This window comes from Gordonia sp. CPCC 205333 (assembly GCF_048537885.1).
In the GTDB taxonomy this organism is placed as follows: domain Bacteria; phylum Actinomycetota; class Actinomycetes; order Mycobacteriales; family Mycobacteriaceae; genus Gordonia.
The window spans coordinates 171382-286724 of record NZ_JBCLVI010000001.1; the positions used below are offsets into that span (position 1 = coordinate 171382).

A 115343-nucleotide genomic window follows, 5' to 3' on the forward strand; every position below is an offset into this window, starting at 1 on the left:
TGCGAGTCCCGGTGTGCCGCCGCATCATACGTCCGATGCCGGTCTACGGGCTCTGCATCAGAATGGCGGAGCGTCGTGAGCGCTCATCCCGACAAACATCGGCACAAACATCCCCACAAGCATCGGCACAGTCTGCTGACGACTGTGCGTCACGCCGTCATGCCACACAGTCACGACACGGTCGATCGGCTGGACGATGCGTTGACCGCCGACCGGGCGGGCATACGCGCGGTGCAAGTCAGTCTTGTTGTGCTCGGCGTGACCGCGGTGGCGCAACTGCTTGTCGTCATGGTCTCGGGATCAGTCGCGCTGGCTGCTGACACCATCCATAATTTCTCCGATGCACTAACCTCGGTCCCGCTCTGGATTGCATTCGCCGTCGGAACTAGAAGTGCGACAAAGCGATTCACGTACGGCTTCGGCCGCGTCGAGGACTTAGCCGGACTTTTCGTGGTGGCGATGATCGCTCTCTCGGCGATCGTTGCCTGCGTTGAGGCGGTCCGCCGACTCACGAATCCGGTTCCGCTGCATCATCTCGGCTGGGTGGCATTGGCCGGTGTGATCGGTTTCGTTGGAAACGAACTGGTCGCCCTCTACCGGATCCGGGTCGGACGGAAGATCGGCTCGGCCGCATTGGTCGCTGACGGTCTGCACGCGCGAACCGACGGCCTCACATCTCTTGCGGTGCTATTTGGTGCGGGAGGCGTGTGGCTCGGGTTCCCGCTTGCCGATCCCATTGTGGGCCTGCTGATCTCAGCGGCTATTCTCGCGGTCTTGTGGACCGCAGCGCGTGAAGTGTTCGGCAGGCTGCTCGACGGTGTCGACCCGAAGATCGTCGCCGACGCCGAGCGTGTCCTCATCGAAGCCGGTTTGGGGCAACCGCATTCACTAAGGATGCGGTGGGTTGGGCATCGTCTGCACGCCGACGTCGAACTTGACGTCGACGCTAGTCTCTCACTTGCCCAGGCGCATTCGGCCGCGCACGACGCTCAGAAAGTGTTGGCGCAGCGGGTTCCGCACCTGACGTCGGCACTGGTCCACGCGTACCCAGCGCATGCGTGATCTCAGCGTCCGGTACCGTTCGTGCGACGCCTACCGGTCCTCAGGGTCGATATGACGCCGGACCGCAGGTCCGGCCGAGTCGTCGTCTTGGCCGAAATACGTTGGCGCGGTTGAACCGTAGTCGCCCGAATGGCGCCCCTGGTAGTCCTCGGCCGGTGGGATGATGGCCGTGTCATCGTCATCGGGCCGCGCGTGCCGGTTCGTCGGCGCGACGTTGCTGCCCTGGTCAATCGGTGCGGTGCCGTAGGAATCGGTGCCGTATTCCTGTTGTGTCCCTTGATAATCGGTGGTGTACCGATCATCTAACGGCTGCTGCTGCGCGGGTTCACGTGCCCATGGTTCGCTGCCGTGGACCTGGGTGCCGGCATACGGATCTGCGGCATATGGGTCCGCCCGGTATGGGCCCGACGGCTGTTGGTTGGCGAATGGTGCCCAACCGGCGTCGCCCCCCTGACGGCCACCCTCGGTTGAGTACGGGGAGTTGCCGTAGTCGCCGGGTAGAACTGTCGTGGGCTGATCGTCGGACTTGTCCAGCGATACGCCACCGGCCGCGAATCCAGCGCCCGATGGTGCTGGGCCGACATTCGGTTGACCGTAGTCGTTGTCGCGACCACCGTCATTCTTGCGGCGCCCGCGGAAGAACAGTAGCGCCCATAGGCCGAGTAGCAGCACTCCGACGACCGCCAAGATGATCGGCAGGAATACCCCGCCCCACTTGAGCTGATTCACGTATCCCGATGCCTTGTCGGTCTGCCGCGCGACGGTGGCGTCATCCCACTTGAAGGTGCCCTTGAGCGCGTCTAGCCGGAAGTTCCGGACCGACTCGGGGGTGTCCTCGCTCTGGTCGGGTGACATGAAGTACTGGTGTTGATCCTCGCGGCCGTCGACGATGGTGCCGGTCTTCGGCTCGACGAATACGTGGCGGGTGGCCTTCGCATAGCGATGCAGGGTGACCGAGTCTTTCGGCTTAACATCGCGACCGGTGATACCCCACCAGCTCGCGGGCATCGTCAGCATGGTGCCGAGCGCGGCTTCACCCTGTGCGTTGGCTAGTCCGGACAGATCTGTCTCGGGAACCTCGCTGACGAACTCGTATGTGGTGAGGCCGTTGATGGCCTTCTCGCCGACGAATTTCGCGGCATTGTCCGAGCGGGTGTTGAGGTCATAGTAGAGATAGTCCCGCTTCTTGACGTTGAAGCCGAACTTGTACTGGAAGCCCTTGCGGGGCGCGTCGACCGAAACGTCTTTGACCGAGGCGCCCTCGGGGACAGCTTCGAGCTGGATCGAAGCAATGGTGCCGTTGGGCACCGAGGTCTTGCGGTTTACCGAGACTCGATCGATGGACGCGGTCAGCAGCCCATCGGCACATGCTCGCTCACCGTTGGCAGCAGCGACGCTGGGAGTCTCCTCTTTGCCATCTGCGTCGCGAGTTCGTTCGATGACAACCGATTGCGCCGACTGAACGGTCGCTTGCCGCTTGTCGGACGGATCGACAATTACCGAGCGGCGCTGCTGGACGAGGTTCGCGTCGAGCTGGCGGGCCTTACGCTGCGTCACCGAGCAGCGATCGAAGATCACCGCGGGGTACCGGTTGTTGGAGGTGCCGTCGGCGGTCACGGTCTGGGCGTCGGAGGTGATGTCGAGGTCGAGTGGCACCACCCGTAGCTGCGGGACCAGGTAGAACGCCGTTGCGATTGCCGCCATGATGCACGCGACGCCGAGGAAGGCGGGCAATGCTGACCACACTCGTTTCATTGTTCTCCTTGTAATCGTTGCCGGTGCGAGCACACAGTTCGCCCCAGCCTATAGGCACTTACGTGACATTTGTGACTCCTGTGGCCACTGTTGCCAATTGTTAATTCGTTTCGCGACGTCTGTCGCGTTCGGCTTCTTTCATGATTCCAGCCATGTAACCGAAGATCTCTTTGTCGGCGATCGCCTTCCAGCGGGGTGCCAGAAGCTTCATGTACTTCTCCACGTAGAGCAATTGTTTACCGACGAGCACCAGTTCACGCGGAAGGCGGGCGTCGTGGACCTTGGCGATGGCGGCCATCTGCCGGCCCAGATCCGTATACGACATGTCGTTGAGTGCGGTGCCCGATAGCGGCGCGGTGACCTTCTCCAGGTCCGATCCACCCTTGATCGTCGACCCCGGCTTATGCACGGCCCCGAGTAGGAAAATCCCTCGGCCGGCTGAGTCGTAGTCCTTCTTAACGATCAGGTCGACGACGAGCTGCCGCAGAATCCGACGCGTGCGCGGGGTGAACCGGCCGACGATCCCGAAGTCGAGGAGCACGAGTCTGCCATCGGCATCGACGAGCACGTTGCCGGCATGCAGGTCCCCGTGGAACAGACCACCGTGGAACGCCGAGTCGAGAAGGGAGAGTAAGAGATTGCGGCAGAGCTCAGTGCCGTCGTGTCCAGCCGCGCGGACCGCAGCGACATCGTCGATCCGCGTCGCGTAGATCCGTTCCATCGTCAACACTCGCGCCGTCGAAAACTCGTGGTACACCGTGGGAACGCGGACGCGATCGCCAAACGGGCCGGGCTGCAGGCAGTCGAACCACTCCTGCATGGTCGACGCTTCATTGAGGAAGTTCAGCTCGGCGTCCAGCCCGTCGGCGAAATCTTCGACGACGTGGCGCGCGCTGAGCATTTTGCCCGCGTCGGTTAGCTCGACGAGATTGGCGACTCGTTCGAGAAGTGCGACATCGGGGGCGAGACGTCGCGCGATGCCCGGGCGCTGGATCTTTACAACGACTTCTTCGCCGCTGTGCAGTGTCGCGGTGTGTACCTGGGCGATTGATGCCGACGCGATCGGCTCGGCGTCGAAGGTGGCGAACACTTCGTCCGGTGGCTTGCCGAGTTCACGCGTGAACAGCGCGCCGATGGCCTTCGGATCGGCGGGAGTCACTTGGTCGAGTAGGGTCTCGAACTCCGTTGAGAGGGTTTCGCTGAATACGCCCGGACTCGACGCGATGAGCTGGCCGAGCTTCACGTAGGTGGGTCCGAGGTGTTCGAAAGTCGACACCACTTCCTGTGCGGCGCGCTGTCCGGATGGGAGCTTCCGGTGCAACACATCGTTGGCGGTGTGCAGCGCGTATCGTCCGACACCCGCAGCTGCGTGAGCTGCCGCAGAGGCCAGCCGCGTCACCTCGGTAGCGGGAGACACCTCTGGCAGCGTCGTACGTGGGTTGGACTGCTGTGTATTCACCGAGGGTGAGTCTAGTGCCGTTGACCGGCCCGGATGCCAACCCGAGCATGTTGTGGTGTGGGGTATCACACATCCAAGGTAGTTAGTGTTGCTAGACATGTGGCGCACCGACCACCCCGTCGTGGCAGGCTGGATATATGCAGAAAACAACATCTGACACCGCTGCCCGAACAGTTGCCGCCTATGCCGCACCCGCCGCTGACCAGCCGTTGGGGCCGATCACGATTGAGCGCCGGGAACTTGGTGAGCATGACGTCCGCATTGACATCGCGTATTGCGGGATCTGTCACTCCGATATCCACACGGCCCGTGGTGAGTGGGGTGCGACCCCATATCCGGTGGTGCCCGGTCACGAGATCGCCGGACTAGTGGAAGCCGTCGGTCCCGGTGTCACCAAATTCGCCGTCGGCGATCGGGTCGGCGTTGGATGCATGGTCGATTCTTGTCGCGAATGTGCCGCGTGTCGTGCCGGCGAGGAGCAGTATTGCGAGCGAGGGATGGTCGGAACCTATGCGGCACGCGGTCGCGATGGGCGACTGACGGACGGCGGATACTCCGCGGGGATCGTCGTGGATGAAAACTATGTCTGCTCGATTCCCGAGGGGATCGGACTCGATGTCGCGGCGCCGTTGCTGTGCGCCGGCATCACGCTATTTTCGCCATTGAGGCACTGGAATGCCGGACCGGGCAAGAGGGTCGCGATCATCGGGTTGGGTGGGCTCGGCCATATGGGCGTGAAACTCGCGCACGCAATGGGCGCCGAGGTGACGGTGCTGTCGCAGTCGCTCAAGAAGCTCGAAGATGGACTGCGCCTGGGCGCCGACCATTACTACGCGACCAGTGATCCGGAAACGTTCACCACGTTGCGCAGTTCGTTCGACCTGATTCTCAATACTGTGTCGGCCAATCTGGATATGTCCAAATACCTTGGGCTGCTTGCGATTGACGGCACCCTAGTCGAGTTGGGTCTGCCCGAACAGCCGATCGAGGTGCAGGCCGGTTCATTGACCCGTAACCGACGCAGCTTTGCCGGCTCGATGATCGGCGGCATCACGCAGACACAGGAAATGCTCGACTTCTGCGCCGAACACAATGTCGGATCGGAAATTGAGGTGATCTCCGCCGACCAGATCAACGAAGCATACGAGCGGGTGATCGCCAGCGATGTGCGCTACCGGTTCGTCATCGACGCCGCGACCCTCGGGTAGTGGCCGCTAGATATCAGTACGCGGATGTTCGTGGCACTCGGCTGGCCTGGAGTGCCACCGGCACCGGCCAATCGGTGGTGTGGGCACACGGCATTGGTTCGGCAGCCACCACCCAGGAGGCTGCCGGACATTTCGACTGGCGGTCGATCAGTAAGCAGCACAGGCTTATTCGGTACGACGCGCGCGGGCACGGACACTCATCAGGTGGGTTGACGCCGGTCGAGTACACCTGGCCCGAACTGGCGGCGGACCTGCTCGCTCTGCTCGACGTCGTCGCCGATTCCGAACAGGTCGATGCCATCGGCACTTCGATGGGTACGTCGTCGATCGTGTACGCGGCACTTGCGCAACCTGATCGGTTCCGACGCCTGGTGCTGACTACGCCCCCGACCATCTGGGCAACCCGTCCGGCGGCCAATCAAGCGCGATTGGCCTCGGCAAAGCTGTTGGAAGACAAGGGGTTCGCGGCGTTGCAGGCGCTCAACGCTGATACTCCGGCCTCGCCCGCATTGGCAGGTGCGCGGCGGTATGTGACACCTGTCCGTGTGCGTTCCCGGCAATACGCGGCGGTATTGAGAGGTTCCGCTCAAACTGATCTACCGCCAGCGAAAGTGCTTGGGGCGCTGGATAAACCGGTCCTCATTCTATCGTGGACGGGAGATCCGTCCCATCCGGTGTCGTCGGCGCAGGAGTTGGCAGATGCGCTTCCGAATTCGCGGTTGGTGGTGGCATCGACTCCTCAGGAGCATGCGCGCTGGGGTGAATTGGCCGCGACGTTTCTGTCACGGTGATGGGTAGGCCGAATGGCGCATTGGGTCGACCGGTGCGGATAAAGCTCGTCCAGATGTCCCGAATCGCGACGCCGAGTTGGTCGACCTCGCGCCACGGTGTGGTGCCCAGCATTGGTGCGGCGCTCCACGCTGCCTGGTCGCCGAACAGTAGTGGTAGTTCAACGCAGTGGGTTGCGCCGAATGACGAGTCGTCGGGTTGCCAGTGAATCTCATATGTCGACGTCGGTGCGCCGGCTTTCCGGAGATGTTCTCCGAACGCGGCGGTCGGGGCAGTGAAGACCGAATCGGTCACTGCCCGTGGGTATTTGGTCCCAAATGCCGTGCCCTCGTCGGCTGTCCACCCGTACATGACCGCTCGACCATCAGCGTTGACGCCGACGCCGACGCCGGGTTCGAGAGGGATCGGCGCTATCCCGACCGTTGGGACAAATGGCATGTCTGCTGCTGATCCGGCGGTACGCGCGTGTTGGGCTGCCAACTCCGTGCCCGCGGCAACCAAGTCTGCTGCCGGCGCGGTGCGTGGGTCGGCGTCAAGGATGCGAGCGTAGCTGTTGCCAATGGCCTCGGCGGCCTCCGCGTCCTGCCATGCGGTAAGTGGGGCGCTCTGCAGTATTGCCCGACGGAAGAGGGACCGAGCACGTGCCGAGCCGAGTAGGAACGCGGCTGACAGGGCGCCGGCCGATTGTCCGCCAATGGTGACATCCGTCGGGTCGCCGCCGAACTGTTCGATATGGGTCTGGACCCACCGCAGCGCTTGAAGTTGGTCGGCCAGACCATAATTGCCGTCGGCGGTGCCGTCGATACGCAAGAAACCGAACGCACCCAGGCGATAGTTGATCGCGACGACGACTATGTCGCCCTGGACGCTCAGTGCCGCCCCGTCGTACCAATCCAGCAATCCGGAACCGGTGACGAAGGCGCCGCCGTGGAGCCAGACGAGCACCGGCCTTAGTTCTCCATCGTGGGTCGGTGACGTGACCGTGAGGTGCAAACAGTCTTCGCTGTCGGGCAGCGGTGACTGCGGCCCCAGCACCGGCTCGAGGCGGGAGCGATCCTGTGGACACTGCGCTCCGGACACCGGAATTATCCCGCGTACCGCTTGCGGTAACTCGAATCGCTGTGCCGTCGCGTACTGAAATGGTCCGTGCCGTAGCGCCTGCCTCATATCCGTCAGGATAGGTCTGGCTCGTAACGCGAGGGTGGCTGCACTTGACCTATACCCCTGGGGGGTATAGAACAGGGTAGTGAACACTTCGACGGCCCATGACCACACGGCGCATGATCAGCACGGATCGGCAACTCAGCATGATCACGCCGAACATGGCGGTCACGCGGGACACGCGGCTCAGTTCGGACGTCTGTTCGCGATCATGTCGGTGCTCGCGGTGCCGACGGTACTGGCGAGCGGAATGTTTGCCTCGATCATCGGTTATCAACTCCCCGGATGGCCCTGGCTCGAATGGGTCTCGCCGGTGTTGGGAACGGTCATGTTCGCCTGGGGTGGCAAACCATTCCTGACCGGTGCGGTCGGTGAGTTGCGGGGACGCAAGCCGGGCATGATGACCCTCATCGCGCTGGCGATAACCGTTGCGTTCGTCGCATCCTGGCTGGCAGCGCTTGAGGTCGTCGCACACGACCTCGATTTCTGGTGGGAGCTGGCTCTCCTGATCGTGATCATGCTGGCCGGTCACTGGATCGAGATGCGTTCGCTCGCGATGACCACCTCGGCGCTTGATTCCCTCGCCGCGCTTCTGCCTGACGAAGCCGAGCGAGTTGAGGGTGACGAGGTGGCGCTGGTCGCCCCGACCGACCTCCGGACCGGTGATGTCGTGATCGTGCGTCCCGGTGCGCGTGTGCCGGCCGACGGCGAGATCGTCGATGGCACAGCCGATCTCGATGAGTCGATGATCACCGGCGAGTCAAAATTGGTGCAGCGCAACGTAGGTGACCACGTGGTCGCGGGTACCGTCACCGCTGATACGGCCATTCGAGTGCGGATCACCGCCGTGGGTGACGATACCGCGCTCGCCGGCATCGCGCGCCTGGTCGCCCAGGCGCAGAACTCGTCGTCGCATGCTCAGCGACTGGCCGACAAGGCAGCAGGTTGGCTGTTCTGGTTCGCGCTGGCATCGGCAGCGCTGACCGCGATCATCTGGACTGCGTTGGGCGAACCCGACAACGCGATCATTCGGACGATCACCGTCCTTGTCATCGCCTGCCCGCACGCACTGGGCCTCGCGATTCCGCTTGTCGTCGCGATAGCGACCGAGCGGGCGGCGAAGATGGGCGTTTTGGTGAAAGATCGGGTGGCACTGGAGACTTTGCGCAATGCGACGACGGTGCTATTCGACAAGACCGGCACACTTACCAAAGGTGAACCCGGCGTGGTCGCGGTGGTTTCGACGGCGGGCTGGACTGACGACGAGATCCTGGGCGTCGCGGCGGCGGCCGAACGGGACAGTGAACATCCACTGGCGCGTGCCATCGTCGAGGCCGCCGACAGTCGGCAGCTGGCTCGGCCCACCACGTTGGGATTCCTCGCCAGCGCCGCGGTCGGGGTGCGGGCCGAGGTTGATGGCCACGTCGTCGCGGTCGGCGGACCGAAACTCCTTGAACAGGAAGGCCTTTCGATCCTGTCTGATATTCAACGCTGGGCCGACGACGGAAATACCGTGCTACATGTCGTCGCAGACGGAGAGGTCATCGGTGCGCTCGCGCTCGCGGATGAAATTCGGCCGGAATCGAGTCAGGCAGTCGATGCATTGCGGGCCAACGGAATTGAGCGGGTGATGATCACCGGTGACGCCGCGCCGGTGGCATATCGTGTCGCCGCTCAACTCGGCATCGAGCGCGTGTATGCCGGAGTGCGACCGGAAGATAAGGAAGCCAAGGTCGCCGAACTACAGGCTGAAGGTGCGATAGTCGTCATGGTCGGTGACGGTGTCAACGATGCACCGGCCCTGGCCCGCGCCAACGTCGGCGTTGCGATCGGCGCGGGTACCGATGTCGCCATCGGGTCGGCCGGCGTGATTCTGGCCGGCGACGATCCGCGAGCCGTCGTCTCTGCGATCAACCTCTCGGGAGCGGCGTACCGCAAGATGAAGCAGAACCTGTGGTGGGCGGCCGGGTACAACATCGTGTCGGTACCCCTCGCGGCCGGATTGCTCGCTCCGATCGGATTTGTGCTGCCGATGGCAGTCGGCGCAATCCTGATGTCGGCGTCGACAGTCATCGTCGCCGCCAATGCGCAACTGTTGCGTCGCGCGCGTTTGTAGGCCGGCGCTGCGAATTTCCCAGGCGGGTGGTCGGGGCGGCCGCTGAGGGGTGTCATCGCTCGGGTGGTACTACTCGATGACGACCTCATGAGAAGGGCATCACCGTGAATTCACCGAACCTCCGGCTCGCGCAGACCCCGGATCTGACTGATGTGCAGGCCGAGATCGTCGCGGCCGTACGCGCCTTCGTCGACAAGGAGATCATCCCGAACGCGCAACGCCTCGAGCATGCCGACGAGTATCCGACCGCGATCGTCGAACAGATGAAGCAGATGGGTCTGTTCGGCCTGATGATTCCGGAAGAATACGGCGGTGCGGGGCAATCGTTGCTCACCTACGCGCTATGCGTCGAAGAGCTGGCACGCGGGTGGATGAGTATTTCCGGCGTGATCAACACGCATTTCATCGTCGCCTATATGGTTCGGCAGCACGGAACCGCCAAACAGAAGTCAAATCTGTTGCCGCGGATGGCAACTGGCGATCTACGCGGTGCCTTCTCGATGTCGGAGCCTGAGCTCGGCTCCGACGTCGCCGCCATCCGCACTCGCGCTCGTCGAGAATCCGACGGTGACTATCGAATCGACGGTCAGAAGATGTGGCTGACCAACGGTGGCAGCTCGACTTTGATTGCGGCACTTGTTCATACCGACGAAGGCGCCGACAAACCCCATCGGAATCTCACCACCTTCCTCATCGAGAAGCCGGCTGGCTTCGGCGAGGTCAAGCCGGGCCTGACCATCCCAGGCAAGATCGACAAACTCGGGTACAAGGGCATCGACACAACCGAACTTGTCTTCGACGGCTATCAGGCGCGCGCGTCGGATATCCTCGGCGGCGAGGCGGGACGGGGCTTCGCCCACATGATGGACGGCGTCGAGGTTGGCCGGGTAAACGTGTCCGCACGTGCGTGCGGTATCGCCCAGCGCGCCTTCGAACTGGCGATCCGCTACGCGCAGCAGCGCTCGACCTTCGGCAAGCCCATCGCCGAGCATCAGGCCATCGCGTTCAAACTCGCCGAGATGGCGACCAAGGTCGAGGCCGCACATCTGATGATGGTCAACGCGGCCCGCCTCAAGGATTCCGGTGAGCGAAACGACGTCGCCGCGGGGATGGCGAAATACCTGGCAAGTGAGTACTGCGCCGAAGTGACTCAAGAGAGTTTTCGCATCCACGGCGGATACGGATACTCGAAGGAGTATGAGATCGAACGACTGATGCGCGATGCGCCATTCCTGCTGATCGGAGAAGGTACCAGCGAGATTCAAAAGACGATCATCGCAAAGGGGTTGATGCGGGCTTACCCACTCTGACATAGTTTTCGATTGATAGTCGAAAACTATGGGAGGTGGTTGGCATGCGCGAACGCGACAATGTCGACCTGATCGTGGTCGGGGCAGGTATCGCCGGGTTGACCGCGGCACTATCCGCGGCAGCGGCCGGCCTACGGGTCGTCGTGCTGAACAAAGGACCGCGCTGGCGTGCCGATCGAGGCGAACAGTCGACGTCGACGTTCTATGCGCAGGGCGGTATCGCGGTCGTAGAGCCGGATAATCCGGAGGATTCGATCGACCTGCATGTATCCGACACGCTTGCGGCCGGTGCCGGCCTGACCGACGTTCACGCGACGCGCCCGATTATTGCCGACGGATGGCCCGCGATCACCGAGTTGGTGGCTCGCGGTGCCGAATTCGACCGCGACGCCGACGGCTCGTTCCGCCGTACGCGCGAGGGCGGTCACAGCGTGCGCCGGATCATCCACTCAGGCGGCGATGCGACGGGGGCTCAGGTGCAGCGGGCACTGGGCCAGATGATGACCGCATCGTTGAATAGTGCCTTGACGTGTATCGACGACGCCGTGGTCACTGACCTGCTGATAGCCGACGGTACCGTCGTCGGCGCGGCGTATCGCACCCCCGACTCGGGCCGGGTGCGCGTCATCTACGCACCGACGGTTCTGCTTGCCACCGGGGGTGCCGGGCATCTGTATGCCGCCACCACGAACCCGGCGGGCGCGACCGCCGACGGTATCGCGCTGGCGTTGCGGGCCGGTGCGCATGTTGCCGACCTCGAGTTCATCCAATTCCACCCGACGATGTTGTACCTGCCGGGGGCTCGCGGGCGGCGGACGTTGATCAGTGAAGCGGTACGCGGCGAGGGGGGCCGGCTGGTCGATGCGCGCGGCGAGTCGGTGACGGCCGGTATTCATCCGATGGGCGACCTCGCGCCGCGCGACGTCGTGTCGCGTGCGGTACAGGCGTCGATGCAAGCTTCCGGTGACGACTGCGTCTACCTCGATATCTCCGAAGTCGATGATTTCGAGCGGCGGTTCCCGACGGTCACGGCCGGCCTCCGTGCCGCCGGAATTGCTGATGGCCATGTGCCGCAACGTATTCCGGTGGTTCCCGGCGCGCACTATCTGTGCGGCGGCGTGGTGGCTTCGCCGTCGGGGCAGACGTCGGTGCCCGGTCTGCTCGTCGCGGGCGAAGTTGCCCGGACCGGGTTGCACGGTGCCAACCGGCTCGCGTCGAACAGCCTGCTCGAGGGCCTGGTGATGGGACGCAATGCTGCCGGGGTTGCGATCAGGCGCACCGGCCTGCCGGTAGCCGACGTTTCTCCGCCAGAGGTCGAGGATCGCCCGGCAATGGACCGAAAAGTCTTGCAGGACTTGATGTCCGGAAAGGTCGCGCTCGCCCGCTCGGCCGCCGGGCTAGCCGAGACGGCCGCCGCCCTGCTCGCCGCGCCGAATCGGGCGATGACCACGGTCGGCGATTTGGAAGATGCGGCGCTCACGCTCACCGCCCGCGCTGTGGTCGCAGCGGCGCTGGCCCGAGAGGAGTCGCGGGGGTGCCATTCCCGAGTCGATTTCCCGGCCCTTGATGCCCTTGATGGCGTGGCGACGTCGCGAGTATTCAACTTTGACGGACAGACGGTGCGGCCGATAGTCGAAGCCGTCTGCGTGTGAGTCGGCGGCAATACCCCTAGGGGGTAGCCGATCTCGACATCTCCGTGTATACCTGTAGGGGGTATACCGGAAGTCAAGGAGACATCGTGGCCGAACATCAGCATCACGGGTACATGGGCGAGAAAGATGCGTACCTGCGCCGGCTGCGCCGGATCGAAGGGCAGGCGCGCGGATTGCAGCGCATGGTTGAAGAAGAGGCGTATTGCATCGACATCCTCACACAGGTGAGCGCGATGACAAAGGCGCTGCAGGCGGTGAGCCTTGGGCTCCTTGAGGACCATATGAACCACTGTGTCATCGACGCTGCCCGCGAGGGTGACGACGCTGGCCGCGACAAGATCGACGAAGCGATGGAAGCTATTGCGCGACTTGTGAAGTCGTAGCATCCATTGGACTGGAAGGGAAATGCGATATGACCGTTTCGAATTACCTCGTTAGTGGGATGACCTGTGGTCACTGCGCATCGTCGGTGCGCGAGGAGATCGCCGAGATCGCCGGCGTGACCGGAGTTGAGGTGGACATCCGGACGGGCGCGGTGGAGGTCTCAAGCGAATCGGCCCTCGATGCCGATGCCGTCGCGAACGCGGTTACCGAAGCGGGCTACCAACTCGTGCGCTAAAGCCCTTGTTGCCGCTGCGTAAGTGGAGTAAGCCGAGAAGTGGGTCGGCAACTCTGATCGAGGAGTGGCGATGAATCGGATGGCGAAGTACGGATGGAATTGGCGGCATACGACGATCGTTGTAGCCGCAGCTGCCCTGCTGGGCGCGTTGGTGGTGCCGGCATCGGCGATGGCCGCGCCCCGGTGTCCGACACCGGACACGCGAATGTCAGTCGCGTCTTCTGTTGTCGCGTTACGTGATTCGTGTAGTCAAGGCCAGTTCGACGCGCTGTTCGCGCGGCTGAAGGTGGCGCCGTTGCCGAAGAATGTGCCATTGCGCGGAATGGCCCGCCCGATAGGACCGTCGAATGCCGGAGCTACGGCCGCCATGCACTCGATCTGGTCCGGGAAGAACTTCCATCGTGGCTGGCTGACTAATCAGCTATTCGGGGGTGACCTGTTGCCGGCGAGTGTCTTCTACGCGCGGTCGATCCTCGATGGCAGGGCCGTCATGCGGATTGACTATGCGCGCAGTGGACTCGGGTTCGGGCATGACGAGATGCGTCGATTGCCCAACGGCGTCTGGATTGGTTACGGATTCTTGAACAATGCTCGTCAGGTGAACTTCTGGATGTGGCGGTAGCCCACCTTTCAGAAGAACTAGAACATGTTCTACATGCTGGGTTACGCTGATTCGTATGAGCAGTGACGCGCGGCCCGAGGCCGGTAGTAAGACCGAATTCCCGCCGCTGATCGGCCTGTCCGACGTCGACGAGTTCACCGACGAAGTCGACGTGCTCGTCGTCGGATCGGGGATCTCCGGTGGGTGCGCCGCGGTGGAAGCAGCGCGTACCGGAGCAAAAGTGCTGCTTATCGAGCGGGCGGCCGAGACGGGCGGCACGACGCGCCTGGCCGGCGGTCACTTCTATCTCGGCGGCGGCACCGCGGTGCAGCAGGCGACTGGACAGCAAGACAGTGCCGAGGAGATGGAGAAGTATCTCACCGCTGTCTCGCTTGAACCGGAACCGGACAAGATCCACGCCTACTGCACCGATAGCGTCGAACACTTTGACTGGCTCGAGGCGCTCGGGGTGAATTTCGAGCGCAGCTTCTACCCGGAGAAGGCTGTCATTCAGCCGGGCACCCAGGGGTTGATGTACACCGGCAACGAGAAGGTGTGGCCGTATAAGAATATGGCGGTGCCCGCGCCGCGAGGGCATAAGGTGCCGGTGCCCGGTGACACCGGTGGAGCTTCGATGGTCATCGACCTATTGATGGCCGAACTGGACAGGCTCGGCGTCGAGGTGCGGACCGACACCGGCGCGCGCAACCTGATTGTCAACACCTCCGGCCGCGTCGTCGGCGTGAAGTGGCGGCGGCCGGGTGCCGAAGGATTTATCCGGGCATCGGGTGTGGTCCTCGCCGCGGGTGGCTATGTGCTCAACGAGGACATGGTCAACGAACACGTCCCGCAGTTGGCCAATCAGTCCTACACGCTCGGCACCACCTACGACGACGGCCTGGGGATTCGGCTTGGGCAGTCGGCCGGTGCCGCGGTTAAGCATATGGACCAGGCATTCATCACCGCTCCGGTCTACCCGCCGTCGGTCTTGCTGACCGGCGTCATCGTCAACAGCGAAGGAAGGCGATTCGTCGCCGAGGACAGCTATCACTCGCGAACGGCTGGTTTTGTGATGGATCAACCGGATAAGAAGGCCTACCTGATCGTCGACGAAGAACATATGGAGCGGCCCGCGTTCCCGCTGGCGCCGTTCATCGACGGCTGGGAAACCGTCGAAGAGATGGAATCGGATCTCGGTATTCCGACGGGCAATCTGGTGGCGACACTTGACAGCTACAACGCCCACGCCGCCATTGGCGAAGACCCGGAGTTCCACAAGGGCGCGGAATTCCTTGCCGCGCAGGCCAATGGGCCGTGGGCGGCTTTCGACATGAGTTTGGGCAAGGCGATGTACTCCGGCTTCACGGTCGGCGGACTGGCCACAACCGTCGACGGTGAAGTGCTCGACGCGGACCGGCAGCCGATCACCGGGCTCTACGCCGCGGGCGCGTGTGCCGCGAATCTGGCCCAGGACGGCAAAGGTTACGCGAGCGGCACCCAACTCGGCGAAGGATCGTATTTCGGGCGGCGCGCTGGCCGACGCGCGGCACGGTTGGGTGCGACGTCGGAGCGACTAGGCGCGAACGCCGAGTAGTCTCGCCGCCCGGCGATTGCGCTGACCTAACGGAACTAACTCGATCAGGTGGACATGGCCCACCGGTATCGATCAGGTGGCGCGAGCTGACAATTGGTGGGGGCATCGGCGGGTCACGATCGTCGGCCAGCCAGCGACGCTCGGGATCCAGGTAGGCCAATTGTATTGGGGCTCAACGGGACTCGGCCCTACGACGACACGGTCTCCAGAACAGTTCGACTGCCGATGCCCGAGACCGCGGCCACCATCCACCGACAGCGGATTCCCACTCCTCGCGTGGTGCAGGAGAGGTTGTATCGCCGAGTCGATTGGCAATTTCCGGTGACTGATCCCGATCAGGCCGGGTCAGGTCATCGGGTGCGGCCGCAGCGAAGGCGATGCGACGGTCAACCGTAGCGCCGCGATCGGCGATGACGATCCGAACTGCCCGATATGTGGACAGGCCAACCTCAGATCCACCCTGGGCGGCGCTGACCCCGCAACGCGCTGAACAGGCAGGCCCGCTCGTGGCGGCGATCTACTGGACGGTATGCCTGTGACTGTGACCACACCGGCCGGAACCCGATGATAAGGGCGTGCTATGTTCATCGCACATTTTTGATCAAGGTGGCAGCCAACTGGTTGCACTACCGCGTGTCGCAGTCGCTTGAGCACCGCACCGCAGTACTGCGCGCCAGTACTGTTGTGCAGCACGATCTTCGCGCGACGCGCACCCGAAAAGGTGATTAGGTTATGAGCGTCGGTGTCGTGCGCGAAACCGCATCGGGAGAACGCCGTGTGGCGTTGGTACCGAAAGTGGTTGAAGCGCTAATCAAGAAGGGTGTCCCGGTCGTCGTTGAATCGGGTGCCGGGTTGGGGGCGTTGATCCCTGACGAGTTGTTTACCGCTGCGGGTGCCACCGTCGGCGATCCCTACGGAGCCGACGTCGTGGTGCGGGTAGCCGCGCCCAGTGACGACGAGATCGGCAAACTGCGGAGCGGACAGAAGCTGATCGGCTTCCTCGCTCCACGCAATGCCGACAACAAGATCGGCGCGTTGACTTCAGCGGGTGTGGAAGCCTATGCGGTAGAAGCGATTCCGCGTATTTCCCGCGCGCAGGTGATGGATGCGCTGTCGTCGCAGGGCAATGTGTCGGGTTATAAGTCGGTGATCGTCGCGGCCGATTTGGCTACCCGATTCTTCCCTATGCTGACCACGGCCGCTGGGACCGTCAAGCCGGCCACCGTGTTGGTGCTGGGTGTCGGTGTGGCGGGTCTGCAAGCGCTGGCTACCGCCAAGCGGTTGGGCGCTCGGACTACCGGCTACGACGTGCGGCCAGAGGTCGCTGAGCAGGTCCGGTCGGTCGGCGCGCAATGGCTCGATCTAGGTATCGACGCAGCCGGTGAGGGCGGCTATGCCCGAGAACTCACCGCCGAAGAACGTGAGAAGCAGCAGCAGGCACTCGAAGATGCGATCAAGGGCTTCGACGTGGTGATCACAACCGCACTGGTGCCCGGCCGTCCGGCACCGCGGTTGGTTACCGCCGCGGCCGTCGAGGGTATGAAGCCGGGCAGTGTCGTAGTCGATCTGGCCGGTGAAACCGGCGGCAACTGCGAACTGACCGAGCCGGGGGAGACCGTCGTCAAACATGACGTCACAATCACCTCGCCGCTCAATCTGCCGGCGACGATGCCCGAGCATTCCAGCGAGCTGTACGCCAAGAACCTGCTGGCCTTGATCGAGTTGATGCTCGACGACAACGGAGTCATCGCACCGGATTTCGATGACGAAGTCATCGCCGCAGCGTGTGTGACACGCGATGTCTCTGAGGAGGCGAAAGTCTGATGTATACCGAACTTCTATCGAATATCGCGATTCTGGTGCTGGCCGGATTCGTAGGTTTCGCGGTCATCTCCAAGGTGCCCAACACACTGCATACGCCACTGATGTCGGGTACCAACGCCATTCACGGCATCGTCGTGCTCGGCGCACTCGTCGTGCTGGGCAAACTGCCGGCCGATGCCAACTGGGGCGTGCGGATTATCGCGTTCGTCGCGTTGGTATTCGGCACGTTGAACGTTGTCGGCGGGTTCGCGGTGACCGACCGCATGCTTGGCATGTTCAAGGGTAAGAAGGAGGCGGCCAAGTGAGCTCGTCTGTCTTGAGTGTGGCGGCGGGCGACTCCGCTGTGGTGTCCGAAGCTTTGGGTTACGGCGTGACGGTCCTCTACATCGTCGCGTTCTCCCTCTTTATCTACGGTTTGATGGGCCTGACCGGGCCCAAGACCGCGGTGCGCGGCAACTGGATCGCAGCCGTCGGTATGGGTATCGCGATCATCGCGACGCTGCTGGGTGTGTACAACTCGGCTGGTGATGTCGGGGTGCCGACCATCAACTGGGTCCTGATTGTGGCGGGCCTGCTCGTCGGCGTCGTACTGGGGATTCCGCCGGCGTTGAAGACGAAGATGACTGCGATGCCGCAGCTGGTGGCGTTGTTCAACGGTGTCGGCGGCGGAACCGTCGCGTTGATCGCGTGGGCCGAATATATCGAATACCGCGGCTTCACCACGGTTCCCGAGGAGCCGAATGTAGCGGTGATCGTCGGATCGCTATTCGCGGCGATTATCGGTTCGGTGTCGTTCTGGGGTTCGCTGGTCGCGTTCGCGAAGCTACAGGAACTGCTGAACAAGAACCTTGAAAAGAAGTTCGTCGCCGCCGCCAAGGTCTTCCAATTGACCAATATCGTGTTGGCGTTGGTCGCGATCGGAATCGCCGTCTACATCGGCCTCAAAGCCGGTGCCGGTGATGGCCCGACGCCGTGGTTCTGGATCGTCGGACTGCTGGTGGCGGCGGGTCTGATGGGCCTGTTTGTGGTGTTCCCCATCGGCGGTGCGGATATGCCGGTCGTCATCTCACTGCTCAACGCACTGACCGGTCTCTCGGCTGCGGCGGCCGGCTTGGCGCTGAACAATCAGGCGATGATCGTCGCCGGCATGATCGTGGGCGCATCGGGTTCGATCCTGACCAACCTGATGGCCAAGGCGATGAACCGATCCATCCCGGCGATCATCTTCGGATCGTTCGGCGGAAGTGATGACGCCGCTGTGGGTGGCGCCAGTGCTGACGGCGGCACGGTCAAGGCGACATCAGCCGCCGACGCCGCGATCCAGATGGCCTACGCCAACCAGGTCATCGTGGTGCCCGGCTACGGTCTGGCTGTCGCTCAGGCGCAGCACGCGGTCAAGGAAATGGCAGCTCTACTCGAGGCCAAGGGCGTCGAAGTGAAATACGCGATCCACCCGGTCGCTGGACGTATGCCCGGACATATGAATGTGCTGCTCGCCGAGGCGGATGTGCCATATGACGCGATGAAGGAAATGGACGACATCAACGGCGAGTTCAGCCGCACCGACGTCGCCATCGTCATCGGCGCCAATGACGTCACCAATCCGGCCGCGCGCAACGATCCGAGTTCACCGATCCACGGTATGCCGATCCTCAACGTGGATCAGGCGCGGTCAACGATTGTGCTCAAGCGTTCGATGAGTTCCGGCTATGCGGGTATCGAGAATCCATTGTTCTTCGCGGACGGAACGTCGATGTTGTTCGGCGACGCCAAGAAGTCGGTCGGTTCGGTGATCGAGGAGCTGAAGGCGTTGTAGTCGCACCCTTTTCTTTCCCCTACGGCGGGCCCGGACGCAAACGTGTCCGGGCCCGCCGCAGTTCGCGGGTGTTTCGTGCGCGGCGATGAGTTTTTCTGCGCCGCTTGGTCTATCACTGTGAAGCCGCTTCCCAGCCACGGATTTACAGACCACTCAGGAGCACATCATGACCACCTTCTCGCCCCAAGAAATCATCGATGCCGTCCCCGCCGAGGGATCGCCCCGACGCAGCCGGTCCGCGATCGTCGGCATCGTGATGAGCGTTCTCGTCGGCGCGTTCCTCGTATTCGACGTCATCGGTAAACTCACCCGCCCCGAAGCCGTCGTCGATGGGATGGCCAAGCTCGGCTTCCCCGTTGACCAGGCCGCTATCATAGGTGTTGTACTGCTTGTTTGCGTTGTGGCATACGCGATTCCGCGTACCGCTGTCCTCGGCGCGCTGGGTGTTACGGCATATCTCGGCGGCGCGGTCGCCGCGAATATGCGTATCGAGGCACCGCTGTTCAGCACCACGCTCTTCGCCGTCTACCTCGGAGTGTTCATGTGGATCGGGTTGGTGCTGCGTCGTCCCGAACTGCTGAAGGTTGTGGGCCTCCGCCGCTGACGCCCCGCCCGCAAACCCCACTCGGACGGTCAAACCCAGCACCTGATGGCGCTGGGTTTGACCGTTGGTATTGGGTTTGCGGAGGTCGGAGCGTTATCGAGCTGGAATGCGCGTGGGCCCCAACCGTTGCCAATCGACCGTACTGTTACGCAAGTGACTAGAGTGACTACTCCTAGACGGTTCAAGATCGCAGCTGCCGGTGTGATCGCCGCCGCGGCCATCGGCGGCACGGTTGTCGGCACTTTGCCGCAGACGTCGACGACGTCGGTGACACATACCGCCGACACCGTCGATGCCGGGAAGCTCTACAACTCCGCGCAGAAGAAGTTCGCCTCTGGCGACGTGACCGGCGGGTTGGCCGATCTTGCCACGGCGCTCAAAGCTGTCGCCAATGATGCCGATGCTCTTGCGCTGCAAGCGATCTGGTCCGACCAGGCCGACGACACCGCGACCCGCGACGCGGCTCTCACTAAACTCTCAACCGTCAACTCGACCGCCGCGGCCACGGCCCGCAACGTCATCGACGGCGTGAGTGCGGCCGCCGCGATCATCCCCGATACCGCTCCCAAGGCAGTTGGCGGACGTACCGCGATCGTCGTACTCGGCTACGGGCTGACCGCGAGCGGCAAGATGGCGTCGGAACTCGTCAACCGCGTCACCGCGGGCAAAGGGCAAGCCGACGTTGCCGCCACGGCTCCGATCGTCGTCACCGGCGGCGCGCCGAAGAAGGGCGTCACCGAGGCATCGGCGATGCGAAAGTGGTTGGTGGACAAAGGGATCTCCTCGGCGCGCATCACCGCCGAAGACAAGTCGACGTCGACGGTGTCGAATGCCCAGAACACCGCGGCCTTGCTCAAGCAGCGGGGGATCTCCGACATCGTGTTAGTCACCTCGCCGGATCATATTCGCCGTGCCGCAGCTGATTTCGCCGGCGCAGGATTGAAGGTGACCGCAACTGTCACCACCGCGACCAACCTGAGCAAGTACAGCAAGGCATTGACCAAGGATCAACAAAAGGGGATTCGCCTCGAATCCACCCGCGCAGCAAAGATTCCGGTCACCAAGACCGAAGGAATCCAGCTGCCGGGTTCGCTACCCGATACCGGGCCGGGGTTGATCACCGAGATCGGCGGCAAGATTATCGAGAGTTTGATAACCGGCAGCAAAGGCTAAGCGACGGTTAGTGTTTCGGAGTCGCTACGCGGAAATGCGTGGTCAGGCGCTCGTCGTCGAGGAGATGAAACGCGATCGACGGTGGTTGCGAAACATTGACGACGCCGGTGCCTTCGAACGGCAGATTCAACGTCGACGACACCCCCGGTGCCAGGCATAGCGGCCGACCGGCGAATGTGGTGACCGCGGGGGTGTGTGCGTGCCCGCAGAGCAGTCCAGCGATATTCGGATGTGCGGCGACGAGATCAGCCAGCCGATCCTCGCCGGTCTGTCGAATCACATCCATCACCGGCATATGCAGTACTACCGGCGGATGGTGAAACGCGAGGAGAATCGGCGTCGACGAACCTACCTCACTGATTCTGCTCCCGACATATTCCAGAGTCGCATCAGTGAGGTAGCCACCGGCCGAATCGGGAATCGAACTGTCCACCGCGATGATTCGCAGATCGTCGGCGTCACCGGAACGATGTGGGATATCCAGAATCGAATTCTCCGGTAGCCCGACGACGTCGCGGTAAGTCAGCAGGTCGTCGTGATTGCCGATGGTGGTCAGCGTCGGGAGATCGGACCTCACGGTCGATACGAATTCCTCGTATTGTTCGCGAGCGCCGGTATCGGCGATGTCGCCAGTGATCAGGAGCGCGTCGATGCCGGCGGAGTACTGATTGATGTACTCGACGGCCGCTTCATTTCGACGCCGGTTGTAATCCGTGCCGTTGAAATGGAGGTCGCTGATGTGCGCGACGACAAACATGCCAACAGGCTATCGAGAGATCGTCGATGATGCCCATCCGGTATCGCCTGTGGCGAGAAGTTATAGGTCGCCGGGCAATTTGTCGCGTCGAATACCGCGCCAACTTGGGTGGCGTAGATGCCCGGTCGAAGTCCAATCCATAAACTGCACTTCGCCGACGATCTTCGGGAGCACCCAGATCGCGCTGGCCGCCACCGGTCGATCGATATTGTCCAGGAATGGCGATCGGCGAATCCGCAGCGGCTCGAGTTCTTCGACCAGCGCGGCCAGCGACGCGTCGGTGAATCCGGTGCCCACGCGCCCGACATAGCGCAAGCCGGTCTCTTCGGGCAGCCCGAGGAGCAGCGAGCCGATCGTGTTGGCGCGGTTACCCTGACCGGGCCGCCAGCCGCCGATGACCACCTCGATATCACTCCAATTCTTATGTTTGAGCCACCGCGTGCTCCGACGCCCCTGTTGATATATCGAGTCTCTGCGTTTTGCGACCACTCCCTCGAGATTGTGGTCGCGGCTGTACTGTGCCGCAGCCTTGCCTGGCCCCGGCAACAATGGCGGAACCTGCGCATATGGCGAGTGCCGGAATAACGGTGCCAGCTCGTCGAGTACTTGGCGGCGCTCCCGCCACGGTGTTTTGAGGAGCGAGGTGCCATTGAGGAACAGCACATCGAATACGTAGAACCGCAGCTCATAAGGCTCGGTCGTATTGCGCCGCGAGGCCAGGAGAGTGAAATTCGTTCGGCCCGACGGATCGATTGCGACCACTTCGCCGTCGAGGACCACCTCGAGCATTCCAAGTTCGTCGGCCAACGATTGAAGTTCGGGGAAGTCGGCGGTCATATCCAATCCCGATCGCGAGGTGAGACGCAGATTGCCGTTCAGGTAGCGCAGGATGATGCGATAGCCGTCCCACTTGCCCTCGAACGCCCACTCCGATTCCGTGAGGTTGTCGATGGGTTCGTCGGTGGCCAGCATCGGGCGCGGGTCGCGCAGGCTGTCGGGCAGGATGGGCCTCGGCTCGTCGGACATCAGGTGAGCCAGCCAGTTCTTCTCCCCAGTGCGAATGAGCACGTAGCGCCCCTGGATCCGATCACCGTGTAAGCGGACGATGATCTCCTTGTCGCGCCATTTCTCGGTCTCGTAGGTGCCGCGATCCCAGATCTCCACATGACCGCCGCCGTATTCGCCGGCCGGGATATCGCCAGCGAAGTTGGCGTAATCCATCGGATGATCCTCGGTTTGCACAGCTAGCCGATTCTGGTCCGAGGTCACTGGAAGATTCTTCGGGATCGCCCAACTCACCAGCACGCCATCGCGCTCCAAGCGGAAGTCGTAGTGCAGGCGTCGTGCGTGGTGCTCCTGAATGACAAAGATCGGCCCGCCGGGCTGCCCGGTGTCGTCGGTTGACTCGTCGTCTTCGACCGCCCGCGCGCGGTGGGCGTCATCGCTGAACGGCTCAGGCGTCAACGAAGGATTCCGTTTACGTCGGTACTCACCGAGACTCACGACGCTCGACGGAGCTTCGGCCCGAGCTGGTGGCGCGGTCAGCGGGGCGTCGAGTCCGGCGAGCAGATCGCCGTCGTGCTCGACCCGCTCGAGTACTTCGGTGTAAATGAGTTGTCGCAGATCGGGTTCGGCCAGCTCCGCCCAGGTTCGCGGTGCGGCAACCCACGGCTGTTCCCGCCCGCGTAACGAATACGGTGCCAGGGTGGTCTTCGACCCGCTGTTCTGGCTCCAGTCGATGAACACCCGACGGTCACGCACCGCCTTCGACATCGAGGCCGTCACCTCATCGGGATGAGCGGCCGCCAGGGAGGTGGCGATCTGCTTCGCGACGGCGCGCGCCGCGTCGGGGGAGACCGGATCGTCGAACGGAGCATAAACGTGAATTCCCTTGCCGCCACTGGTGACTGGGAACGCGGTCAGGCCCGCCGCGCTGAGTAGCTGGTTGATTTCGATGGCGACCTGTGCGCACTGATACAGCGCGACGTCGGGACCCGGGTCAAGGTCGAGCACCAGCCGGGTCGCTTTGAACGACGGATCCTTCTTATCGGCGCCGGTGACAATCGGCCCGCTCGCTGCGCTCCCGGCGCCGGTGACATTCGGCCCGCTCGCTGCGCTCCCGGCGCCGGTGACATTCGGCCCGCTCGCTGCGCTCCCGGCGCCGGTGACATTCGGCCCGCTCGCTGCGCTCCCGGCGCCGGTGACATTCGGCCCGCTCGCTGCGCTCCCGGCGCCGGTGACATTCGGCCCGCTCGCTGCGCTCCCGGCGCCGGTGACATTCGGCCCGCTCGCTGCGCTGGTTCGCCATTGCGGCACATGCAATTCCAGCGCCGCTTGTTGCGCAAGCCACACCAGGTCGGCACGCTTGTCGACAATCGGATAGTGAATGAGTCGTTGGCTGTGTTCGATCGCGAAGCGCCGCAAGAAATTCGGAGCTGCGGCCGGGAGGTCCTTCTCGAAGAACGGCTGCGACTCAACGCCATTGGGCCAGCGTTTGCGGGTGACGAGCCGGTCGACGATATGCGGCAACATCACCTCGGCGATCCGCGTGTAATAGTCGATCACGTCGTATTTCCGAGTGCCCGCCTCGGGATAGAGAACCTTGGTCAGGTTGGTGACCGAGATCTGATATCCGTCGACGTCGATTGAGTTGCCCGGAGCCATGCGGACCATTGTCCACCCGCACGTCACACAGGGGTGCAATGCACCGAGTGGAAGTATCGTCCTTCCGATGGCGGGAACACCGACAACATTTGGGCGAGTACAGGAGCACAATTCCACCCAACTTGTATTGGTGGCCACGGCATCGGTCAGTTATGTCGCCGACGGGTGACACGGCCGCGTCTAACGACCGAGTAACACTCCTCGCCGATGTCGCTGCTCAATGGCACAATGGCCACCATGCGCTCGATCTGGAAAGGCGACCTGAGCTTTGGTCTGGTCAACGTGCCCGTCAAGGTTTACTCGGCGACGGAATCACATGACCGTAAAGCGACCCAGGTCGATTCCAAGGACGGCACGCGGATTCGCTACCGTCGGGTGCGCGAAGGTACCGACACCGAGGTCGATTTCGCCGACATCGCGAGCGCCTACGAGGCAACAAACGGCGAGACGGTAGTCCTCACTAAAGACGACCTTTCGTCGATGCCGGTGCAGAAAAGTCCCGAGATCGCGATCCTGGAATTCGTTCCGCGCGAGCAGATCGACCCGATCTACTTCGACAAGCCGTATTACCTAGAGCCGTCGTCGAAATCGCCGAAGGCGTACGTATTGCTAGCGAAAGCACTGGAAGAGACCGACCGGCTCGCCATCGCGAATTTCACGTTGCGGAACCGGACGCGATTGGCCGCGCTTCGGGTCGTCGACGGCGTGATGACGTTGCAAACTCTGCTCTGGCCCGACGAGGTACGAACACCCGACTTCGGTTTCCTCGGTGAGGATGTGCAGATCCACGATCAAGAGCTCGCGATGGCGTCGTCGCTGATCGACACCATGGCCCGCGACTTCGAGCCGTCAGAGTTCTCCGATACCTATCAGGCCGAGCTGACCAAACTGATCGACGCCAAATCCGAAGGTGCCGAGGCATTCCCCGAGGCCGACGCCACCGATGAGGAAGACGACGATTCCGAGGTGGCCGATCTGCTGGCCGCGTTGCGCGCGTCGGTGAAGGACCGCGACGCCGAACCAGCCGAGCCGAAGGCCGTGCCGGCAAAGAAGGCTCCCACCAAAGCCGCGGCAAAGAAGGCGCCAGCCAAAAAGGCTCCCGCGAAAAAGGCGGCGAAGAAGGCGCCGGCGAAGAAGGCTGCGGCGAGCAAGGCCGCGAGCTGACCCCGCAGGGAAGCCCTTTCCTACGCTGCGCGACTGTGACAATATGGGTTGTCATGATTCGTGGGGGTCTGCACGCGAACAGCCCCGTCAGGCCCCAGGGAAGGTAGCGCAAATGTCATCGAAGGATCCTCAGTACACCGACGTGCTGATCGTCGGAGCCGGTCTATCGGGCATCGACGCCGCGTACCGCATCCGCGAACGCAACCCACAGCTGCGCTACACGATCGTCGAGCAGCGCGAACGGATTGGCGGCACCTGGGACTTGTTCCGGTATCCGGGGGTGCGCTCGGACTCCGACATCTTCACTCTCAGTTTCCCATTCCGCCCCTGGCGCAAGACTCGCACTATCGCCGAAGGCGACGAGATCCGGGAGTATCTCGAAGACACCGCGCGTGAGTTCGGCATTGACAAGAACATCCGGTTCGGAATTCGTGTCGAATCTGCCGACTTCGACACGACTACCGACCTCTGGACCGTCGTCGGCCGCTCGGGGGACGAGGAGCGGGTGTTCACCGCACGATTCCTCTACGTTTGTTCGGGTTATTACCGCTACGACGAGGGATATTTACCCGACTTCCCTGGTCTCGAGAATTTCACCGGGCAGGTGGTCCACCCGCAGTTCTGGCCCGAAGACCTCGACTACAAGGGTAAGAAGGTCGTCGTCATCGGCTCCGGCGCCACCGCGGTGACGCTCATTCCGTCGATGGCCGACGACGTCGAGAAGATCACGATGCTTCAGCGCTCGCCCACTTACATGATGGCGCTGCCCGAGAGTGACATCATGACCAAGGCGATGCTCAAACTGCTCCCCCCGACACTCGCCCACAAACTGCTTCGGATACGAAATGCCTTGGGCACCTTTGCTTTCTACCTGTACTGCCGACTATTTCCGAAGCTGTCGCGTAAGACGTTGCGCGGCATCGCCAAGGTCATGTTGCCGTCGGACTTCCCGGTCGATACCCACTTCAAGCCGAGTTACGCGCCGTGGGATCAGCGCCTATGCGTCATCCCGGATGGTGATCTCTACACCGCGATCAGTAAAGGCAAAGCCGACGTGGTCACCGACACGATCGATCACGTCGCCAAGAACGGGATCGTCTTGGCGTCCGGCCAAAAACTCGACGCCGACATCATCGTCACGGCAACTGGCCTGCAGCTTGTCGCATTCGGTGGCGCGTCAATCAGCGTCGACGGTGTGGAGTTCAAGCCCGGCGATAAGTACGCCTACCGCGGGTACATGCTGAACGATGTACCGAATATGGCCTGGTCGGTCGGCTACACCAACGCCTCCTGGACGCTGCGTGTCGACCTCACCTCACAAGCCGTCGCCAAGTTGCTCGCGTATATGGGCGAGCGCGGATACACCCACGCCTACCCGACGGCCAACGGTGCCCAGATGCCCCATCACGCGCTGATGGAACTGAGTTCCGGGTATGTCCAACGTGCCGAGGGTGCCCTACCCAAAGCATCTGACCGCAATCCCTGGCTAGTGCGACACAACCTGGTTCTTGACGCGATCGATGCTCGCAGGTATGACCTCACCGAGGCGATGGTGTTCGGTACCGTCGCGAAAACCGAGAATGTAGCGACGACACCCAAGTCCGAGAATGTCGCCAAGTCGGGCGATACCGAGGCGCTGGCCGGCTAAGCGTCGAAATTGGGTGGCGTCCTGACGGTGTCATCGGCTGTAATTCTTAAGTGAGCATCGCGGCCGACGGCGTCTGGAAGGTGCTGCGCCCGTTGTCGGCTGCGCAGTACCGTCGTCTTGCCGCTGGTCTGGTGCTCGCCCTTTTCGGCGACGGCATGTGGACGGTCGCGGTTATCTGGCAGGTGATCGCACTCGGCGGCGGAGCCGGTCAGGTTTCGATCGTCTCAGCGGTAGCAGCGGTTGGCATGGTTGCCTCGACACTCGCCGGTGGTGTACTCGCCGATCGGGTATCGCAGCGATTGATCATCATCGGCCTGGAAGTGACCAAGGCGGCTGCGGTCGGCACCGCCGGGATCGCGGCGTTGACTGGTCATCTGACATTCACACACCTGATCGTCGTCGCGGCGGTCAGCGGAGTAACCACGGGTATCTACTATCCCGCCTACTCAGCATTGCTGCCGAGAGTTATCGAAGCACGAGATATTCAGGCTGCCAACGGAATCGAGGGATTTCTTCGCCCGGTCATCTTCCAGGCGCTCGGCCCGATGTTGGCCGGTGCGGCTATCGCCACCGCATCGCCGGGGCTGGCGCTCGGCCTGTCGGGGGTGTGCAGCGCGGGCGCGGCTGCATGTTATTTGTCGATGAAACCCGTTGAACTGCAGCGGAAATCGGATGACAGGCCGTCGATCGCCGGCGACGTGGTGGACGGATTTCGCTATATGTGGCGGACGCCCTGGTTGTGGGCGACGCTATTCTTCGCTACCTTCCTCGTCCTGTTGACGATGGGGCCGATTGAGGTCCTGGTGCCGTTCGTGCTCAAGGACCGGATACATGGCGACGCGGGTGATCACTCGCTGGTGCTCGCCGCCTTCGGTACGGGTGCCGCGGTCGGTTCGCTGATCTTCGCGGCGTTGCCTATGCCGAGGCGATACTTGACCATCATGTTCGGGTTGTGGGCGGTCAGTGGTATTCCGCTGGTGGTATTCGGTGTCGCACAGCATCTTTGGGTGTTCATCGTCGCGGGATTCATCTTGGGAATCGCATTCGACGGCCCGATGGTGTTGTGGGGCACGTTATTACAGCGTCGGGTGCCGTCGGAGTTGTTGGGTCGAGTGGCGAGTCTGGATTTCTTCGTGTCCATCGCGTTGATGCCGGTGTCGATGGCGCTTGCCGCGCCGGTCGCCGACGCGATCGGACTGACCGCCGTGTTCGTGATCGGCGGCCTGGCGCCGATCCCGTTCGCCGTCGCGTTCTATCTAATGGCGCGGCTATGGCACGACGAGATCGCGAATCCATTGCGTGAGGCCGAGCCGGAAATGGTGGAGAGCGGCTAGCAGTGGGCCAAACTCATTACACTCCAACAGGTCTCCGGAAAAACTAGAACAAGTTCCACCTATTGTGTTAGCGTCCGGCAATGGGCTTTCGCACACAGGACGCGCCATCGGTCGCCGACTTCGACGAGTGGAGTAAGGGCACGCGTGCCGAGAAAATAGTGCCGATGGCCCGACATTGGGCCGAGGTCGGGTTCGGCACCCCGGTAGTCCTGCACCTGTTCTACGTCGTGAAGATCCTTGCCTACGCCGGGGTCGGCCTGCTGGTGGTGTCCACGACGTCGGGGATCGGCGGCATCGGGGATATCGGCGACTGGATCTACGAACCCATCGTCTTCGAGAAGGTCGTGCTCTACACGATGCTATTCGAGGTGGTCGGTCTGGGTTGCGGATTCGGTCCGCTCAACAATCGGTTCTTTCCGCCGCTGGGATCCATCCTATATTGGTTGCGCCCCAACACTATTCGACTTCCCCCGTGGCCGAATGCGGTGCCGCTCACGCGGGGTAGCGCCCGGACGCCCGTCGACGTCGTTCTGTACGCGGCGTTGTTCGTATTGCTGATCATTGGGATTGTCTCCGACGGCACCGGGCCGATCAAGCAGTTGGACACCGACATCGGGGTCCTGCCGGTCTGGCAGGTGGCGGCGATCGTTGGCGTGCTGACACTATGCGGGCTGCGTGACAAGTCGATCTTTCTCGCCGCTCGTGGTGAGGTCTACGGGTCATTGACGCTCGCGTTCCTGTTCACCGGAGTGGATGTTCTGATTGCCGCGAAACTCGTTTTCCTGATGATCTGGGTCGGGGCCGCCGTGTCGAAGTTCAACCGCCATTTTCCGTTCGTCATCTCGACGATGATGTCGAATAATCCAGTGCTACGGCCACGTTGGCTCAAGCGGAAGTTCTTCGCCCACTTCCCCGATGACCTTCGGCCGAGTCGACTGTCGCGGGTAGTCGCGCATGTGGCAACCGCGATTGAGTTATGCGTCCCGCTGGTCTTGTTCTGCACGCACGGCGGATGGCCGACCGCTCTCGCGGCGGCGGTGATGGTCTGCTTCCATCTGGGAATTCTGGCGTCGATTCCGATGGGTGTCCCGCTGGAGTGGAACGTTTTCATGATCTTCGGCATCGTGTTCTTATTCGTCGGGCACGCCGAGATTGGGCTGCGAGACCTCACCAGCGGGTGGCCGGTGGTGCTATTCGTGGTGCTGGCGAGTGTGGTCGTGATGGGAAACCTGTTGCCGCGCAAGGTGTCCTTCCTTGCCGGGATGCGCTATTACGCGGGCAACTGGGATACCTCGTTGTGGTGTATGACGTCGTCGGCGTCGGCGAAAGTCGCCGAAAACATTGTGGCGATCGCCAGTATGCCCGCAGCTCAGATGGAGCGGTATTATGGCAGTCCGGAGACTGCGCAGCTATACCTGTATATGGGATATGCCTTCCGCGCCTTCAACACTCACGGTCGGGCGATGTTCACCCTCGCTCACCGAGCGATGGCCGGATACGACGAGTCCGACTTTGTTCTCACCGACGGTGAACGTATCTGCAGCACTGCGATCGGCTGGAATTTCGGTGACGGGCATATGCACAACGAGCAACTTATCGCCGCGTTGCAGCAGCGGTGCGCATTCGAACCCGGTGAGGTTCGAGTGGTACTCATTGACGGTCAGCCGATCCAGACGCAGCGGCAGCGGTACCGACTAGTCGACGCCGCGACCGGAGAGTTCGAATCCGGTTATGTCCGCGTCGGCGACATGGTGTCGCGGCAACCGTGGGATGACACGATCCCGGTGATCGTCGACGACGACCCCGCGCCCCCCGGAAAATCGTCCGAATAGCCGTCTGCCAAGGGCATATTGCCCTTGGCAGACGACTATTCGGACGAAATTCCCGGCGGGCCGGGAGCGTGGTTGATTGATCGGATCAGACGGACGCCGGCTCCGCCTCACTCTCGGCACCGTCGATCGAGATCTCGCGAATGGCGCTGCCCTCGATGTCGACATTGGGCAGGATCTTGTCGAGCCAGCCGGGGATCTTCCATGCCCAATCGCCCATCAACGCGGTAACAGCGGGCACGACGATCATCCGGATGATGAAGGCGTCGAAGAACACTGCCGCCGCCATCGCGAAGCCCATCATCTTTGCGGTCGTATCCGGTACGAGCATGAAGGATACGAACACCAGGATCATGATGAGAGCCGCCGACGATACGACGCGGGCACCGTGCTGATATCCGACGATGACTGCCTGTTTGGCCGGTACGCCGTGTACGTATTCCTCGCGCATTCGAGACACCAGGAACACCTGATAGTCCATCGCCAGACCGAAGACCACACCGATCAGGAAGATCGGCAGGAACGAGATAATCGGCTTGGGGTGCTCGATGATGCCCAGGTTGCCCTCCTGGAAAATCCAGACGGTCGCGCCGAATGTTGCCAGCACCGAGAACAGGAATCCGATGGTTGCGGTCAACGGAACCAGGATCGAACGGAACACGATCATCAAGATGATGAATGCCAACCCGATCACGATGATCAGGAACGGAATCAGGGCATCAGACAGCTTCTTGGAGATATCCGACATGATCGCGGTCTGCCCACCGACATGGATCTCGGTGCCCGGTGGAGCATTCTTCGCGTAGTCACGGATCTGCTCCATCAGCGTGTTGGTTTCCGGACCGCTCGGCGAATGCTCGGGCACGACGACGATCATCGTGGCCTGTAACGGTCCCTGTGCGGGCTTCGCCGGATCGGCTTGGTTATTCGGAACCGGTACTAGCGCTTTGGCATTCGCGACGTTGTCGAGTGTCGCGATATGCGTGACGGCTTCCTTAGATGCGAGCGCGACGTCGCCGTTCTCGCCGGTCTTATTGACCACGACGAACAGCTGGCCGCCGCTCACGCCTTCACCGAAACCCTTGGACAGCAGTTCGATTGCCGACGCTTCGTTGTCGGTGCTTGACGACATTCCCAGCTGCATATTCGTCATCGGAATCGCGCAAACGGCAAGTGCGGCAAGGCCGATGACGGCGATGGGCGCCGGGAAGCGGGTAACGAACTTCGCGAAACGGAGGCCGTTGGACGGCTGCGAATCGGGCTCGTCGCCATGCCGCACGCCGGGAATCCGCGGTGAGAACGCGAACCGGCCGAAGGCACCGAGAATCGCTGGAATGAGGGTAATGGCACCGAGAACGGCGATCACCACGGCGAGTGCCGCTGCGAGACCCATCTGGGTGACGAATGGAATCCCGACTACCGCGAGGGCCGCGACGGCGATCACGACCGTCAGTCCGGCGAACACCACCGCTGAGCCGGCCGTGCCGACGGCACGTCCTACCGCGGCCTCCCTGGACCCGCCTAGATTCAATTCCGATCGATACCTGGACACGATGAACAGTGCGTAGTCGATCGACACCGCGATGCCGAGCATCAAGATGATGGTCGTCGAACTCTGCTGGACATTGAGGAAGGTCGCGCTCAGAGTCACCAGCATCATCGTCAGCATCACGCCAACGAGTGCGGTGACGATCGGGATGAACGCTGCGAGTAGTGCGCCGAAGGCCACAATCATCACGATGAACGCGACACCGAAACTGATCAGTTCAGCTGAGCCGCCTTGCGCGAAGACCTGCTGGAGTGCGCCGGTTCCTTCGACTTGCAGACCGCCGCCCTGATGACGTTTCAGGAGGTCCTGGAACTGAGTCATATCCGGGGTCTTGAGGTCCTCGCGGCTGATGTCTTGATTGACGACGATCAGCCCGACTTTGCCATTGTCGCCCAACACCTGCGCCGCGATGGCGGGCTGCGCCTTAGCCGCGGTTACCGGGTTGACGACGGTATTCGGATCGATGATTTTCGGCAGTGTCTTCTTGGCGTCATCGACTAGTGCGTTGATCTGCTTCTCGTGATTGGCCAGGCCGTCGTCGGCTGCGACGACGATGGTGGTGCTGGCCTTGAGCAACTGATCGTTAGTCGACTTGAAGTGCTCATTCATCACCGACATCGCGCGATCGGAGTCGGTACCCGGCAACTCGAAGTCAGTTGCGAACTTGGGCTTGGTGATGCCGACGGCTGCGCCGGCCAACACCAATACGATGAGCCATACGGCTATGAACCACCATTTCTTCCGATACGCCAGGCGTCCGAGTCGATACAGTGCAATTGCCACTGCGGGCATCCTCCCAATAGACGAATGTCAGGCCCAGCGGCTCCAACGAACCGGGGCTTCGCTACAGCGTACTGGGAAACTGTGAGTGAGTAACAGTGGCGCCAGCCACAGTGTCGCGCGGCCTAGTGCGACGCGGGCCACAACGTCTCGGGCAGACTAACTACTATCAGATATATGACTTTGGAACCCAGGACCCGCTTCTTCGATATCGTCGCCTCGGGCGAGACTTCGCAGCCGCAGACGCTCGACGAAATCTGGGCGGTACTGCCGACGGTCCGCATCGACGAGATTCTCGGACCGTGGCGGGGCGGGGAGTTGCCGACCGGCCATCCGATGGACGGGCAATTGGAGAAGGTCCGTTGGCATGGCAAGACTTTCACGTCCGCTTACGACGTACAGCCGCTGGTCTGCCGCGACGACGCCGGTGAGCTGTACTCCAACAAGGAATTAGGGCACGGCGAAGCGAGTCTGTGGCATGTCGAGTTCCGTGGCGAGGTGACGGCGTCGATGGTCTACGACGGACAAGCGGTCATCGACCACTTCAAACGGGTAGACGAGGACACTCTGATGGGAATTATGAACGGCAAGACCTCGCTGGTCCGCGATCGACACTTCTACTTCTACCTACAGCGCGACGAGGCACGCTAGTCTCGCATCCATGACTGACCAGACGCCGGACGCACCGGCTCCCGGCCGAGCCCGCCAGAACGAGATCTACACCGAAGGTATTCACGATCGCGTTCCGTCAGTTCCCACCGATTTCGGGGAGTTGGAGCGACGCGCGAAAGCAGCTATGTCGCAACGCGCTTGGGCCTATATCAGCGGCGGCGCGGGTGAGGGTTCGACGATGACGGCCAATCGTCGGGCGCTGGATCGGTGGGCAATCGTTCCGCGCGTACTGCGCGACGTATCGCAACGCTCGCTCACGACGGAACTGTTCGGTCAGCAGTTGCCGGTGCCTCTGCTGTTCTCCCCGGTCGGCGCCGGCGGTTTGGTGACTCGCAATGCCGATGTCCATATCGGTCGTGCCGCAGCGCAATTGGGGATTCCATATATCTTCTCCAACCAGGGCAGCGCGCCGATGGAAGATGTCGCTGAGGCAATGGAAGATGTGAAACCCGGTGCGCCGCGATGGTTTCAGATGTACTGGTCGACCGACGACGAACTTGTCGACAGCTTCCTGGGCCGAGCCGAGGCGATGGGAGCGGGTGCCATCGCGGTCACCCTTGACACGACGATGTTGGGTTGGCGCCCACAGGATTTGAACCTCGGTTCGCTGCCTTTCGCGCGGGCGGAGGGAATCGCCCAGTACACCCGCGACCCGCGGTTCGCGCAGATCGTCGCGCAGCGTCTCGCCGACGCCGACGCTGCCGAATCGCCCAAGCCTTCCCTTGGTGCGATCAAGACGCTGTTCGAGATCGCCCGCAATGTGCCGGGGTCGATGCTGAAGAATTTGACGGCGAAAGAGCCGCGGGCATCGGTACAAACCTTTCTCGACATCTACTCGCGGCCGTCACTCAACTGGAATGATATTGCGGGACTTAGGGATCGGACCAAGTTGCCGATCGTGCTCAAAGGGATTCTGCATCCCGACGACGCGCGCCAGGCGATTGACCTCGGTGTTGACGGCATCATCGTGTCCAACCACGGCGGACGTCAGATCGACGGATCGATCGGTTCGGTCGACGCCCTCGTCGATGTGGTGTCGGCGGTCGACGGTCGCGCGAAGATCCTCGTCGACTCCGGAATCTACACCGGCGCAGATGTTTTCAAGGTTCTGGCGTTAGGTGCGGACGCCGCGTGTATCGGCAGACCGCATATGTACGGCCTGGCGCTGGCCGGCGTCGACGGCGCGCGGGATGCCGTCGCGAATATCATTGCCGAGCTGGATCTGACGCTAGGGCTGTCGGGTAATACCGATGTCGCGGCCCTTACCCCGGACGCGCTCAAGAAGGTTGGCTAGCTCTACACCAGCGATCGCCCGGTGCGGATGCGCCAGCGGACGTCGGCCAGCAGGATGTTGAACGGGAACAGTTGTAGCGAACGAGGGAGTTTGCGCACAATCGCACCGAGAATCTTGTTGTGCGTGTGGAAGATTCGCTCTTGCAGCGGGGAGAGCTGCATATCCATCATGGAGCGGAATTCGGTCGGCAGGAATCCGATCGCGAAGATCTCACTCCACCAGCCGAACAGCCGTGATGGTGTTTTGCCCATGAACTCGACGCGTGCCAGTCCTCGGAGGTAACGCTGTACCGGCGGATCGATCGTCAGCGTGGCGACGGTGTCATCCCAGTATTTGAGGAAGTCGGCGCGCGTCGCCGGCCACATCTCGCGGGGAACCTGCAGAGTCGTCCCCATGACTGAACCCTGTTGGTACGCCTCCTCGGTGATCGCCGCGGGGTCACCGTAGATTCGCTGCATATCCTCCCAGCCCCGGTACAGGCATGCGGCAACCCATAGTTGCAGGGTGGGATCGAAGGCGTGGTACTCGACCGGGCTGGATTCGGTGGAATACACCTGAGCGTGTGCCTTGCCAACCGCTTTGCGGTATGCCTTGCGATCGGCGGCCGAACCTAATGCCGCGACTGCGAGGTAACTCAATGTCGTGCGGGTGCGCTTCACCGGATGCTTGAGCAGATTGCCCGTCTCCACCCGACTTTCCACCACGCCGTAGCCCACCGCGGGCATCGCCAACTGCATGATCACATTCGCGGGTCCGGCCAGCAGAGCGATGCCGATCATCGGCATTTGGTCAACGCGCACCGCGTCGAGTTCTGCACGCGACACCCGCGCCGCAGGCTTTTCCAACGCCGCCGGTGCGGCCTGCGTGGATTGGTCCACCGCTTCTGCAGTCATGACATTCCTTTCTGACAACGCCCGTTTTCACTTTTATTGAACGGCCAGTAGGGTCGAGATGTCAAGATGGACCCATGAGTCCTGCCCAAAGTCCTACGCAAGTGGAGGGTTCGGCCTTGCGCGCATACGGCGGTGAAGGTGGCGATTCGCGTGTTGCCCGCCGTCGCGCGGCACTCATCAATTCGGCACTTGAGTCGCTAGGCGGCGACGGTGGCGGGGCGATCACCGTTCGCGGTGTCTGCAAAGCGGCCGGGCTGACCGCGCGCTATTTCTACGAGAGTTTCGACTCGGTCGATCAACTCGTCGCGGAGACTTTCGACGGAGTTATCGCCGAGATCACCGACAACGCACTCGCCGCGCTATCGCAGGGCCTCGACAGCGAGGACAAGGTCCGACGCGGCGTCGCCGCGATCGTTGAGGTCATCGCCGGCGACCGGCGTAAAGGACGGCTCCTGTTTTCCCCGACCTTGCTCAGTCCGACGCTAGCGCAACGTCGGCTCGACTCGACAGATGCGTTTGCGCTGCTGACGGTCGAATCCGCAGCTGGAATCTTCGACGTCGACGCCAGTCCCAGCACAATTGCGGGTGCACATTTCCTGGTCGGCGGATTCGCTCGGGTGCTTGCCGCGTGGCTGGACGGCCACGTCGAACTCAATGCCGATCAGATGGTCGAGGTGTGCACCGACATGCTTCTTGCTCAGCCGCGCTCACAGTAAACCGGCAGGTGGCGAGTGAGCGTTCTGTCGGTCGGGCTATGTTTGACAGATGACTGTGAGTCCGAGCTCTGCCACCGGCGCCGGATCGTCAGGCATCACCGGGTGGCGTGATTACGGGGAACCGCGCCTACCCGCACCATTGGCGGCCGCTCTCGAAGCCTTTGCCGAACACGGCTATCACGGCACGTCGGTGCGCGATATCGCCGCGCGAGCCAATCTCTCGGTTCCGGGTCTCTACCACCATTACCCGTCGAAGCAGTCACTGTTGCAGGGTTTGCTCGAGCTGACGATGACTGACCTGTTGGCTCGGTCGGAGCAGGCGATATCCGAGGCAGGTGCCGAACCCGTCGCGCAATTCGACGCCGTAGTCGAATCGTTGCTGCGTTTTCACATGTATCGCAAGGAACAGGCATTCGTCGGCTCGACCGAGATCCGCAGCATTGACGATCGGTACCGGGACGAATACATCGGCTATCGGGACCGTCAGCAGTACATGGTCGACGACATCGTATTGGCCGGCGCCGACGCCGGGGTGTTCACGACACGCTTCCCCAAAGATGCGAGTCGGGCCGTGACTACTATGTGCGTCGGCGTTTCAACCTGGTACAACGTCGACGGCGAGTTGGGTGCTGACGAACTGATTTCGCGCTACCTACAGCTGGCGCGCGACACCGTGGGGTATGCCGGCTAGAGCCGAGTACTTGACCTCGTCGCGGCGGGATGACAAGGTGAACAGGCCGAGCGAGCGTTCGGTCTGAATAGAGGAGAATCGTCGATGCCGATCGACCTGACCTACGCGCCCGACGTCGTCGATCTGGTGACTCGTACCGAGAAGTTCATTGCCGACGCGGTGCTGCCAGTCGAAGATCGGTTCGCCGGTGACATTACCGCGGCCGGTGGCGACGACATCAGGCGCGAATTGAACGCCGCGGCAAAGGCTGTCGACGTCTTCGCGCCGCATGCGCCGATCGAATTCGGTGGCGGGGGACTGTCGATGTCTGATCGGGTGCCGGTCTTCGCCGCCGCGGGCTACTCGACATTTGGACCTATCGCGCTGCACATCGGCGCACCCGATGAAGGCAATGTGCATATGCTCGCGCATATCGCGACCGATGGGCAGCGCGACGAGTTCCTGGCGCCGTTGGCCACCGGGGAGGTCCGCTCAGCCTTCGCGATGACTGAGCCGTCGCCGGGCGCGGGGGCTGATCCAAATGCGTTGAACACGATGGCCGTTCGCGTCGATGGCGGCTGGAAGATCAACGGCCGCAAGAGATTTATCACCGGCGCCGACGGTGCGGCCTTCTTCATCATCATGGCTCGCACCAAGGGGGAGCCAGGGGATCGTGGTGGTGCGACGATGTTCCTCGCGCCCGCGGACACTCGGGGGATTTCCGTCGATCGTCACGTACACACCATCGACAAATCGATGATCGGCGGACACTGTGAGATGACGTTCTCCGACGTTTTTGTTCCGGACGCCAATGTCCTCGGCGAGGTCAATGAGGGATATCGCTACGCGCAGGTGCGGTTGGGTCCGGCGCGGATGACGCATGTGATGCGTTGGCGCGGTGCGGCTCGCCGCTGCCACGACGTCGCGCTGAACTACGTCGCCGAACGTGACGGTTTCGGTGGCAAACTCGGCGACCTGGGCATGATCCAGCAGATGATCGCTGACAATGAGATCGACCTCGCGGCATCGCATGCCCTGCTTGTCCAGGCGTGCCACGCACTCGATCGCGGAGAGCATGGTTCAGACGAGACGTCGATCGCCAAAACCTTTGCCGCAGAAGCCTACTCACGTATCGCCGATCGAAGTATGCAGATGTGCGGTGGGCTCGGCGTCTCCGAAGATCTGCCGATAGCCCGGCTCGCGCAGGAACTTCGCCCGTTCCGTATTTACGACGGACCGTCCGAGGTGCATCGGTGGGCAATCGCTAAACGCGCGGTCGGCCGGGCGCGCAAGGCGAGCCGGGGTCAGGCGCCGGGAGCGGCAGCGAGCGGGCTTCGGAGCGAGGCATGAGTGATACCTCGGTGTTGAATCCGATTGTCCTTAAACAGTTTCTGCTCGACAGTGGCGTCGATGTCGCGGGTGACCTCGACGTCGAGCTGATCAGCGGCGGCAAGTCCAATCTCACGTTCGGAGTGAGCGATGGCGTCAGCAAATGGGTGGTTCGACGCCCGCCGACGGGTGGTCTGACGCCGTCGGCGCATGACATGAATCGTGAGTGGGCGGTGACCAAAGGACTGCAGGGTACCGCGGTTCCGGTGGCCGCGACCGTTGCGATCGACACCGACGGATCGGTTCTCGGAGCGCCATGCACCGTCGTGGAATTCGTTGACGGACAAGTGATTCGGACGCGCGAAGATGTTGAGGTATTCGATGACAACGCCGTGGAGGCCAACGTCGGAGCGTTGGTCGACACCCTCGCCGCGTTACACGCCGTCGACTACAACGCGGTTGGGCTCGGCGAGTTTGGTCGTCCCGACGGATTCGCCGCTCGCCAGGTGAAGCTATGGGCCCGTCAGTGGGGCATCGTCAAGACCAGGGAGCTGGCCGACATCGAACGGCTGATCACCGCGCTCAACGACCGGTTGCCGACGTCGGCGCGCAATGGCATCGTGCATGGCGACTTTCGCTGTGACAACACTATTGTCGCGGCCGATGATCCGGGAAAGGTTCTCGCGGTGGTGGATTGGGAGATGTCCACACTCGGTGACACGCTGACTGATGTCGCGTTGATGTGTGTCTACCGCCGCCCGGTCTTCGATCGGGTTCTCGGCTTCTCCGCGGCGTGGACGAGCGATCGGTATCCCAGCGCCGACGACCTCGCGTCGCGATACGCTGAGGTAGCCGGCGTCGACCTGGGAGATTGGCCGTTTTACCTGGGGTTGGCCAATCTGAAACTGGGAGTGATTGCGGAAGGGATCGCCCACCGTGCGCTCGCTGGGGCCGGCGACAGCGAGAATGCGAAGGCCGCTGAGGTGACCGGTGAGTTCATCGCGGAGGGTCTGCGGCAGGTTGCTGGCTGAAGTCTGCGCCTCTGTGTCAGACGAGGGAGATACGCCCTCGCCGCGCACGCTGGCGCAGTTTCGAGCCGTCGCTATCGGAACGTCGAGATTCCACCGTCGCGGTCGGACAGATGTAGATGTTCGTTGAACGACACCAGGTTCACCCCGGTACGTCCGACGATCAGTTTGCTCACCGACGCGTTCACCATCGCCCGCGACAATGCCGGCCACGACTGTCCCGGAATTGAGAACAGTTGCGCGATCCATTGGGTGATGACCCCGGCCGAAGACACCACCAGTAGCGTCTCGCCGGAGCCCGCCTGATCGGTCGCTGCCTTTGCTGACGCCGCGACGCGCTCGACGAATCGGGCGTAGGTTTCGCCGCCCGCGGCCGGGGTCGCGCCGTCGACCCAGCGCGATAACGCGATGTCGAGGTGCTGCTGGAAACTGCGGCCGTCCTGATATTCTTCGGCAGTCGCTGATCCCATTAGGCTCGACAGTTCGTACTCATTCCAGCCGGGATCGACCTGAGGGGTCGGCGCAGCGTCGAATGCACCCAGGACGCCAGCCAGCGTTTGTGTCTGACGGGGGAGGTCGCCGCTGATCGCTCGGGTGAATTCGGGGACTCGGTCGGTGAGCAACCGGCCGGTCAGCGCAGCCTGTGCTGCACCTGTTTCGGTGAGGCTGCCGATCGGTGCGTCATTGGTCGTGGACGTGTCGATTCCGTATGCGTTGGCCTGTGCCTGACCGTGTCGGACGAGATAGATGGTGCCCATCGCTTCACCCTATTCTTCGGTGAGCGATGACTTTTCAGCGGTAGCCGGGTCTATCTCGATATGGCACCGACTCTGCTCGTGAATCTCCCGACGGCGGATGTCGCTCGTGCTCGGGAGTTCTTCGGCCGAATTGGATTCGCCCTCGACGCCGCGTTCTCCGACGATGGCACGCTGGTCGTCGAAGTTGGTGCGAGTCGGGTAGTGCTGCTGCGTTGTGAGCGATTCGCTGGGTATTCGGCGACGCCGACCGAGGCCGGCCCCCGCACGGCCCCTGCGGCAATGCTGGCCGTAGCGGTGGATCGACGAGACGACGTCGATGACATCGTGGCGCGTGCCGTCGACCTGGGCGCGGCGCCGATCCGCACCGTCGAAGACCCAGGGTTCATGTACTCGAGAAGTTTCCGGGATCTCGATGGGCATGGGTGGGATGTCGTCTGGATGGACCCGGGGCAATTGGCGGGTACGGATAGCTGAGGGCGTACGTTACCGGCGGTGGTTGGGTCGCTATTTGGGCGGCGTCGCCGGCAGGTTGAAGCGGGCGAAAAGGGCGGCCGGATCGTCGGCGAAGAAGGCCACCACGTGACTGACCTTCCCGTTGCCGGCGAACTCCAGAACCTGTAGCTGGAATGGCCGGTGTACGCCGTCCGGGCCGATCATGTAGAGCCCGTACGCAACCTGACCGTTGGCGATCGTCGGTACCAGGATCTGGTCGCCTGCCTTCTCGGCCGGGCAGTTGCCACGGATGAGCATTCCGATCGACGCTGGGCCCTGATACCAGCCCGTGAACGGCGGCATTTCCCAGATGGCGTCGTCGGTGAACATCTCGGTGATGGCGTTGACGTCGTAGCGCTCGAAGGCCGCGACATACCGGTTCAACAGTTCTTTCTTGTCGGTGTCCAGGTCCACCGGGTCCGGTTGGGATGAATCCCGTTGCGGTGCAACCGAACTCAATTGCGCGCGGGCTCGTTGCAGCAAACTGTTCACGGTGGCCACCGAAACGTCGACGGCCTCTGCCACTTCTGCGGCCTTCCAGCCCATGACATCGCGCAGGATCAGCACCGCGCGTTGCCGCTCCGGCAGGTGTTGGAGCGCCGCTATGAACGCAAGCCGAATCGACTCGCGCGCTCCGACCACATAGGCCGGGTCGGCGTCGACGCCGGGCGAGATATCGTCGACATCGCTCGCATAAGGCTCAAGCCACGGCACCTCGTGATCTTGTAGGAGCGTGTCGGTCGGATCGAAGGCATCGCCGCCCAGGCCCGACGGCAGCGGGCGGCGCTGGGTGGACTGCAGCGCCGTGAGACAGGTGTTGGTGGCGATCTTGTGCAGCCAGGTGCGTACCGAGGCGCGACCGTCGAATTTGTCGAACGCGCGCCAAGCGCGCAGGTAGGTGTCCTGGGTGAGGTCCTCGGCGTCCGCGTGTGACCCCATCATTCGGTAACAGTGCGCGATGATCTCGCGCCGGTAGGGTTCAGTCGCCTCGTGGAAATCAGTATCGGGACCGGAGGTAGTGCTTGGGGCTGTCATGTGAGGTAGATTACCCGAAATCACCGACATGTGTACAGCGTGAACATCGAAGATGAATCGCGGTCTCAGCACTCCACATAATTCACCGGCACACTCACCGCGAGGCCGCCGGTGGAGGTTTCCTTGTACTTGGTGCTCATATCCGCGCCGGTGAGCCGCATGGTTTCGATGACCTGGTCCAGGCTCACTCGGTGTGCGCCGTCGCCCCGCAACGCCATCCGCGCCGCGTTGATCGCCTTACCCGCCGAGATCGCATTGCGTTCGATACACGGAATCTGAACCAATCCGCCGATGGGATCACACGTCAGCCCGAGGCTATGTTCCATCGCGATCTCCGCGGCGTTCTCGACCTGTTCGGGTGATCCGCCGAGGATTTCCGCGAGCCCGGCGGCCGCCATCGACGCGGCCGAACCGACCTCACCCTGGCACCCGACTTCTGCCCCGGAGATCGACGCACGTTCCTTGTAGATAGAACCGATCGCTCCGGCCGCCAGCAGGAAGCGGATCGCGGTGTCGTCAGCGTCGGCGCCGCCCGACGCCGTGTAGTGCACGGCGTAGTGCAGGACCGCCGGAACGATGCCGGCCGCCCCGTTAGTCGGTGCCGTGACGACTCGGCCGCCAGAGGCATTTTCTTCATTGATCGCCAGCGCCACAAGATTGACCCAGTCCTCGGCGAACTCAGGGCGACGGCCGGGATCCTCCGCATTCAGACGTTCATACCAACCTCGCGCCCGACGTCGGACCCCGAGCGTCCCCGGCAACGTCCCCGACTGCGAGATTCCCCGACGCTCGCAGGCGACCATCACGTCGCGGATATGGAGTAACCGGGCGCGAAGGTCATCGACAGAATGGGTCTCGCCTTCGACACGGGCCATAACATCGCTCATCGCGCAATGGTCGCGCCGGCACAGTTCGAGAAGTTCGGCCGCCGAGGAGAATGCACGACCGCCCGGTTCGTTGGTTTGCGCAGTACGTGCCTGCGCTTCGGTGACCACGAATCCACCGCCGACCGAATAGTAGGTCTGCGCAAGCAGTTCGATGCCCGCGCCGTCGAACGCGGTAAGTGTCAACGCGTTCGGGTGAAACGGCAGGATCGTCGCGGGATGCATCACGAGATCTTCGACGGTGAGTGCGATCGCCGGCGACGACGCCGGCGCCAGTTCTGCCGCGAGCGCGATGCGGCCGGTCGAGGTCATGGTCGAGACCCGTTCGGCGATGACGTCGGGCGTGATTTCCTCGGGGGCATAGCCTTCGAGCCCTAGCAGGATCGCCGTCGGGGTGCCGTGTCCGGCGCCGGTGGCCGCCAGTGATCCGTACAGGTCGACGCGGATGTCTGCTACCGAGCCCAATACGTCGCTCGCGCACAGTTCAGCGACGAACCTGTTACCCGCGCGCATCGGCCCGACCGTATGCGAACTCGATGGCCCGATGCCGACCGAGAATAGGTCGAACACGCTGATTGTCATCTACCAAGCGTGCGCCGAAATCCGATCACGCGCACGTCGCACGTCGTTCAGCGTCAGGAAGCGCTGACCTTACCCGCCGAACCAAAGGTCTCGACTGATGGTAGGAAAGCATTTCGAACCGGCTCGACGTTGGCTGAGTCGTCGTCGAGGATGCCGCGTGCGACGAGACGGGGCCGGACTCCTTCGCCGAAGTGATATGCCTCCTCGACATGTGGGTAGCCGGACAAGATGAAGTGGTCGAGGCCGAGCGCCGCGTATTCGGCGATTCGGTCGGCGACTTCTTCATGTGACCCGACGAGCGCGGTACCCGCACCGCCGCGAACCAGGCCGACGCCGGTCCAGAGATTCGGATAGATCTCCAAAGACCTTGCGTCCGAACCGCTTCCGAATGACGCGCCGCCTTCGTGCAGGGCGCGCATACGGCGCTGACCTTCGGATTCGGACTGCGCGAGATTTTCCTGCGCGGCCTCGACGACCTTCGGGTCGAGATTTCCCAGTAGCCGGTCTGCCTCGGCCCATGCCTGCTCTGAGGTCTCACGTGCGATGACGTGCAGTCGAATGCCGTAGTCGAGTTCACGGCCAGCGGTCTTCGCGAGCCCACGTATCCAATCGAGTTTTTCGGCGACCTGCGTAGGAGGTTCGCCCCAGGTGAGATAGGTGTCGGCGAACCCTGCCGCCACGGTGCCCGCTGCGGGCGAACTGCCGCCGAAGAATATCGGCGGCGTCGGATCGGGAATGCGGGCGGCCTGCGCGCCTTCAACCCGTAGGTGTTTCCCGGTGTAGTTGACCGGGCCGTTGTCGGCCCACAACTGGCGAAGAATATCGAGGAATTCGCCGCAGCGTTCATAGCGTCCGTCTTTGGTGAGAAAGTCGCCGAATGCCCGTTGCTCATGCGACTCACCCCCGGTGACGACGTTGAGTAGTAGTCGGCCGTTGGACTGCCACTGGAAAGTCGCGGCCATCTGCGCTGCCAGCAGTGGGCTCATCAGCCCCGGACGCAGGGCAACGAGGAATTTCAGCGTCTCGGTGGTTTCCACCAGCATCGCGGTGGTCAGCCACGCGTCCTCGCACCAGAGTCCGGTTGGGGTAAGTACTGCCTCGAACCCGTTGACTTCGGCGGCGCCCGCGAGCTGGTTCAGGTAGCGCAGGTCGGCGGGCCGATCGCCCGACATCGAACTGCCATGACCACCGGCGATCAGATTGCGAGAATCGCCATAGGTGGGCAGGAACCAATGGAAATGCGCGGACACACGAAATCCTTTCAGATGGCGGCAGGGATCCTTCGAGTCAACGCCACCGTCGAGTGAAACTGTGCGTTGAAATCTTCGTGGGCCAAAGGTGGGCAGTGTGTCCTGGGCGATCTATATTCGCCGGTACACGCTCCTGATATCTGGGGCGGGTGCGATCATATGACTACTGTGTGCTGTCCCACAGTGGTCAGATGTTGCATCCCTTGTCGGCACGCTGCTAGCTTTGCGACTATGTCGAGTCAGCAGCACTACATCCCGGAGGTCACCTATATGACCACCGCTTTGGGGTGCCGTCTGCCGCTGGCTCGTGTTCTCTGTTGTTGTCGAATGCGCTGAAACGACCCGACCTGCCTGTTTAGGCTTCTCTCGTTTTCTCGCTCCATCGGTCTCGACCTTCAAGACTTCCGGTCGATCTTCCGACGATGCCGGGCATTCACACCTTCTTGAGGACAACATCATGACCACCGCACTTGACCACCGCAGCGACATCCGACCTGCTCGATCCACCGCCGGAGCCGTTGTCACTCGCCCCGCTCCGCCGCGCAGTGCCCGGACCTCCCGCCCGCTTGCCTACGGTTCACGTCCGCTCGCGGTCGACCCGCGGCTCACCGCCGGATTCGCCGGCGGGCGATCGGGTACTCAGCAAGGAAAGTCCAGAATTCATATCGCAACGCCGCAACTGGAACTGTCGTCGAAGCCGGCGGCAGTAGTGCTGCGCACCGCGCGGCTGTCGGGGCCGATCTTCCGTGACGCAGCCGCCGAACAGACCGACCTGTCGATTTCGACGGTCAACCGGCAGGTCGGCGCACTGCTTCGCGCGGGGTTGATTCGTGAACGTGCCGACCTCGCGCCTGCCGGTGCGATCGGTCGTCCGCGATTGCCATTTGAGCTGAACGTCGCCGACTACCTGACGGTCGGCATTCACATCGGATTCAAGGTCACCTCCATCACCACCCACGACCTGCTGCACCGCGTCGTCGGAGCCATCCAGATCCCGACGCCGGAAGGCGCTCCGGAAGAAGTGCTGGCGGCGATCGGCGTATCGGCTCGACGGTTCGCCTCACGCTGGACCGGTAAACGCGCACTCTGGACCGGCGTGGCGATCGGTGGCCGGGTCCGCGACGGCGGCTTCGTCGATCACCCTCGGTTGGGTTGGGAGAAGGCGCCGGTCGGTCGGATCATCGCTGAGAGTGTTGGTCTGCCGGTGTCGGTCGCCTCGCATGTGGAGGCAATGGCCGCCGCGGAACTGCTCGTCAACCCGGACAACAGCTCTGCGAGTTTCCTCTACTTCTACGCACGCGAGATGGTCGGCGTCGCGTTCAGCGTCGACGGTTCGGTGCACACACCGTCGTCGGGTCCGCCGGTCATCGGTCATTTCCCCACCGGTACAACGGAATTGCTCGATCCCAATCGCACCGGACAGCTGGAACCGACGGCCAGTGATACCGGCGTGGTTGATGCCGCGCGTGCTGCCGGACTCACCGTCGAAGGTATTGACGCTGTTCACGAACTTGCCCGCAATGGCGATGACATCGCCCGCAAGATCCTCGATGAGCGGGCACTAGTGCTCGGGCGGGCGGTCGCACTGATCGCCGATATCTTCAATCCGGACCACATCATCCTGGGTGGGCAGGCGTTCACCGATGCGCCGCTGACATTGCCGACCGTTGCCAAGGCAGTCCGAGAGACCACCGTCGCGGCGAAACGTGATGTGCGGGTGTCGCATTCGGGCGTCACGGTGCAGCAGCAAGCCGCCGGCGCGGTGTCGCTCGACGCCATCTACTCCGATCCGCTGGAGGCGATCGCGCTAACCGCGTAGCACCGCGCACTCGGCCCGGCCGCTCGCAAACCCCACACAAAGCGACAACCCCGACGCAATAATTGCGTCGGGGTTGTCGCTTTGTGTGGGGTTTGCGGGTGGGGCTAGTCGGCGGTCCGCTTCGCATAAGCGCGCAACGCGAACGGTGCGAAGATCAGCGTCAGGCCGACCGACCAGATCAGAGTAGTCAGCTCCGGATGCTGTAGCGGCAAAGCTGCGCTCGCCGGTGCGTCCGGCCCGTTACCCCACAGCACGCGCATCGCCTGCACGAGTGACGAAATCGGGTTCCACTCGGCGATGGTGCGCAACCACGTCGGCATCGGATCGGTTGGCACAAAAGCGTTGGACAGGAAGGTCAACGGGAACAATGACGTGAACATGAATCCGTTGACTGCCTCGACCGATTGCAGCCACGAGCCGACCAGGATGCCGAACCAGATCATCGCGAAACCGAACAATAGGACCAGGGCGAAGGCGAGAACCGCCTCACCGAAGCCATTGCGGATACGCCAGCCGATCGCCAGACCGGTTATCGCCATCACCACAATGCCGATCGACGAGTGCAGCAGACTGGCGATCGCGCGACCGATCAGCACTGACGACCGGCTGATGGGCAGTGACCGGAACCGGTCGATGATGCCCTTCTCCAGGTCGCCGGTGATGCCGGTCGAGACGATGAACGCGGTGAACACGATGGTCTGGCCCATGATGCCGGGCAACAGGAACTCTTTGTAGCTCGCGCCGCCGGCCACCTGGATCGACGCGCCGAAGACGTATGCGAACAGCAGCACGAACATCACCGGTTGGATGGTGACGTCGGAGAGCATCTCCGGCATGCGCTTGGTGTGGATCAGGTTGCGCCACACCATAATCCATGACTGCTGCCATAGATTTGTCTGATGAGTCGCGACCTTCTCCGAAGACGGTGCCACGGTGGTCATTTGGCGGACTCCTTAGGGGTCGATTCGGCAGTCGCCGCCGCGGGGTTCTCCGCGTCTTCGGTGCGATGCCCGGTGAGGGAGAGGAATACGTCGTCAAGGCTGGGACGGGCCAGGCCTAAATCGTCGATGGCGATGCCACTTTCGTCGAACCAGCCGATGACTCGGGTGAGATCGGCGAGGCCGTCCGCCGGCGCGGTGAGCTTGCGGGCTCCCCGGTCGATGAAGACTTCACCCCCGGTCTTCGCCAGGAGTGCGGCGGCGGCGGGAATATCGTCGGCGGCCGAGACGGTCAACACCAGGCTGGCTGCGCCGGCCTGCTCTTTGAGCTGAAGCGGCGTGCCCTGGGCGATGATCTTGCCCTTGTCGATGACGACGATATTGTCGGCGAGTTGGTCGGCCTCTTCGAGGTATTGAGTTGTCAGCAACAAAGTGGTGCCATCGGATACCAAGTTGCGCAGGACATCCCACAATTCAGATCGGCTGCGGGGATCGAGTCCGGTTGTCGGCTCGTCGAGGAACAGAACCGGTGGCGATGCGAGCAGACTTACCGCGAGGTCGAGGCGGCGTCGCATGCCGCCGGAGTAAGACTTGACCTGTTTGTCGCCGGCCTCGGTCAGCGAGAACTGCTCGAGAAGTTCTTCACCTCGCCGCGCCAGGGCCTTTCGGTTGATGCCATACAGGCCGCCGATCATCTTGATGTTCTCACGGCCGGTCAGGATCTCGTCAACCGTCGCGGCCTGGCCGGTGAGGCCCATACTGCGGCGAACCAGGTCGGGTTGTTCGGTCACGTCATGGCCAGCGATACGAGCGGTGCCGCTGGTCGGCGGCGACAGTGTGGTCATCATCCGGACGGTGGTGGTTTTGCCCGCGCCGTTCGGGCCCAGTAGACCGAGAACACTGCCCTGCGGGACAGTGAAACTGACGTCGTCGACAGCGGTGAAGTCACCGAAACGCTTGACGAGACCGATGGCCTCAATGGCGATATCGGGGGAACTGCCGGCGGTGCCGGCCTCCTTGGTGATCGGGATTGGTGAGCTCATAGGTCCTCACAGTAACGGTCATGTCCGACATCGGGCGAACGGTTTTCGCCCGCGAGAGATAGACCGCGCCCGCCTCAAGAACTCATCGGTCGCCGTCTGAGTCGTTTTGACTCTTCCGGCTTGCCGACAAAGCGCTGGCCCGCAACCTGCGGTAGCCGCGAACACTCAGCGTCGGGATTGATCGGATCCGGAAGCGGTCGTCGTCGGCGATCAGTTCGGCGAGGTTGTCGTCGATCAGAATCTTGCCGGGACGGGCCGACCCGCAGAGCCGGGAGGCGATATTCACCGGCTCGCCGAATACGTCGCCGAGTCGGGGCAGGACCGCGCCTTGCGCCAAACCGATACGGAGTTCGGGAATCGGCGGCTGGTTGCTCAACTCCGATATCGCCAGCGCGGTCAGCGCAGCCTGGGCCGGATCGGTATTGACGAACAGCACACCGTCGCCGAGAGTCTTGACCACCTGTCCCCGGTATGCCGAAACCTCTTCGGAGACACGTGCTTCGAACGCCGTCAGCAGTTCTTCGAGTTCGGTGACGTCGATCCGTCGGGACAGGCTGGTGAAGCCAACCAGATCCGCGAATCCCACGACAACCTCCCAATCGAGGACGTCGGGACTGTAGGCGACGTTGCGCTGTAGAGCCAACAGCAGGTGGCGTCGCCACACGAGCCGTTGAATTTGACTGATCGCCTTGGACATATCGTCGATCGACCACGGCACGTTGGGATCTCGATCGAATTCGAGAAGTTGGTCGGCCTGCCAATCCGCGAGGCGCGACATCGCCTGTCCGATACTGCGTGCCGCGGCGACCTGCCCGCCGGCGGGGAGTTGTTCGGCACCCGCGGCGAAGAGTCGGAATGCATCGACGTCGGCTTGCGTGAAGATCTTCTCTTCCGTGGATTGATGAGCGAAACCGAAAGCGTTCCAGACCTTTTCGGCGAAGTCGACGTCGACGCCGATCTCTGCGATGAGCTCATCGCGGGTATAACAAGGCTCACTGCGCTTAGGCGTGGGGTCGGTCATGGTCTCTACGGTATCGCTGCCTGCGCTACTCGCGCGGTGTCATCGCGAACCCGACCGTTGAAATAGGCGCACCGTCGGCTCGGCCAAACGCGCGGCTAGCGGACCGATGACAGCCATCAGCAGCACGTAAGTGGTTGCCAGCGCGGCCAATTCGGATCCCGAGGCTATCGACGAGACAGTGAGCCCAGCGATGACTATAGAGAATTCGCCGCGCGCGACCAGTGCTGCTCCGGCGCGGGCGCCACCCATCGCGCGGACGCCATTACGTTGTGCCGCCCACCATCCGGTCGCGATCTTGGTCACGGTGGTGACAACGGCCAGCAAAGCCGCCCATCCCAAGACCGGCGGAATACTCGACGGGTCGGTGTTCAGGCCGAAGACGACGAAGAACATCGCGGCGAACAGATCTCGAAGCGGCTCAAGGATCTTCGTGGCATTGTCGGCAGTTGATCCGGAGATGGCGATACCGAGCAGGAATGCTCCGACGGCCGCGGAGACCTGCAGTGCTGCCGCGAAGCCGGCGACCAGAAGCGCCGACCCTAGGAGCGTCAGCAGGAAGACCTCGCGGTCGGAACTGTGGATGACGGCTGAGACCAGTCGACCATGTCGCAACGCAACCCACAGCACCAGAACGACCACCACGACGGCGATCACAAGTGCCTTCACCCCGCCCCAAAAACCGACGCCGGCGAGTAGCGCGGTGAGGATCGGCAAGTAGGCGGCCATAGTCAGATCTTCGAAGACGAGGATGGAAAGCACCGCCGGAGTTTCCCGGTTGCCGAGCCGGCCGAGGTCGGTGAGCAGTTTGGCGGCGATCCCTGACGACGAGATATAGGTGACGCCGGCCATCGCCAAGGCGCCGACCGGGCCCCAGCCGAGTGCCAGGGCAACTATCGCGCCCGGCGTCGCGTTGAGCACGATGTCCATGAGTCCGGCGGGCCATGACCGACGAAGTCCGGACACCAGATCCGACGCCGTGTATTCCAGCCCCAGTAAAAGCAGCAGCAGAATGACGCCGATTTCGCCCGCCATGTGGCCGAACTCGGAGACCTCCCCCAAACCGATGTACCCGCCGGACCCGAAGGCGAGTCCACCGACGAGGTACAGGGGAATGGGGGAGAAGCTGAACTTGGCGGCGACCCGCCCCAGAACTCCAAGGACAAAGAAGACCGCGCCCAGTTCGATCAGGGCGAGGGCGGTATCGGTCATTCCTCAGCCGTTGGTGAGGATCTTGTTCGCGGCGTCGAGTCCCTCCGCGGTGCCGACGACGATCAGTACATCGCCCGCGGTGAATGTGAAACTCGGACCGGGTGACGCTTGAACCTGGCCGGCTCGCATCACCGCGACGATCGAGGTCTTGGTGCGCGTGCGCATCGCGGTCGAGCCCAAGGTACGGCCATCGTAGGGTGACCCCGGCAGGATCGGCATCTGCTTGGTGTTTACGCCCGGAATGTCGCGATGCTCGTCCTGCAATTGAGCCACGAGTTGCGGGGCGCCGAGCAGGTTGCCGAGTACAGCGGACTCTTCGTGGGACAACAGCACCTGGTCTCGGCAGGCGTCGGGATCGCCTTCTTCAGACACGATGAGGTCGATCATTCCGTCGCGCCGGGTGATCACTCCGATACGACGGCCAGAGGACACCTCGAAATCCTTACGGACTCCGATACCGGGTAGTGGGGTCACCTCGACATTCACAGCCGCCAAGGGTAGTCCCGCCAGGCGGGTCGTGGGGTGCAGTTGTGAAGTTGGGAGACAATGGTCGCGGCGGGTGTTGCTATACGTCGAGGACGCCCTTCATCAGATACGCCATCTGGGATGGGAATTCGGATCGCTCGGTTCCCCGGCGCAATCGAACAGCGTCGTTCACGATCGACAGCGACGCGTGGACCGCGATACCGGCGGCGGAGTCATCGACACCAGAGTGCACCGAGGTGAACAGATTGATCCAGCGGGCGACGTACCGTCGCTGGATGTCGACGAGTTCGCGGGCCGCACTATTGTTGGCCAGCGCAGGTGCGTTGTTGAACGACACCGACAGATCCGGACCGGACGTGAGCATGGTGACATACGAATCAACAAGCAGGCTAAGAGTATTCGCGTCGCTGCCGCCGGCGGCGTAGGCCGCGACCACACCGGCCTCCAGCCGCGCCGCGCTGCGATGCCCGATGGCGATGAGGATCGCGGCCTTCGACGGGAAGTGCCGGTACACACTAGGTCCGGTGATCCCGACGGCGGCACCGATCTCGTCGACGCCGACCGGCCCGAAGCCGCGATCGGCGAACAATTGTGCTGCGGCGTCGAGGATTTCGGTTCGCCGGTCGTCATCGGGCAATCCGACGTGCGGCGGCACTCCCAACGGTCCGGCATTCGACGGAGTAAGTGCCACAAGGCGATCGGCGGCGGCGATCAATTCGCGAACCGCCTGCGGCGCCGACAGCTTCGTTCGGTGCGATGACAGGCTGCCCGCAACGGACAGTAGTGACCAGACCAGCTGGCGCTGTTCCCAGTCGGCCAATTCGCGTCGGTCGAAAAGTACTGCCGCCCACTGGCGTAACACCTCGCGAGTCCGCAATGCCACTTCGCGATTCTGTTCGCCGGTGAGATAGGTGCCCGTCCAGCGCCACAGCGATGCGACATCGCGACGGCGGGCGACCGCGCCGCAGAGCGCGGTGAGGAATTCGTGCGGGTCGCCGTTGGCCGAGGTGATCGCGGCGTCAGTGCAGATTTGCAGGTCGCCGACGCCGGTCAGCACCGCTTGGTAGAGCAACGTCTGCTTGTCGTCGAAATGACGATAAAGCGACGGAGCGGTGACACCGGCCGCACGGGCGATGTCGGCCATGGACACTTGCGGGTAACCACGGCGAAGGAACAGCTGAGCCGAAAGATCGATCAGCTGTCGTTTACGGTTGGCCGGACGTCGGGTCCCGGACTGCTTCGAGGACGGCATTGTGAACAGACCATAGCGCATCATTCGGCAATCGCAGAAGTATTTGACCACTGGGTATAGCCAAATAAGTTAAGACGCGTTAGCCTATGTGGGAAACCATTCCCTGGTTCATGTGAAAGGAACACTTCCGTGCCTGATCAAGCATTCATCTACGAGGCGATCCGTACGCCTCGTGGCAAGCAGCGCGGTGGTTCGCTGCACAGTGTCAAGCCTGTCGATCTCGTTTCCGGGCTGATTAACGAGGTTCTGGCCCGCCACGGCGGCCTCGATCCCGCCGACGTCAACGACGTCGTGCTCGGCGTCGTCTCGCCGGTCGGCGAGCAGGGTGCGGTCATCGCACGTACCGCCGCGCTGGTCTCCGGCCTCGGCCAGAGCGTGCCCGGCACCCAGGTCAACCGCTTCTGTGCGTCGGGTCTGGAAGCCACCAACCTGGCGGCCGCCAAGGTCGCGTCCGGCTTCGACGACCTCGTCATCGCCGGTGGCGTCGAGTCGATGTCGCGTGTCCCGATGGGCTCCGACGGCGGCGCGCTCTTCATGGACCCCGCCACCGCGTACGACAACTACATCACCCCGCAGGGTATCGGCGCCGACACCATCGCGACTATCGAAGGCTTCTCCCGCGAAGATGTCGACGGATTTGCCGTCGAGTCGCAGAATCGTGCGGAAAAGGCTTGGACCGCAGGATATTTCGCCAAGTCGGTCGTCCCGGTCAAGGATATCAACGGTGTGACCATCCTCGAGGTCGACGAGCACCGGCGCCCTGGCACCACCGTCGAGCAGTTGGGCAAGCTCAAGCCGGCATTCCAGGCTCTTGCCGACATGGCAGGTTTCGACGACGTCATCATGCAGAAGTACCCCTCGGTGGAGAAGGTCAACCACGTCCACACCGGCGGTAACAGCTCGGGCATTGTCGACGGTTCCGCCGTCGTGCTGATCGGTAGCGAAGAAGCCGGCAAGCGCAATGGTCTGACCGCGCGCGGTCGCATCGTGTCCTTCGCCGAGGTCGGCTCCGAGCCCTCGATCATGCTCACCGGCCCGACCCCGGCCACCGAGCTGGCGCTGAAGAAGGCCGGACTCACCGTCGAGGACATCGATGTCTTCGAGCTCAACGAGGCCTTCGCATCGGTCGTCATGAAGTGGATGAAAGACCTGCACATCCCGCACGAGAAGGTCAACGTCAATGGTGGCGCCATCGCCATGGGACACCCGCTGGGTGCGACCGGCGCGATGATCCTGGGCACCTGCCTCGACGAGCTCGAGCGCACCGGCGGCCGCTACGGCCTGGTCACCCTCTGTATCGGCGGCGGCATGGGCGTCGCGACCGTCATCGAACGCCTCTGAGCCTCCACACTAAAAGGATTTTGAAATAACATGAGTGACAACATGATTGCGTGGGAGAAGGACGCGGACGGCGTCGTAATCCTCACCATGGACGACCCCAACCAGGGCGCCAACACGATGAACGACCTCTACCAGTCGTCGATGGCAGCGACCGTCGACCGCCTGGAAGCGGAGAAGGACGACATCACCGGTGTCGTACTCACCTCGGCGAAGAAGACTTTCTTCGCCGGCGGCGACCTCAAGGACATGACCGCCGAGCGGACCCAGACCAAAGAAGAGATCGCCACCGAGATCACCAAGCGCACCAACGGCATGAAGGCCGTGCTGCGTCGCCTGGAGACCCTCGGCAAGCCGGTCGTCGCGGCCATCAACGGTGCGGCACTCGGCGGCGGTCTGGAGATCGCACTGCACACCCACTATCGCGTCGCCGCCGACGTCAAGGGCAACGTCGTCGGCTTGCCCGAGGTCACCCTCGGCCTGCTTCCCGGCGGCGGTGGCGTGGTCCGCACCGTGCGACTGCTCGGTTTCCAGAGCGCGCTTATGGGCGTGCTCCTGCAGGGCCCGCGCCTCAAGCCGGGCAAGGCCAAGGAAATCGGTCTGGTCAACGAGGTCGTCGGCACCGTCGAAGAATTGATCCCCGCCGCCAAGGCCTGGATCAAGGAGAACCCCGAGGCTCAGCAGCCGTGGGATGTCAAGGGCTACAAGCTGCCCGGTGGCGCTCCGACTAACCCGGCCGTCGCGGCCAACCTGCCGGCATTCCCCGCCCTGCTGCGTAAGCAGATCAAGGGTGCCAACATGCCTGCCCCGCGCGCGATCCTCGCCGCGGCCATCGAAGGCGCGTACGTCGACGTCGACACCGCCGACATCATCGAGACCCGCTACTTCGTCTCGCTGGTCACCGGCCAGGTCGCCCAGAACATGATCAAGGCGTTCTTCTTCGACCTGCAGCACATCAACGGCGGCGGCTCGCGTCCCGAAGGCTACGACAAGTACACCGCCAAGAAGGTCGGCGTTATCGGCGCCGGCATGATGGGCGCCGCTATCGCATATGTTTCGGCCAAGGCTGGCATTGAGGTCGTCCTCAAGGACATTGACATCGACGCGGCCAACCGTGGCAAGAACTACTCCGTCAAGCTGGAGGAGAAGGCTCTCTCGCGCGGCAAGACCACGCAGGAGAAGAGCGACGCTCTGCTCGCTCGTATCCACCCGACTGTCGATGCGGCCGATTTCAAGGGTGTCGACTTCGTGATCGAGGCCGCGTTCGAGTCGGTTGAGGTGAAGGCCAAGGTCTTCGCCGAGATCGAGGACATCGTCGAGCCCGACGCAGTACTCGGCTCCAACACCTCGACGCTGCCGATCACGATCCTGGCAGAGAACGTCAAGCGTGGCGAAGACTTCATCGGTATCCACTTCTTCTCACCCGTCGACAAGATGCCGTTGGTGGAAATCATCAAGGGCGCCAAGACCTCTGACGCCGTGCTGGCCAAGGTCATCGACTACACCCTGCAGATCCGCAAGACCCCGATCGTCGTCAACGACAGCCGCGGGTTCTTCACCAGCCGTGTCATCGGCACCTTCGTCAACGAGGCCGTCGCGGCCGTCGGTGAAGGTATCGAGCCTGCCTTCATCGAGCATGCGGGCACCCAGGCCGGTTACCCGGCCGCACCGCTGCAGCTGATGGACGAGCTGACCCTGACCCTGCCGCAGAAGATCCGCAAGGAGACCGAGGCAGCGATCCGCGCGGCCGGCCAGGAGCCGGTGCAGCACGGTTCGTACGCCGTCATCGACTGGTTGGTCGAAGAAGGCCGCACCGCCAAGAAAGACGGCAAGGGCTTCTACGACTACGACGAGAGCGGCAAGCGGGGTCTGCTCTGGCCTGGTCTGCGTGAGCACTTCAAGTCCGGTTCGGTGGAAATCCCGCTGGAGGACATGAAGGAGCGCATGCTCTTCGCCGAGGCGCTGGAGACCGTGAAGTGCTTCGACGAGGGCGTTCTGACGTCCATCGAAGACGCCAACATCGGGTCGATCTTCGGTATCGGTTTCCCGGCCTGGACCGGCGGCGTCGCGCAGTACGTGAACCAGTATGAAGGCGGCCTGCAAGGCTTCGTCGACCGTGCTCGCGACCTCGCGTCGAAGTACGGCTCGCACTTCGAGCCGCCGCAGTCGTTGGTCGATCTTGCCGCCAAGGGCGGAAAGCTCACTAACGAAACCATCGGGAAGTAACTTCCCGACCTGAACCAAAGCCCCGGTGCGGATGAGAATCCCGCACCGGGGCTTTGATCACTTCCGGGGGCGCCAGTTCTTCTGTACGTCACATTTGGGAATCTCGTCGTCACATGTGTGAAATGGTCCGCATACACGGCGCCCATATGGTTCGAGACGATTTCCGAATTCGTCTTCAGGAGCACCCATGAGCGGCAGTATGTCCCGACGTCAGGCCATCGAAGCAGTCACGACCTACCGGGTCGAGACCGATGGTTTTCCCGAACCGTTGGCAGATACCTTCGGCCGCAACGTGTTCAGCCTGTCGGTGATGAAGAAGCGGTTGCCCAAACACGTCTTCAAGGCGGTCGCGGCCACAATCGACACCGGCGCGCAAATGGATGTGGCGCTCGCCGACTATGTCGCGGTCGCGATGAAGGACTGGGCGCTGGAGATGGGCGCGACGCATTACGCGCACGTCTTCTACCCGCTGACCGGCTTGACCGCGGAGAAGCACGACTCTTTTCTGGAGCCCGACTCCAGCGGCGCCTCACTCGCCGAATTCGCTGGTAAGACCCTGTTGCAGGGCGAGCCGGACGCGTCGAGTTTCCCCAACGGCGGTCTGCGCGGGACCTTCGAAGCGCGCGGTTACACCGGTTGGGATGTCACCAGCCCGGCATACATCATGGAGAATCCCAACGGAAATACGCTCTGTATCCCGACCGTCTTCATTTCGTGGACGGGTGAGGCGCTGGATAAGAAGACGCCGCTACTTCGCAGCCAACAGGCGATGAGCAAGCAGGCGATGCGACTGCTGAAGCTATTCGACCACGCCGACGTCGACACCGTGGTGTCCTACGCGGGCGCCGAACAGGAGTATTTCCTGATCGACGAACACTTCTTCTACGCACGCCCGGATTTGATGACTTCCAGCCGCACGCTGTTCGGGGCGAAGCCGTCGAAGGGGCAGGAATTCGACGACCACTACTTCGGTGCTATCCCGGATCGCGTGCTGGCGTTCATGATTGAGCTCGACCGTGAACTTTTCAAGCAGGGCATACCGTCGAAGACACGGCATAACGAGGTGGCGCCAGGACAGTTCGAGCTGGCGCCGGTATTCGAGCGGTCGGTGCTCGCGCACGACCACCAGCAGTTGATGATGACGACGATGAAGAAGGTCGCCGAGAAATACGGCATGAAATGTCTGCTCCACGAAAAGCCATTCGCCGGCGTCAATGGATCGGGTAAACACGTCAACTTCTCCCTCGGCAACGGCAACCAGGGCAACTTGCTCAACCCCGGTGACACCCCGCACGAGAATATGCAGTTCCTGACCTTCTGCGGAGCGATCATTCGCGCGGTACATCTCTACGGTGGATTGTTGCGCGCGGCGGTCGCATCTGCGTCGAATGACCACCGCCTCGGTGCGAATGAGGCTCCGCCAGCGATTATTTCGATCTTCCTCGGTGATCAACTGATGGACGTCTTCGATCAGATCGCAAAGGGTGGAGCGACCGGCTCGAAGGCAGCAGGCGTCATCGAACTGGGCGTCGACACCTTGCCGCCGTTGAAGGCCGATCCCGGCGACCGGAACCGCACCAGTCCATTTGCCTTCACCGGCAACAGGTTTGAGTACCGGGCACCCGGCTCCAATCAGTCGATCTCCGATCCGATGGTCGCGATCAACACGATCCTCGCCGATTCGCTCGAGTTCATCTCGACTGCCGTCGACAAGCAACTGGCCGATGGTGTTGAGCTCGCCGACGCGGTTCAGCAGGTGTTGATGGGAATCATCAACGAACACGGTGCGGTCATCTTCAATGGCAACGGCTACTCCGATGAATGGCAGGAGGAGGCGGCCGCGCGTGGTCTCAAGAATCTGCGCACCACGGTCGACGCGGTCACCGAACTCACCTCGCCCGAGGTTGTCGAGATATTCGAACGGTATGGGGTGTTGTCGGCCCGGGAGCTCAAGGCACGTGAGGACGTCATCTTTGAGTACTACTCGTTGACGCTGCTGGTCGAGGCGAAGGAGACCGCCGAGATCGCCAAGACGATGATCTTGCCCGCGGCAATCCGCTATCAGGGCGAGTTGGCTTCTACCGCAGCATCTTTGAAGGCCGCCGATATCATCGTCGAGACGCCGGTGCTGCTGGAGATCACCGGACTTATCACCGAGATGCATGCCGCGATTGGCAAACTCGACGCGGGAATCGCAGGCTTGCACGGCGAGAGCGAATACGAGGAATCAAAGTACGCGCTCGATGTGCTCGTTCCGGCGATGACCGCCGTGCGAGAGGTCGCCGACAAACTGGAGGCGATCGTCGCCGACGATCTGTGGCCGTTGCCGACCTACAACGAGATGCTGACGATTCTCTGATCGAAACAGTTCCCGCGGCGGGAGCAGATGGCGATACGGCGTCTGCTCGCGCTACGGGGACAGTTCCAGGAGTGTGCGGCCGGCGTCGGTGAGGCGAAACGGGAGGGGGCGTAGCGAGATCGGCAGCGTTGCTGACTCTATTTGATCCAGAATTGTGATCGCACCAAATAGCACCGCATCTGAAGCGCTCTATTTGATCCAGCCGCCGATTCGTAGCAACTACGTGCCCCGTCAGCTGCGCGCCAGTATCTTGCCGGCGGCCCGGCCAAGGGATGTCATGAGTCGGTCTCGGGGGAACTTCTCAGGCAAGGACAGCAGGAGCCGGCCTGATTCGACGATCATCGACAGCAGTAGGTGCGCGAGCACTTCGACGTCCGCATCTGGTGACAATTCCTCGCCGCCTATGCGATCAACGAGTAGTGCCGCTAGGTGGTCGGCGGCGATCTCGCGCCCATACTCGAGGCGCTTTCGAAACTCAGGTGTCGTGCTGTCAGCCAAAACCAGGGCGGCACGCCACAATTCGGGTGATTCTTCGAAAGTTCGGAGTAGGTTCGCGGTCAGCTGCCTGATCAGGTCTTCGATGGGCAGACTCGCGGGTTCAGGTGGAAGGGCCGCGAGAAACTGTTCGTTCGCTCGGTGCTCTTCGCGAGCCAGAGATGCACGCAACAACGCGTACGTGTCGTCGAAATGCTTGTAGACAACCGGTCGCGTGACATCGGCTTCTTTGGCGACCGAGTCAATCGATACCTTCCCGACGCCACGAGCTGAAATGACCCGCAGGGTTGCGTCGAGCAGTTGCTCACGGCGTTGTTCCGGAGCCATTCGCGGGGCGTAGGGCCGTCGCTTCGCTGCGGTGTCTGTCATCACAGGTTTTCCGCTCTGCGTTGACATCTCAATCTCACTCGAGCAATAGTACACGCACTGTAGCTACACTCAGTGTAACTAATGCCGAGAAGGAGAGTTAGACGGTGGAGATCGATGATCGGCGCGACCGTGTCTGCCTGATCGGCGCTGGATATGCGGGCAACGGTCTGGCCTGCGCGCTCAAGAGGGCCGGTATCGCGTATGACCATCTGGAGGCGACCGATCGAATAGGCGGCAACTGGGCGCATGGCGTATACGATTCGACGCATCTGATTAGCTCCAAACGGTCGACGCAGTACCCCGAGTTCCCGATGCCGGACGACTACCCGACCTTTCCCAGTCGACTGCAGATGCTCACCTATCTGGAGTCCTACGTTTCCCACTTCGGTCTGGCCGCGAATATCGAGTTCAACGCTGAAGTAGCGGATATGCGGCCGGTGGACGCGAATGGCTCCGATGGCTGGCTCGTTGAACTCGCGTCGGGTGAGACCCGTCGCTACCGAGCCGTGGCGATCGCCAATGGTCACTATTGGCAGCGCAATATCCCGACGTACCCCGGCGACTTCACCGGAAAGCAACTGCACTCCAAGGAATACAAACGGTCCGACGACTTCGGTGAGGGCGACCGGGTACTCGTCGTCGGCGCCGGGAACTCGGCGAGCGACATCGCCGTGGAAGCTTCAGCGACCTACGGCATTGCGGACCTCTCGATGCGCCGTGGCTACTGGTTCATCCCTAAGACAATCTTCGGCATCCCGGCCTCAGAATACGACCGGGTGTGGTGGCCGATGCCATTGCAGCGGGCGGTATTCAAACAACTTCTTCGGCTGAGCTACGGCGACTACCGCAGATATGGTCTAACACGCCCGGACCACAAACTCTTCACTCGGGACGTGACTGTCAACAGCTCCCTCATGTACGCCCTGCAGCACGGAAGAGTACGCCCACGGCCGGAGATCGACCGGTTCGACGGCAAGCGAGTGCATTTCACCGATGGCTCGTCGGCCGAATACGACACCGTGGTCTGGGCGACGGGATTCAAGACCAGATTTCCGATGCTCGATGAGTCGATGTTTGTGTGGTACGGCGGAAATCCGATGTTGGTTGAGCATGTGCTGGTTCCGCGCTACGCCAACATCTATCTATGGGGGCTGGTAGCGCCTCGCTCCGGCGCGGGCCGGATCATCTCGGAAGGTTCGGCATTTCTCGCCGAAGCCATTGTCGCCCAAGACTATTTCGATGAACCGTTGTCGGACATCGTCGCGCGATGGATCAAGGCGCGTTCGTCGATGCTCGCCGGTTCGGCGGAAATCCTCAGCCGTATCAAGATTCTTCGTCGAGCCCTACGACTACTCATCGTGCGCACCATCCTGAAGCCCCAAGTCGCTTCTGTACTACCAGTTAAGGAGTCCATGCCGCTATGAGCCTGCCAGCTGCGACCGCAGAATCACGCGTCGTCATTACCGGCGCGTCGAGCGGAATCGGTGCCGCACTTGGCGAATCGTTCGCAAGACGCGGCTATTCGTTGATCCTTATCGCGCGCCGCGAAGACCGCCTGACCGAGTTAGCGGATCGGCTGCGTAGCCGGTACCTCGTTGATGTAGATGTGATCGCATGCGATCTCGCCGATGCCGCGGCCCGCGAGGAGCTCCTCGATCAGCTGAAAGTGAGGGAGACCAGCATCATCTGCCTGAATGCGGGATTCGCCACCTATGGGCGGATCGCCGAACTGGACGCCGCGCGCGAGCGTGAGCAGGTGGCGCTCAATGTCGTTGCGGTGCATGACTTTGTCGTCGGACTCTTGCCCAAAATGATCTTTCGTGGTTCCGGCGCCATCCTCATCACCGGATCCACAGCGGGGAACCAACCGAGTCCGAATAATTCGACCTACGCCGCTTCGAAGGCGTTTGCCAATACCCTGGCAGAGTCGCTGCACGCGGAACTCGCTGGCACCGGAGTGAGTTGTACGCTGCTCGCCCCCGGGCCCGTACGCACCGAGTTCGGTCAGGTAGCCGACCTGGGCGCGATTGAAGAGCATCTGCCTGACTTCGCCTGGGTCAGCGCGGAACAGGCCGCCGAGGCAGCGCTTCGTGGACTCGCGGCCGGTCGTCGTCGGATTGTGCCGGGAGTGATCGCCAAGGTGCAGGACGTCGGTGGAAGGCTCACGCCGCGCTCGATTCTCAGTCCGATCCTGCGAAGAGTGTATGGAGACATGCGATGACCGACGACTATGGGTTTCGCGGTAGCATCCGCCAGGCGCTGCGTCTGGCGCCGCCGCGCGGCCTGCTTTACCGTGATGCGCACTATTTCACCGCTACTGTTGAAGTCGATATCGCGAAGATGCGGCGTTGGCTGCCGCCGGGTATTCGTCCAGTCACGCCTGGTCGTGCTGAGGTATTCACCGCCTGGTTTCCGGACTGTACATACGGCTCCGTCTATCACGAAGCGGGAATCTTCTTCCATATCAAGACGATTCGCGGCACCGGGATTCATTGCCCGTGGATGATCCTGGACGATGACGTAGCTCTGATTCTCGGACGGGAACTGCTCGGCTATCCGAAGAAGTTGGGTCAGATCGACTGGGATAATGACGGTCATAAGATCTCCGCCAATGCATCCCGGCGTGGCGAACAGCTGATCTCTATGAAAGGTATTCTCGGAGAGCAGGTTTCCGATGCGCCGCCCATTCTAGGTCGGCCACATCGCAATGTGACCGGAACGCTCGGTTTCGCACTGCCCCGGGTTATCGGCTTCACACCTGGTGAGCATCCGATCGAGACTCGGCGAGTCGACCTCGATGATTTCACTCTCGGCGGATCGGAGCGAGACCCCATTCACCTGATGGGTGTTGGCGATGTGATTGATGCACGACTGCATCGCGTCAACCTCTCGGCGGGTACTCCGCCAGTCCCGATCCGCCCCCTCACACCGCTATTCTCCCTCACCCGCCTGCGACCGAGAGTACTCTGAGATGACTGAATCCATTCTTACTCAACCTTTTACGCTTCCTTGCGGGCAGGCTCTCCCGAATCGAATCGCGAAGGCGGCAATGAGTGAGCAACTCGCCAAGCGCGACGGAACTGCCTCCGACAGGCTCCGAAATCTCTATGCCGTGTGGGCGAGAGGGGGAGCGGGCCTGTTGCTCTCGGGCAACATCATGATCGACCGAGACGCGTTGACTGAACCTGGCAACGTGATTCTCGATGACGCACGAGGTCTGGACTCGATACGCGCCTGGACCGGTGCGACGAAAGACATCGACACCTTGATCTGGGCCCAGATCAACCATCCGGGCAAGGTCGCCGTGTCGCCCTTCAACCGTCGTCCGGTCGCGCCATCGGCTCGACGAAGCTCAGTTCCCGGCTACAGCATTCGGAAGCCTCGTGAACTCAGCCACGCCGATATCGAACTTCTGGTCGGCAAGTTCGCCCGAACCGCGCAGCTCGCGATGGCCGGCGGCTTCGATGGCGTCCAAATTCATGCCGCACACGGCTATCTGCTCTCTCAGTTCCTTTCGCCGCTGGCCAATCTTCGCGCCGACGAATGGGGACGCACGGAGGAAGGGCGTATGAAATTCCTCCTCGACACCGTTGCGGCCGTTCGCGAAACAGTCGGCGCTCGGGTACCGGTGTCGGTCAAACTGAACTCGAAGGACTTCGTCCACGGCGGGTTCAGCGACGAACAGGCCCGCAATGTCGCGCTAGCCCTCGCCGATGCCGGAGTGGATCTCCTTGAGATCAGTGGTGGCGGCTACGAGGAGCCGGCGATGACTGGCGTCGCCGCCGGTCAATCCGTCACTGGCGAAGGCTATTTCGTCGACTTCGCCCGGAAGGTTCGTGAAGAGTCCACCATTCCGCTGATGCTCACCGGCGGATTGAGGTCGGCCCAGGCGATGGACTCACTTGTCGGCAGTGGCTTGGTCGACTTAGTCGGGATCGGCCGACCCCTCACCTTCGCTCCGACGTATCCACAGTCGATCATGGCCGGAAGGACTCCCGAGTTGCCGAAGTCGGCACCCCGCACCGGCTACCGTCCAGCCGATGGATATCTCGAATTGGCTTGGCATAACAACCAATTGCACCGGATCGCGGCTGGCCTAACGCCGCAACGCCGGCCGGGTGTGCACACGATCGGCCGCGCCCTCGGCCGTATTACCGTCGCCGCGGCAAAACAGGCGAAGATCCCGCGTTGAGTCCACGCCAATGTGTGCACACCTGGCTTGATGAAACCCGGTCGCCGGCCATCAGATCACTCCTAGGCCGCGAAGACTGCGAGCGTAGTTCTCGATGATCGGCGGCGTGATGTGTGGGATGTCGGAGGATTCGCCGACACTCGCTGCCCGGATCGCTTCCCGGAACTTATCTGCGGGAGCCATACCTCCGTTATGAGGTGTCATTGGCTGTACATAGTTGTGCAGCAAGGGAATCAACGAGCCGCGGCGCTGCTTCTCCGGTAGGTCGGCCAGGGCTGCGCCGAATCGCCGGTACCAGTCGTCGTAATTGTCCACCAGTGTGATCTGCTCACCGCTGTCGATCAGCCACCGGATGTACTGGTCGAATCCGACGCCGTCGGAATGCGGGTTCATCGCATTGAAAGTTCGTGTTCCGCTGCTAGCCCATAAGGTGTTGATCGCTTCGGCGAGGAAGTCGACTGGTAGAGCGTCGAAGTGGGCCTCTTGTACCGCCCCGTCGGCTGCCAGTTCGTAGAACGAACGAGGTGCCAGACCCGTCGCCAACACACTCATCAGCAAGCGAGTGAACATGTCCGGCAAGTTCAGCTGCCCGATGATGTGATCATCTGCGACGATCATGTCACATCGAAAGACATTGACCGGCAACCTGAATCGCTCATGAGCGTCAGCGAGCAGCACTTCACCGGCCCACTTGCTATTGCCATATCCGTTTGCGTAGGCATCGTTGATCTCGCGCACCGGGCTCATCTCCCGAACGTCGGGGTCTTCGGCAAACGTTCCCGGCGCGATCTGATCGCCGACGCCGACAGTCGAGATGTATACATACGGTTTGCGCGTGCTGGTCAACGCGAGCCGAATCAGTTCGGCGGTACCGGATACGTTGGGCCCGAATAGTTCTCGGTACGGCAACACGTGGTTGACCAACGCGGCGGGATCGATGATGAGGTCGACCGATCTCGCCAAGTCGCTCCAGTCGTCGGGGGCGAGGGCGAGCAGATCGGCATCCTTGTCGCCTGCGAGTACTCGCAGATGATCTTTGGCAAGACGCTGATACTCCGGCCATAGATCACTCGCGTCGAAGGCGGCGTCCAAACGTGCGCGGGCGGAGTCATTGTCTGAGCCGCGGACAAGGCAGATGACCCTGCCGTTGACTTCGGCCATCCGCCGCAACCAGTCGAGCGTCAGGTAGCGTCCGAGGAATCCGGTTGAGCCGGTGATGAATACGGTTCGTACGTCCGGGTTTGCGGATACGATACCGGCCGCGTCGCGCAGAAAGTCCTCGTCCAGGAATTTATCAAGCGTGAGATCGGCTGCGCGTAGGGTGGTTCCGATTCCGTGCACCGATTCGGCTGTGGGGCGAGCTTCGCTGTGGCGGCCATCGATATGTTTCGCAATGTCGGACAGGGTTGATGACGGGCTGGTTAGCACACCGACCGGCACTTCGGCGTCGAAGATGTCACGGAGTTCGTTGCCAACGGTGACCGCAGTGAGTGAATCGCCGCCGAGGTCGGTGAAGCGAGCTGCCGCGCCGACTTCTCCGTCGGCGAGGTCGAGTACCGCGGTGATCACGTCGATGACCGTCGCCAAGGTTGAGCGTTGCGCGGCAACGGACTTGACGTCGCGCAACCGTGTGACACGACTGTCGGCCAACTCGGCGTAGAGCGCCTCGAGCCCAGGTCCGTACCGCTCTTTGAGCTGCGGTCGCGCCAGTTTGCGGATCCCGGTGAGTAGACCGTTCTCGAGGCTGAACGGGGTGCGCTCGATGATCACATCGCGCGGAATCTCCGCAGCCGCCAGGTTATTGCGCTCACCGTTGGAACGCAGGGTGGTGAGTATTTGCCGACGCAGAACGTCGTCGTCGGGATAGCGATCGCGTAGTTCCGGGGTAGGAACGACGACGGCAAGCAAATATGGGCGAGCGCTGTTGCCGTAGACGAACAATTGCTGAATCGGCGGGGTGGTCAGGGTCGCCTCGACGTGGGCGACAGCGACGAATTCACCCTGCGAAAGTTTCATCACGTTATTTCGACGGTCGACGTATTTGATCTGATCGGGTGCGGTCTCGGCGACGATGTCCCCGGTTCGGTAGTAGCCGTCATCATCGAATACTGAGGCCGTGAGGTCGGGGCGGTTGTAGTACCCGGCAAAGATGTGGTCAGTCTTGACGAGCAGTTCGCCACGGGGGTGCGGCTGATCGGTGCTCAGATAGCCGAGCTCAGGAACATCGATGAGTTTGTAGCCGACTACCGGCGGCCGCTGGATGTGGCCGTCGATGGACACGCCTGCGACCTCGGTACTCCCATAGCCCTCGATAAGTGGGACCGGCAGCATCGCCTCGACGAACCGCCGGACCTCGTCGGAAATCGGCGCGGAGCCGGTGATAGCGGTGGCGGTCCTACTGCCGAAGTAGTGTTCGCGCATACGGGCCTGAGCGTCGTGCGCACTGATGCCCTGATCGGTCAAGCGGACATACTCCTGGTACAGCATGTCCCAGATTCGCGGTACGAATTGCAGGTCGGTCGGCTGAACCGCCGCGAGGTCGGCGAGTAACTCGGAAAGGTCGGCGCGTGGGGTGAAGTATGCGGTGCCGCCGTTGCCCAACGTCTGCGAGAGCGTGCTGCGGCCCATGACGTGGCTCATCGGCATGAAGTTCAGGGTGATCCACCCGTGGCCGTCAGTACCGGCTCCGAGCCCACTGAGTCCGGACTGGAATAGCCGTGTCACCGATGTTTCGGTGTACATGGCCCCCTTCGGTGTTCCCGTGCTGCCGGAGGTATAGATCAGAAGCGCGATGCGGTTCGGATCTGTCGAGGGTTGTGGAAACTCTGCGGGTTGACCTGCCGGGGTGGCGTCGAGGTCGAGGATATGGAGCGAAGTGTCCGTTGCGGCTAGGCGTCGACGCGCGTCGTCGACTGCTGCCGTTCCATTGCGCGAGTCGACGTCGAAGAGAACGACATGGCGTAGCCCGACATATGCGCCCGATTCGACGATACGCACAATCGAGGGCAGTTGATCTGCTGCGACAACCGCTGCCGCGCAATCAGTTTCGGCGAGGATCGCAGTCCACACGTCGACGGATCCGCCGTTTTGCAGCGGTACCTCCAGCGCGCCGAGTGTGCCGATTGAAAGTGAGGCAATGGTGTATTCGGCACTGGTGAATCCGACTGTCGCCACGCGGTCGTTCTCGGCAACGCCAGCAGACGATTGCAGGAGTTCCGCAGCCACCGCTACATGTTCGGCGAGGTCTCGGTAGGTCAAGGTGAGCCAGGACGATGCGGGTTCGCCAGCCCTTCGCCACCCCAGCGCAGGGCGATCGCCGTATGCCTCGGCAAGAACCCGGACAAGTTCCGCAGTCGTCGTACAATGCGAAATCTTCTCTGTCGCTTGGGGATCGGGATCGCGTGGTTCGATCGACGCTGGCAGTGCGCTGGGATGGCTGGTCATAGGTCCTCCGCTTCAATATATAGTTCGATTTCCTAACTATATATTCGCAAACTACTCCGCTCCTGCGAGATCGGAAGGGGGTGGTGAAAGATCTCACTAGTACGTGCGATTAGTAGGGGTTTGGTGCTACACGTACGAGTTGCGTTCTCCGCGTCGACGTCTGATGGTGATGTTGCTGGTGGCTGGCATGTTCGAGCACATACTGTTTGATAAATATTCAGGGGCAAGCAGAACGATTCGCCGTCGCGTTCTGTGCCAACCAGACGGAGCGTTCCCGCCTACTCGTATACGTCCTGAAACAAGACACCTCGACTAAGTTGACTTCGACCCTATCTGCACCGCACGACATATGGGGCGCGCTGGACGCGGCGAAACATCGCCGGCTAATTCGATTGCGCCCGCGCCTCCGCATCCGCCATGCTTGTCTGCGGTGTTGGGAGAGTGGCCGCAGCGGGGTACCGTGCGCGGTTCCGCACGTTTTGCTCCCGGCGTCTCCACTGGTAACGGATTGCATATCCCCGGGGTTCGACTCCCTATCAACTATGTCATCCGCACCGGGACAACGGTTTTCGACGACCCTGTGGCACAGGGCGCGGCGGTCTGCTGCAGATCGGCGCGGGTCCTGCGGCCCCGTCATCGACGATCGCCCGGTGCGGGCGACGCCGGGATGTGACTCGTCAACTGTGGAAAACTGAACTACGACAACCGAATACAAACTTGCATGGCGACATTGACGCGAAAGGAGGTCTGCTATGCGTATTTCAAATCTCTTCCCCGGTGAACGGGTCACGGTCCCGGCCGGTTTTCGTGCGTTGGTATATCGCAACGGTGGTGTCGAACGCATCCTCACTGCTGGCCGCCATCGAGTACTGGGTTCGCCGACCTTCGCTTTCGTCGACATGCGAGACCGGGTGCTGACCACCTCGCCTCAGGAGATCACCACTGCCGAGGCCGTCACCATGCGGGTCACTCTCGCCCTGCGTATTCGGGTCGTCGATCCGGTCGCGTATGTCGAGGTGGCCAAGGATCCTGACGCTGGTCTCTATCTCGCCGCGCAGATCGCCTTGCGCGACGAGATCGTTGGGCTCACCGTTGCAGAACTTCTATCGCGCGGAAACGTGATCGATATGGCTCCGGTTCGCGTCGCGGTGGAGTCGGTCGCGACCGCCGTCGGTGTGGAGGTTATCGGCACGGTGCTCAAGGACATCATCGTGCCGAGTGAAATTCGATCGGCGGCAATGGAATTGATGACGGCCAAGACGCGCGGAGCGGCGAAACTGGAGGAAGCGCGAGCTGAGACCGCCGCCCTGCGTGCCTTGGCAAACGCGGGCAAGATGCTCGACGCGTCTCCTGCACTTGCTCAGTTGCGCATGATCCAGGCCGCCCCGTACGGATCGAAGATCGTGCTGGCAATAGGAGCCGACGCCGACGAGTCTTGACTCGTGAATCGACCACGGGCGCAACTGAAGTCGCGCCCATCAGCGTTGCAGGAATGCTCCGACGGTCGACTCGAATGCTTCTTTCGCCTCGATCATCACCCAGTGCCCGCAGTTGGGGAATACATGTAGCTCGGCATTGGGGATCAACCGCAGCGGAGCGAGCGACATGTCCGGCGGGCTCACCCGGTCGTCCAGCCCCCAGGTGAGTAGCGTCGGGCATGTCACTTTATGCATCATCGACCAATACGGTGGCGTGTTCGAGTTCGCGAGAAACTTCTGCTGCATGGCGAAAGCCGCTGAGCCGTACATCATTTGGGCAGTCTTCTGCGCGTCGGGGTTGATGGCCGCGGCCCAACGTTCCTCGATCAACTCGTCGGTGACCAGCTTGCGGTCGAAGACCATTGAGTTCAGCCAGCGAATAAGCTTGTCGCGGTCGGGGGCATCGGTGAATTCCTGCAACAGTCGTAGTCCCTCCGATGGACTGGGGCTGTACAGGTTTGGCCCGACGCCGCCGATCGTCACGAGTTTCGCGACGCGGTCGGGATGTTTGATCGCTAGATTGATGCCGACGACGCCGCCCATCGAATTGCCGACTATCGCGGCCGAGTCGATATCCAGAGCATCCATGAACCTGATGACCGATGCGCCGGCGGTGAGAACTGGATGGCCCTCGACCGCATCACTAACTCCGAAGCCGGGAAATTCGATCGCGTAGCAATGGTGGGTCTGGGCGAAGAACGCGAGGTTGTTGCGATAGTTGCGCCAGCCGGTGACGCCGGGCCCCGACCCGTGGAGCAGGATCAGTGGCGGACTGTCGGTGGAGCCGGCCTCGTGGTACCGGATCACTCCCTGGTCGGTCACAAGCTCACGTTTGGTCGCGTCGTATGAGACATCCACCTCTACACAGTAGAACGTGTTCTATTTATTGGGTAGGGGTGGGGTCCGATAGCCTGTCGTCGAACGCAATACGACGAGGAGTCAGTGATGGGGCAGATCGCGCAGTACCAGCGGCTGGAGGGTGCGCAACTAGACGAGTTGCTTGCCGGCAACCGAGCCGACGTCTTCGAACGCATCGAGGAATTGGCCGAAGAGGGTGGGGGCGTCGAGGATATCGACAAGTTATGGGACGGACTGCATTTCGTCCTCACCGGTAAGCCCGGATCCGAACCGATCGACGGTGACGCGGTGAGCGAAGCCATCGTCGGGATCGCGTTCTTCGATGACGACGAGGATGCCGATTTCATCACCTACATTCCGGCCGACCAGGTTGGCCGGATTCGCGTTGCGCTCGACGCGGTGCCGGACGAGAAAGTCGCGCATGGCTTCGACGCCAAGACGATGCGGACGAAGGTCTATCCCAATATTTGGTCGGGCGACCCGGCTGAGTTGATAGCCACGCTGATCACCGAGCTGCATCGCTTGCAGGAGTTCTACCGGGTCGCACATGACACGGGACAAGCCGTGGTGGTCAGTATTTACTGACCGCGTCTATCTGCCGGCCAGTGCCGCAATATCCTCGTCGCCGAATTGGTTCTCCAGCGTCTCCGGTGAGTAGTCAATGTCGATCTCGGCGAGCGGGCGGCCACGCGCCGACTCGATCGCGCCGAGCCGACGCTGGGCCCGATCGGCGGCATAGGACAGAAATTCGGAGTTGTCGATGCCGAACGGCGGCTCATCGAATTGATCGTTGACCCATCCGATCATGCCAAGAGCCATCGGCATGAGTTCAGTCATCCGATCGGTGACCGCGGTCCATAGGGAATCGTCGGCGGCGACGTGGCGTCGACAAGTGAAAGTGCCCCAGGCCATGTGGCGACGTTCGTCGTCGCCGATCCGTTTGATCAGTTCCTGCATGCCGGGGAAGATGCCCCGTTTGGTGCACACTCGCTGCCAGGCGTAGTAGCCGGTTAGCGCGAGGCTGCCTTCGATGACATGGTTATAGGTGACACTGGCTCGAATCTGGTTGAGCGGGGAAGGATCTGAATCCAGTTGTCCCAGTGAGTTCGGCAGCTCGTCGTAGAACAACTGGCGATAGTACGGATTGTCGGCGACATACGGGTGCAGATCGTCGGACAGCCCGACAGCATCCATCCAGAGTCGAAAGACCTGCGTGTGCTTTGCTTCCTCGAAGCAGAACTGCGACAGGTACATCTCGTCGCCGAACCGCCCCTCGGCTGCCATCGCCTTCATGAACGGCTGGATATCCTCGGTCACCGCCTCCTCGCCCGCGATGAATTGCGCGACTAGGAATGTCGATGATCGCTGTTCCTCGGGATTCAGCGTCGGCCAGTCGATGGCGTCCTGGCTGAAATCGATGCTGGACGGGTTCCAGAACTTCGCGTTGCCCTTGGTGAACAGGCGCAGGGGAAATGACTCCCACTGCAATCCACCGGAGCGAAGCGAGGAGAATCCTTCGCGGCCAACGGGTTTGGGTGCTATCACGGTCATGGGCTCACCACTTGTTGCCGATAGTGTTTGCGGGCTGTCCCTCTGACGCTAACCCTCGGCGTCGGCGAATGTGGTCGATTGCGCGACTCCGTCTCTAGTCGCCTCCGGTGCGCCTGCGAACCAGGACCTGTAGCAGGCGCAGCCCCAACCCAAGCAGGACGAAAGTGCTGATCATCTGAACCGACACCACCGCACGGGCCGTCTGCGAATCCGGCGCGACATCACCGAACCCGGTTGTCGTGAACACGGTCAGGCTGAAGTAGAGCGCATCGAGACGGGTCAGGCGCTCGTTGAACGTCTGGTGTCCGTATTCGGACATCAGGAAATATGTCGTCGAGAACACCACCACGTAGAAAGTGCCGACGCCGACTAGCATTTCCACCGCTGTCGCAACTGGATGTGCCGAACTCCGAAAACGTCGAATCTCCCACGCGCACATGGCGGCCAGTCCGATGATGCCAACACTGAGCCAGAATTTGGTGCCCGATTCGGTCTTGCCGAGCGGGAACACGAAATATGCCGCGATCAGTAGAGCGCCACCGAGCAGTGGGCGAAGTAGAGCGAGCGCGACGGCCCGGCCAGACGCCGGGCCGTCGGGCGACAACGAAAAGGACGCGGTCACCAGATCCGGACGCGCTGATCAGGAGACAGATACAGCGCGTCGCCGTAGGAGACGTCGAATGCTTCGTAGAACGCATCGACGTTGCTCACCACGCCGTTGCAGCGGAATTCGGCCGGCGAGTGCGGGTCGATGGACAGTCGTCGAATCGATTCCGCGTCGCGGATCTTTGTCCGCCAGATCTGCGCCCAACTGAAGAACACGCGCTGGGTTCCGGTCAGGTCGTCGATCACCGGGGGTGCGCCGTCAGCCAGTCGGTAAGCCACCAACGCGATGGACAGGCCGCCGAGATCGCCGATATTCTCGCCAATGGTGAACTCGCCGTTGACTTTATGATCGTCGTCGAGGCCGGTAGGCGAGAAGGCGTTGTACTGCTCGATGAGTGCGCGGGTGCGCTTGCCGAATTCGGTCCGATCGTCGTCGGTCCACCAATCGACGAGATTGCCGTCACCGTCGTATTTGGCGCCTTGATCGTCGAAGCCGTGGCCGATTTCATGTCCGATGACAGCGCCGATGCCCCCGTAGTTGGCGGCGTCGTCGGCATCGGGGTCGAAGAACGGCGGCTGCAAGATCGCTGCGGGAAAGACGATTTCGTTCATTCCCGGGTTGTAGTACGCATTGACGGTCTGCGGCGTCATGAACCACTCGTCGCGGTCGACCGGCTGGCCGATCTTCGCCAACTCGCGATCCTGCTCGAAGGATGACGCGCGGGCGACGTTACCGATCAAATCGCCGCGATCGACGATGAGTGCGTCGTAATCGCGCCAATGCGCGGGATAGCCGATCTTGGGGGTGAACTTGTCCAGCTTTGCCAGAGCCTTAGTACGGGTCGCCGGAGTCATCCATTCCAGATCGGAGATATTGCGACGGTAGGCCTCGATGAGATTGGCGATCAGCTCATCCATCCGCTCCTTTGCCGCAGGCGGGAAGTGTTGTGCGACATAGAGTTTTGCCACCGCGAAGCCCACTGCGCCTTCGACGAAACCGACGCCGCGCTTCCACCGGTCACGGTTGGCTTCGGCGCCGGTCAGCGTGCGTCCGTAGAAGTCGAAGTTGGTGTCGACAAACGGTTGCGACAGGTACGGTGCTGCTGATCGAAGCAGGCGCCAGGTCAGCCAGGTCTTCCATTCGTCGAGCGGGCGCCCGGCGACGAGTTCGGCGACACCGCTGACGAAGGAAGGCTGTCCGACGACAACCTCGGCGAAGGTAGGCTCGGCTGCCGTGCCAAGTCCGCCGATCCACGCGTCGAGATCGAAACCATTTGCGGTAGAAGTGAATTCACCATAGGTCAGCAGGTTGTAGCTGAGCTCGGCGTCGCGGCGCCGAACGACATCCCAGTGGGTGGCGGCGATAGCGGTCTCCAGATCGAGAATCGTCGTCGCGGCGGCGGCCGGATCGTCGATGTCGGCCAGTGCGAATACGGCGGCGATGTGCTCCCGATAGGCCTCGCGGGTCTGTCCGTGTTTCTCTTCGCGATAGTAGGACTCGTCGGGCAGTCCGATGCCGGACTGCACCACATGAACGAGGTAGCGATCGGAATTGCGCGCGTCGGTGTCGACGTAGAAGCCGAGTAGACCGCCGACGCCGTGGCGCTGCAGTCGGCCGATCCGGGTAGCCAGTGCCGACGTCGAATCGATCGCGGCGATCTTTTCCAGTTCTTCGGTGATCGGCCCGATTCCGAGCGCGTCGATATGCGAAGTATCCATGAACGATGCATAAAGGTCGCCGATTTTGCATTCGTCCGAGCCGCTGGCTGCGTCGGCTTGTGAGGCGGCGATGATGATGTCGCGGACATTCTCCTCGGCGCGGTCACGTAGGACGTGAAAGGCGCCATCGACCGAGCGGTCGTCGGGGATGACATGACTGTCCAGCCATTTGCCGTTGACGTGGCTGAACAGATCGTCCTGGATGCGGATGGAGTCGTCGACGAACGAAAGGTCGATGCCGGAGGCGGGTTTTTGGTCGGAGACGGGTTCAGTAGCAGTCACGGCGACCATCCTTCCACCGTTGTCGAGATCCGTCAGCCTCGTTCGGCTACTGCTCGCCAAGCGCGCGATTCATCGACCAGATAAGGATCTCGGCGTCGGAGACTGCGGTGATCGGTTCGCCGCCGAGGTCGGTGCCGCGGATCGCGTCGCCGGCTCCTAAAGGACCGGCGTCGAATACGACGCTGCCCCGGGTCACCAGTGCCATCGTGAACCGGGTCGGCGGGATGACGATCTGCTGGCCAGTGGTCGGACGGGCGGCGTACATCGTCGCGTTCCTATTGGCGACGCGGATGGCTGAGTCGATCGAGGGTGAACCCGATGCGACGGCGATGAGTTCGCCGTCGGCGAGGTCGCCGTCGACGTCTGACTGGCCATAGGACGGAGCAAGGCCGTATTCGTCTGGCATCAGCCACATTTGCACGAACCGGACCGGGGTATGTCCCGAATCCGGTCGCGACGACCAAGTGTCGTTGCGTTCGGAGTGTTCGACGCCGGTTCCTGCGCTCATTCGCTGAGCCAGTCCGGGATAGATGACTCCGGAGTGTCCCGCTGAGTCCTGATGTACCAACGAACCGTCGAGCACCCAGGTGACGATTTCAGTTTCGCGGTGTGGATGGGTGTCGAAACCCTGCTGTGCGGCCACGGTTTCTTCGTTGACCGCGAGCAACATCCCGTGGTGTGTGTTGGCGGGATCGTAGTGGTCGCCAAAGGAGAAGCTGTGCCGTGACCGCAACCACTCGGTCGTCGTCGTGGCGCGGTCGCTTGAGTAGTGGACTGTGTAGGTCACCTCGACATTGTCCCAGCGTGGGTGGGGGAATGGCCAACTACTCCGCCACCCGAATCATGCGCAACATCGGTATCGCAGGTCACAATCCTCACTTCGATAACCGCAATGTGACCCGATTGTGACTACGTTGGTAGCAGATCGAGAGTGATCTCGGTCGACAAGTTCATGTGACACGAGTGAAGATTGTGATCATGAAGATCTGGGTGAAGCGTGCGCCGGTGGCGCTGACCGCGGCGGTGGCGTGCGGTCTCGCAATAACGTCGTGTGGAACCCAGGATTCACCCACCAGCGCCGCCGGTGTGGTCAATGATTTCGCCGGGGCACTATCCCGTCAGGATGCTTCCGCTGCCGCCGACAACACGACAGCGCCCGGCCAGGCTTCGGAATTGCTTGCCGGCACCCTGAACGCGATGCATGCCCAGCGCATCGATATTTCGGTGCACAAGCCCGTCGAGTACAGCGACGGCACCGCCTCGTTTTCGCTGACCACCAAATACACCTGGTCGAAGGATCGGAACTTCGAGACCAAAACCGCTGGCACACTGCGCAAACTGTCGTCCGGCTGGAAGATTCAGTGGGAGCCCGGACTGCTCTACACCGGGCTGACTCGTGACGCGCAACTGCGAGAAGTCCGGACCGATGCAACACCAGCACCGTCGGTGCGCAGTGCGTCGGGCCGGAGTTTCATGAACTTGCAGCCGGTCAATGAAATCGTGTTCGACCCGTCCAAGACCACCAATCTCAAGGCATCCATCGCCGGGCTGGTTCGCACTATCAAGCCGATCGCGCCCCTGATCACCGCCGACGTCATCGACGGGATGATCGCCAAACAACCCGGAGCGCCGATCACCGCGGTGACCTTGCGTAATTCGGATATGGAAGTGCTCGCGGGCAATCCAGGCAAGGTTGCGGGCGTCTCGGTGAATCGCACCGACATGTTGGTGATGGCTGACCGTCGCCTCAACTCCCCACTCGAAGTCGGGTTGACGAACTATTGGCAAGCCATTCGCGATGCGACGTCGGGGTGGCAGGTGCAGCTGGTTCAGCCGGGTCAACGCCCGACCAAGCTGGCCGGTGAGCAGGGCCCAGCTGGTAAGAGCGTTCCGACGTCGATCAATCAGCAATTGCAGCTCAGTCTCGGTGACGCGGCCGTCGAGGTCGCCCAGCCCGCTACGATTCTCGCCCTCGACGCCAGCAGCGGCGGCATTCTGGGCATGGCGCAGAACGACGCTGCCGCTGCGCGGGGAATCAACCTCGACCAGACCTATCCGGTAGGCACCACGCTGAATCAGGTGTTCGCTGCGGTCCAGCGCACGGCGTCGGCGCAGAACACCGACGAGACTCTGCTCGACCGTCTTGGCCTCGGTGTGAAATTCACCGTCCCGGGTGCCGCGACACCGGCGAAGAGCAACGGCATCGGCACGATTGACTTCAAGCCGTCGGATTTCAACGCTTCAATGCTCAACATGGGGGCGCTGGGTGTTGCGATGGCGCGCAGCGCGAATAACGCACCGTCGTCGGTGGCACCGTTCGTGATCACCGGAACTCCGACCAAGGTGTCCGACGGTGAACTCGGAGCGCTTGATCCGACGTTGAGCAAGCAGATCCTGACGGCGATGACCACCACGGCGAAATCAGGCGATGCGAGCGATCTGCGTCGAGCGCAGGGCCTCAAAGCGCTGGTCGGTACCAACGGCCCGCAGGGACCCGGTTGGTTCGTCGGAATCCAGGACCGCAAGGTGATCGTGATCTACACCGAAGGTGCTCAGTCAGGAACGGCGGCGCTGCAAGTCGCGCAGAAGTACTTCACCATCAAGTAGTCGGAAGTGCTCCGCGCTGCCGTACTCGAACCAGCCGTGCGACGAGTCGCCAACCGAGTAGGAACAATCCCAGCGCGCAGGTCGCGACGATGATGAAGCTGACTTCGGTGCCCTGGTGCAGAATCCAGCGCAACATCATCCCGACCGCGACCGTCACGATCCAGACGACGATTCCGGTTGGCATCCGCTCGGGATGAAAATCGCTGCGGAGCATCTCGCTGGAGCGCACGTGTGAGTAGAGGTAGCAGATCGACCATCCGGCCGCGGCACCAACCGCGAATGGCCACCAGGATTGTAGAAAGCTCAGTGGATCGAATCCGTGGTGATGGTTCATCCGGCCGATCGCCATGAATACCGTCACGGCGATGATGTCAGCGAAGGCGGTAGCCAACAGCGGGAGGGTCGATTCCCCGCCGGACGTTGGTGCGCTTCCGATCTTGGACATGGTTGCGTCAGAATAGCGTCTTTTGTACGACGAGTGGTCGGGCGGTACGAGGTAGCGACGTGGCGGATCGGGCGGAGCGTGAAAATGTCATCCCCGTGACTGGACTCGAAGGGCAATATGCCCTTCGAAACCCGCGAGGGGGCCGAGATTCTCAGGCTGTCGCCGGCGGTTGGTCCTCGCCGTTGCGCCGGGGTGAGTCCTCGGAGGCTAGTTCGGCGTCGATCGCTTTTTCGACGGACTTGAGATCCTCGGCCGCGTCGTCGGGTTTGATGGTGCGGCGGAACATCACCATGATCACGATCCAGCCAATGACCGCGATGAACACATAACTGATCAGACGGTAAATCAGCACTGCTGTGATGGCGTCCGTCGCGGGCATACCGGACGAAGTCAGCGCGGGCACCAACACGGCGTCGACGACACCGATACCGCCGGGGAGCAGGGGAATGGCAGACCCGACTGCCTTGCCGGCGGCGTAGGCGACCATCAGACCGGAAATACTCGGGTGCGCGCCGATCGACCAGCATGCGAATGCCAGACACGCGACGTCGGCGACCCAGTTGAAAAAGCTCCACCCGAAGGCGACCGTCGCGTCGCGTTTGTTCAACTTCACCGCACGCAACTGCTCGAGAGTCTCGTGCATCTTCTGGACGCCGTGGTCGGTCGGTTTGTTGCGGATCTGATTGAACCACCCCAGGGCCCGCGTACCCCCGGACTGCACCGACTCCGGGTGAGTAGCGAGGTATTGCATGATGACCGCGACCGCGACGAACCCGACGATAGAGAAAATGATGGAGAAGGGACTGGTTTTTGCGCCGGCCATGATGGCGCCGCCCAGACCGAGCACCGCCAGTCCGACGCCGGCCAGCAGTCCCGACATGACGACTTGCCAGGAGGCGACCACCGGCGAGGCACCCCACTTGCGGGTCTCTCGATAGGTGAATGCCGGGGACAGCACCTGCCCGCCGGGCATTGTCTGACTCACCGAGTTCGCGGCAAGAATGACGGCGAGCGATTTCCACTGCTGAACAATCACGCCTGCCGACCGCAGCAGTGCTCGCTGGACCTGCGCGAAACTGTCCATCGAGAGCAGTGACGCGACGATACAGGCGGCTATCCAGCCCCATTGCAGTTCGCCGATACGCGCCCACGCGTCTTCGAGTTTCGGCCAGATGAGGATGCCCTCGACAGAGAGAATCACGACGACGATGGCGAGCAAAACCCACCGAAGCCACCAAAGCCGCTGCCGCCGCGCGGCGCTCGGGGAATCGGCCATGCTGTTCACCATAGCGTTTGGCGGGCTGTGAACATTACTCCGCGGTAGGTCAACTCGCACGGCGTCGCGGCATTCTTACCGATGAACACCCCGCTACGCTTGGCTTTGTGTCAGACACAGGACTCGGTTCACACCAATTGCCGGACCGGTCGGCCGGTCTCCGTGAGATCGACCGCGAGAAGGTTCATCCGCTGGTCAGAGCCACCGCGGAGTGGAGTTGGCGACTGCTGGTGATTGCCGCGGCTGGCGCGGTACTGGTGATGTTCTTCGATCGATTCGAGACGGTCATCGTGCCGGTCGCACTCGCGATCCTGGTCAGTGCGATGCTCGTGCCGATCGTCGACGCGCTGGACCGGGCCGGTCTGCCGCGGTCGCTCGCGGTATTGCTGGCCCTCGTCGGCGCGATCGGGGCCCTCGCCGCGGTGATGACCTTTGTGGTCGAAGAATTCATCAAAGGTGTTCCGGCACTGGTTGATCAGGTCACCGCGACGGTCAATGACGTCAAGGGCTGGCTTACCGAGGGGCCGCTGGGGCTCGGTGACAAACAAGTCGGCAATGTCGGCAACGACTTCACCGAGTTCCTGCATAACAATCAAGACAAGGTGACCAGCGGTGCACTGGCTACGGCGACCACCGCGTCGGAGATCGTCACCGGGGCCCTCCTGACCCTGTTTCTCGTTATTTTCTTCCTCTATGGCGGCGGGCAGATGTGGCAGTTCATGACCCGCGCCGTGCCCACCGGAACCAGAGAGAAGGTTCGGGTAGCCGGTGTCGCGGGATTCGGCACACTCGTCGGCTACGTCCGCGCGACGGTAGCGGTCGCTCTGGTCGACGCCGTGGGTATTGGCACGGGACTCGCGATTCTCAATGTGCCCCTTGCTCTTCCACTTGCCTCGCTGGTCTTTCTCGGTGCGTTTGTACCGATCGTCGGCGCATTGGTGACCGGCTCGCTTGCGGTGCTCGTGGCGCTGGTGACCAAGGGATGGATCGCGGCAGTTATCTCGGCGGCAATTGTCGTCGGCGTAATGCAGCTGGAAAGTCATGTGCTGCAACCATTTCTCCTCGGCCGTTCGGTCCGGCTGCATCCGGTGGCGGTGGTGCTGGCGATCGCGGCTGGACTGGTGTCGGCCGGAATTGTCGGCGGCCTGTTGGCCGTGCCGATAATCGCATTTTTGAACACCGCGATTCGAAGTCTCTATGCCAGTTCACGTTCGGACAGTGAGTCCGATGGTGAGGCATCCGATGCTGATTCGACGGCGTCGGGCGGCGAGAAAGCGGTCGTGGCACCGGAAAAGACCCTTTCGGACAAGCGAATGTATGTCGCCGACCCGGACGAGCCGCGCTGGGATGAGTTCGGCGAGAATCCGGGCGCGGCACCGTGAGTGTGGTTTCCGGTTTATCGGTGGGTAACGGCGATCTCCGCGGCCGACGCACAGCGGCCGACGACGACTCCGATCCGGTAGGTCCGTTGTGGAATGCGGCGCAGGTGTTTCGGCTGCTGTCGGTGCTCTACGCGCTCGGCTTTCAGATCGCGGTCAACGGCGATCTGCTGCATCCGGGGACCACGTGGGCGCTTTTCGCTGGATTGATCGTGTCGTCGGCGCTATTCGCGGTGGCCTATCTCGTCGGCTTCGGTCGCAATTGGTACTGGATCATCGCCGAACTCGTCGTCACCTGCGCCCTGTTGATGTCCACCTGGCTGGTGGCCAGCGACCACTGGGTTGCCAATAATCAGACCTGGCCGACAACTCTGTGGGCGACCAATGTGGTCATCTCCGCGGCGATTTTCGCCGGACCGGTGTCCGGCGGCGTATTCGCCGCGATGGTCGCCGGCACAAGCCTTTTCATAAAAGGCACCGTCAGTTTCAACTTCGGTCGCAACGCGACGTTGATCGTGCTGCTGGCCGTCGGCGTGGTGGTTGGGCTGGCTGCGGTGAGTGCTCGCCGTTCGCATCGCGCACTCGTCGTGGCGATGAGATTGGCGGCCGCCACAGAAGAACGTGAACGGTTGTCTCGTGAGGTGCACGACGGTGTTTTGCAGGTACTCGCCCTGATCGCCAAGCGTGGCCGCGAAATAGGTGGTGACACTACAAAATTGGCGACCCTGGCCAGTGAGCAAGAGCGGTCCCTACGTCAGCTGCTGGCAGCTACCGAGGTAGATCTGGCATCGTCCGACGTTGCCGCGCCAGATCAGGCCGACCTTGCCGTGCTGCTCAGAAGGCATGCGGCAGAGCGAGTTTCAGTGAGCGCTCCACTCGATTCAGTCGTCGTCGACGCAGGCTTAGCCGCCGAAATCGACGCAGCGGTAACCAATGTGCTCGACAATGTGGTCAAACACGCTGGGGAGCAGGCCCGTGCCTTCGTTCTCGTCGAGAACCTCGGTGAACAGGTGGTGGTCAGCATCCGCGACGACGGCGTGGGCATCCCGGACGGTCGACTGGCGCAGGCGAGACTCCAGGGGCGGCTGGGCGTCGCGCAATCCATCGTGAAACGCATCGAAAGTCTCGGTGGCACTGCCGTTCTCGACTCTGGGCCCGGCATCGGAACCGAGTGGGAGTTGACCGTTCCGCTGAGCGAGGGCAGGAGAGGTAATGAGTGAAGAAACGGGACAGACATTGCGGATCATGGTCGTCGACGATCATCCGATGTGGCGCGAAGGAGTGGCCCGCGACCTCACCGACGAGGGATTCGATGTGGTCGCGACCGCCGATGGAGTAGGCGCGGCGGCCCGCCGAGCGCAGGCAGTTGCACCCGACGTCGTGTTGATGGATATGCAACTTCCGGATGGCACAGGCGCCGAAGCGACCGCGAAAGTTATTGCGGTGTCACCGAATTCGCGAATTCTGGTGCTGTCGGCCTCCGATGAGCGCGACGATGTGCTGGAGGCGGTCAAAGCCGGTGCGATCGGATACTTGGTGAAGTCATCCTCGAAGGCGGAGTTGGTCGATGCGGTGCGGGCCACCGCCGCCGGACAAGCCGTGTTCACGCCGGGGCTCGCGGGGCTGATTCTCGGTGAGTACCGGCGGATCGCGGCGGCGCCGGATGCCGGTCCGCATGTCCCGGCGCTGACCGCGCGTGAGACCGAGGTGTTGCGTTACGTGGCCAAGGGGCTCAGTTCCAAGCAAATCGCCACCAAACTGACCCTGAGCCACCGCACTGTGGAGAATCATGTGCAGGCGACCCTGCGGAAACTGCAACTGGGTAACCGGGTGGAGTTGACCCGCTACGCCATTGAGCACGGACTCGACGAAGAATGAGTTTCCGCAGGTCATTTCGGTAATTACCCATCGGATATAGGTAGAGTTACGCACTCGGGAGTGACTCGGGGCATGCGACCGTGGAGCAATGAGTGCCCCTGACCCGTCCCGTCCGACGACGCTGGCGATCCTTACTCGACTGACCGCCGACAGTGCCGACATCTCCCGTCGGGCCTCCGCGATATCCACCGAGCTCGCGCAGGTCCGGCGAATGCTGTCGGAACCGGAAGCGATTGCCGACTCGCCCCCGATACCGACTGGAGCACCTGCCCCGACCGGTTTCGCGCACCCTGGTTTCGCGCCGCCGGGTTTCGCGCCGCCCGGTTTCGCGCAGCCTGGTTTTGCGCAGCCTGGTTTGGCGCCACCTGGTTTCGCGCAGCCAGGATTAGTACCGTCGGGCCACCCGCAGTTTGGTTTCATTCCAACCGCAGGCGGGCGAGGCGTCGACCCTCGTGCCGTCGGCCAGCAATTTCCGCCGCGATATCCGGCGCCACCGAGCCAGCCTCGCCGGCCGTCGTCGCAGATCATTGGGCGGGTGCTCGCGGCGGTCGGCGTCGCGGTCACACTGATCGGAGTGGTGCTGCTGCTCGTGCTCGCCGCACAGGCCGGGCTGTTACGGCCCGAATTGCGGGTAGCCGGTGGTGCGGTATTGGCCGCGGCGTTGGTCGGGGTCGGAGTGCTCGTCTATCGCCGCGCTGATGGTCGCGTCGGCGGAATCTCCCTGGCCGCAACCGGTATCGGAGCGGCGTATCTCGACACCATGGCTGTCACCACGATCTATCATTGGCTGCCTTCGGCGGTCGCACTGATCATCGCTGGGCTGATTGCCGTTGCGGGGCTTGCGATTTCCCGATTGTGGGATAGTGAATGGCTCGGTGTGCTAGTGATGGTTCCGTTGATGGTCCTGGCCCCGGCTATTGCCGGCGGACTCGACTTCACTCTGATCGCATTCATGCTGGTGCTTTCGGCCGCCGCACTATGGGTGCCGATCGGTAAGGATTGGCCTGCGTTCTACGCGGCGCGTACTGCCGTATCGACGGCGCCACTCGCATTGGCATGTCTCGCCGCGAGTGGACAACTGGTCGGCGACCACGCAGTCCTGTTGATCAGCTGTACCGCCGTCAACGCGCTACTCGCGGTCGGATCTGCTCTGATTGTGTTGCGCCCCATACGCCTTCGTGTCGGCGTTGCCGCGATAAGCGGTGCTGGTGCGATTCCGATGGCCCTGGCCGCCACCGTGGTTGATCCGCGGATCTGCGCAGCGGTGATCGCTGCCTATGCCGCTATTCTGTTGACACTTGGCGCAATTGGCGGTCGCCTTCCCGGCGCGACAACCGGTGTTCGGATCACGTGGTTCGCGACGGCAGCGCTGGCATCGTTTGTGGCGTTGCCATTGGCCTTCGATCAGACCGTCGTCGTGCCGGTGTTGTTGGCGCTGGCACTCGGTCTCGCCGCCGGTCACCCCCTATCCGAGAAAATCGTCCGAATAGACGCCGGCCAAGGGCAATCTGCCCTTGGTAGACACTTATTCGGACGATTTTCCCCGGGCCCGGCGGCGGCGTCGGCTCCGGTGTCGGAGATCAGCCGGGTCGGAGCCGACGTCGCGTTCGGCGCGATGGTGCGCGTCATCGCGACGTGTGCCGCCGTCCTCGGTGGACTGGGGCTGCTGGTGCTCTGCCCGCCGTGGAACTTGATTTCCGCACCGAAACTAACTGTGGGGGAAAGTGTTTCGGCGATTATCGCGAGCCTACTTGCTGCTGGTGCGGCGATAATGCTGGCGATTTCGTATCAACGGACGGCCGACACGTCGGCTGAGGAACTCAGTCGGCTGCGCTGGTCTATCGCAGGTGTCATCGCGGTATATCAGTGCACCCAGTTCGCGGTGCTGACGGGAATGCTGATCGCCGGCACCGGCGGGGGATTCCTCGGCGGCCATATGGCTGCCACTATCGGCTGGATCGCGGTGGCCGCAGGAATGCTCGCCTATGCAACCCGAGTGCACGGCGTCAACCGGACACTCCTGGTCAGCGCGGGCCTCGCGTTGACGGCAGGCGCTGTGGGCAAATTGTTCCTCTTCGACTTGGCAACGCTCAACGGTCTGTTCCGGGTGATCGCCTTCATCGTCGTCGGATTGGTGTTGTTGGCGCTCGGCGCCGGGTACGCCCGCCTGCTCGACAACGCGACTGACCCCCAAACACCAAACCCCCGACCGTCGATGCCGGCCGGGGGGAATAGGTGAGATGTCAGTCCCGCTGATTTCGACTGCGCCGCAACAGATCCTGCACACTGATCTGCTCGTTATCGTCGCGCGCCGCGCGTTTGCCGCTGGAGTCGTCATCGACCTGCGGTTCACGCACCTCGTCGGCGATGCCGCGGTTCATCGGTGAACCTTGGGGTGCATCGGCGGCTGGACGCTTGTCCTCCGGATTGACCGATGCGGCCAACGGTCGACGCCCGGTCTCCTCGAGTGTGGGCCGCCGGCGTAGCGGCGAGTTGCCAGTTGCCGGCTGCGGAGTCGGTGCCTGCGGGGGTGCCGCTGGACGATCCGGCTGGGCCGGTGGTTGAGGCCGGGGCTGTGGTTGCGCCGGCTGTTGTGGCGCAGCCGATTTCGCGTTACCGAGGGAGATGCCCCCCTCGCCGAGACGCCATCGTCCGGTGTCCGGACGTGATTCCCGGCGCTTGTCCCGACGAGATACCACCGGGGCGGCGGCGGGTGGCCGCTGGCCCGGAGTGGGAAGGGGGCCCGAAGGTCCGGTTCCCGGTCCAGGGGGACGGGGCGACGCGGTCGGCGAAGTGCCTTGCGGCCCGCTTTGCGGTGCGACCGACTGGGGGCCACTACCGGTTTGCGGCGCCGGGCGACGGCGCGGAGCTGAGGATGCCTTCGGGCGGTCGGTGACTGGCGTCGTCGAGCGAGGTCCGCCCGCGGCGAAGGCCCTCGTCGGAGCCTCGGCGATCATCGTTCCCGCCGACATCGGTCGGTGAGCGCGCGAGCCGTCGCGGAGCTCGTCAGGTTCGTCGTCGAGTACGGCCTCGCCCAAACCGATCTTCTGCTGCAATTTCTGCATCCACCGCGGTGCCCACCAGCAATCGTCGCCGAGCAGCTTCATCACCGAAGGCACCAGGAGCATGCGGATGATTGTGGCGTCGAGGATCAGCGCGGCGATCATGCCGTAGGCGATGTATTTCATCATCACGATGTCGGATAGGCCGAATGCGCCAGTCACGACAACCAGGATCGCCGCCGCAGCGGTAATGAGACGGCCGGTATGTGCCGTGCCGGTTCGGATGGCTTCGGTGGTGCTGGCACCCTTCTGTCTGGCTTCGACCATGCGGGAGAGCAGGAAGATCTCGTAGTCGGTGGACAGGCCGAACACGATCGCGATAATCAGCACGAGCATCGCCGCGAAGAGTGGACCCGGGGTGAAGTTGGCGATGGTCGCGCCGTTGCCGTCGACAAAGATCCAGGTCAGGATGCCCAAGGTGGCGCCAAGGCCGAGCGCCGACATCAGCCCGGCCTTGATCGGCAGGATCACCGAGCCGAAGGCCAGGAACATTAGCAAGCCGGTGACCAGCACCAACAGTACGATCATCACCGGAAGGCGACTCAACAGGGCGTCGATGGAGTCCTGTGTCAGGGCCGGAGTCCCGGCGACGAACATGGTGGTGCCGTGGGTGTTGATCTCCCGGAGCTTCTTGATCACCTCACCGGCGGTATCGCGGTCTTTCAGGCCTGCCGACATTTGGAGCACACCGAAATTGCCGTATTCACCGGATTCCGCGCCACCGTCGGTCGACGTGCTGAACTGCTTGGTGAAACCGGGAATCTTGTTAGCGTCGTCGGCGATCTGCTGGAGTGCCGCGCTCTGTTCGTCGCTATTCGGGTCGAATGCGATGACCAGCTTGATGCCTTCGGTCCGCTCCGACGGGAACAGTTCGTCGAAGTGTTCCTGCGCCTGGCGGTTTGGATTGTCCGGCGGTAGGTACGCCTCCGAGATACCGCCGAAGGCGATATTGCCGAATGGAATGATCAACGCGAGCAGGAGGAGGACGGTCGGGGCCGCGGTCTTGACCGGATGGCGCATCACCCAGCCGGACAGCTTGCCCCAGAACCCGTCTTCGATTTCCTTCTTGGTGCGGGTACGCCGCAGGAACGGAAGGCTCAGCATGTCGATGCGTGGTCCGAGAATCGACAAGATCGCCGGCAGCACCGTGATCGACAAGATGGCCGCCAGGCTGACCGAGGCGATCGCGCCATAGGCGACCGACTTCAAAAAGCCCTGAGGGAACATCAGGAGACAGGCCAGGGCGGCGACGATAATCGTCGCCGAGAAGGCAACGGTCTGCCCCGAGGTCATCACGGTTCTTCGGACCGCGGCTTTTGTCGAATAGCCTTCGGCTAACTCTTCGCGGAACCGACTGACGACGAACAGTCCGTAGTCGATGGCGATACCCAGACCGATCAGGGTCACCACCGATTGCGCGAAGATATTCAGCTCGGTGGTCTGCGCCAGGAATTTCATGATGCCCAGCGAGCCGGCGATGGTGAGACCGCCGATGAGCACCGGGAGACAGGCCGCAACCACACCGCCGAAGACGAAGAAGAGCATCAGCGCCACGATCGGCAAGGCGATGACTTCGGCGCGGTGAATATCCTCATCCATACCGTTGGCCATGGCTCCGGCTACCGGCTGCAGGCCGGCGAGTTCAAAAGTGGTGCCAGGCATGTCGAAACGGCCGGCGATGTCGTCGAAGGCGGGCTCAACGGCTTTGAAGTTGGCCAGTACGGCGGTGTCGTCATTGCCTTTGATGCCGATACTGATGAAGGCGTGTTGACGATCCGGGGTGAAAAGACGTGCCCGTTTTTGATCAACCGCGGCTTTCGTCGCGGGGGACTGGTCACCTAGATCGAACGGGTCGACAATGCCCGGATCGTTGCGGTCGACCGAGCCGGGATGGGTCGCGACGAGGTCGTCGAGGAAATTCTCGATCTTCGCGCCGAATTCTTCGTTGTCGACATATGTCCCCTTGGGCGGCGTAATCAACAAGATGACATCGGACTTGTGGTCGCGGCCGAGTGACTGATCGGCGAGCTGAGCGCCCTTGACCGATTCGGATGTCGGATCGAACCAACCACTTTGGCTCAGGTGTTTATTGAGGTCCAGACCGTATAGGCCCAGGCCTGCCATGAGGGCGATAAGTACCGCGATGACAGCGAATCGCATCCGGTACACGAATGTGCCGATGGCTCTGAACACTGGAGAGATTTCCTTTCATAAACCTCTGGCCGCGCCGCATATCCGGGGTGATCTCCGTGGAGATCGTCCGGCGGGCTCCCGCGAGTAGAGGGCAGACGGCTCAGTCTTACAGGCGGTCCTGAGCGTCAGCTTAGTGAACGCCCAGGTAGTGATTACCGCAACAATGCCGCCAGAGGTCGGAATGGTGCGAGCCACGCGCCGTCGTCGGGCAGCGAGTCCAGGCCGATCCGCGGTAGCGGTTCCCGGAAGACCGCTGGGATCTCCTCCAGGTCAACAAATTCCAGCTCGTCGCATGTCTGGGCCCAGCTGGCGTGTTCGTGGAATCCGATGACCGTGACCGGAATTCCGTCGGCCGCGATCTGCAACAGCGGCTCGCGAAATGCCTGCCCATCGGCCGATGCGACGATCAACCCGGCCAGCCCGACGGTATGCCTGCGCATTTCGATGTGATCGAGCATGTCGTCGTCGACGTCGGTGTCGTCGGCGAGCTTCGGCTTGGCGAAGACCGCGTAACCGACATTGCGCAGCGCGTCGACCCACGGTCGCACGACGTCGGCGCTACCGGGGACGATGTTGGTGAACACGGTCGCTTCTGGCTCGACGACGACGTCGTCGGCCGCCTGTGCGGACAGCGCTTCGGTTCGGTCGAGTAACCAGCGCCCCAGCGCGTCGAATCGCGGTCGATGCGCCGAAGTCGGGCGGCCTCCGAGAATGGCACCCAGTCCCATATCCATGTTGGGCGCATCCCAGACGAGCAACACGCGGCGCGCCTTGCTATGCCCCGAAATAATCTCTCCGACGGTCATTCTGAACTCCGTTCGGCAGCGGTCGTGACGGCTTCTGCCCTGGTGAAGACGTATTCGGTTACGCTCCGGCCCTCGCGCTCGGCACGCCCTTCAAACTTGGTCGTCGGGCGTTCCAGTGAAATCGGTGCGGCCGATTTCGGTTCGAGTGGAACCACATGAGTCTTCGCTGCGTCTTGATTGTCGAGGACTTCGGTAATCCATTCGGCGTAATCGGCGTGATCGGTGGCGATATGCAATACACCTCCCGGCTTGAGACGGTCAGCCATCAACTCGATGGTGCCTTGTTGCAGCAGTCGCCGCTTGTGATGCCGGGCCTTTGGCCACGGATCTGGGAAGAACACTCGGATACCGGTGAGGCTCGCCGGTTCGATCAATTCGGTGAGCACGATCATCGCGTCACCGCGGATCATCCGTACGTTAGTCAGTCCCTCGCGGTCGATAAGGCCGAGCAACTGGGCCAAGCCGGGTTTATAAACCTCGACCGCCACCACATTGTGCTCAGGCTCGACAGCCGCCATCGCGGCGGTCGAGATACCGGTGCCGCTACCGATTTCCAGGACCGTCGACGCTTCTCGACCGAACCATTCTGTCGCGTTCAGCCGCGGCTCGTCCCCGCCGTCGATCCGCAGGTCACGGCCCATACTTGGCCACAGGGTCACCCAATTGCGCTGCTGACCGGTGGTCAACGTGCCGCGTCGAAAACGAAAGCTGGTCACCCGCGGGTACAGGCGCGCCTGGTCCGCCGGTTCGGCCTCCGACGGCGAAGATTCGGGATTACTCACCAGGACATGATCGCATCATCGGGGGTGAACACTAGTGATCGACGCAGTTGAGGACCTCGCGCGGCGATGGCCGACGGCCGCTCCGATATATCGAAAGCTGATCCGCCCGCTCGACGTCGCGGTGATCGGTATGCCGTCGTCGGGGCGTGCAACGATTGTTCGCGCACTGCATCGGTCGCTGTCGGTGACGGCGGTTGCCGCCGGGCCGTCGACTCTCGGTGCCGACGCCGATATCTCGCTATATCTCCTGGTGGGGAGGGTCCGGGCGGGCGAAGCCGAGGCAATCGCCAGACTTCCTTGCGACCGCCGACTCGTGCTGCTGAATAAGGCTGACGCGTGCGGCCCGCCCGACGTTGTGATCGGTGTTGCCGAACGATGCGGATCGGCGTTGGGCACCGAAGTGCTGCCGGTGAGCGGACTGTGGGGTGCGGTGACGGTCACCTCCGACGACGCCGCCCTGCTGCGCGATATCGCGGCTGGCGAAGCGCTGCCAGCGCGGTTCGCCGCACAATTCGCCGCCGTCGACCCTCGGCGCGCGAATCTGCTCGGCAGAATCGGCCGCCAGGGTGTCGTGGATTGTGTCGAGGAGGTTCGCGCGGGCCGGATTGCGGGGAATCCGCGCGACTTCGATCAGCTACTCCGGCGGCGCAGCGGATTGCGGCAGGTATCGGCGGCTTTCGCGGCGATGGCCGGTCCGATCGCGATATTTCGGCAGGAACGGGCCAGAACTGAGTTGTCGACGCTCGCGGCGGCGGCACCGGGACAGCTGCGCGATGCTGTTGAACACGTCTTGATCGGCGGCCGGAGATGACGCAGCTGGTGCACCAGCAGATCGATGATTTGGTTCAGCGCGCGGCGCGGCTGCTGGGGGGTCGGTCCGGCCCCTCTGCGGCACCGGGGACACGGATCCTGTTCGCCGACGGCGGAGACGGTAGTACGGCAACGGAATTGGCCGCGGCCTGTCGTCGACTCGATACGGCACTCGACGTCGCAGTCGGTGGTGCCGACGACATCGGTGAGGTGATGACGGTCGTCGTGGTCGTCGACGCGGGTTGCGACAACAGCGGTGCCATGCGGACGCCAATGACCCGACTGCTTCGATCTGTTGGCCGAGTCGCGTTGGTGTGCAACAAGATTGACGCCTTCTGGCGGTGGCCTCAGATGCTCGCCGACTATCGGGAAAGGCTCGACCCGTACCACCTGTGTCCGTTGTTCGCGGTGGCGGTCGATGCGCCCGGCGACCCGACGTCGGGCGTTGAGGAATTGGTTGACTGGTTACATACCCAGTCCGCCACTTCCGGTGGCGATACATACCTGCGATCCCGAGCGACCGCGACCGTGGCCGCACTGTCGGCTGTCGTCGCCGACTATGCGGATACCGGCGATGCGCAGGCAGTTGCCCTGCGCCGACGCCGGGCCGCGCTGGTGGCCGACCGTGATCGCGGTCGGGCTGATCGACTGGCGGGGATGCGGGTCGGTCTGATCGCGTGTCGTGGATCAACTGCCGGGCGCGCGCAGTCGCGGCTGCGGGCGTTATCCGCGCAGGCACTCGCGCGCACCGAGACACTTTCGACCCAGCAGGACGCCCGGGGTGTCGGTGACTGGCTCACCGGCGAGGTCAGCAGATGCGAACTGACCGAGATCGCTGGCTTGCGGGCATCGACCGCGCGGCTCACCGCGGTCGCCCTGTTGGGGATCGATACCCGGCAGCGGCGCGTTCTGCCAGTATTGGGTCCGGCCGCATCCGGGCGAGCACTGCCGGCTGTACGCCGTGGCGCCGATGACGCGCTGGTCATGGTGTTCGGTGCCTCGACCGGCCTTGGTAGCGGCCGACTGGTCGCAACCCAGCTCGTGGACGCCGGTCTGGCTGGCTGGGCGAGTATGACGGCGACCGTCGTCGTCGGATTGGCAATGGCCCTGTGGGTGGTGCGCACGCGTCGTCAGGGTGCGCTGCGCGCTGCGATGCGTTCTTGGGTGGCCGATACCTGCGCCGATGCTCGGACACGCATTGAGCAGGCGATATTCGTGATCACGAACGACGTCGAGCCGATGGTGGTGGCGGCGATTTCGCGACACTACGAGCGCGAGGGGCGGCGTGCGGCGCAGGCCGTCGCCGAAATCGACGGGCGATTGCGGAGTCTGCGTCATCGCGCTGAGGCGGCTTCGGAGGCGGTGGCGCTGGGTCGTGAGATCGCCGGATGCCTGGCCCGACAGTGAGTTCGGAGCGAAGTTTTTCCCGGATTGGTGGAACCGAATCGTCGGCTACGGCGTCCAAGTAGCTGTGAAGTTCGATGATTGATTTCGAGGGTATGGATCTGAATGATGAATCCGTCACTGGGCCAACCGATTCCGGCGGCCCACTGTCGGATCACCTGTTGTTGCACGATGCCGGGCGAGTCTGGGACCTGGGTCCGGCGCTGGTCGACAGTGATAACGACGGCATCGCAGACACGCTGACCGCGTCCGGTGGCGACGGGCTGGTGATATTCACCGATAGCGACCACGACGGCGAGGTGGATAAAGTCACGTCGATAGCGTCCGACGGGACATACGAGTCGGTTTCTCGCGACGCCGCCGGTGGGCCCTGGCGCGCGACCGACAGTGGCAGGCTCGGTTAGTGATCGGGGCGAACCGGCGAATGGCCGGAACGCCCACGGGCGATGTGTCCCTGCTCACCCTGTGCACCCGGCTACCTAACGTGCGCTCGGTCCACGTATCCTTCAGATACACCAGCGGCCGATGTGAGTACCGGCAAAGAAACCTCGAGGAGTTATCACATGACCTCAGCGACCATCCCCGGTCTAGATCCGAGTAGTGCACCGACGTCCCATCCAGGATTGTTGGCCTGGGTCGCAGAGGTCGCCGAGCTGACCCAGCCGGACCGCGTGGTTTGGTCCGACGGCAGCGACGAGGAGTGGGCTCGCCTGACTGAACAGCTCGTCGAGGCCGGCACCATCGTCAAACTCAACGAGGATAAGAAGCCCAACTCCTTCCTGGCCAAGTCTGATCCCGCCGACGTCGCTCGTGTCGAATCACGCACCTTCATCTGTTCGAAGACCGAGGAGGGTGCGGGCCCGACGAACAACTGGGTCGATCCGGCAGAGATGCGTGCGAAGCTGACGCCGCTATTCGCCGGCAGTATGCGCGGCCGCACCATGTTCGTCATCCCGTTCTGCATGGGTCCGCTGGGCAGTGACGATCCCAAACTCGGCGTCGAGGTCACCGACTCGGAATACGTTGTGCTCTCGATGCGAATCATGACTCGCGTCGGTCCTGACGTGCTCGCCGCACTGGGCGACGACGGCTTCTTCGTGAAGGCACTGCATTCGGTCGGCGCTCCGCTGGAGCCCGGTCAGGCCGACGTCCCGTGGCCGTGCAACGACGACAAGTACATCACTCACTTCCCCGAGGATCGCGAGATCTGGTCCTACGGTTCGGGTTACGGCGGCAACGCGCTGTTGGGCAAGAAGTGCTACTCGCTGCGTATCGCCTCGGCGATGGCTCACGACGAGGGCTGGCTGGCCGAGCATATGTTGATCCTCAAGTTGATCAGCCCGGAGAATAAGGCTCACTACGTCGCCGCGGCGTTCCCGAGTGCCTGCGGCAAGACGAACCTCGCCATGATCCAGCCGACCATTCCCGGCTGGCGTGCGGAAACCATCGGCGACGATATCGCCTGGATGCGTTTCGGCAAGGACGGTCGCCTGTACGCGGTGAACCCCGAATTCGGCTTCTTCGGCGTGGCGCCGGGTACCAACCACAGCTCCAATCCGAACGCGATGAAGACCATCGAGGCCGGCAACACCATCTACACGAATGTCGCGCAGACCGACGACGGTGACGTGTGGTGGGAAGGACTGGAGGGCGAGCCCGACCACCTGATCGACTGGAAGGGTAACGACTGGTTCCTTCGGGAAACCGAAACCCTTGCCGCACACCCGAACTCGCGCTACTGCACCCCGCTGTCGCAGTGCCCGTCGGTCGCCCCGGAGTGGGACGACCCGGCCGGTGTGCCGATCTCGGCGATCCTGTTCGGCGGCCGTCGCAAGACCACGGTGCCGCTGGTGACCGAGGCGCGCGACTGGCAGCACGGCGTCTTCATGGGTGCGACCGTCGGCTCTGAGCAGACCGCCGCGGCCGAAGGCAAAGTCGGAACCGTGCGTCGGGACCCGATGGCCATGCTGCCGTTCCTCGGCTACCACGTCGGCGACTACTTCGAGCACTGGATCAACCTCGGCAAGAATGCCGACGAGTCGAAACTTCCAAAGGTGTTCTACGTCAACTGGTTCCGTCGCGGCGAGGATAAGCGCTTCCTGTGGCCAGGATTCGGTGAGAACAGCCGCGTCCTGAAGTGGATCATCGAGCGTATCGAGGGCTCCGCCGAAGGTGTCGAGACGCCGGTTGGTATCGTGCCGACGCCGGAAGCACTCGACCTGGACGGTCTGGACACCCCGATCGCCGACGTCGCCGAAGCCCTGGCTGTGAACAAGGACGAATGGCGCGCCGAACTGCCGTCGATCGAGGAGTGGTTCTCCTTCGTCGGTGAGAAACTGCCGACGAGCCTGCGGGACGAACTCGACGGACTCACTCAGCGTTTGAGCTGACCCCCAACTCAATTCCCCCCGAAACTTGGAGAATCGCCCCGTCACGACGAGGGGATTCACCGAGTTCGGGGGGATTTTGTTTCTCGCCAGGGTGATTCGGGGGAAAACCCGGATGGCGAATCCGGCCGCGGTTTGGTTTTCTGGAGGACATGAATCCACGACACTCTGCGAGTGCCCAGACAGTTGCCGCATCTTCCGACGATCTACGAAAGATATACGGGTCTGGCGACACAGCCGTCGTGGCGCTCGCTGGGGTGAGCGTCGAGTTCGGCGCTGGTGAGTTCACCGCCATCATGGGGCCGTCCGGGTCGGGAAAGTCGACGTTGATGCATTGTCTCGCCGGCCTCGACGTCGCGTCGTCGGGCCGGGTGCGGATCGGCGACGTCGAGCTGGTCGGTCTGTCCGACAAGGAAATGACCAAACTGCGCCGTGACCGGATCGGCTTTGTCTTCCAGGCCTTCAACCTGGTGCCGACGCTCACCGCGGCTGAGAACATCACCCTGCCGCTCGACATCGCCGGCCGCGAGGTCGACCAGCAGTGGTTCGATACGGTTATCGGGCGGCTCGGACTGGCCGATCGACTCACGCACCGGCCGAATGAACTTTCCGGCGGGCAGCAGCAACGCGTCGCGTGTGCTCGGGCACTGGTCGGCAAACCCGACATCATTTTCGGCGACGAGCCAACCGGCAACCTCGACTCCCGTTCGTCTGGTGAGGTGCTATCGATTCTGCGCGCGGCGACTGATGAATTCAAACAGACCGTGGTGATCGTGACCCACGATCCACGCGCGGCGTCCTATGCCGATCGGGTGGTGTTCCTGGCCGACGGACAGATTGTGCGTGAGCTGTTCAAACCGTCGGCAGACGATGTCTTCGAAGTGATGAAGAACCTCGACGACGGACCGGCAGAGGCGTCGGCCGCGCCGAATACGCAGAAGTCGGTCGGGCCTTCGAATGAGGCCGGCCAATACAATGTCTAAGTCGGTTATGCGCCGGGTTTCACTACGAAATCTGTCCGCGCACAAGGTTCGTCTGTTCCTCACAGTGTTCTCGGTGGTACTCGGCACGTCGTTCGTCGCCGGATCCATCGTGTTCACTTCGTCGATCTCCGGAGCCTTCAGCAGCATCTTCGATCGAACCGCTCTCGGTGTGGCGGTACAGGTTTCGCCAAAGAACACCCAGTCGTCGGGAGTGCCGAACGCCGTAGTCGAGACGCTGACGAAGGAAAAGCAGCAGCTCGGCATCGACCGGATCGTTACCTCGTACACCGGTCTGGTGACCATTGCCGACGCGTCGGGTAAGGCATTGCAGACCGGTGGCGCGCCGAGTATCGGTACGGCCTACGTGCCGCCGTCGGAGGCGATCAGCCCGGATGACTCTAAGATCATGCCCGGCGGGTCGGGGCCGCAGAACGCCACCGAAGTCGCGATCAACGCCTCGGCAGCGGAGAAGGGTCATCTCAAAGTCGGCAGCAAGACGAAAGTCGTTATCGGACAGGGTGATTCCGCGCCGATGGATGTTACCGTTGTCGGCCTGCTCGATCTACCGACCGACGGAACCGGCGGCTATGTGAATATCCAGTTCGATAGGGAGACGGCCAGCGGACTGTTCTCCGACGGTGAGCATGTGAGTACCGCGAGTATGTCCGCGGTTGCCGGGGTCTCGCCGGATGAATTGGCCAAACGGGTCACCGCGGCGGTCGGCAACGACCAGTTGAAGGTGCAGACCGGCGACCAGGTTCGGCAGGAACAAAAGGATCAGGTTAATCAGTTCCTCGATATTTTCAATTACATCCTGCTGGCATTCGCGGCCATCGGTTTGATCGTCGGAACGTTCATCATCTACAACACTTTCTCGATGATTGTGGCGCAACGAAATCGCGAGCTGGCGCTATTGCGGGCCGTCGGCGCTTCACGGAAACAAGTGTCGCGATCGGTGTTGCTAGAGGCATTCGTCGTCGGAGTGATCGGTGGCGTCGTCGGCCTGGGTATCGGCATCGGCCTGGCCGCGTTGTTACAGGCGGTCGCCGGGGCGACGTCGGGCCTGCCGTCTGGTGGACTGAAGGTGACACCCGCGGCGATTCTGGCCGCCGTCTTCGTCGGTGTGGTGGTGACGATGGTCAGCGCCTGGGTGCCGGCGGCGCGCGCGTCGCGAGTGCCGCCCGTCGAAGCGATGCGGGCCACGCAGACCGAAGGTTCGGCGTCACTGCGGGTACGCACGATCATCGGTGCGATTTGCGCGGTCGCCGGTATCGCGGCGATCGTCGGCGGCTCGACCGGGCAGGGCGTCGGTCCGGTGCTGTTGGTCGGTGGCGGTGCGGCGGTGTTGATCGTCGCCGTGGTCCTCGGAGCGCCCGCGCTGGCGCGGCCGGTGGTCGGCGGTTTGGGCCGAGTGCTTGCGGCGCCGTTCGGCAAAGTCGGCAAGCTGGCTCGGATCAATGCCATCCGTAACCCGAGGCGTACTGCCGCAACGGCTTTCGCGTTAACGCTGGGACTCATGCTGGTCGCGATCATCGGCACACTCGGTTCAACGTTCAAGGGCACCGTCGACGACGCCGTGGATAGTACGGTGACCGCCGACTACATCGTCACCGGCGCGAATAACGCGATGTTGTCGCCGTCTGTGCTGACCACCGTCCGCAAGACAGACGGCGTCGACAAGGCTACGGCGTCGGGTGTGGTCGTCGCCAAAGTCGGGGACCAGACCGTCAACGGCAGCGGCACCGTCGGAGATCAGCTATCGGATGTCGTGAAGCTGACCATGCACGACGGTGCGTCGTCGGCGATTCCCGCCGATGAGATGATCGTCAGTCAGTCGACCGCGCAGAAGAAGGGCTGGAATCCGGGCCGCACGGTCACTTTCACCACCTTCGATGGCAAGCAGGTGCCGGTCAAGGTCGCAGCCGTCTACGACGACAACCAGACCGTCGGCGACTGGGTGTTGGGTCAGGGCGCCTACGAGAAGGTGATGCCCGCTGCGGGCCGGATGATCATCGGCGTATTCCTGACCGCCAAGCCGGGGACCAATCTGGACACGCTACGCACCAACTTAGAAAAGGCGACCACCCCGTTCCTCACCGCGCAGATCCAGACGAAGGAGGAGTTCAAGAGTTCGATCTCGTCGACGATCGACCAGATGTTGACGATTCTCTACCTGATGCTGGGGTTGGCCCTGGTGATCGCGGTACTTGGCATCATCAACACGCTGGCCCTATCGGTGGTGGAACGTAAACGCGAGATCGGCATGCTGCGGGCGATCGGTATGTTGCGTGCTCAGGTGCGCCGGACCATCTACGTCGAATCGGTTCTCATCGCAATCTACGGCGCGATACTCGGCGTCTTGTTGGGCTGCGGTATCGGCTGGACCTTGGCAAAGACGTTGCGCGAGTGGGGCGCTGGGGATCCAGTGCTGCCGTGGAGTCTGATTGTGACGACACTCGTCGGTGCCGCGGTCGTCGGCGTGATCGCCGCGCTGTGGCCCGCGATGCGTGCGGCTCGGACCAAGCCACTGGAGGCAATCGCGGACGTCTGACCCGTAACGGTCGAAACCCGGCCCCCGTTAACCGGAGCAACTTGCTTGGGGAGCGCCTGCTCTGGTTACGGGGACCGGTTTGTGTGGTTAGAAGCCGCGATGCGACTGCAGCGATATGAAGAAACCGTTGCCGGTTCTGTTTCTGCGGCAAGTGATGCCGCTGGTGCGCATCGTGCAGGTCACGCCACCGACGTTGAGGGATTGGCCGTAGGGCAGTACCGGTTTGACGAGGCGTCCGGGGCCGCCGTTAGCGGTAGTGCCACCGACGTAGAATCCCTGGTTGACGCATTTGAACCGACCGTACGCGGGCCCACGATCGAGGGCCATCGCCATTCCGGCCGGTCCCCATTTGCGTAAACACGCACCCTCGGCTGCCGTTGATACATTCGTACGGCCTTGACACCCGACGTCGCCGACGGGCTGGCGTGCGTTGGCCGGGAAGATGGCGCAGGAATATTGTCCGGACGGGGAGTGGAAGTAGTAGCCGCCGGTGTGCGGGTCGGGTCCGAAACCCGCCGCGTTGGCTTGCCCCGGCGGGGAGAGTGCACCGCCGGCCAGAATTGCGAAGGCCATGACTATGACTGCGATCACTTTGTGTTTCATGCTGATGACGTCGTCGGCAGCTGGCGATCGGTTACCGGATTGCCCCAGGTCGTGACAAATGTCAGCCGGTTGAACGATGCCGATCCGACCATGCGGGCGCGGGACGTCGCGATAGGTGATTCCCCCCGGTCACACGCTCCTCTAAGTACAAGATGAGAGACTGGCTTAATGACGCGACCACCGCAGGGGCCTGACGAACATGAGCCGACTCGTCGTCTGGACCCGCTCGACGGAGCGGGTGCGTACGACCAATCGCAGACGCATGCGTATTCCGAGCCCGACCGGCCATATGAGCAACCGGCGGCGACGCAGTATCAGCAGCCGCCGACACAGGGCCACTATTACGACCAGCCCTACACGCAGGGGCAGTCGTATACCGGCGGACAACCACCGGCCGAGCCGCCGCGTAAGACGAACACTGGTCGCACCGTAGGCCTGTCGTTGGCGATCGTGCTCGCATTGATCGTCATCGGATTCGTCGGATACCGCATCGCGAGCGGTGGCGACTCGCCGAATACCGCCGCCGTGCCATCGGAGTCGACGGTGACGACCGATACGCCGTCGGAAACTACCGAGTCCTCGACGACAGAGTCCACGACCGAGTCGACGTCGGAAACTCCCACCTCAACCGATCCGATTCCGGTCGGCCAGGTCACATACCAGATCACCGGCGACGGCGATGTGGTCGGATTGACCTATCGCACCAGTGGTGGCAACCAGTTTGTCGCCACGGCGGGTTCGCCGTGGCAGCAGACCGCCAAGGTCTCGCAGGGACGTGCTGAACTGAATGCCATCGTTATCCGCGGCAAACTGTCGTGCACCATCTCCCGTGGTGACGAGGTCCTGTCGTCCTCGACGAGTGCTGGCGGCACGCTGCGCTGTTCGGCGACGCTGCCGGCGTCGGAGTAGCCCCTACTTCTTTCGAAGCACCACAACGAGATTGGTAGCGGCGATCTCGCGGAGCACTGGTATCCGCAGCATCCACCACAGCCAGCCTGGTAGATAGCGCGGGAACGCGGCGAGAACGTCGGCGTCCGGCTGTCCATTCGCCCAGCGCAACCCCGAGGTCGCTGTGACCGCGAAAAGCGAAGTGCCGTAAAGATTCTTCGGGGGATGTCCGTGTCTGCGCGTATACCACCGTGCCGCTCGGGCGCCGCCGAAGTAATGGGTCAAGCCCATTTCGTGGCCGCCAAAGGGGCCCCACCAGAGGGTGTAGCTCACGATGACAACGCCGCCCGGTTTGGTCACCCGCACCATCTCGTCGGCCATTTGCCATGGATATCGGGTGTGCTCAACGACATTCGACGACAGGCAGATATCCATCGAACCGGTTGCGAATGGCAGCTGCTGCCCGGATCCTCGAACGCTGGCCCGTTGGTCGAGGCCGGCTGCGTGCATCTCGGACGCATCCGGCTCGACCGAAATATAGTGTGCGCCAATGGCCGAGAAGGCGTCGGCGAAATAGCCGGGCCCACCGCCCACGTCGAGTACGACCGCTCCGTCGAGTGCTGCCGGGGTCACGCGCGCGACCAGTTCGGCGGTGTCGAGAGCTAGGGCGCCGTAAAAACGGCTTGGGTCGGATTGTTCGAACCGGAAGTCGTTGAGCAGACCGGCCGATCGGCGCATAGTGGCGTAGCGAGCAAAACGCTTGGCGCCCTTCATCAGTCGACCGGAATCTGATAGACGACGGTCTGTTTCCCGTCGTTGGCGTAGCGGTCGACACTCACCCCGCCAAGCCCCTCCGCGATACGACGGCTCGCGGTGTTCTCCTCGACGACAGGGTAGCGGAACGCGATAATGTCGCTGCGCTGTTCATTGGCCCAGTCACGCGCGGCGGCGACGGCACGGCGGCCATAACCCCGACCGTGGCGGTCCTCCCGAATCCAAATACCGAACTCCGGCACTGCCTCGTCCGCTTGGTGGATACCGACTTGGCCGAGAAACTCACCGCTGACCGGATCGACGATTGCGAACACGAAATCCGTTCCGGCACTTCGTTGGTCTACCCACCGCCGCCAAATCGGCTCGAACGCAGCCATCGAGGCCGGCGGGTCCCACGTCATATACCGGGTCAGGCTCGGCGTCAGATGGGCGAAGGAATCCGCGGCGAACTCCGGGCCGAACCGATACAGCGCTATGCCATGTCGCACGGCGCTCAACTCGGACACCACGTCCGCCACGGTGAACGCTCGCACACCGATCAGGTCGAGGTCGGCCAATCGCTGCGCCGTCACCTGCGACACGGCATCGGAGACGATGACGGCACGGAAATCACGTTCGCTGGCGTCGAAAAGCGTTGCGCGCGGACAGTTCGGGAGGTTGCATCCGGCGACAATTACTGTGTCGCAACCGTTGTCGTGCAACCACCGTTCTAAATCGGTCCGGTAGAAGGCGCTCCAGCGCGGTTTGTACAGCACTATCTCCCGTGGGCCAACCTCCTGCGGCTCACCGCGCAGCAACGATTCGACGTCGAGGTCAACTTCGTGCCGAAGTAATCCGTGCGCGACCTGTGAGCCAGTACTTCCCGGAGCCGCGATCAGCGCACCGCCTTCGACAGCGTCGCGACGTACCGGATCGACGTCGGCGCCACCGGGTGGATATAGGCGAACGACATGCACGATGGGCCGCCCGGCCGCGCGAAACGCGGCGATGAGCCGGTCGAGCGGCTCGACCACCTGTGCGGTACCGGGAATTGTCGACGGCCCATCCACGAAGTCGCGTTGCATGTCGATGACAACCAGTGCGGCGCGATGCCAATGCGGTGCGAGGTAGTCGGGCATGATCTGCAGATCCTATCCGCAGGTACCCTGGTCACCGATGTCGACAAGCTCCGAACACCCCGCGCCAGCGCCGATTCCGGCGCAGGTGCTGCTGCTGTGCTGGCGAGACACCGGCCATCCGCAGGGCGGGGGGAGCGAAATCTATCTGCAGCGCGTCGGGCAACTCCTCGCCGCACGTGGTGCCCAAGTGACATTGTTGACTGCGGCCTATCCAGGTGCTGCCGCGGTTGAGCAGCGCGATGGTATCCGCATTTTGCGCCGGGGCGGCAGGCTCAGTGTTTATCCGCACGCCCTCGCCGCCATTCTCGCCGGGCGTCTGGGGCGCGGACCGCTTGCGGGCTACGAGCCGGACCTGATCATCGATACACAGAACGGCGTGCCGTTCTTCGCGACTCTCGTCTCGGCCGCTCCGACGCTGGTGCTCGTTCACCACTGCCACCGCGAGCAGTGGCCGGTCGCCGGACCGCTACTCGCCCGGCTGGGCTGGTTCATCGAGTCCCGGATCTCACCGTGGGTGCATCGCCGCAATCGCTATCTCACGGTGTCGCAACCGTCGGCGGTTGAGCTCGCCGAACTCGGTGTCGACGCCGCTCGAATCACGGTGGTACGCGCCGGAATTGATCCCGTCCCAGAGATCACCACACCCGTTCCCGATGACGACCTACACCTGGTCACCCTGTCCAGACTGGTGCCGCATAAGCAGATCGAACACGCGCTGGAAGTCCTCGCCGAGCTCCGCAGGAGCCATCCGAGAGTGGTTCTCGACGTAATCGGCAGCGGCTGGTGGGATGATCAACTGCGCACGCGCGCAACAGAACTCGGTGTCACCAATCGAGTCGTCTTTCACGGGCATGTCACCGATCGCCGCAAACACGAGCTACTGGCCGGTGCCTACCTACATGTGATGCCGTCGCAGAAGGAGGGGTGGGGAATCGCGGTGGTCGAGGCCGCCCAGCATCGCGTTCCCACCATCGGGTATCGGCAGGCTGCCGGCTTGGCCGATTCGATCGGCCACGACGAGACCGGGTACCTCGTCGACGGTGTTGATGAACTTGTCAGTGCCACCAGAAAACTCGTCGATGACCCCGCTCAGACGCGCCGACTGGGTGATGCGGCCTACCGTCGGGCTCAAGACTATTCGTGGCAGTCGACCGCACGGGGCGTCATTTCGGCCGCCGCGCTCGCCGCATCCGCGTGGAAGTAGTGATCAGCGCGACCAGTGAGGTGATGACCGCGCCAATCCACACCGCGAGCGCGGCGAGTGCCCCGACGCGGGACGAGATAGATGCCGCTACATCGTTGTGAGGATTGTCGATTCGGTAGAGCGTCAGTGTCGGGCCGCGAAATACCGGGACCACATCTCGTAGGCCCGGTACCGGCTGGGACGCGAGGACCCAGCCGACGCCGAGTGAGCTGACATCAGTGCCATTCGTCAGCGCGCGGTGAATATCGGCCGCCCAGCTCGATCCCTCGTCGATGACGACTCCATCGACGCGCAATTCGCCGGACTCGGCCACCGCCGCACGCACCAGTCGCGAAGTCGGATCCAACGACGGTCCGTCGGTGAAATCGAAGCGGCGCACCGTATCCCCCGGCCAGATGGCTACGGCGCCTGAGTCGGCGGGGATGTGATCGGCCATCGCCAGCCATTCGGCAGGGTATTGAATTGGTGCTACCCGTCCGCCGACTCCCCAGGCGAGGTCGGGCAATGGCGCGACGATCAGCAACACCACCGCGGATATAGCGAAACCCGCTGGTACCCAATGCTTCAGCCAGCTGACGAATGCCGCCGCGGCTATCGCGGCCAACGGCACCGCGAGCATCGAAAACTTCGTAGTATCCCGCAACAGACCGACGCCGCCGATTGACTCGGTCAGCCATTTCAGTATCGACGAACCCGGCCCGCCAGCGACACAGACAATGGCGAGCAGTGTGCCGGCGGCCAATCCCGCCGCGATCCACACGGTAGGTCTCGACTCAGGATCTAGCGTGTGGCGCATCCGCCACAGCCGCCAAATACCCACCGCTACAACGGCAATGAACAGTGTGGCCGCTATCGGCGCCCAGCCGCTCTGACGGCTCGGGGGCACCGCGTCGGCATTCCAGATACCGCCGAGACTCAGCGCGGTCAGAACTCGGCCGAGTCCAGTTTCAGCACGTAATGCGAAAGTGGACACCGAGATTCCCTGCGCCGTGGTGATCGATGTACCCGCAATGGTCGAAACAAGCAGCGGCAGCGCGCCGATCGCGATCGGAATCGCGCTTAGTATCGTCGCGCCCCATCGCCGTCGAACTGCCAGCGGAATCGACAGTGCCACTAGTACACCCGCCGTCGCGATCAGCCATCCCGATGGGGTCAATGCCGACACCAGCGAAGCGGTAAAGAGGATCGCCCAGGCCCGGCGTGTGTCGTGCGAATTGTCGGGGGAATCCAGCGACTCCCGGATCCGCAACGCGGACAGCAGAATCCAGCCCAGGGCCGCATATGCGGTGAATAGACTCCAATGCCCCTGTAGGAGGCGTTCTGCCACAAAGGGATTCCAGACCGCGATGATGGATGCGGCTGCGGCGCCGGTGCGACCTGCGCCGGGCACCACCCGCCCGGCAAGCAGACCGTAGCCGGCACCGGCCAGTAGCAGCGACACGGTGAGGATCGCGACGACGATCGCACCGCCGTCGAACATGGTGGACAACAGGGCAATAGTGCCGTCTTGCGGTACCGCGCGCGGGGGATTGCCGCCGATGCCCAGCGTCGTATCGGTCAAATAGGTTCGCGGCGTCGACACCGCGTCGCGATACAGCAGATAGCCCGGGCGCCAGAGTGGTGCGACGATCGCGACCGTTGCCAGCGCGGACACCAGCCAAGCGGTGAACACGATGCGACGGTCGGCCATATCGTCGATTGTCCCGCAGGGGTGAATATCCCCGCGCTCGGCATCAATACTCTTGACGTCATGTCCGCTCCCACCGCCCGTACCACCGCGCATGCGCTGGGCTGGGTCACCGCGGGGAGTATGACCGCCAACGCATGTGCCTATCTGGTGCATCTGCCGGCCAGTCGATGGTTCAGCGAAGCTGAGTATGGCGAGTTCGCCGTCGTTCTTGCCTGGCTGCTGGTGGTCGCAGTGCCGGCGTTGGCCTGCCAGGCGGTAATCGCCCGCGAAGCGGTCCGGGGAGTATCGGATGTTGCGTTACGTCGTTTCGGACTGCGTTTGACCGTGCTGGTCGCAGTCGCCGCGCTGCTGGTGGCGCCACTGGTCAGCATCGTCGCCGACGTCGGGTTGGGCGTGGTACTCCCCGGTGTGCTCATCGCGCCGATGCTCACGCTCATCGCCACCGGACAGGGGATCTTGCAAGGTCGTTATCGGTTCAGAACGCTCGGCGTCGTGCTTGCTATTACGGGAGTGCTGCGGTCGGCGCCGATGGTCGCGGGAGTCGCGGCCGGACTGGGCGTCGGCGGCGCGCTGTGGGCCGGCCTGGTCGGGGCGGCGATCGCGGCGGGAATCGTGTGGCTGGCCAGTCGCAGTGTGGTACCCCCTGGACCAGATGCCGGTATACCCGCGGTGTGGACCGTCGTCGCGGCATCGCAGGTACAACTCGCGCTGGTCGTGGCGTCGTCTCTCGATCTACTTATCTCGCGGACCGCGCTCAGCGAAACCGATGCGGGTGTTTACGCGGTTGGCGCGGTAGCTCTCAAAGTCGCGTTCTGGTTGCCGCAGGCGGTCGGTGTGGTCTTCTATCCGAGGATGGCCGACGTCCGGCATACGCGGCAGTCGGTACGCGGGGCGCTCGTCGTGGTGAGTGCGATCGGCGCGGTACTGATCGTCGCGGCATTGGCGGGTAGTGGTGTCGTGCCGCTTGTCGTCGGCGCGAAGTATGACGCCGTGGTCGGTGTGCTGTGGCTGTTCACCTACACCGGCGTCGCGCTCTCGCTGTTGCAGGTGCTGCTGCTCGCGACGATCGCGGCGCGCCGGACGCGCTGGTCACTGATCGCGTGGCTGGTGATCGCCGTCGAGGCCGTGGTGATCTTGCTGGCCGTCGATTCCGTCACCGGGCTGATTACCGTCGCCGCGATCGCTGCCACCGTGTCGACGTTCGCCTACGCGGTCACCTTCAGGTTCTGGGCGCCGGGAGCGGAGCGAGCGGGCCCGACCAACCGGGCGCCGGGAGCGGAGCGAGCGGGCCCGATCGGCTGGGCGCCGGGAGCGGAGCGAGACGACGCCGGCGATCAGCGCGAGTACGCCGAGCAGCCCGGTGATCAACGGGACGATCCGGCCCCAGACGGCCTGCGGCCGTGATTGTGCCCGCGCCGCGTCGGTGAGCTCCTTCCGGGTCGGCTCGTCATACCTGAATGACGCGACGAGACTTGGCAATCGGATGCTGGCCAATGCCGCATTCGTGCCGGGATCGACGATTCGGTACTCCTGCGTGACGGTGAATTCGGCGTCGATGACGATGCCCGTCTTGGGGTCCACCGAAAGTGACCAACTGCCGCCGCGGTGTAATGCGGCCGTCAACGGCGTCGATGGTGCCACGCCGTCGAGTGGGCCGAACCATCGTGCCGGTCGAGTGATCAGAGTTCCCGGTTCTGGTCTCTTGTCGACGCCGTAGTGGGTCGACAGGTCAGTGTCGGGGACGTGGGCGGTGAATCGGGTGGCGTCGAGGCCGTTGACGTTGGCGTCGCCGTCGGCGCGCAGCGGAACTGAGCGTCGGGTCGCGACGTCGTAGAAGGACCGGCCGGACGCCGGATCGCGGGGAAATACGTACGTCACGCCCGCGCGCGCGCTGAGCGGCACGGGCGCGCGGTTGCTGTCGTATTGGACTTCGGAGAGGGGGTTGGCGACGGGCTCAGCAGTGCGACGGTCGAGTGTGACGCGATCTTTGAATGCGGTGACCGTTGGGTTGTCACAGTCGCCGGCCGCCTTGTCGCCGGCCACCCGGACCGACGTTCCGGCTTGCAGCGTCACGCGGTCGGCGTCGGCCGGCCGTACCGCGACTACCCGTTGACCGGTCAATAAATCGCCCGTGCGTACCGCCGCCGTCGGGGCGTCGAGTGCGCAGGCGTCGAGGAATTTGGTGTCCGAGGTCGACGTCGCGACGACGGTGAAGTCGGTATCCAATGACACCTTGCGGAGTCTGTCCACCAGAAACGTCGGCGCCGCGACGGTCACGGCCAGGAGGAACGCTGCGAGGAAGATCAGTGTCGGGCCGATGAGGTCGCGCGTGGAGAAGCGGCTGGACGCGGGCGTCGACATAGTGGCGAGGGTAGTGGGTAGATTGGCTCACGATGTCTGTGCCCCGCTTCTATCCGCAACTCGAAGGTATGCGCGCCGTCGCGGCGCTTGGTGTGCTGTCAACGCACGTCGCCTTCCAGACCGGCGAGGTGCGGACCCCGGTGCTCGGTCCGGTCCTCGGTCGCCTCGACCTCGCCGTCGCCCTATTCTTTGGCTTATCGGGGTTCTTGTTGTGGCGACCGTATGTCGATGCCGCGCACGGTGGTCCGCGCCCGGATGTGCGGCGATATCTGACCCATCGATTTGTGCGGATCTGGCCGGCGTATGTGGTGGTCGTCGTCGCGGTGCTGACGCTGTTACCTGAGGCGCGTAACGCCGACGTCGTGGTGTGGGCCGCGAATCTCACTCTCACTCAGATCTTCGTGCCGCTTTCACTGACCGCCGGACTCACTCAGATGTGGAGTCTGTCGGTTGAGGTGGTGTTTTACCTGTTGTTGCCGATCATTGGGCTGGCGATGACCAAATTCTCGGGATCTCTTGCCCGGCAACGTATTCCGGTGCTCTGCGCATTTATCGCGCTGACCCTGAGTTGGGGTCCGGTCGCTTCGGTGTTGCCGACCCAACCGGGGCTGGAGCCGAAGAACTGGGTGATCGGGCATCTTCCGTGGTTCGGGGTGGGATTGTTATTGGCTGAACTCGTCGGACGGGTCAACCGTGGCGAGCCGCTACCGCGAGTGTTGGACACGCTCGTCGAGCTGAGTCGCCGTCGCTGGCTGATGTTCGCGGTGCTCGTCGTGGCCTACGGGCTTGCTTGTACGCCGCTGGCCGGTCCGACCGGGCTCGGCGCGGTGAATAGCGGACAGTTCGTCGTCAAGATCGTTCTCGGGGCGTTGTGCGGTTATGCGATCTTGGCCCCATTGGTCTTGGCCGACAGCGCCTTTGGCTTCCTCGAATCGCCGGTGATGCAGGCGCTCGGGCGGTGGTCCTATGGGATTTTCATCTGGCATGTCGCGGTGTTGGCGGTGGTCTTCGGGCTATTTGGCATCCTGCCGTTCGGCGGATCGACGGTGCTGGTGTGGGTTCTGACGGTGATTCTCAGTGTTGGAGTAGCTGCCGCGAGTTACGCATTCATCGAGGAGCCCGCGCGGGCCAGGCTGAGATCTGCTGGAACTGTCCCCGTGGCGCGAGCAGGCGCTATATAGCTGCCTGCTCGCACCGGGGGACATTTTCACTGAGCTGCGAGGTGTGCGTACCAGCACACCAGCTCATACGCGATATGCGACGCGGCGATACTGGTGATCTCCGCGTGATCATATGCCGGCGCCACCTCAACGACATCGGCGCCGACGAGGTTCAGGCGTGTCAGCCCGCGCAGGATTTCCAACAGCTCCCGGCTGGTCAGGCCGCCAGCTTCGGGAGTGCCGGTGCCGGGGGCGTGGGCTGGATCAAGTACGTCGATGTCGATGGAGACATACACCGGACGGTTGCCGACGCGCTCTCGCAGAGCGTCGATGATCTCGTCGACACCACGCCGAAAGACGTCGGCACTGGTGTAGATGCCGAAACCGAAGCGCCGATCGTCCTCGAGGTCTTTGTGGCCGTAGAGCGGTCCTCGGGTGCCCACATGACAGATGGCCTCGGTGTCGAGCAATCCTTCCTCCACGGCACGACGAAACGGTGTGCCGTGGGTATATTCGGCGCCGAAGTAGGTATCCCAGGTATCTAAGTGGGCATCGAAGTGAATAAGCGCGACTGGGCCGTGCACCGCGCAGGCGGAACGCAATAGGGGCAATGCAATGGTGTGATCCCCACCGATGGTGACGAGTTTGACTCCGCTGCGGGCGAATTCGCCCGATGCCTGTTCCAGGGTGTCCAGCGCATCGACGATGTTGAAAGGGTTGATCGACGCATCGCCGGCGTCGGCCACCTGCAGATTCGCGAAGGGTGAGATATCACCAGCCGGGTTGTAGGGCCGCAGTAGTCGGCTGGCCTCGCGAATACCAGCGGGACCGAAGCGAGCCCCCGGCCGATAGGAAACCCCACTGTCGAATGGGACCCCCATCACTGCGACGTCGACACGCTCGACCTCATCGAGTCGGGGCAACCGCGCGAAGGTGGCCGGGCCGGCGAAACGTGGCATCAGCGACGAGTCGATCGGCCCCAGGTGTCCACCCTCGATGATGCGCGGAGTCTGGAGGGCGGGATGGTGAATCTTCATATGCGAATGCCTCCTGCGGGCTAGTCGAGTTCTACCGGAGCGATGTCGTCGTAGACGTCGCCGGGGCCTGGATTGTCGGCGGTGGTATGCCCACCGAAGTGAGTCATGATGCCCCACAACGCATTAAGGGCTGTCTGGACAGCGCCCTCGGCCCAGCCCGCCGTCCACGACACATCGTCGCCGGCGAGGAAGAAGCCCCGGAACTCGGCAGGCAGTCGATCTTGCATGAAATGGGTGTAGAGGCGTCGTTGATAGCGGTAGTGGCCCGGCAGGTTGGCCTTGAACGCACCCATGAAATCGCGTTCGGTCTCCCACGACAGCGTGACCGGGGAGGCGATGACGTGACTGCGGATATCGACGCCGGGATAGATCTCAGCCAGTGACTTGAGCATCAGGTCCATCCGTTCGACCGCGTCGAGGGGAAGGAGTTTGAGCGAGTCGTCGGCCCAGGTGTACGACAGGCAGATCAGGCCGGGCCGATCGTCGCCGAAGTCGAGAAGGTAAGTGCCACGGCTCATTCGGTCGGTGAGGGTCATGCTCATCACCTCGCGGCCGGTCCGCGGGTCGATATCCTTCCAGAATGGGCGGTCGACGAGAACGAAGACCTTCGACGACCCCATGTAGTGGGTCCGCTCGATTGCGGTCCAGTGATCGATTGGCAGCAGTCGTTCATCGGTCCGAATGGTGTTGAGCAACATCCAGCCCTGTCCGGTGAATACCGCGGCGTCGAATGTGTCGATCCGGCCGGCGGAGTCGGTGACGGTGACCTTGTCCGGATGCGTTCGCCGCAATTCGACGACGCGTGGTCGGGTGACGCCGTCTTCGTGGAGTGATCGCACCGACGTACCCGTTGGCCAGTAGGCCGCGCCGTCGACGGATGTCGACCAAAGCCGTTGGGGGAGTTGACTGGAGCCTCCGACGATGCCGCGGTGATGATCGTCTGAGGCGGTACACACGACGCGCAGGATTTCCAGGATGGAATTGGGGAAGTCGGTATCCCAGCCGCCGGTTCCGAATCCAACCTGCCCGAAGATCTCGCGTAGCGCGAAGCTGCTGAATGCCTCGGATTGGCAGAGAAATCCGTAGAAGGTGGTGTCGTCGTGGCGGTGAACGAGATCGGACCAGATGGCGCGAATTGCGGCGACGTCGCGTGTGCGGATGGCCGCACCGAGTTCGGAGGCGCGCGCGTACTCGTCAAGGGTGCGATTCCAGGCAGCGGAGACATCGGTGTAGATGGTGGGCAGGTCGTCGAGAATCCGGGCGAAATGCTTGCGGCCCTTGAGATCTATCACCGTGCTCGGCGTCGCCTCCGATAGCGGGTTGGGGAACGGAGTGGTCTGCAGCCCCAGTGTGTCGAGGTAGTGAAATAGCGTCGTCGACGACGGTGGGAATCGCATCGCACCCATCTCTGCGGTGATTCCCGGATGTCCGTCGAATGCGACCGACCGCATCCGACCGCCGATCTGGTCGGCCTCGTATACGACCGGCCGCAAACCCATGCGGACCAACTCATGTGCGATCAGGGTGCCCGATAATCCGGCGCCGATGACCGCGACCCGAGTGCCGTGCGCGTGCTCGGGGACCGACCCGATTCCGGCGGCGCTGGTTACGTAATCGTCGTAGGCGAAGGGGAAATCGGGGCCGAACATTGTCAGGGGTGTCGAATCGTCGTCACCAATAGCGTCGGGAGCAATGGGTATTGACATCGATGACTCCCTAGTAGAGGTCGGTACGGCGGTCGGCCAGGTGCGTGTTCTCCCGACGCCCGCTCAGCAAGACACGAGGGTCGATGTCTGCGACGAGAAGTGTCTCGCCGAGTCCCGCGCGCGCGAGGTCGGCACCGTCGGGACCGACGATGGCACTTTGCCCGCAGTAGTGAAGCCCGTTCTCCGAGCCGCAGCGGTTCGCGTAGACGATGAACATCTGATTCTCGTAGGCGCGGGCCGGAACGAGGATGCGACTGATCACGTCGAATGGCGTCATCAATCCGGTTGGCACGAGAAGCAGGTCGGTGCCGGCGTCGGCGTGGGCGCGAGCGAATTCGGGGAACTCCACTTCGTAGCAAATCCCCAAACCGACTGTGAGACCACCGAACTGTGTCTGCGTGATCAGGTGGTCGCCCGCGACGAACAGACTGTGATCGAGTTCGCCGAACAGGTGTGTCTTGTGATGGCGTGCCAGTGGTGTCCCGTCCCGGTCGACCAATACGACGGTGTTGCGATTACCGTCGCCGCCGACCTCCGGGTACCCGTACACAATCGCGATCCCATGACGTTGCGCGAGTTCGGAAATCGCTGATGCGAGTGGACCATTCGGCGGTTCAGCGCGCTGACCGGAGAGTTCACCGATGTTGTACCCGGTCGCCGACATCTCGGGTGTGACCAATAGATCGGCGCCGACATCGGCAGCCGAATGCGCCGCGGCCACAATGGCTGACAGATTGTCTTCCGCAGTCGCGGCATTCGCCGGACCCTGCGAAACCGCGATGCGCAGTCGCGCACCGTCGCTGCTTTCGATTGACGCCGGCACAATCCCGATGGTGCCACAACTTCGCCGCGCGGGCTGGCGAGTCAGGGGCCAACGTCTCGTGGCTCACGCCGGTGCGCGCCCGCCGACCACCACACACAGTTCAACGCGATCAGCGCGAACAATTGTGGAAGCCAATCGAATCCGTGATAGCCACTCGGCGAATGCCATGGCCCCGCGGCGAGATACCAGGTGGCCGCCAGCATGCTGATGAACGTGATCGCCGGGACCGTCTGTTCTCGCCGATGCCGCCGCAACCAGTGAAAGCCGAGCCAGCCGAGTGCGGTGATACCCAGTCCCCACCAGCCGCATAGCAACCAGGAGACCGCGCCGACACCGATCGCGCGGCCGATCCGAAGGGCTGTTCCCGGCATGGGATCAGCCGGCTGCGACGCCGCCTTGACGGCAGACCACCGCCGCGGCCACCATGCGGCGACGAGTAACAGTGCCATCAGGGTCAGACCCACACCGAGTGCCCAGCGATAGCGACTGTCGAATCGGAAGGTCAGGTCGACGATTCCAGACTTGCCGGCTGGCACGATCCACCCTTGCTGCCATCCGTTGACCGTGATCGACGTCAGAGCTGAACCGTCGATGCTGGCCCGCCAGCCGCTATTCGCGCTTTCGGGAACGACGATCACCTGAGCATCGCGTGCGGACGGGACGCTCAACTGTCGATGCGTCACATCCCATTTCAGTGTCCGCGGAACCCGGACCGAAGCGCCTGCGGTGTCGGTTGGCGCGTCGGGTCCGCGTGCGGACAGATCCACTCCCACGACGTTGAACACACCGGACGGATTCACCGAGATCTCCTGCCGACCCGTGGGCAGCCGGAGTGGCGTGTCTTCACATGGATAGGCGAGTACCGGGTCGCCGTTGCGCAGGGCGCGGGCCGTCGTCGAAACTTTGAGTCGCACAACCTGTCCCGCTGCTGTGATACCCAGTCCGCGGTCGCAACCGATTGTCACCGGACGATCGAGTGAAGCGGACGCGGGTGCCGTGGGGAACACCTCGATCTCGCCGATCCCGGGTTGAGCCGGCCGTGCGAATCCCAACCCGTTGACGTCGATTAGTGACGACGACTTGCCGATCGTAATCGAAAGACGCTGTGTGCGAGCACTTCCGACATCGACATAGCCATCCTTGTCAACGCGGTGAGTGTGTCTACCGTCGCCGGCATCGACGGTCACCTCGACGGGACGGGCCGGATAGTCCTGCGGGCCGGTCAAGCGGATTCGGTCAACGCGTTGCGGCGCGGGAAGATTGAGCACGACGGTCGGGTGCTTCTTCGAGTCTTGCGAGTCAGGCGCGGTCCATACTGTGGCGGGGTCGCCGTCGACCAGCGCCATCGCGTTGCCGCGCGGATCAGTTACCGAGGCGGGACCGGTAGCAGTTATCACGCCCGAAACCGTCAGTGTCGCATTGAGATCGGTCCCGGCCTTCGGGCGCAGCACGACGACGGGATCGACGTTGGTCGCGGCGGGTACCGAAAGCATGCGGGAGAACACCCCGGAGGTCTCGGCGCTGCGGCCGACAGCGGGTGAGCAGCGGATCACGGTCCTATCGGGCACGCATGCCGAGCGTCCGTCCAATTCCTGCGACAGGTACCAACGGGCGACAGCAGAACCAGTGGGGAGCGGCGGTAAGTCGGCGCGAAAGCGGATATCCATCGGCATACCGGTCACCAGATCGCGTATCCCGATCTCACTGAGCGCGAATTGATTTCCGGCCACCCCGCCGTCGACTCGCAACGCCCGGATCTTGATCGACGAGGTTGGTCCGCCGGGGAGGGTGAGTGACACCGGCTCACCGGGCTCGATGCCCTGGGCAACTGTGGTGCCGGTGTCGGTTGTCACCACGATGCCCGTGACGTCGGGGCCGATTGCCTTGTGTGTGGTGAGGGTGAGCGCGAGATTGGATCGTGGCGTATCGAAGTTCAGCTGTAGCCACTGGCCGACGGCGGCATCGAGGCCCGAGCTGATCCACGAGGTGTCGGTATCGTGGTCGAACGCCGCGGCTGGTGAGTCGGCGGGTGATGTCTGTCCGGGTTGGGTTGCGTCCGAAGCGGATCCGGAGGTGGTGACCCAGACTCGGCCGGGGTCGTTGTTGAGCAACCAGTGCCCGCTGACGAGTGATTGGCCGACCACCGGGTAGTCCGCCGAGGCGTTCTTGGTTCGGCGTGGTTCGGTCGCCGATCGGGTTGATGAATTGTGATCATCGACGCGACCGAAGTCGGTTTCTCGATCGACGGGGGCGTCGGTGACAGTCAGCGGTGCCCGTGGCAGCCCCGCACGACGGGCGTCGGCTTCGAAGAGTGCCGGGCCGAGCGCCGGATAGCCGCGTCGAGCGCGGTAATCCTGCAGGGCGGCAAGCGATTCAGGGCCACCACTGAATCGGGGCAGGTCGTCGAGATCAGTAAGTATCGGTCCGGTGCCGTCGAAAGCGACACCGTCGGTGACAGCGAAGATCTGGATCGCGGGCATCTTCGGGCGCAGTCCGTCGTCGACGACCACCCCGTCGACCGTTGCCGGACCGACGTCGGGCCCGAACTGGGCGATCTTGTGTAGTCCGGGTGATCCGGCCAGCGCATGCTGCGCGAGTAGTGGTCGGGCGGAACGAGATTCGATCGGGGTGAGGTCGGCTCGCAGGACAACGTACCCGATGCCCTGTTGCGCGAGGGTCGCGGCCAGGCCGGGTGAGGGGCGCCCGTCGGCGATGGCACGTTGAACCGAATCCATCGCCCGGATCGCCTCGGGAGGTACCAGTGGTATCGCGTCGCGCACCGCCCACGGTGTCGTCGCGAGCGGCTGTATCGGTTCGTCACGCGTGAGGCCCCAGAGTTGTTGTGCGAATGGCGATCCGGGTACCACCAGGGTGCGACCCGGGTGGCCTGAATCGGCGCCTGCCGCGTGCTGAGCCAAGAACTGAGCGGTATCCCGCCAGTAACCGGGCAGGTCGCGGTAGGTGTCGGTGCCGGCCAACCCGCCGGTCCACGCGACCGACCCGGCCCCGAGGAGCGCGACCAGAATCACGATGCTTGCCGCGGTGGTCTTCGACCGTTGCGGATGTGCCAAGGCGGACAACGATTCCCGAATTCGCACCGACCCGGGCAGGGGCGCACGCGCCAACAGGTGGGCTATGCCGAGTACGACCGGAATCCGGATGAGCGGCTCAACCTTATGCACGTTCCGTAGCGGGGCGCCCGCACCGTCGAGGAATGTCCGGATCGGCTCGGCGATCGGCGATCCGAGCCCGCCGGCATAGCCGACGCAGATCAGCACGATCCCGACGGTGACGATGACCGCGAACCGGCGTCGAAATGGCATCTGCCGCATTGCTAATCCGGCCAACCCCGCGGCGACCAATACACCGGTGGCCACCACCGCGGCCGGTTGCGTTACCAGAATTGAACCGGCAACCCGTTCGGGTGAGACGAATGGTGTCCACGAGCTGGTGCCACGCAGTACCTCGGTCAACGATGTCCATTCCGTTGTGACACGGGAGGATTCGATGAAGTCGAGGAATGGGGGGCTGACCCGTGACAGGATCAGCAGTGGCACCACCCACCACGCGCATGCCGCTGCCGCGCCGACAACCCACCAACCGCCGAACCGCGCCCAGCGTGCCGTCGGGCGATGCATTACGAACCAAAGAATGGACACTCCGCATGCCGCGACGGTTGCGACAGCGTTGACGGCTCCCATCAAGGCGATGGCAGCGGCGGATTGAAAAGCTAAGCGCCACAACGGTGGATCGGCGGTGGATCGCTCGGTGTCGAGTGCTCGGATGACGGGGATTAGCACCCAGGGAGCCAGCATCATCGGCAATGTCTCTGATGAGATTGACCCGAGGGTGGTCAGGACACGCGGACTCAACACAAAGGCGGCCGCAGCGATTAATCGTGATGTCGGTGATCCCACGCCGATCAGTTCGGCGAGCCGCACGATCCCGATGAAGCCGACGAATAGCAGCACTGCCCACCACAGGCGCTGCGTCACCCAAGGCGGTAGATGGCATAACTCACCCAGCGCGTAGAAGGCGCCATGCGGAAAGAAATACCCGTAGGCCTGATTCTGCACCTGTCCCATCGGTGCGGTCGGCGTCCACAGATGTAACGCGCGTTGCAGGAAACCGACCGGGTTGGCGGTGAGGTCGAGTTTGGTGTCCGCGGCCAGGCGACCGGGCGCCTGGAGGAAGGACAACAACAGAGCCGCCAGCGCTATCCATGCCACGCCTCGACGTGACAGTGCCGGCGGGGTCATCGATCAGTTGTTGCTACTGCCGCCGTCGCCGCGCGAGCCGTAGTCGACGGACCCCTGGATGAAGCCGTTGTTGGGATTGATGTTGTTGAGGTCTGTTGCCGGGCTGTTGTCGGCGCTCAGCAGTCCACCCAGAACAACCGAACCCAACCCGACGATGACGCCTGCCACTGCGGCGACGGCACCTGCAATCAGTCGGTTCGAGGTCATGGCGACGAAGTTACCATCTCGCCCCGGTGTGTCCGGTGATGCGCGCGGGCTCAGGGCTGAACTGCGGGCGGTTGATCACAATGCGCGGGGACCACGAAGACCGGGCGATGACAATGTTGCAGGACGCGTTGCGCGACACTGCTGTGCAGCAGGGCGCGCAGCCCAGATGCGCCGCGTGTGCCGGTGACCAGCAGATCGACGTTCAGCGCATCGGCAGCCGCCACCAACGCTCCCCACACCGTCGACTCGACTTCGACAAGGGAACCTTTGGCCGCCAAGCCGCTGGCGGCGGCCAATTCCAGACCGCGCTTGTTAGTCGTCTGTGCTTCGGCTCTGATCGCTCCGTCGATGTCGGCATCGAAAGCCGTGTCCGGTGGCGGCCCGAAACCGGCGGCGAGGCTCGATAGCCGGGCTGGGCTCGCGGACCCCGGCTCCCAGGCCGTCACCACGAAGGCATCGTTGGAGTTGAGGAATTTGCCCGCGTACTCGATGGCGCGATCAGCGTCGGGCGAGCCGTCATAGGCGATCATCATGACGGTTCGGGGACTTGTCTGCGAGTGGTCGCCACTCATGGCTCCAGGGTAGTGCAGGCGCGGTATCGGTGTTGGCAGTTTCGACGCCGATACCCGTGGTGCGCCGGCACATGTCAGACTCGTGGGCATGGCGTTTTCCAGGATGACCGCTGCGGCGCTGCGTCGTACCGCGATATGCGCGGTGAGTCTCGGTGCCGTGGCGACCACTGCCGTCGCGTGTACCAATGGTGGCTCGACCGGGCCGAGCGTGACGTCGAGCACGTCGGCGTATTCCTCGGCGGTATCGAGTTCGAGTGCGGCGTCCTCGGCGGTGCCTGTCGCGAATGGTTGTGGCGCAACCGAACTCGCGAAGATGACACGGCGGGAAAAACTCGCGCAGATGCTTGTCATCGGTGTGACCGGTACCGCCGACGCCGAGCGGATAGTTCAGTCGGAAAAGGTCGGTGGCGTGTTCATCGGCAGTTGGACCGACCTGTCGATCCTGACTTCCGGTGCGATGGAACGTATTTCGCGCACGTCGAAGACTCCGCTGATGGTCACCGTCGACCAAGAGGGCGGCCGGGTGTCACGGCTGAACAAGATCGGCATCGACAGTCCGTCGGCGCGGGAGCTGGCCGCGACGAGGACGCCCGCGCAGACTCGGGTACTCGCGGCGTCAATCGGTAAGCGGCTCAAGCGACTCGGAATCACTGTCGACTTCGCTCCCGACGCCGACGTCAGCAACGAGTCCGACGACGAAGTGATCGGTGATCGATCGTTCTCGAACGATCCCGAGACGGTGACCAAATACGCGCAAGCGTTCGCGCAGGGTCTACAGGATGCCGGCATCATGCCGGTGTTCAAACACTTTCCGGGTCACGGGCATGGGTCAGGTGATTCGCATACCGGCACGGTCCGAACACCGCCCCTCGCGCAGTTGCGCACCAGTGACCTGGTGCCCTACCGGACGCTACTCACGATGCCCGGCGTCGGCGCGATGGTCGGACACCTCATCGTGCCGGGACTGACCGGGACCGAGTTGCCAGCTAGTGTCAACGCACGCGCCATCGCTATGCTGCGGACGGGTAAGGGCTATCGGGGTCCGGCCTTTAACGGCGTCGTCTTCTCCGATGACCTGTCCGGCATGGCCGCGATCAGCGCGAAGTATCCGATCGAGCAGGCCGTTCCGATGGCGTTGAGCGCGGGAAGTGACGTGGCATTGTGGCTCTCGACCGATAAAGTCTCGACGGTGCTCGACGCGCTGGAACGGGCGGTCGCCCGTAAGACGCTGTCGGAGGCTAAAGTTGACCGTTCGGTGGTGCGAATACTGCGCGCCAAAGGTGTATTGAACTGCTGAGGCGCTGATTCTTCGACGTCGGGCTCCGCGCAATATTACTGACTGGTAAGTTGGGTGAAGCGTATGCGGAAGAACTCTTGGAGGTGACCGATGGCCGGTGGAACCAAACGCCTGCCACGGGCCGTGCGTGAGCAGCAGATGCTCGACGCCGCGGTGACAGTCTTCGCTGACAACGGCTTCCGGGAAACGTCGATGGATTCCATCGCCGCCAAGGCGGAGATTTCCAAGCCGATGTTGTACCTGTACTACGGCTCCAAGGATGAGCTGTTCGCGGCGTGTATCGATCGCGAGTCGTCGAAATTCATGGATGCGATGGCCGTGGGAT

At 62.8% G+C, this 115343-nt stretch carries 92 protein-coding genes and 3 pseudogenes (2 of these 95 only partly in view); 54 read left to right on the forward strand and 41 right to left on the reverse strand.

Annotated features, from left to right (window positions below; all coding sequences use genetic code 11):
- Both AAFP29_RS00850 and AAFP29_RS00855 read left to right on the forward strand, forming a co-directional pair.
- A protein-coding gene (locus AAFP29_RS00850) for an ArsR/SmtB family transcription factor (RefSeq protein ID WP_419215409.1) crosses the window boundary here: on the forward strand, nucleotides 1-79 show its end. 311 nt of this gene lie to the left of the window's left edge; the window shows 79 of its 390 coding nt (coding positions 312-390); its start codon lies off the left edge, out of view; the stop codon is at nucleotides 77-79.
- Nucleotides 76-1062 (forward strand): cation diffusion facilitator family transporter, encoded by a 987-nt coding sequence (locus AAFP29_RS00855; protein ID WP_419215410.1) that lies wholly within the window; start codon nucleotides 76-78, stop codon nucleotides 1060-1062. Before AAFP29_RS00850 ends, AAFP29_RS00855 begins: the two co-directional genes overlap by 4 nt.
- 30 nt (nucleotides 1063-1092) lie before the next feature.
- Here AAFP29_RS00855 and AAFP29_RS00860 read toward each other — a convergent pair whose 3' ends face one another.
- The gene (locus tag AAFP29_RS00860; RefSeq protein ID WP_419215411.1) at nucleotides 1093-2817 is read right to left on the reverse strand and encodes a DUF3068 domain-containing protein; all 1725 of its coding nucleotides are present in this window, start codon (nucleotides 2815-2817) and stop codon (nucleotides 1093-1095) included.
- A 100-nt stretch (nucleotides 2818-2917) separates the two neighbouring features.
- Nucleotides 2918-4276: an ABC1 kinase family protein gene (locus AAFP29_RS00865; RefSeq protein WP_419215412.1), complete on the reverse strand. Its 1359-nt coding sequence runs from the start codon at nucleotides 4274-4276 to the stop codon at nucleotides 2918-2920.
- Nucleotides 4277-4413: 137 nt separating this feature from the next.
- On the opposite strand from AAFP29_RS00865, the gene AAFP29_RS00870 reads away from it, so the two are divergent.
- Both AAFP29_RS00870 and AAFP29_RS00875 read left to right on the forward strand, forming a co-directional pair.
- Nucleotides 4414-5484, forward strand: coding sequence for an NAD(P)-dependent alcohol dehydrogenase (locus AAFP29_RS00870; protein ID WP_419215413.1), 1071 nt, complete (start codon nucleotides 4414-4416; stop codon nucleotides 5482-5484).
- Nucleotides 5484-6275: an alpha/beta fold hydrolase gene (locus AAFP29_RS00875; protein WP_419215414.1), complete on the forward strand. Its 792-nt coding sequence runs from the start codon at nucleotides 5484-5486 to the stop codon at nucleotides 6273-6275. Before AAFP29_RS00870 ends, AAFP29_RS00875 begins: the two co-directional genes overlap by 1 nt.
- 28 nt (nucleotides 6276-6303) lie before the next feature.
- On the opposite strand, the pseudogene AAFP29_RS00880 reads toward AAFP29_RS00875, so the two are convergent.
- A pseudogene (locus AAFP29_RS00880) lies at nucleotides 6304-7440 on the reverse strand (carboxylesterase family protein); the annotation flags it as partial.
- Between the two features lie 79 nt (nucleotides 7441-7519).
- Here AAFP29_RS00880 and AAFP29_RS00885 point away from each other — a divergent pair.
- The 12 genes from AAFP29_RS00885 to AAFP29_RS00940 all read left to right on the forward strand — a co-directional run bounded on the left by AAFP29_RS00885 (nucleotide 7520) and on the right by AAFP29_RS00940 (nucleotide 20743).
- Nucleotides 7520-9550, forward strand: coding sequence for a heavy metal translocating P-type ATPase (locus AAFP29_RS00885; RefSeq protein WP_419215415.1), 2031 nt, complete (start codon nucleotides 7520-7522; stop codon nucleotides 9548-9550).
- Between the two features lie 104 nt (nucleotides 9551-9654).
- Complete coding sequence (locus AAFP29_RS00890) at nucleotides 9655-10860, forward strand: acyl-CoA dehydrogenase family protein (RefSeq protein WP_419215416.1); 1206 nt, start codon at nucleotides 9655-9657, stop codon at nucleotides 10858-10860.
- Between the two features lie 44 nt (nucleotides 10861-10904).
- Nucleotides 10905-12512 carry an L-aspartate oxidase gene (nadB, locus tag AAFP29_RS00895; RefSeq protein ID WP_419215417.1) on the forward strand — a complete coding sequence of 536 codons (1608 nt, stop codon included), beginning with the start codon at nucleotides 10905-10907 and terminating at the stop codon, nucleotides 12510-12512.
- 86 nt (nucleotides 12513-12598) lie between these two features.
- On the forward strand, nucleotides 12599-12895 hold the full coding sequence (locus AAFP29_RS00900) for a metal-sensitive transcriptional regulator (RefSeq protein ID WP_007318918.1): 297 nt from the start codon (nucleotides 12599-12601) through the stop codon (nucleotides 12893-12895).
- A 29-nt stretch (nucleotides 12896-12924) separates the two neighbouring features.
- Nucleotides 12925-13131: a heavy-metal-associated domain-containing protein gene (locus AAFP29_RS00905; RefSeq protein ID WP_419215418.1), complete on the forward strand. Its 207-nt coding sequence runs from the start codon at nucleotides 12925-12927 to the stop codon at nucleotides 13129-13131.
- Nucleotides 13132-13201: 70 nt separating this feature from the next.
- Nucleotides 13202-13753 carry a hypothetical protein gene (locus AAFP29_RS00910; protein WP_419215419.1) on the forward strand — a complete coding sequence of 184 codons (552 nt, stop codon included), beginning with the start codon at nucleotides 13202-13204 and terminating at the stop codon, nucleotides 13751-13753.
- Between the two features lie 55 nt (nucleotides 13754-13808).
- The gene (locus tag AAFP29_RS00915) at nucleotides 13809-15326 is read left to right on the forward strand and encodes an FAD-binding protein (protein WP_419215420.1); all 1518 of its coding nucleotides are present in this window, start codon (nucleotides 13809-13811) and stop codon (nucleotides 15324-15326) included.
- A gap of 732 nt (nucleotides 15327-16058) precedes the next feature.
- Nucleotides 16059-17150, forward strand: coding sequence for a Re/Si-specific NAD(P)(+) transhydrogenase subunit alpha (locus AAFP29_RS00920; RefSeq protein ID WP_419215421.1), 1092 nt, complete (start codon nucleotides 16059-16061; stop codon nucleotides 17148-17150).
- Nucleotides 17150-17455: an NAD(P) transhydrogenase subunit alpha gene (locus tag AAFP29_RS00925; protein ID WP_007318912.1), complete on the forward strand. Its 306-nt coding sequence runs from the start codon at nucleotides 17150-17152 to the stop codon at nucleotides 17453-17455. The genes AAFP29_RS00920 and AAFP29_RS00925 overlap by 1 nt, the downstream gene beginning before the upstream one ends.
- Nucleotides 17452-18966, forward strand: a complete 1515-nt coding sequence (locus tag AAFP29_RS00930) for an NAD(P)(+) transhydrogenase (Re/Si-specific) subunit beta (RefSeq protein WP_419215422.1) — start codon at nucleotides 17452-17454, stop codon at nucleotides 18964-18966. Before AAFP29_RS00925 ends, AAFP29_RS00930 begins: the two co-directional genes overlap by 4 nt.
- A 166-nt stretch (nucleotides 18967-19132) precedes the next feature.
- On the forward strand, nucleotides 19133-19570 hold the full coding sequence (locus AAFP29_RS00935; RefSeq protein WP_419215423.1) for a DoxX family protein: 438 nt from the start codon (nucleotides 19133-19135) through the stop codon (nucleotides 19568-19570).
- A 162-nt stretch (nucleotides 19571-19732) separates the two neighbouring features.
- Nucleotides 19733-20743: a YdcF family protein gene (locus tag AAFP29_RS00940; RefSeq protein ID WP_419216313.1), complete on the forward strand. Its 1011-nt coding sequence runs from the start codon at nucleotides 19733-19735 to the stop codon at nucleotides 20741-20743.
- 7 nt (nucleotides 20744-20750) lie between these two features.
- On the opposite strand, the gene AAFP29_RS00945 is transcribed toward AAFP29_RS00940, so the two are convergent.
- A complete protein-coding gene (locus tag AAFP29_RS00945) occupies nucleotides 20751-21500 on the reverse strand; it encodes a metallophosphoesterase (RefSeq protein WP_419215424.1) in 750 nt (249 codons plus the stop codon).
- A gap of 60 nt (nucleotides 21501-21560) precedes the next feature.
- Nucleotides 21561-24164 carry a non-homologous end-joining DNA ligase gene (gene ligD, locus AAFP29_RS00950; protein ID WP_419215425.1) on the reverse strand — a complete coding sequence of 868 codons (2604 nt, stop codon included), beginning with the start codon at nucleotides 24162-24164 and terminating at the stop codon, nucleotides 21561-21563.
- Nucleotides 24165-24392: 228 nt separating this feature from the next.
- Here ligD and AAFP29_RS00955 point away from each other — a divergent pair, with 228 nt between their 5' ends.
- From AAFP29_RS00955 to AAFP29_RS00970, 4 genes are all read left to right on the forward strand, one after another.
- Nucleotides 24393-25328 (forward strand): Ku protein, encoded by a 936-nt coding sequence (locus AAFP29_RS00955; protein ID WP_419216314.1) that lies wholly within the window; start codon nucleotides 24393-24395, stop codon nucleotides 25326-25328.
- 112 nt (nucleotides 25329-25440) lie between these two features.
- Entirely contained in the window at nucleotides 25441-26976 is a 1536-nt protein-coding gene (locus tag AAFP29_RS00960) for a flavin-containing monooxygenase (RefSeq protein ID WP_419215426.1), read from the forward strand.
- Nucleotides 26977-27026: 50 nt separating this feature from the next.
- Complete coding sequence (locus tag AAFP29_RS00965; RefSeq protein WP_419215427.1) at nucleotides 27027-28310, forward strand: MFS transporter; 1284 nt, start codon at nucleotides 27027-27029, stop codon at nucleotides 28308-28310.
- 80 nt (nucleotides 28311-28390) lie between these two features.
- Nucleotides 28391-30142, forward strand: coding sequence for a DUF3556 domain-containing protein (locus AAFP29_RS00970; protein ID WP_419215428.1), 1752 nt, complete (start codon nucleotides 28391-28393; stop codon nucleotides 30140-30142).
- Between the two features lie 85 nt (nucleotides 30143-30227).
- Here AAFP29_RS00970 and AAFP29_RS00975 read toward each other — a convergent pair whose 3' ends face one another.
- Entirely contained in the window at nucleotides 30228-32471 is a 2244-nt protein-coding gene (locus tag AAFP29_RS00975; protein ID WP_419215429.1) for an MMPL family transporter, read from the reverse strand.
- Between the two features lie 174 nt (nucleotides 32472-32645).
- Here AAFP29_RS00975 and AAFP29_RS00980 point away from each other — a divergent pair, with 174 nt between their 5' ends.
- Entirely contained in the window at nucleotides 32646-33119 is a 474-nt protein-coding gene (locus AAFP29_RS00980; protein WP_419215430.1) for a DUF4334 domain-containing protein, read from the forward strand.
- 10 nt (nucleotides 33120-33129) lie between these two features.
- The gene (locus tag AAFP29_RS00985) at nucleotides 33130-34434 is read left to right on the forward strand and encodes an alpha-hydroxy-acid oxidizing protein (protein WP_419215431.1); all 1305 of its coding nucleotides are present in this window, start codon (nucleotides 33130-33132) and stop codon (nucleotides 34432-34434) included.
- Between the two features lie 2 nt (nucleotides 34435-34436).
- Here AAFP29_RS00985 and AAFP29_RS00990 read toward each other — a convergent pair whose 3' ends face one another.
- A complete protein-coding gene (locus AAFP29_RS00990; RefSeq protein ID WP_419215432.1) occupies nucleotides 34437-35327 on the reverse strand; it encodes an oxygenase MpaB family protein in 891 nt (296 codons plus the stop codon).
- 74 nt (nucleotides 35328-35401) lie between these two features.
- On the opposite strand from AAFP29_RS00990, the gene AAFP29_RS00995 reads away from it, so the two are divergent.
- The 4 genes from AAFP29_RS00995 to AAFP29_RS01010 all read left to right on the forward strand — a co-directional run bounded on the left by AAFP29_RS00995 (nucleotide 35402) and on the right by AAFP29_RS01010 (nucleotide 39073).
- Nucleotides 35402-36043, forward strand: coding sequence for a TetR/AcrR family transcriptional regulator (locus AAFP29_RS00995; protein WP_419215433.1), 642 nt, complete (start codon nucleotides 35402-35404; stop codon nucleotides 36041-36043).
- Between the two features lie 49 nt (nucleotides 36044-36092).
- Nucleotides 36093-36734 (forward strand): TetR/AcrR family transcriptional regulator, encoded by a 642-nt coding sequence (locus AAFP29_RS01000; protein WP_419215434.1) that lies wholly within the window; start codon nucleotides 36093-36095, stop codon nucleotides 36732-36734.
- Between the two features lie 84 nt (nucleotides 36735-36818).
- Entirely contained in the window at nucleotides 36819-38063 is a 1245-nt protein-coding gene (locus AAFP29_RS01005) for an acyl-CoA dehydrogenase family protein (RefSeq protein ID WP_419215435.1), read from the forward strand.
- Entirely contained in the window at nucleotides 38060-39073 is a 1014-nt protein-coding gene (locus AAFP29_RS01010) for a phosphotransferase family protein (protein WP_419215436.1), read from the forward strand. The genes AAFP29_RS01005 and AAFP29_RS01010 overlap by 4 nt, the downstream gene beginning before the upstream one ends.
- Before the next feature lie 71 nt (nucleotides 39074-39144).
- On the opposite strand, the gene AAFP29_RS01015 is transcribed toward AAFP29_RS01010, so the two are convergent.
- Complete coding sequence (locus AAFP29_RS01015; protein WP_419215437.1) at nucleotides 39145-39828, reverse strand: histidine phosphatase family protein; 684 nt, start codon at nucleotides 39826-39828, stop codon at nucleotides 39145-39147.
- 60 nt (nucleotides 39829-39888) lie between these two features.
- On the opposite strand from AAFP29_RS01015, the gene AAFP29_RS01020 reads away from it, so the two are divergent.
- Nucleotides 39889-40302, forward strand: a complete 414-nt coding sequence (locus tag AAFP29_RS01020; protein WP_419215438.1) for a VOC family protein — start codon at nucleotides 39889-39891, stop codon at nucleotides 40300-40302.
- A gap of 30 nt (nucleotides 40303-40332) precedes the next feature.
- Here the strand turns inward: AAFP29_RS01020 and AAFP29_RS01025 are convergent, their stop codons facing one another.
- The 3 genes from AAFP29_RS01025 to AAFP29_RS01035 all read right to left on the reverse strand — a co-directional run bounded on the left by AAFP29_RS01025 (nucleotide 40333) and on the right by AAFP29_RS01035 (nucleotide 44071).
- Nucleotides 40333-41355, reverse strand: coding sequence for a sigma-70 family RNA polymerase sigma factor (locus AAFP29_RS01025; RefSeq protein ID WP_419215439.1), 1023 nt, complete (start codon nucleotides 41353-41355; stop codon nucleotides 40333-40335).
- 65 nt (nucleotides 41356-41420) lie between these two features.
- Complete coding sequence (locus AAFP29_RS01030) at nucleotides 41421-42821, reverse strand: L-serine ammonia-lyase (RefSeq protein WP_419215440.1); 1401 nt, start codon at nucleotides 42819-42821, stop codon at nucleotides 41421-41423.
- A gap of 53 nt (nucleotides 42822-42874) precedes the next feature.
- A complete protein-coding gene (locus AAFP29_RS01035) occupies nucleotides 42875-44071 on the reverse strand; it encodes an LLM class flavin-dependent oxidoreductase (RefSeq protein ID WP_419215441.1) in 1197 nt (398 codons plus the stop codon).
- 457 nt (nucleotides 44072-44528) lie between these two features.
- On the opposite strand from AAFP29_RS01035, the gene AAFP29_RS01040 reads away from it, so the two are divergent.
- On the forward strand, nucleotides 44529-45890 hold the full coding sequence (locus AAFP29_RS01040) for an ROK family protein (RefSeq protein WP_419215442.1): 1362 nt from the start codon (nucleotides 44529-44531) through the stop codon (nucleotides 45888-45890).
- Nucleotides 45891-45994: 104 nt separating this feature from the next.
- Here the strand turns inward: AAFP29_RS01040 and AAFP29_RS01045 are convergent, their stop codons facing one another.
- The 6 genes from AAFP29_RS01045 to AAFP29_RS01070 all read right to left on the reverse strand — a co-directional run bounded on the left by AAFP29_RS01045 (nucleotide 45995) and on the right by AAFP29_RS01070 (nucleotide 51860).
- Nucleotides 45995-46831 carry an ABC transporter permease gene (locus tag AAFP29_RS01045; RefSeq protein WP_419215443.1) on the reverse strand — a complete coding sequence of 279 codons (837 nt, stop codon included), beginning with the start codon at nucleotides 46829-46831 and terminating at the stop codon, nucleotides 45995-45997.
- Nucleotides 46828-47871 (reverse strand): ATP-binding cassette domain-containing protein, encoded by a 1044-nt coding sequence (locus AAFP29_RS01050; protein WP_419215444.1) that lies wholly within the window; start codon nucleotides 47869-47871, stop codon nucleotides 46828-46830. The genes AAFP29_RS01045 and AAFP29_RS01050 overlap by 4 nt, the downstream gene beginning before the upstream one ends.
- An 82-nt stretch (nucleotides 47872-47953) precedes the next feature.
- Nucleotides 47954-48892 carry an adenylate/guanylate cyclase domain-containing protein gene (locus tag AAFP29_RS01055; protein WP_419215445.1) on the reverse strand — a complete coding sequence of 313 codons (939 nt, stop codon included), beginning with the start codon at nucleotides 48890-48892 and terminating at the stop codon, nucleotides 47954-47956.
- Between the two features lie 39 nt (nucleotides 48893-48931).
- The gene (locus AAFP29_RS01060; RefSeq protein WP_419215446.1) at nucleotides 48932-50101 is read right to left on the reverse strand and encodes a cation:proton antiporter; all 1170 of its coding nucleotides are present in this window, start codon (nucleotides 50099-50101) and stop codon (nucleotides 48932-48934) included.
- A gap of 3 nt (nucleotides 50102-50104) precedes the next feature.
- On the reverse strand, nucleotides 50105-50587 hold the full coding sequence (locus tag AAFP29_RS01065; protein WP_419215447.1) for a cation:proton antiporter regulatory subunit: 483 nt from the start codon (nucleotides 50585-50587) through the stop codon (nucleotides 50105-50107).
- Between the two features lie 79 nt (nucleotides 50588-50666).
- Nucleotides 50667-51860, reverse strand: coding sequence for a TetR/AcrR family transcriptional regulator (locus AAFP29_RS01070; protein WP_419216315.1), 1194 nt, complete (start codon nucleotides 51858-51860; stop codon nucleotides 50667-50669).
- Nucleotides 51861-51968: 108 nt separating this feature from the next.
- Between AAFP29_RS01070 and AAFP29_RS01075 the strand changes: the two genes are divergently transcribed.
- From AAFP29_RS01075 to AAFP29_RS01085, 3 genes are all read left to right on the forward strand, one after another.
- Nucleotides 51969-53180: an acetyl-CoA C-acetyltransferase gene (locus AAFP29_RS01075; protein ID WP_419215448.1), complete on the forward strand. Its 1212-nt coding sequence runs from the start codon at nucleotides 51969-51971 to the stop codon at nucleotides 53178-53180.
- Between the two features lie 30 nt (nucleotides 53181-53210).
- Nucleotides 53211-55403: a 3-hydroxyacyl-CoA dehydrogenase NAD-binding domain-containing protein gene (locus AAFP29_RS01080; protein WP_419215449.1), complete on the forward strand. Its 2193-nt coding sequence runs from the start codon at nucleotides 53211-53213 to the stop codon at nucleotides 55401-55403.
- A gap of 187 nt (nucleotides 55404-55590) precedes the next feature.
- Nucleotides 55591-57762, forward strand: coding sequence for a glutamine synthetase III (locus AAFP29_RS01085; RefSeq protein ID WP_419215450.1), 2172 nt, complete (start codon nucleotides 55591-55593; stop codon nucleotides 57760-57762).
- 231 nt (nucleotides 57763-57993) lie between these two features.
- On the opposite strand, the gene AAFP29_RS01090 is transcribed toward AAFP29_RS01085, so the two are convergent.
- The gene (locus AAFP29_RS01090; protein ID WP_419215451.1) at nucleotides 57994-58626 is read right to left on the reverse strand and encodes a TetR/AcrR family transcriptional regulator; all 633 of its coding nucleotides are present in this window, start codon (nucleotides 58624-58626) and stop codon (nucleotides 57994-57996) included.
- Nucleotides 58627-58730: 104 nt separating this feature from the next.
- Between AAFP29_RS01090 and AAFP29_RS01095 the strand changes: the two genes are divergently transcribed.
- From AAFP29_RS01095 to AAFP29_RS01110, 4 genes are read left to right on the forward strand one after another with little or no spacing between them, the layout of a single operon-like run.
- Nucleotides 58731-60050 (forward strand): flavin-containing monooxygenase, encoded by a 1320-nt coding sequence (locus tag AAFP29_RS01095; RefSeq protein WP_419215452.1) that lies wholly within the window; start codon nucleotides 58731-58733, stop codon nucleotides 60048-60050.
- On the forward strand, nucleotides 60047-60847 hold the full coding sequence (locus tag AAFP29_RS01100) for an SDR family NAD(P)-dependent oxidoreductase (RefSeq protein WP_419215453.1): 801 nt from the start codon (nucleotides 60047-60049) through the stop codon (nucleotides 60845-60847). The genes AAFP29_RS01095 and AAFP29_RS01100 overlap by 4 nt, the downstream gene beginning before the upstream one ends.
- The gene (locus AAFP29_RS01105; RefSeq protein WP_419215454.1) at nucleotides 60844-61596 is read left to right on the forward strand and encodes an acetoacetate decarboxylase family protein; all 753 of its coding nucleotides are present in this window, start codon (nucleotides 60844-60846) and stop codon (nucleotides 61594-61596) included. Before AAFP29_RS01100 ends, AAFP29_RS01105 begins: the two co-directional genes overlap by 4 nt.
- Before the next feature lies 1 nt (nucleotide 61597).
- Nucleotides 61598-62818 (forward strand): NADH:flavin oxidoreductase, encoded by a 1221-nt coding sequence (locus AAFP29_RS01110; protein ID WP_419215455.1) that lies wholly within the window; start codon nucleotides 61598-61600, stop codon nucleotides 62816-62818.
- A gap of 51 nt (nucleotides 62819-62869) precedes the next feature.
- Here the strand turns inward: AAFP29_RS01110 and car are convergent, their stop codons facing one another.
- Nucleotides 62870-66262: a carboxylic acid reductase gene (gene car / locus AAFP29_RS01115; protein WP_419215456.1), complete on the reverse strand. Its 3393-nt coding sequence runs from the start codon at nucleotides 66260-66262 to the stop codon at nucleotides 62870-62872.
- 752 nt (nucleotides 66263-67014) lie between these two features.
- Here car and AAFP29_RS01120 point away from each other — a divergent pair.
- Entirely contained in the window at nucleotides 67015-67701 is a 687-nt protein-coding gene (locus AAFP29_RS01120; RefSeq protein WP_419215457.1) for a slipin family protein, read from the forward strand.
- 39 nt (nucleotides 67702-67740) lie between these two features.
- Here the strand turns inward: AAFP29_RS01120 and AAFP29_RS01125 are convergent, their stop codons facing one another.
- Nucleotides 67741-68598 carry an alpha/beta fold hydrolase gene (locus AAFP29_RS01125; RefSeq protein WP_419215458.1) on the reverse strand — a complete coding sequence of 286 codons (858 nt, stop codon included), beginning with the start codon at nucleotides 68596-68598 and terminating at the stop codon, nucleotides 67741-67743.
- A gap of 87 nt (nucleotides 68599-68685) precedes the next feature.
- Here AAFP29_RS01125 and AAFP29_RS01130 point away from each other — a divergent pair, with 87 nt between their 5' ends.
- On the forward strand, nucleotides 68686-69183 hold the full coding sequence (locus AAFP29_RS01130) for a YfbM family protein (protein ID WP_419215459.1): 498 nt from the start codon (nucleotides 68686-68688) through the stop codon (nucleotides 69181-69183).
- Nucleotides 69184-69189: 6 nt separating this feature from the next.
- On the opposite strand, the gene AAFP29_RS01135 is transcribed toward AAFP29_RS01130, so the two are convergent.
- The 4 genes from AAFP29_RS01135 to AAFP29_RS01150 form a co-directional block, all read right to left on the reverse strand.
- Nucleotides 69190-70149, reverse strand: a complete 960-nt coding sequence (locus AAFP29_RS01135) for a R2-like ligand-binding oxidase (protein ID WP_419215460.1) — start codon at nucleotides 70147-70149, stop codon at nucleotides 69190-69192.
- A gap of 94 nt (nucleotides 70150-70243) precedes the next feature.
- On the reverse strand, nucleotides 70244-70771 hold the full coding sequence (locus AAFP29_RS01140; RefSeq protein WP_419215461.1) for a potassium channel family protein: 528 nt from the start codon (nucleotides 70769-70771) through the stop codon (nucleotides 70244-70246).
- On the reverse strand, nucleotides 70768-72765 hold the full coding sequence (locus AAFP29_RS01145) for a M13 family metallopeptidase (protein WP_419215462.1): 1998 nt from the start codon (nucleotides 72763-72765) through the stop codon (nucleotides 70768-70770). Before AAFP29_RS01145 ends, AAFP29_RS01140 begins: the two co-directional genes overlap by 4 nt.
- A gap of 37 nt (nucleotides 72766-72802) precedes the next feature.
- A complete protein-coding gene (locus tag AAFP29_RS01150; RefSeq protein WP_419215463.1) occupies nucleotides 72803-73543 on the reverse strand; it encodes a pirin family protein in 741 nt (246 codons plus the stop codon).
- A gap of 191 nt (nucleotides 73544-73734) precedes the next feature.
- Between AAFP29_RS01150 and AAFP29_RS01155 the strand changes: the two genes are divergently transcribed.
- A complete protein-coding gene (locus AAFP29_RS01155) occupies nucleotides 73735-75363 on the forward strand; it encodes an NTF2-like N-terminal transpeptidase domain-containing protein (protein WP_419215464.1) in 1629 nt (542 codons plus the stop codon).
- Here AAFP29_RS01155 and AAFP29_RS01160 read toward each other — a convergent pair.
- Nucleotides 75356-75808, reverse strand: a complete 453-nt coding sequence (locus AAFP29_RS01160; RefSeq protein ID WP_419215465.1) for a DUF3054 domain-containing protein — start codon at nucleotides 75806-75808, stop codon at nucleotides 75356-75358. The genes AAFP29_RS01155 and AAFP29_RS01160 overlap by 8 nt on opposite strands.
- A gap of 151 nt (nucleotides 75809-75959) precedes the next feature.
- Entirely contained in the window at nucleotides 75960-77084 is a 1125-nt protein-coding gene (locus AAFP29_RS01165; protein ID WP_419215466.1) for a lysylphosphatidylglycerol synthase transmembrane domain-containing protein, read from the reverse strand.
- A 107-nt stretch (nucleotides 77085-77191) separates the two neighbouring features.
- On the opposite strand from AAFP29_RS01165, the gene AAFP29_RS01170 reads away from it, so the two are divergent.
- The 4 genes from AAFP29_RS01170 to AAFP29_RS01185 all read left to right on the forward strand — a co-directional run bounded on the left by AAFP29_RS01170 (nucleotide 77192) and on the right by AAFP29_RS01185 (nucleotide 82580).
- Nucleotides 77192-78466: an AI-2E family transporter gene (locus AAFP29_RS01170; RefSeq protein ID WP_419215467.1), complete on the forward strand. Its 1275-nt coding sequence runs from the start codon at nucleotides 77192-77194 to the stop codon at nucleotides 78464-78466.
- On the forward strand, nucleotides 78463-79683 hold the full coding sequence (macS, locus tag AAFP29_RS01175) for a MacS family sensor histidine kinase (protein WP_419215468.1): 1221 nt from the start codon (nucleotides 78463-78465) through the stop codon (nucleotides 79681-79683). The genes AAFP29_RS01170 and macS overlap by 4 nt, the downstream gene beginning before the upstream one ends.
- On the forward strand, nucleotides 79676-80341 hold the full coding sequence (locus AAFP29_RS01180) for a response regulator (RefSeq protein ID WP_419215469.1): 666 nt from the start codon (nucleotides 79676-79678) through the stop codon (nucleotides 80339-80341). Before macS ends, AAFP29_RS01180 begins: the two co-directional genes overlap by 8 nt.
- An 88-nt stretch (nucleotides 80342-80429) precedes the next feature.
- Complete coding sequence (locus tag AAFP29_RS01185) at nucleotides 80430-82580, forward strand: DUF2339 domain-containing protein (protein ID WP_419215470.1); 2151 nt, start codon at nucleotides 80430-80432, stop codon at nucleotides 82578-82580.
- A 4-nt stretch (nucleotides 82581-82584) separates the two neighbouring features.
- On the opposite strand, the gene AAFP29_RS01190 is transcribed toward AAFP29_RS01185, so the two are convergent.
- The 3 genes from AAFP29_RS01190 to trmB all read right to left on the reverse strand — a co-directional run bounded on the left by AAFP29_RS01190 (nucleotide 82585) and on the right by trmB (nucleotide 87187).
- Nucleotides 82585-85596, reverse strand: coding sequence for an MMPL family transporter (locus AAFP29_RS01190; RefSeq protein ID WP_419215471.1), 3012 nt, complete (start codon nucleotides 85594-85596; stop codon nucleotides 82585-82587).
- 152 nt (nucleotides 85597-85748) lie between these two features.
- A complete protein-coding gene (locus AAFP29_RS01195) occupies nucleotides 85749-86402 on the reverse strand; it encodes an NYN domain-containing protein (protein WP_419215472.1) in 654 nt (217 codons plus the stop codon).
- Nucleotides 86399-87187 carry a tRNA (guanosine(46)-N7)-methyltransferase TrmB gene (trmB, locus tag AAFP29_RS01200; protein ID WP_419216316.1) on the reverse strand — a complete coding sequence of 263 codons (789 nt, stop codon included), beginning with the start codon at nucleotides 87185-87187 and terminating at the stop codon, nucleotides 86399-86401. The genes AAFP29_RS01195 and trmB overlap by 4 nt, the downstream gene beginning before the upstream one ends.
- Before the next feature lie 31 nt (nucleotides 87188-87218).
- Between trmB and AAFP29_RS01205 the strand changes: the two genes are divergently transcribed.
- The 6 genes from AAFP29_RS01205 (at nucleotide 87219) to AAFP29_RS01230 (ending at nucleotide 95319) form a co-directional block, all read left to right on the forward strand.
- On the forward strand, nucleotides 87219-87995 hold the full coding sequence (locus AAFP29_RS01205) for a hypothetical protein (protein ID WP_419215473.1): 777 nt from the start codon (nucleotides 87219-87221) through the stop codon (nucleotides 87993-87995).
- Complete coding sequence (locus AAFP29_RS01210; RefSeq protein WP_419215474.1) at nucleotides 87992-89401, forward strand: hypothetical protein; 1410 nt, start codon at nucleotides 87992-87994, stop codon at nucleotides 89399-89401. The genes AAFP29_RS01205 and AAFP29_RS01210 overlap by 4 nt, the downstream gene beginning before the upstream one ends.
- A 74-nt stretch (nucleotides 89402-89475) precedes the next feature.
- A complete protein-coding gene (locus tag AAFP29_RS01215; RefSeq protein ID WP_419215475.1) occupies nucleotides 89476-89802 on the forward strand; it encodes a DUF6802 family protein in 327 nt (108 codons plus the stop codon).
- 159 nt (nucleotides 89803-89961) lie between these two features.
- Nucleotides 89962-91788 (forward strand): phosphoenolpyruvate carboxykinase (GTP), encoded by a 1827-nt coding sequence (locus tag AAFP29_RS01220; protein WP_419215476.1) that lies wholly within the window; start codon nucleotides 89962-89964, stop codon nucleotides 91786-91788.
- Between the two features lie 149 nt (nucleotides 91789-91937).
- Nucleotides 91938-92768, forward strand: a complete 831-nt coding sequence (locus tag AAFP29_RS01225) for an ABC transporter ATP-binding protein (RefSeq protein WP_419215477.1) — start codon at nucleotides 91938-91940, stop codon at nucleotides 92766-92768.
- Nucleotides 92761-95319 (forward strand): ABC transporter permease, encoded by a 2559-nt coding sequence (locus AAFP29_RS01230; protein WP_419215478.1) that lies wholly within the window; start codon nucleotides 92761-92763, stop codon nucleotides 95317-95319. Before AAFP29_RS01225 ends, AAFP29_RS01230 begins: the two co-directional genes overlap by 8 nt.
- 87 nt (nucleotides 95320-95406) lie before the next feature.
- Here the strand turns inward: AAFP29_RS01230 and AAFP29_RS01235 are convergent, their stop codons facing one another.
- The gene (locus AAFP29_RS01235) at nucleotides 95407-95922 is read right to left on the reverse strand and encodes a hypothetical protein (protein WP_419215479.1); all 516 of its coding nucleotides are present in this window, start codon (nucleotides 95920-95922) and stop codon (nucleotides 95407-95409) included.
- Between the two features lie 168 nt (nucleotides 95923-96090).
- Here AAFP29_RS01235 and AAFP29_RS01240 point away from each other — a divergent pair, with 168 nt between their 5' ends.
- Nucleotides 96091-96831, forward strand: coding sequence for a hypothetical protein (locus AAFP29_RS01240; RefSeq protein WP_419215480.1), 741 nt, complete (start codon nucleotides 96091-96093; stop codon nucleotides 96829-96831).
- Between the two features lie 3 nt (nucleotides 96832-96834).
- Here the strand turns inward: AAFP29_RS01240 and AAFP29_RS01245 are convergent, their stop codons facing one another.
- The 3 genes and pseudogenes from AAFP29_RS01245 to AAFP29_RS01255 form a co-directional block, all read right to left on the reverse strand.
- Nucleotides 96835-97584: a class I SAM-dependent methyltransferase gene (locus AAFP29_RS01245; protein WP_419215481.1), complete on the reverse strand. Its 750-nt coding sequence runs from the start codon at nucleotides 97582-97584 to the stop codon at nucleotides 96835-96837.
- Nucleotides 97584-98102: a GNAT family N-acetyltransferase gene (locus AAFP29_RS01250; protein WP_419216317.1), complete on the reverse strand. Its 519-nt coding sequence runs from the start codon at nucleotides 98100-98102 to the stop codon at nucleotides 97584-97586. Before AAFP29_RS01250 ends, AAFP29_RS01245 begins: the two co-directional genes overlap by 1 nt.
- Nucleotides 98076-98702, reverse strand: a pseudogene (locus AAFP29_RS01255) (cysteine hydrolase family protein); the annotation flags it as partial. The pseudogene AAFP29_RS01255 and the gene AAFP29_RS01250, both read right to left, overlap by 27 nt.
- Nucleotides 98703-98739: 37 nt before the next feature.
- Here AAFP29_RS01255 and AAFP29_RS01260 point away from each other — a divergent pair.
- Nucleotides 98740-99906, forward strand: coding sequence for a glycosyltransferase family 4 protein (locus AAFP29_RS01260; RefSeq protein ID WP_419215482.1), 1167 nt, complete (start codon nucleotides 98740-98742; stop codon nucleotides 99904-99906).
- On the opposite strand, the gene AAFP29_RS01265 is transcribed toward AAFP29_RS01260, so the two are convergent.
- Nucleotides 99866-101596, reverse strand: a complete 1731-nt coding sequence (locus AAFP29_RS01265; protein WP_419215483.1) for a hypothetical protein — start codon at nucleotides 101594-101596, stop codon at nucleotides 99866-99868. The genes AAFP29_RS01260 and AAFP29_RS01265 overlap by 41 nt on opposite strands.
- A gap of 60 nt (nucleotides 101597-101656) precedes the next feature.
- On the opposite strand from AAFP29_RS01265, the gene AAFP29_RS01270 reads away from it, so the two are divergent.
- Nucleotides 101657-103000, forward strand: a complete 1344-nt coding sequence (locus AAFP29_RS01270) for a lipopolysaccharide biosynthesis protein (RefSeq protein ID WP_419215484.1) — start codon at nucleotides 101657-101659, stop codon at nucleotides 102998-103000.
- Here the strand turns inward: AAFP29_RS01270 and AAFP29_RS01275 are convergent.
- Nucleotides 102977-103957 (reverse strand): annotated as a pseudogene (locus tag AAFP29_RS01275) (DUF3068 domain-containing protein); the annotation flags it as partial. The gene AAFP29_RS01270 and the pseudogene AAFP29_RS01275 sit on opposite strands and share 24 nt — an antisense overlap.
- Before the next feature lie 32 nt (nucleotides 103958-103989).
- Between AAFP29_RS01275 and AAFP29_RS01280 the strand changes: the two are divergent.
- Nucleotides 103990-105138 carry an acyltransferase family protein gene (locus AAFP29_RS01280; RefSeq protein ID WP_419215485.1) on the forward strand — a complete coding sequence of 383 codons (1149 nt, stop codon included), beginning with the start codon at nucleotides 103990-103992 and terminating at the stop codon, nucleotides 105136-105138.
- 26 nt (nucleotides 105139-105164) lie between these two features.
- On the opposite strand, the gene speB is transcribed toward AAFP29_RS01280, so the two are convergent.
- The 6 genes from speB to AAFP29_RS01310 all read right to left on the reverse strand — a co-directional run bounded on the left by speB (nucleotide 105165) and on the right by AAFP29_RS01310 (nucleotide 113721).
- Complete coding sequence (gene speB / locus AAFP29_RS01285; RefSeq protein ID WP_419215486.1) at nucleotides 105165-106154, reverse strand: agmatinase; 990 nt, start codon at nucleotides 106152-106154, stop codon at nucleotides 105165-105167.
- A gap of 20 nt (nucleotides 106155-106174) precedes the next feature.
- A complete protein-coding gene (locus AAFP29_RS01290; RefSeq protein ID WP_419215487.1) occupies nucleotides 106175-107860 on the reverse strand; it encodes a flavin monoamine oxidase family protein in 1686 nt (561 codons plus the stop codon).
- Between the two features lie 10 nt (nucleotides 107861-107870).
- On the reverse strand, nucleotides 107871-108647 hold the full coding sequence (locus AAFP29_RS01295; RefSeq protein WP_419216318.1) for a carbon-nitrogen hydrolase family protein: 777 nt from the start codon (nucleotides 108645-108647) through the stop codon (nucleotides 107871-107873).
- Between the two features lie 77 nt (nucleotides 108648-108724).
- Nucleotides 108725-112942, reverse strand: a complete 4218-nt coding sequence (locus AAFP29_RS01300) for an alpha-(1->3)-arabinofuranosyltransferase domain-containing protein (protein WP_419215488.1) — start codon at nucleotides 112940-112942, stop codon at nucleotides 108725-108727.
- Between the two features lie 3 nt (nucleotides 112943-112945).
- Entirely contained in the window at nucleotides 112946-113149 is a 204-nt protein-coding gene (locus tag AAFP29_RS01305) for a DUF2613 family protein (protein ID WP_419215489.1), read from the reverse strand.
- A gap of 50 nt (nucleotides 113150-113199) precedes the next feature.
- On the reverse strand, nucleotides 113200-113721 hold the full coding sequence (locus AAFP29_RS01310; protein WP_419215490.1) for a universal stress protein: 522 nt from the start codon (nucleotides 113719-113721) through the stop codon (nucleotides 113200-113202).
- A gap of 88 nt (nucleotides 113722-113809) precedes the next feature.
- On the opposite strand from AAFP29_RS01310, the gene AAFP29_RS01315 reads away from it, so the two are divergent.
- Both AAFP29_RS01315 and AAFP29_RS01320 read left to right on the forward strand, forming a co-directional pair.
- Nucleotides 113810-115018: a glycoside hydrolase family 3 N-terminal domain-containing protein gene (locus tag AAFP29_RS01315; RefSeq protein WP_419215491.1), complete on the forward strand. Its 1209-nt coding sequence runs from the start codon at nucleotides 113810-113812 to the stop codon at nucleotides 115016-115018.
- A 90-nt stretch (nucleotides 115019-115108) separates the two neighbouring features.
- Nucleotides 115109-115343 carry the 5' portion of a TetR/AcrR family transcriptional regulator gene (locus AAFP29_RS01320; protein ID WP_419215492.1) on the forward strand. It continues 386 nt past the right edge of the window, so only the first 235 of its 621 coding nucleotides appear in the window; it begins with the start codon at nucleotides 115109-115111; the stop codon falls past the right edge of the window.

Coding starts and splice junctions, on each gene's coding strand:
- AAFP29_RS01160 (WP_419215465.1), bottom strand. CDS start 75,808: ATGTCCAAGATCGGAAGCGCACCAACGTCCGGCGGGGAATCGACCCTC.
- AAFP29_RS00980 (WP_419215430.1), top strand. CDS start 32,646: ATGACTTTGGAACCCAGGACCCGCTTCTTCGATATCGTCGCCTCGGGC.
- AAFP29_RS01090 (WP_419215451.1), bottom strand. CDS start 58,626: ATGACAGACACCGCAGCGAAGCGACGGCCCTACGCCCCGCGAATGGCT.
- AAFP29_RS01185 (WP_419215470.1), top strand. CDS start 80,430: ATGAGTGCCCCTGACCCGTCCCGTCCGACGACGCTGGCGATCCTTACT.
- AAFP29_RS01100 (WP_419215453.1), top strand. CDS start 60,047: ATGAGCCTGCCAGCTGCGACCGCAGAATCACGCGTCGTCATTACCGGC.
- car (WP_419215456.1), bottom strand. CDS start 66,262: ATGACCAGCCATCCCAGCGCACTGCCAGCGTCGATCGAACCACGCGAT.
- AAFP29_RS01085 (WP_419215450.1), top strand. CDS start 55,591: ATGAGCGGCAGTATGTCCCGACGTCAGGCCATCGAAGCAGTCACGACC.
- AAFP29_RS01260 (WP_419215482.1), top strand. CDS start 98,740: ATGTCGACAAGCTCCGAACACCCCGCGCCAGCGCCGATTCCGGCGCAG.
- AAFP29_RS01110 (WP_419215455.1), top strand. CDS start 61,598: ATGACTGAATCCATTCTTACTCAACCTTTTACGCTTCCTTGCGGGCAG.
- AAFP29_RS00985 (WP_419215431.1), top strand. CDS start 33,130: ATGACTGACCAGACGCCGGACGCACCGGCTCCCGGCCGAGCCCGCCAG.
- AAFP29_RS01235 (WP_419215479.1), bottom strand. CDS start 95,922: ATGAAACACAAAGTGATCGCAGTCATAGTCATGGCCTTCGCAATTCTG.
- AAFP29_RS01050 (WP_419215444.1), bottom strand. CDS start 47,871: ATGAGCTCACCAATCCCGATCACCAAGGAGGCCGGCACCGCCGGCAGT.
- AAFP29_RS01135 (WP_419215460.1), bottom strand. CDS start 70,149: ATGACCGTGATAGCACCCAAACCCGTTGGCCGCGAAGGATTCTCCTCG.
- AAFP29_RS00990 (WP_419215432.1), bottom strand. CDS start 35,327: ATGACTGCAGAAGCGGTGGACCAATCCACGCAGGCCGCACCGGCGGCG.
- AAFP29_RS01060 (WP_419215446.1), bottom strand. CDS start 50,101: ATGACCGATACCGCCCTCGCCCTGATCGAACTGGGCGCGGTCTTCTTT.
- AAFP29_RS01300 (WP_419215488.1), bottom strand. CDS start 112,942: ATGACCCCGCCGGCACTGTCACGTCGAGGCGTGGCATGGATAGCGCTG.
- AAFP29_RS01130 (WP_419215459.1), top strand. CDS start 68,686: ATGGGGCAGATCGCGCAGTACCAGCGGCTGGAGGGTGCGCAACTAGAC.
- AAFP29_RS01310 (WP_419215490.1), bottom strand. CDS start 113,721: ATGAGTGGCGACCACTCGCAGACAAGTCCCCGAACCGTCATGATGATC.
- AAFP29_RS01155 (WP_419215464.1), top strand. CDS start 73,735: ATGAAGATCTGGGTGAAGCGTGCGCCGGTGGCGCTGACCGCGGCGGTG.
- AAFP29_RS01225 (WP_419215477.1), top strand. CDS start 91,938: ATGAATCCACGACACTCTGCGAGTGCCCAGACAGTTGCCGCATCTTCC.
- AAFP29_RS01055 (WP_419215445.1), bottom strand. CDS start 48,892: ATGACCGACCCCACGCCTAAGCGCAGTGAGCCTTGTTATACCCGCGAT.
- AAFP29_RS01290 (WP_419215487.1), bottom strand. CDS start 107,860: ATGTCAATACCCATTGCTCCCGACGCTATTGGTGACGACGATTCGACA.
- AAFP29_RS01265 (WP_419215483.1), bottom strand. CDS start 101,596: ATGGCCGACCGTCGCATCGTGTTCACCGCTTGGCTGGTGTCCGCGCTG.
- AAFP29_RS01120 (WP_419215457.1), top strand. CDS start 67,015: ATGCGTATTTCAAATCTCTTCCCCGGTGAACGGGTCACGGTCCCGGCC.
- AAFP29_RS01305 (WP_419215489.1), bottom strand. CDS start 113,149: ATGACCTCGAACCGACTGATTGCAGGTGCCGTCGCCGCAGTGGCAGGC.
- nadB (WP_419215417.1), top strand. CDS start 10,905: ATGCGCGAACGCGACAATGTCGACCTGATCGTGGTCGGGGCAGGTATC.
- AAFP29_RS01145 (WP_419215462.1), bottom strand. CDS start 72,765: ATGGTCGCCGTGACTGCTACTGAACCCGTCTCCGACCAAAAACCCGCC.
- AAFP29_RS01020 (WP_419215438.1), top strand. CDS start 39,889: ATGGCACCGACTCTGCTCGTGAATCTCCCGACGGCGGATGTCGCTCGT.
- speB (WP_419215486.1), bottom strand. CDS start 106,154: ATGAAGATTCACCATCCCGCCCTCCAGACTCCGCGCATCATCGAGGGT.
- AAFP29_RS00960 (WP_419215426.1), top strand. CDS start 25,441: ATGTCATCGAAGGATCCTCAGTACACCGACGTGCTGATCGTCGGAGCC.
- AAFP29_RS01105 (WP_419215454.1), top strand. CDS start 60,844: ATGACCGACGACTATGGGTTTCGCGGTAGCATCCGCCAGGCGCTGCGT.
- AAFP29_RS01005 (WP_419215435.1), top strand. CDS start 36,819: ATGCCGATCGACCTGACCTACGCGCCCGACGTCGTCGATCTGGTGACT.
- AAFP29_RS01180 (WP_419215469.1), top strand. CDS start 79,676: ATGAGTGAAGAAACGGGACAGACATTGCGGATCATGGTCGTCGACGAT.
- AAFP29_RS00920 (WP_419215421.1), top strand. CDS start 16,059: ATGAGCGTCGGTGTCGTGCGCGAAACCGCATCGGGAGAACGCCGTGTG.
- AAFP29_RS01230 (WP_419215478.1), top strand. CDS start 92,761: ATGTCTAAGTCGGTTATGCGCCGGGTTTCACTACGAAATCTGTCCGCG.
- AAFP29_RS01270 (WP_419215484.1), top strand. CDS start 101,657: ATGTCCGCTCCCACCGCCCGTACCACCGCGCATGCGCTGGGCTGGGTC.
- AAFP29_RS00915 (WP_419215420.1), top strand. CDS start 13,809: ATGAGCAGTGACGCGCGGCCCGAGGCCGGTAGTAAGACCGAATTCCCG.
- AAFP29_RS01195 (WP_419215472.1), bottom strand. CDS start 86,402: ATGACCGTCGGAGAGATTATTTCGGGGCATAGCAAGGCGCGCCGCGTG.
- AAFP29_RS01015 (WP_419215437.1), bottom strand. CDS start 39,828: ATGGGCACCATCTATCTCGTCCGACACGGTCAGGCACAGGCCAACGCA.
- AAFP29_RS01220 (WP_419215476.1), top strand. CDS start 89,962: ATGACCTCAGCGACCATCCCCGGTCTAGATCCGAGTAGTGCACCGACG.
- AAFP29_RS00860 (WP_419215411.1), bottom strand. CDS start 2,817: ATGAAACGAGTGTGGTCAGCATTGCCCGCCTTCCTCGGCGTCGCGTGC.
- AAFP29_RS01245 (WP_419215481.1), bottom strand. CDS start 97,584: ATGAAGGGCGCCAAGCGTTTTGCTCGCTACGCCACTATGCGCCGATCG.
- AAFP29_RS01010 (WP_419215436.1), top strand. CDS start 38,060: ATGAGTGATACCTCGGTGTTGAATCCGATTGTCCTTAAACAGTTTCTG.
- AAFP29_RS00945 (WP_419215424.1), bottom strand. CDS start 21,500: ATGTTTGTCGTCGCGCACATCAGCGACCTCCATTTCAACGGCACGGAT.
- AAFP29_RS00905 (WP_419215418.1), top strand. CDS start 12,925: ATGACCGTTTCGAATTACCTCGTTAGTGGGATGACCTGTGGTCACTGC.
- AAFP29_RS01315 (WP_419215491.1), top strand. CDS start 113,810: ATGGCGTTTTCCAGGATGACCGCTGCGGCGCTGCGTCGTACCGCGATA.
- AAFP29_RS00925 (WP_007318912.1), top strand. CDS start 17,150: ATGTATACCGAACTTCTATCGAATATCGCGATTCTGGTGCTGGCCGGA.
- AAFP29_RS01165 (WP_419215466.1), bottom strand. CDS start 77,084: ATGGCCGATTCCCCGAGCGCCGCGCGGCGGCAGCGGCTTTGGTGGCTT.
- AAFP29_RS00935 (WP_419215423.1), top strand. CDS start 19,133: ATGACCACCTTCTCGCCCCAAGAAATCATCGATGCCGTCCCCGCCGAG.
- AAFP29_RS00955 (WP_419216314.1), top strand. CDS start 24,393: ATGGCCACCATGCGCTCGATCTGGAAAGGCGACCTGAGCTTTGGTCTG.
- AAFP29_RS01040 (WP_419215442.1), top strand. CDS start 44,529: ATGACCACCGCACTTGACCACCGCAGCGACATCCGACCTGCTCGATCC.
- AAFP29_RS01240 (WP_419215480.1), top strand. CDS start 96,091: ATGACGCGACCACCGCAGGGGCCTGACGAACATGAGCCGACTCGTCGT.
- ligD (WP_419215425.1), bottom strand. CDS start 24,164: ATGGCTCCGGGCAACTCAATCGACGTCGACGGATATCAGATCTCGGTC.
- AAFP29_RS01000 (WP_419215434.1), top strand. CDS start 36,093: ATGACTGTGAGTCCGAGCTCTGCCACCGGCGCCGGATCGTCAGGCATC.
- AAFP29_RS00995 (WP_419215433.1), top strand. CDS start 35,402: ATGAGTCCTGCCCAAAGTCCTACGCAAGTGGAGGGTTCGGCCTTGCGC.
- AAFP29_RS01045 (WP_419215443.1), bottom strand. CDS start 46,831: ATGACCACCGTGGCACCGTCTTCGGAGAAGGTCGCGACTCATCAGACA.
- AAFP29_RS01210 (WP_419215474.1), top strand. CDS start 87,992: ATGACGCAGCTGGTGCACCAGCAGATCGATGATTTGGTTCAGCGCGCG.
- AAFP29_RS01070 (WP_419216315.1), bottom strand. CDS start 51,860: ATGCGCTATGGTCTGTTCACAATGCCGTCCTCGAAGCAGTCCGGGACC.
- AAFP29_RS00910 (WP_419215419.1), top strand. CDS start 13,202: ATGAATCGGATGGCGAAGTACGGATGGAATTGGCGGCATACGACGATC.
- AAFP29_RS01030 (WP_419215440.1), bottom strand. CDS start 42,821: ATGACAATCAGCGTGTTCGACCTATTCTCGGTCGGCATCGGGCCATCG.
- AAFP29_RS00870 (WP_419215413.1), top strand. CDS start 4,414: ATGCAGAAAACAACATCTGACACCGCTGCCCGAACAGTTGCCGCCTAT.
- AAFP29_RS01025 (WP_419215439.1), bottom strand. CDS start 41,355: ATGACAGCCCCAAGCACTACCTCCGGTCCCGATACTGATTTCCACGAG.
- AAFP29_RS01215 (WP_419215475.1), top strand. CDS start 89,476: ATGATTGATTTCGAGGGTATGGATCTGAATGATGAATCCGTCACTGGG.
- AAFP29_RS00970 (WP_419215428.1), top strand. CDS start 28,391: ATGGGCTTTCGCACACAGGACGCGCCATCGGTCGCCGACTTCGACGAG.
- AAFP29_RS01080 (WP_419215449.1), top strand. CDS start 53,211: ATGAGTGACAACATGATTGCGTGGGAGAAGGACGCGGACGGCGTCGTA.
- AAFP29_RS01280 (WP_419215485.1), top strand. CDS start 103,990: ATGTCTGTGCCCCGCTTCTATCCGCAACTCGAAGGTATGCGCGCCGTC.